A 115,343-nucleotide genomic window follows, 5' to 3' on the forward strand; every position below is an offset into this window, starting at 1 on the left:
TTCAGGCTCAGTACCCGACTCCAGTTCAGAGGAATGTTCGCTGCCAGAACTAGCGGGCTGGCTGGCAAGGGCGTCAAATTTGGTCACGCCATCAACAATACTGGCGACAGCAGCGCCGAACTGCTCGCGCAATTCTTCCAGCGTATAATCAGTATCCTCAACAACATCATGTAAAAGGGCAGCCATAATCCCTTCAGCATCGATACGCATCTCAGCCAGCAGGAGCGCCACCTCTATTGGATGCTCAATATACGGTTCGCCAGAACGCCGCACTACGCCCTTGTGTGCTTGATCGGCCAGCGCATATGCTTGCCGGATTCTCTCCATATCCTCGGGGAGAGATATTTACTTGTCTCAACCAGTAAATCCGCAAGCGTGAAATGAGATGGAGTCAAGTTCGTCCTCAAAGCTGCTGCCGTTGCAATTGAGGGAACAAACGACTCAGCAGCAATTTTATTTGAATCGGTAGCCATTATAAAACCCTACAACAGAGCCAGTGATACCTTCTTGTGTTTGCACGTCTTTCAACCTCCATCGCGGCCTGAGTAGCATTCATCCCTCCATACGCATAAGCGGAAAGGCACCTCTTCCAGGTGTCCTCCTTTGCGCCAGCTTTTTTATTTAGACCAGACGACAAGACACCCGCAAGAGATGCCCCTTGCGCGGGAATACATCTGCACATATCCAAAAAGAATCTTACTACTTTATTATAAAGAGCAAAGTATGACTGTCAAGCAAATCCATAACCTTTTAGATACAATGTCGCCAGAAAGGAATGACTTGACCGAAAAAAAGGTCACAATGTGGTTGTTACAAACCCGGTACAATAATGAACGTAAATATAGTTACATTTATTCCAGAGAAGCAGCATACAGCAGTCTCAGATAGAGAATTCTTGTATTATACAACAAAAATAAGACAAAACCAAGAACACACCTCGGCTTTGTCTTCAAGTTCTGAATGGAGAAAGGGAGCGCCTGAACTACGACTCTCTGCCTACCTACTCCCAGAGAGGATGCTCTCTCAAAAAGAGAACAATCCTCGCTGTCTGTATGCAGAAGGGGTCAGCGAATACCCGAATTAGCTGCGAGCAACGCGAACCTTATCGTAGCACGGGCTGCAATAAACGGGGCGGTCATTCTTGGGTAAGAATGGTACCTGCGTCTCTGTGCCGCACTCTGCACAAATAACAGTGTGCATTTCTCGCGGGGCGCGTTCAGAACGTGAGCCGGTAGCGCCAGCAGAAGCTCTGCGGGCAGCGCGGCAGGAAGGGCAGCGACCAGGCTGATTCATCAAGCCCTTTTGCTGGTAGAACTCTTGTTCACCTGCTGTGAATACAAAATCGTTTCCACATTCACGGCATTTTAGGGTTTTGTCATCGAAACTCAACTAAGGACCTCCTGTGTGATATGTTGGTAATCCTCCAGGTCCATAATTCCGTAGCAGATGTCCACCATCGTTCTTTCCTTCCCCCTACCAGCGTGGGTCGGAAACTCTGGACGAAGCACCGTATGCGAGACCGAGATTGGATACCGCATGAAAGCATACACCATCTTTTAGCCATTTGCAAGCGTTTTTCCGGCAAAAATTTATTCTTTTCAATATCTTTATACATCTTTTATGTGCCTGCTTCTTTCTACACAATTCACTTTTTCGTCTCATTTCACCCACTTTCGTTCACGTTCGTCTAGTTTTGTTCATCTCGTTTCGTCCTGTCAATGTATCAGAGAAATTGATCAGACTTGACGCTCATGAGACAATAGGAAAAAGAACAATGGGTTTGTCTGTGGCTCATTGCATGCCATAAGTTGAGAAATACATGTCATCGTTTCATTTTACTATTGATGCCGAATGCCCGGATTCCTGGGCGCGTGCCGGCACCATTTCCACGCCTCACGGCACTATCTTGACACCTATCTTTATGCCTGTGGGAACTCAGGCCACCGTGAAAAGCGTCTCTCCCGAAGAGCTGCGTGCGGCGGGCGCACAGATTATTCTTGCCAATACCTATCATCTCATGCTGCGGCCCGGCTCGTCGCTGGTGGCTGAATTTGGTGGCCTCCACTCGTTTATGCACTGGGACGGTCCGATCCTTACCGATAGCGGCGGCTTTCAGGTCTGGAGTCTGGGGCATCTCCGCAAGCTGAACGAAGATGGTGTCACGTTCAAGTCGCATCTGGATGGCTCTTATCATATCCTGACGCCTGAACGCGTCATGGAGATCGAGGCGGAACTTGGGTCAGACATCATTCTCCCACTCGACATCTGCGCTCCTTATCCCTGCTCACCTCTCGAAGCGCGCAAGGCGATGGAGAACACGCACCGCTGGGAGGAGCGCGCGCTAATCGCCAAAGAGCGCCATCGCCCCGAACAAACGCTGTTCGGCATCGTACAGGGCGCATTTGAGCCAGAGCTGCGGCGAGAGAGCGCACGCGTGATCGGCAATATGCCGTTTCCGGGCCTCTCCATCGGCGGCCTCTCTGTTGGAGAACCAAAGGCCCAGATGTGGGAGATGTTGCGCCACGTCACGCCTGAGCTGCCGCGCGACAAGCCTCGTCACCTGCTCGGCGTTGGCTCGCCGGAAGATATGGTTATGGGAGTGGGTTTGGGCATGGATATGTTCGATTGCGTTCTCCCAACGCGCGTCGCTCGTCACGGTGGACTCTTTACCGCAACCGGGCGCGTCAATATCAAATCCTCGCGCTTCCGCACTGTGCGAGGTCCGATTGAAGAGGGCTGCGATTGCTACACCTGTCGCAACTATAGCGCGGGCTATGTTCACCACCTGATTCGTGCTGAGGAACAACTGTATTATCGCCTCGGCACCATTCACAACGTCCATTTTATGCTGCGCCTCGCCGCTCAATTGCGTGCCGCTATCCAGGCCGGCACCTATACACAATTCCGCGATGAGTTCCTGGCTCGCTACGTTCCGGCCTCCGAACAGGTACGCGAGCAGCAGCGCGAAAAATGGAAAGCCGCCAGAGAGCGTCAGGCCGACGTTCGATAATACCGTACCCTTACGCATCAAAAGGAAAGATTGTATGCAGACTGCATCCTATCGTTTTCTTCATACCGGCCAGCAAGATACCGCGCTGAATATGGCAATTGACGAAGCTATTCTGCTTCATCATATTCAGGGCAAGGTGCCTCCGACACTGCGCGTCTTTCAGTGGAAGCAGCCCTCAATTACGCTGGGCCGCTTCCAGAGCATCGAGCGCGAGATTTTGCTGGATGTCTGCCGGCAACGATATGTGCCGCTGGTTCGCCGTCCCACCGGGGGCCGTGCGGTCTATCACCGGGACGAGCTAACGTACAGCATCGTCATCGGGAAACGCAACGGCGTGCCATCGGGAATCGTGCCAGCTTATGCCTATCTTGCGCAGGGCTTGCTGGCCGCCTTGCAACTGCTGGGCGTGCAGGCCGAGATCAGCGACGAACGGGTGCATAAAAATCCCTCCGCCGCTTGCTTTGCATCGTCCACGCAGGCCGATCTCACCAGCGACGGCTACAAGCTGGTGGGCAGCGCGCAAGTCTGGAAGGATGAGTCGTTGCTGCAACAGGGATCGCTCCCCATCGATGATCGAGCACCTGAGTTTTTCGAGATGCTGCGCTTCCCATCGCCAGAGGCACGGGCCGATGCGCTGGCGCTCTATCGCGAAAAAGCCACGCCCCTGCATACGTTCCGACCTGATGCCACCTGGGATGATACCGCCAAGGCACTGCAACGCGGTTTCAGTAATGCATTACAGGTAGAATTTCAGCCGGGAGAGCTCACTGACTCTGAGTGGGATCTGGCTCATCAACTGGTAGAGGAGAAGTATAGCAAGCTGAACTGGCGGAAAGAACGCGTCACACTCATCTCTTCGTAGAGGTGCGCCAGTCGCGCTCACGCCCAACACATTGCACCAATGCAAAGGGTGCGGTACAATGAGGGTCGCACTACATCGCGTCTCATCATATCCACAAAAATGATAATACGAGAAATAATACATACCTTTTTTAAGGTAGATAGAAATAAGCGCAAAGGAGAGTTGTGGCGTGAGTCTCACAATAGATTTAGCGCGAAGAATCCTTGAAGCCAGCAAACAGCGCGCACGCGAGCTGCGCAGCCCGGTGAGCATAGCGATTGTGGACGCCGGAGGGCATCTGGTTCTCTTTGAGAGAATGATGTCGCCCTACGGCTGGGCCACGGGTAATATTAGTATTGCAAAGGCGGCAACCGCCGTCATGTTTAACCAGTCCACCGATTCGGTTGCGCAGTGGGGATCGGGCATTCCTGGTTTCGCCTCCAGCCTGGCAACGATGACAAATGGGAAGTTCATTATGGCCGCAGGTGGCTGGCCTATTCGTATGCAGGGCGCAACAATTGGCGGTATCGGCGTGAGCGGTGGCAATGCGCCTGGACGCGATGATGATGTGGCGCGAGCAGGGCTGGCCGTACTGGATGCCATGTTGGAAGCAATGGCTCCTCCTATTCCAGCACAACCTCCATCTCAGTCTGGCATCTCGCCCACTCCTCCTGTCCCTGCGGCACCTCAACAGCCTTTCGCCAATCCACCTGCTACGCCCTCTGCACCATCACCGGCAATTACGCGCGTTATGCCGGAGAGCGAGGCCGCGCCCAGCACACAACACTTACCGGCCCAGGATGATCCTTATAGCTACGATTCGTATGACAAGTTTAACTCAGACCGACCCGGAGGCAAACAATGAGCCAGGAATACAACAACACCTTGAAAAAGCCCAGGAGGACACGCTCTCAGCGCAATCGTCCCGTCCTGGTGACTGACAATGAAAACACAATAGAAGAGCAGGCAACGCCAGAAGCAGAGCCAGTTGAAGAGGTTGTGACTACTACACCCGAACCAGCTCCTGCCAAACGCTCAGGTCCCCGGCTCCCCAACTTTTTCTCGACCGTAGAGAAAAGCGAGAAGAAAGAGGCAGAGGGCAAAAGCGATGTGGTACAGGCACGCCTGGCACGCGCAACCAGAGGTAAAGCTTCCACCAACACAGGCAAAGCTGCGGCAGTGACGAAAGAAGATGCGGATACCTCATCCACGAAAAAAGATGAGAAAGCTCCCGCCAGTAGCACTCGCCCGGCGACACGACCTAATCAGACGTTTAAGACACGCTATATCCTCGGCATCGCCATTTATCTGTTCGCCGCCAACTTTATCGGCACAGGTATTACCTTGCTGCTCAATCAGATGCATGCAGATGCCGTGCTGATCCCTCCTTTTGATCTCTTCGGCGGCAAAGTTATCATCAAAACATCGACGGTCTTATTCCTGGCGCTTCTCATCATCATCCTTGTCCTTCTGGCACGCTTCGATCTGATCCCACGCTCGCTGGCTCCATCTACAGCAGCTAACAATCGGTCTGGATCGAGCAAAAGCAGCAGTGACTCCGGCCCCAAACAGCCACCGTCCGCAATTCGCCAGGGCGTGAAGGGCGAAGACGATCATCTCTATCAGGAATATCGCCTCAGCCAGCGCCGCACTAAAAAACGCTAACCTCTCTCCTGAGTAAGTAAAGCACAAACGGGAGTGCAAGAACGAATATAAAATCGTCCCTGCACTCTCGTTTTCTTGAGCCTTCCCCTTGACAACCCTATAGATGGTTCGTATACTTTTGATAAAGCGCTTTATCAAACCAAAAATGGGGACCAAAAATGAAAAGACGCCCTCGTCAGTCTGATGTTGCAGCCTTAGCCGCCGTATCTCCGGCAATTGTCTCGCTGGTCATCAATGATCGCGCGGATAGCAACGTTCGGATCAGCCCCGAAACCCGGCAACGGGTCTGGGATGCGGTGCGCGAATTGGGATATGTCGCAAATCCTATTGCTCGCAAACTGGCTGGCAATCAAAACCGCTTGCTCGGTGTCTTTACCTATGAGGCGATCTTCCCCCTGGAGTATCGCAACTTCTACTATCCTTTTCTGCTCGGTATCGAAGAGGAGGTACAGGCACAGGACTATGATCTTGTCCTTTTTACGCGCGCTAGCGGACCCGATGGAAAGCGCTCGATCTATCAGGACAGCATCAATAGCCTGCAAATCACTGATGGCGCTATTTTGTTGGGGGTACACGAGAATCGTTCCGAGTTGAGCCGTCTGGTCCAGGAAGGCTTCCCGTTTGTCTTTATTGGACGGCGCGAGATCCCCGATGGCGCGATCTCATATGTGACGGCGGACTACGGCGAGGCTACGCGCACGATTGTCGAATATATGGTTCGTCAGGGTCATCAACACATTGCATATCTCCGTCCACCTGAAAATCGTGAGGCAACGCTCGATAGAGAGGCGGGATACCGTCTGGCCTTCCAACAATTGGACAAGCCGCTCATAGAACAACATATTTTTGCTGGCAACTCCGAAGAGGTGACGCCGCAGTTGATCGAGCGTTTTTTTGTTGAGGGGATAACGGCGTTCCTTGTCGAGAATACGCCACTCATCCGGCGCGTGCTGGAGATTGCTCGTCAACTGGGCAAGTCCATACCGCGCGATTTCTCTCTAGCCCTGCTGGGGGACCATACCGAAGAGATCGATCCTATTCCTGATATCACAACGTTTCTGATCCCACGCAAGGAGATGGGCAAAGAGGCTGTACGCCTGCTCGTGGATCTGTTATCGCATCCAGACGAACCCCATGTGCGCCAGGTGGCGCTGCCCTGTACATTTGTGGCAGGACAAACGGTAGCTGCACCTTTTCGCGCTAAATAGAATATTTGCTTCATTGCATTGATTGGAGGTTATGCCTATTGCTTTCAGCATCCATCATGGCATCATCTCACCCTGACGTCTACTCATGTACGCATGATGTGTTTTTATCTCACTGTAGAGATATTTCCCTTACGAGGATAACCTGTGTTGACTCTTCATTATTTGCACCGAAGGAGGTTGCACCATGTTTACACGCAAGCCCTTTCTGGCAATGTTGCTCACATCCCTCTTCTTCGCAAGTACGCTGCTGGCATCCTGTGCCGGTGGAGGCAGCCAACAAAGCGGCGTAACAACGCTCAAGGTCTGGTTTCCTGGTAGTCCCACTCCCGGTGGACCTGAATTTTCGCTGGTGACAAAACAGCTTGTGCCCGAATTTGAAAAAGCCAACCCCGGCATCAAGGTCGATCTGCAATATGTTCCCTGGGAAAACCTCTCTCCCAAGCTCAACAGCGCATTTGCAGGTGGCATTGCTCCCGATATCTTCGGTCATGGTCCCGCAGCTGCCGCGGATTTTGTTGCAAACGACCGTGTATTGCCGCTCGATACCTATATCAACAACCTTGATGCCACCACCCGCGAAGACTTTGGCACGATTCTCGATGGCGGCATCGTGGGATCGAAACGTTATATGGTTCCCCTCTCCGGTCAGGGATTTCTGATCGCATACCGCACTGACCTGTTTCGCGAGGCTGGTCTGAATCCTGATAATCCCCCTCGCACCTGGGAAGAGCTACGCACCGTTGCCGAGAAGCTCACCAAACGCAATGGCAATACCATCACCCGGTCCGGCTTTATCTCAAACCTGGAAGGGTACAACGTGCAGCAGACATTCGCAACCTTCCTGATCCAGGCAGGCGGCTCTCTGCTGAGCAATGATGGCAAGACCATCACCTGGAACTCGCCGGCTGGAGTGAAGGCGCTGCAATATCTGGTTGATCTCTATCATGGCTCCCAGCCAGTCGCAAAAGATCTCCACTCCTACGCCTTGCCAGCCGCACAGCAGCCCCTTGTCACGGGTCAGGCTGCGATGGCGCTCGTAGAGACTGGAGCGCTGAATAACATCTACCTCTCGGCTCCCGATGCCATGAAAAATATCGCTGTTATGCCATCACTCAAAGACGCGCAACAGGGAGCGTTCGGCGGCTCTGGACCTGGCCTCTTCATCAATAAAGATAGCAAGCATCCCGATCTCGCCTGGCGCTTCATCAAATTTATGATGGATGCAAACACGCTCAAATCGTACTATACTGTGACCAGCGGCATTCCCGCTCGCTCCTCTTTCATCAATAGCGATCTTGTCCAGAAGAAGCCGTTCCTCAAGCAGTTTATTGCGGCATACAGTACGTTTAAGCCCAACCCCAATGTGCAGAATTGGGTACAGATTCGCGATACGCTCTCTCGCCATCTCGCACAGGCGATGGCCCAACAGGTCACGCCACAAGTAGCACTGGATGCAGCTGCTAAAGAGGCCGCGCCACTGGTAGGGAAATGAGCATGAGCGTGTTAACAGAAACTATTCGCCCATTACGGCGAGTTACTATGCCACATAAAAGGTATAGCAAGCAAGAACAGCATATCGCGCTCGCTGGCATAGCATTTATCACGCCTGCCGCGCTCTATGTCCTGATCTTCAATATCTTTCCGGTCCTCTACGCCTTTTATCTGAGCTTTACCGACTATAATCCGATCAATCGCAACGGACCACAGTTCTACGGTTTGAGCGGCTATCAGACCTTGCTCACCTCGCAACAGTTCTGGAACGCGTTGTGGGTCACAGTTCAGTATACGTTGGAGGTGGTGCCACCAGCTGTTGTCCTGGCAATGGGCATGGCCGTGCTTGTCAATGCACGTCTGCGCGGTATCACGTTCTTTCGAGCGCTGTTCTACCTGCCGCGCATCGTCTCGCTGACCGCCGTGAGCCTGATCTGGCTCTGGCTCTACTCCAACAATGGCTTTTTCAACTATCTGCTCAGCCTGATCGGGAAAGGGGGCGTTGCCTGGCTCACCTCGCCCGCCATCGCGCTCCATGCATTGGCAGTCATGCGCATCTGGAAAGCGCTGGGAGGAAACATGGTTTTCTTCCTGGCCGGATTACAGAGCATTCCTGGCGAACTTTATGAAGCCGCGAAAATCGATGGTGCAGGCTCGTGGTCGCTTTTCCGCCATGTCACACTGCCAGGATTGAGGCCAGTGCTTGTCTATGTCGCGACCGTCAATCTCATCTACATTTTCCAATCCTTCTCGGAGATCTACATCATGACGGCTGGCGGCCCCGTAGAAAGCACGACAACCGTGAACATGCTCATCTACAATCAGGCCTTTCAGTACAACCAGCTTGGCCTGGCAAGCGCGACGGCCTTCCTGCTGTTTGCAGTAATCTTCGCCTTTGCTTTCTTCAACATCCGGCTGATCAGCCGCAGAGGGACAGCATCATGAAGAGTTTCTCCTATTCCGGCTCCAGACCACACACGACGGCCCGCAAGCTATCCGGGTATATCATACTCGTGAGTGTCGCTCTGCTCATTGTCATGCCGTTTCTCTGGGTGGTCTCACTGGCCTTGAAGGGGCCACAGGAATCGCTGGCCTATCCGCCCGACCTTATCCCGCACGCCCTGACCTTCAACAATTTCTCGACCGTCCTCTCGAATGAGATGATGCTGGGAGCCTTTATCAACAGCGTGCTTGTGGCTGCCATCGCTATTGCAACCAACGTGGCATTTACCACGCTGGCAGGCTACGCTTTTGCCCGTCTGCGCTTCCCCGGTCGCGAGGTCGTCTTCTTTATCCTGATCGCCTCGACGATGGTGCCGGGCGCAGTGACGCTCGTTCCGCTCTTCTTGATGACCAGGGGATTTCCTCTGATGGGTGGCAACGATCTGCTGGGACACGGGGGTGTTGGGCTGCTGAACACGATTCCCGGTCTGGTTTTGCCGCATGTGATCCAGGCTCTCAATATCTTTCTGGCACGCCAGTTCTTTCTGGAACTGCCCGAAGATTGGGCGGAAGCGGCCCGGTTGGATGGAGCCTCAGAGTTTCTTACATTCCTACGTGTCTACCTGCCTCTATCACGCCCGATGGTGGCAACTATCGCGATCCTTTCTTTTACATCCGCCTGGGAAGACTTTCTCTGGCCGCTCGTCGTCACCTCTTCTCCCGACAGCTACACCGTTCAGGTCGCACTCAACGTCCTGGCCGGGACAGGTGGAGGCGGCAGCGCTGACTGGGGACCGGTTATGGCGGCAGCGGTTCTCGCCACTTTGCCGCTGCTCTTAGTGTTTCTTTTCTTCCAGCGGCACTTTGTCGAAGGTCTGGCCTCTGGTGGTGTAAAAGGATAGATAGATAAACTAGAAGGAAAAGACGTATTCTATGCGTGAAAGATCAACGGATATTCTTATTGTTGGTGCCGGACTGGGCGGCGTTGCTGCTGCCCTGGCCGTACTCCGTCTCGGCAAAAAAGTCATTCTCACGGAAGAGACTGATTGGATCGGTGGACAACTGACGGCTCAGGCTGTGCCGCCAGATGAGAGCCGCTGGATCGAGGATCATGGCTGCACGGCCAGTTATCGTCAATTGCGCAGCGGCATTCGCGATTACTATCGCCGTCACTATCCCTTGCTGCCAGAGATCGCTGCCGATCCTCGTTTCAATCCGGGCCAGGGTGGTGTCAGCCGGCTCTGCCATGAACCACGAGTTGCACTGGCTGTGCTGGAGGAGATGCTGGCTCCTTATCGCTCAAAGCTTCAGGTTGATGTGCTGCTGCGCCATCGTCCCATCGCAGCAGAGGCCGATGGAGATCGTGTCCGCTCAGTCACGCTCATCAACGAGCAGAGCCAGGAGCAAACCGTCATTCATGCGCCCTATATCCTCGATGCGACCGAGCTTGGCGACCTGCTCTCCTTAGCTGGCATCGAGCATGGCATCGGTGCGGAGAGTCAATCGCAGACCGGTGAGCCACACGCTATTGCTGGAGAGCCGCAACCATTAGATCAGCAGGCGATTACCTGGTGTTATGCGCTGGATTATTTGCCCGGCGAAGATCATACCATTGCTCGCCCCCAGGACTATGCTTTCTGGCGCAGCTATCAGGCCGATTTCTGGCCCGGCCCTCAGTTGGGTTGGATTGACTGCAATCCTATCACGCTGGCAACTCGGCACCGCCCGATCTTCGATGGTCCCGCTGACCGCGAACAGGCTGGCGACTACTGGCACTATCGCCGTATCTTCTCGCGGCGTCACTATCCCGATGGCCTCTATCCCAGCGATATTACCCTGGTGAACTGGCCGCAGATCGATTATTGGCTGGGGCCGCTGCTGGGCGTCTCTGAAGAAGAGATGCAAAAAAATCTGTGGGCCGCACGCCAGTTAAGCTTGTCGCTACTCTACTGGATGCAAACAGAGGCTCCCAGGCTCGACGGAGGCTACGGCTATCCCGGCCTGCGTTTAAGACATGATATCGTCGGCACACAGGATGGGCTGGCAAAATATGTCTATATCCGTGAAAGTAGGCGCATCCAGGCCGAGTTCACTGTGCAGGAGCAACATGTTGGCGTCGAGGCTCGCGGCTCCCTGGATGGCTCGGAACTCTTCTCCGATAGTGTTGGCATCGGCAGTTATCGCATCGATCTGCACCCCAGCACAGCCCTGCGCAACTACGTTGACATTAGCTCATACCCCTTCCAGATCCCGCTGGGAGCGCTTTTACCGGTACGCGTTGAGAATTTGCTTCCGGCCAACAAAAATCTCGGCGTCACTCATATTACGAACGGCTGTTATCGCTTGCATCCTGTCGAGTGGAACATCGGCGAAGCTGCTGGTGCCCTGGCCGCTTATTGTCTCGCAAAAGATTTGAAACCGAGGCAAGTACGCAATACTCCTCGCTACCTCGCCGATTTCCAGCAAATGCTCACAACGACGCTCGGCTTTGAACTCGCCTGGGACGAGTCCATTCGCTGCACCCCCGTATAACCACACGTCGTAGTCGAGTGATTGATCGCGGGACACCACACCTAAGCCGAGTAGTGCTTTCGCGATCAATCACTCGACTACGACCGCCTGGAGAATTTGTTCATGCTCATAATTGTTTCCCACACCTGAAACTTCTGACAGATCTGTTGACAAATGTGGTTAAATGCGTTACATGTATAAGGGCAAATATACTTTACTTCTATCTCTCTATCAGCATAGATATGTTATTGGAAGACAAAAGAAATTGTTGAAGGAGAAAAACAATGGAAACAGATACTACGCGATCAGATATTGGACGAACGCTGCTCTTTGCGGGCCTCGGTTCCGCGCTGGTAGCCGGACTACTGATGAGATTGGCGACGGTTACTATCCTGCAATATGATGTTATTGCGAATATCCTCTGCGTCTCTACAGCTATCGGGTCTGGACTCGTGGCTCCTCTCTTCTGGTGGTCCTTTATCGTTAAGCCGCGCCAACTTACCATTCTCCGAGGAACCTTAGCAGGCATGGCAACCAGCATCGTCGCTTATCCAGTGATCTGGTGCATGATTGCAGTGCTGGCTTTTTTCTTCATCAAACAGCCTGAATACGGCATCAATCTAGGCGAAATGGTGCAGGGTGGCATCTATGGAAATCTCGTCTCAGCCCTGTTTCTCGCCTATTGGAGCTTCGTTTCTGGGCTCTGGATTCCCTTGCTGGCGATTGGTGCGCTGGTGGGACAGGGACTTGTCATTATTCAGGGAAAAGTGCGAGAGCAGTTGAACCTGGTTCCCTGAACTGTTTGCTTAACTCCCTCTATATGCCTCCTGGCTATCTGTTGGGTTTGATTCTCCAACGGTCTGGCTCAGGAGGTCAGTTTTGTCTACCCCTCAACATTTCCTGGATAACCACATCTTTGCTGCTTGACCCTCTTCCAAAAAGTCCTGGATACATTTTCCATGTTGCATTTTGACCTGTATTGCGATTTACCTATGAGATCTCACAAGCCTCTAGAGGCAGCAATACGCGTACTGTTGTCCAGAAAGTTACGGCTTTTCTTCTGGAGCAATGAATGTAATCTGAAGAGAATATGATTGTTATAAAGGAAAAAAGCAATGGAAGACAATAGCATTTCCAGAGAAATGAACTCTCCTACACCATCTCAAGCCAAAAAGCGTTCCTCGCTTTTGCGTGTGGCGAGCGTTGGTGCGATTGCAACAGTGGCAGCTATCACGATCTTGAGCTTCAGCGCCTTCTCCAGTGTGCAGCAGGGAGCAATGACTAGCGGTAAACAGGTGTGTAGCTTGAGCGCAGGTCCGAAAGTCGTGACCAAAGGAACGCCTATGGGTGCTGATCTGGCATGGTCTTCACAGGGGCAACTGGCAGTCGCGACACATCAAGGGATCAAGGTCTACGCCGCGAAGAACTGCGCTGCGACTTCCTTCTCCCAGCCAAAGGTCCATCAGGCAACAGGCCCCGTATGGTCGCCTGATGGCAGCAAGCTTCTGGTGAGCAGCGGCGCAGCAGGAGATGGCGAGTATGTGCTGGATAGCACTGGAAAAGTCGTCACCAACCTGGATTTCCCTGCTGGCATCGCCAATAGGGTCTGGTCCCCCGATAACAAGCTCATTGTGAATAGCCTGGACATCCACGACCAGAATAACGTCAAGGAGACCATCAATACCGTCGATGCCAACAATGGGAACAAGACAGCGACTACACAGCTTCCTGAAGGAGCCGTTGTGGGTTTTTCAGCGGATGGAAAGTTGGCTCTTGTCCAACATTTCAGCAAGGATAATAAGACGGCGACTTTGACTCTCTGGGATGTCAACGCTGGCAAACAGGCAGGCAGTGCATCCTTCCCCGCCGCCGCATTCGGTGCGCAACTTTCACCTGATGGCTCACTGCTTGCTCTGGACCAGAAAGGCAAAATAGAGATCTACAACACGGCAGATGGGAAATTGCTGACCTCGTTTGCAAATAAAGCGACCGGTGAGAATGCTCCCACACTTGCCTGGTCCCCCGATGGCAAATATCTCGCCGAGGGCGCGGATGCCATCACCATCTATGATATCGCCACCAAAAAGCTCGCGACGACGCTCGGCCAGGCTGACGGCCAGCACTGGATCACCAACCTGACCTGGTCGTCCGATGGCACAGGCATTGCTTCTTCAACGACGCCACTGGGCGATGCTTCTTCTGATGTTACGGTGAATGTCTGGCAGTTGAGCTAATACAGCTCTCTTCCCCTCCTCCGCAAGGAAAAGAAGGATTTGCGACTTGCAAGTCCTTCTTTTTTATTTTCCCTGTTGCACTTTTGCCACTTTAGCGAGATACCTTATGAGATCTCAAAAAACTCTAGAGGGCAGCAATGCAATACAAGGAAGATAAAGTATTGAATCAGTCGTCGTATAGCGAAGGCTATGCGGAACTTTACCAGAGTTACGCGCCTGCACTCTTTGCATATGTTCATCAACACGTCTCATCGCGTGAAGATGCTGAAGATATAGTGCTCAATGTGTTCGTCTCGGTTTTGCAGAATAAGCAGTTTCCAACATTCGATGCACAAAAACAAGCAGCATGGCTCTGGACGATTACACGCAACAAGGTGGTCGATCACTTTCGACGCACCAATCGGCGTCCACAGGTCTCCATCGATTGGCTCAGCGAGCCGTTGTATGCAGACGAGAGTTCCAGTCCAGAGCAGATCAGTCTCGAACGCGAAGAGTATGCGCGACTAGCCAGCGCGATGCGTCAACTGCCACAACTCCAGCAAGAAGTGTTGCGTTTGCGTTTTGGTCATGGCCTGAACAGCGATGAAATAGGCTCTGTCTGTGAGAAAAGTGGGGCAGCGGTACGCGTGCTGCTGTCCAGAACGTTGCGGCTGTTACGCAATCTCTATACAGACCAGGCGGAAGGGGCCAGCGATGAAAGAACAGAAAGATACTCTACAACCAGAAACCATAGATCACGTGATCGAAGCTGGCGCGCTTTCACAAGACCACCAGACGAACCGCCTGATCCAGCAGTTACATGCCAGTGCGCAAGAGTATGCACAGGAGAATGAGCGCTCCCTGGATCGCATCTGGAGCCGCCTGGTTCAAAGTCAGGAACACACCTCCGTCTTTCTTCAGGAGCAACGACAGCGTCCTGAAGAGAACGTGATTGCTATAAAGGAAAGAAAGACAATGAAAGAAAATAACGTCTCCTGGGGAATGAATCCCTCTACACCGCCATCTCAAGCGAAAAAGCGTCCCTCGCTTCTGCGTGTGGCAGGCATCAGCTTGATTGCGGCGGTGGCCGTTATCACCATATTGAGCTTCACCGTTTTCTCGGGCGTGCTGCGGCCAGCGCCTCAGACGACGAACAATAATAAATCAACCATCACGGGTTCGCAAAACCATCAACAGCAGCAAAATCAACAGCAGCAACAACAGCAGCAGAGAGTGATTACCAATGGCAAGCAGGTATGTAGCTTTAGCGCGGGTTCAAAAGTCGCAATCAATGGAGCACCCTGGAGTGCTGATGTGAGCTGGTCTTCGCAGGGGCAGATTGCCGTGACAACATACAACGGCGTCAAGGTGTACTCTACGAAGGATTGTAAGGCAACTTCATTCTCTCAGCCACAGATTCAGCAGGCATATCGTCCTGTCTGGTCGCCCGATGGCAGCAAGCTGTTGGTGAGCAATGCAGGGGACATGGGAGATTATGTGCTGGATAGCAATGGCAAAATCATCACGAAATTGAAAGATCATATCGTCGGTGATGGAACCTGGTCATCCGATAACAAGAAGATCATTTTCACCCCGCACGACGACTCGACACCCACGACCGCGCAAACAACATTCAAGGGCTTTAAAGTGAGCATCAAAGCGGTAGATATCAACAATGGTAACAATATAACAACAATGTCACAGCTTCCTGATAACTATAGTGTCGTTAACTTTTCGTCTGATGGCAAGCTGGCCCTTATACAGCATATAGACAAAACGACTCGGGATAAAAATAACACAGATCTCGCAGTCTGGGATATCAACGCTGGAAAGCTGCTGACTGGCCACGCTGTACTTCCCGATATTACACAGGGATACGATTATCAACTCTCGCCTGATGGATCGCTGATCGCTCTAGACCAGGAAGGCAAGATAGACATCTACACAACGGCCAACGGGAAACTGCTGACCTCGTTTGAGAATAAAGTCGCTGGCGAGGGTGTTCATACGCTTGCCTGGTCGCCCGATGGCAAATATCTCGCAGAGAGCGCAGATACCATCAAGATCTTCGATATGACCGCCAAAAAGCTCGCGACGACATTCGGCAAGGTAAATAACTCACAATGGATCACAACCCTTGTCTGGTCGCCCGATGGCAGCGCCATCGCCTCTTCGAGCATGACAAAGAGCGATGACCAGCCCTCTGATCTCATGGTGAATGTCTGGCAGCTTAGCTAATACAACTTCTTTCCTCCTCCTCCGACTTATCTGCGGCCACACAGTTTTGTGTGGCCGCAGATCCTTTCAAACGTCGCAGGGCTTTCCAGTTCTCCGCTCAAAGGGGGGCAGGGGTCTCCCTGCCGGGGCCTGGGGCGTCCCCAGTTTCCTTCCCTCCTTCGCGCGCCGCCTGCGGCGGCGCGCAAAAGAGAAGAAAAAAGTTTTTTGCGGGGACACCCCGCACCCCGGCAAAGGGCTGCCGCCCTCTGCACTCCTGCTAGATGGGAGAATTGGAAAGCCCTGTCAAACGTCGCCTCCTTCTGGACAAAATATCAAACAACGTCTATACTATGAGAGAAAACAAGTGTGCCAGCGCGTTTTAAGGAGCAACACGTTACATGGGTGAAAGAAAAGCAAATGTGGAGTCTGCGCTTTCTACGGCTCTAGCACGATTCAGAAAATTATTTGCAGAAGAATTGTTGAAACCCACCTCGCTTACCCCCGTCCCCGTGTATAGCATTCAGGAACAACAACATCATCGACTCTCCGCGCCCCAGGAGTCGTTCTGGCACATCTGCATCGCCTGGATGCGCTACCATACCATTCAAATACAGTGGGATATCGAGCGCACAGTCGCCCGGCTGCTTCATCGTCGTTGGGGTGGCTAAGTACCTATCTCAAATCCCTTGCCGTTTCCCTGTGTTGCCTGTATTTCTTCCAGAACCTCGTCGGTTGTTACCACCTGGGCAAATTCTCCGTGGATACTGGTTAAGCTAATCGTATGAATATCCTCTGCACGGTGGAGCTTTCCATCTGGTCCCATTCGATCAAAGGTTGCTGTTGCATCACTCACCAGATAGGTAAGGAAGTCCAAATTTCCTGCCATACGAACGGTCGTTTCAACACAATGATTGGTTGTTAATCCAGTTACCACCAGCGTTGTAATGTGTCGCTGCCGCAATAGCGTTTCAAGCGATGTTCCGATGAAAGCACTATTAACCTGCTTGGTAATCAGCGTTTCACCTGGAAGGGGTTGTACCTGAGCTTTCAGAGCATATCCAGGGTTTGCAGGATGTAAGGGTGAGCTAGGAATGCGTGACTGATGTTGGACATGAATGATCGGCCATTGCTGAGCGCGCCATGCCTCTAGAAGACGAACAATATGGGCTTCCGCCAGCGGGTTATTTCGTCTCCCCCAGAAAGCATCATCAAACCCCTGTTGCACGTCAATAATAAGTAAAGCTGCGTTGACAAATGAAAACGCCATAACGAGAACTCCTTAACTGGATATGGCTCCAACGAAACGTACTGAATCGAGAGAAGATCTATTTTGAGATAGTTATCAAATATTTCCCCGTTGCGAGGCGTTATTTACAGGTTTCCTGTGCGCCGAATGCGGGTTCGCTGCATATGTTGTAGCTCTGGCGGCAGATAGCCGGAGTATTTACGCATCATGCGCAACTGTTGTCTCCGCTCTTTGGCCTCTTTGAACTCGATTGCCAGCCGCCGATACAACTCCTCCCACTGCTCAAGCACCTGTCCGCGATCATGCTTGCTTACGATTTCCAGGCTCGCCTCTCCCATCCGTTCACGCAACGCCTCATCTTCCAGCAAGCGATCGATATAGCTGGCCATCTCCTCGCTATTGCCAGGCTGAAACAGGAAACCGTTCTCTTCATGATGAACCAGTTCGGGCAGGGCATGAATGTTGGCGGCAATCACGGGGAGGCGGCAAGCCATCGCCTCCATTGTCGCCATACTTTGTAGATCGGCCTCCGAGGGGATAGTAAACAGAGCAGACGAGCGGCGCAGGGGGAGTAGATCGCCATCGCGCACGAAGCCGAGAAAGCTCACACGATCATCGATACCCAGCCGCTCGACCATAGCTCGTAGCTCCTGCTCGGCGGGTCCGGTGCTGACCAGCGCAACATGGGCCTTGTTTTTCAGCTTCGGGACAGCATTGAGCAGCACGTCGATGCGCTTCTCCTCGCTCAAACGGTTCACATGCAGGATAATGGGCCGATCCTCTGGCAAGTTCAGACGGCGCAATACCTCTGGATCGCGCGGTCCTGGCGTAAACTTTTTCAGATCGATACCGTTGGAAATGAATTTGGCCGGAGCGCGCAGCCCATGCTTATAGAGCAGATTGAGCGCCGTTTGCGTTGGTGCGGTGACATATTCGCAACGATTGTAAAAATGAACCAGATAGGAATATGAAATATTGTTGAAGGGCTTGCCCAGCAATGGATCGGTCGCCAGAGAGCGGCTCATATTGATGGGCAAATAATGATTGGTAGCGATCACTGGCTTGCGCAGCCCACCAGCCAGGATTTGCGCAATATTGCCCAGCACGACCGGCGAATGAACGTGGATAATATCGGGATCGCTTTTCTTGATCAGGTTGCGCACCGGCATAAACGGCAGGAACGGGATGCGCAGCCCCTCATAGGTAGGCCATTCAAATGAAGAGAAGCGGTAGACGCGCACCTTATGCTCAAGGCGTCGGGCGTCGCGAGGGCCATAGCTGGGGGCAAGCACCCAGACCTGATGGCCTCGATTGGCAAAGTCCTCAGCCAGGCCACGCGTTGCCATCGGCACGCCTCCCACCATCGGTGGATATTGATCGGTGACAATCATGATGCGCATAGCACACCGCCCTCTTCTTAAAAAGATGCTATCCAGACACGGTGGACAGCTGTTTCAGCGTCACTACGACTCTTCAGGCGCAGGAGGCGTTGGGGCAGCTTCCTGTGGAGCCGCCGCAGCTTCGGCTGCCACCTCTGCTACCTCTACCTTCGATGCCGCAACTTTGACGATCGGTTCTTCAGGATCAGTAACCAGCTTGTAATTTGCAGGCAGTTTGACATCTTTTGCGTGCAATGCAGAATCGATCTCCGCTAATAACGAGATATCCACATCAAGCGCCTCGACCATTTCAGAGGCCCGGCACTGCACCTCCAGCGCCTCCACCAGATGCAGCAGAACGCCATTGAAATTCTTGACCGCATTTGATTCGCCGACAAAGTGCAGCGGAATCTTGATATCCACTGCCTCCGACAGGTTGACGCGCGAGAAGTCCACATGTAACACCTTGCCCGTGACCGCATCGCGCTGCACATGACGGATCAGCACCGTCTGTGTCGTAGCATCGGGCAAACGCAGACGAATAACATTGCGAGCACCCTGTTTGCGATGCAAAAGGTCAAAGGCGGCAGCATCAAGCTGCACCGCCACCGATGGCTCTTTGTGACCAAAGATATTGCCGGGAATGACCCCCGATTTGCGCAGGTGCCGTGTGGCCTTACCCATTACTTCTCGTGGAGCTATTGCTAATTCTACCTGTTGTGCCATATAACTAATCTCCTTCCTTCCGATGACAACTCTGTTTCGTGAGGATAGATCATATGTCCTTATGGTCTCCTGTCGGCAGGCATATCAAGCGTGCTTACCGTTTCCTCCTCGTTTGAAAGAAATGCAGTACATCCTGTACTTCCCATGTATTGGGTATATCGCTGGCTCGTAGCCATCCTTTGCGCGCGGCCCCTATACCATAACGCATATTGTCTATTCCCGCAAGCGTATGAGCATCCGGGCCTAACGGAATTTTGATGCCTTTGTCGCGCGCCTTACGCACCAGCCGCCAATCGAGATCCAGGCGTGAGGGATCTGAATTGATCTCGATACACGTACCATGCGCGGCGGCGGCTTCAATGATAGCCTCCATATCTAGTGTATACCCCGACCTACCAAGCAGGATGCGTCCTGTTGGGTGCCCTATTATATCTACGTATGGATTAGCTATTGCGTTGAGCATCCTCTTCGTCTGCTCCTCCGGTGGCAGGTTGAAATTGCTATGAATGGAGGCAACCACAAAATCGAGTTGGGCTAGGATCGCGTCGTCGAAATCGAGCGCACCATCACGTAAGATATCGCACTCGCTCCCCTTGAGAATGAGGAACCGTCCAGCGAACTCTTCGTTCAAGGCGTCGATCTCGTCCCACTGGCGGCGCAGATTATCTTCATTGAGGCCACCGGCATAGGCAGCGGCCTTGCTATGATCTGTCAGGCCCAGATAAGAGTAGCCACGCGCCATACATGCTTCGGCCATCTCGCGAATCGTGTTCTGTCCATCGCTCCAGGTCGAATGGGCATGCAGCACGCCGCGCAGATCGCTCTCCTGTACCAGCATGGGCAGTTCGTGTTTGGCGGCGGCTTCGATCTCGCCCATATCTTCGCGCAGTTCGGGAACCACATACTCCATGCCGAGGGCCGCGTAGATATCGGTCTCATCTTTGCAGGGAACCAGTTCTTCCTTGCCGTTCTCCGTTTTGAACAGGCCATAATCGTTGATGGTCATATTCATGCTGAGAGCACGCCGCCGCAGAGGGATATGATGCTCGCGTGAGCCGCTAAAATGATGCAGCGTGTAGGGGAACTGGCTATCGCCGACCACGCGCAGGTCCATGGCAATGCCGCTGTTCAGCACGACGCTGGATTTGGTCTCGCCCTTGCCGGTAATCGCTTTGACCGAGGGCTGGCTGGTGAAATAGTCCATGATCTTGCGCCGCACGTCGCTGCCCGCGTTATCGTCGATGCTCAGCACCATGTCAATATCTTTCACCGTCTCGCGCTTCCGACGCAGGCTGCCTGCGACCTCAAGGCGCACGATCTCCGGGAGCGTTGCCAGCGCCTCACGGATGCGCGCGGCCTCTTTTTCGGCGATGGGATAGAGGAAGCGGTTGGAGTGCTCCGCGATAAAGGCGATACCCTGAAGGATCTTGTCCTGCGTCTTCTTGCCAAAACCGGGCAGTTTCGCAACCTTATCGTCCTTGCATGCCTGCTCCAATTCGCTCATAGTGGTGACGTGCAACTGATCGTAAATGGCGTTGATCTTTTTCGGTCCCACACCGGGAATGCGCATCATCTCCAATTTGATTGCTGGTGTGCTGGTGCGCAGTTCTTCCAGAAAGGGGCTGCTGCCCGTCTCGATCATCTCTTCGATGCGCTTAATCGTGGTTGGTCCCAGGCCGGGCGTTCCCTTCAATTTGCCCTCTTTAACCAGCTGAGTGATATCGCCATCGAGTGAGCTAAGGGCGCGTGCGGCATTCTCATAGGCGCGCACCTCGAAAACGCTGCTATTCTCTTTCAGCGCAAGGAGCGTGGCGATTTCCTCCAGTAAAAAAGCAACCTCGTTTTTATTCATGTTGTCTCTTCCTGTGCAGATTGTGCGTTATCTTCAGCAGAGAATTTCTCCCGAATTCTATTCTTATCGGCCCCATCCTTTCAGGTTATGAAACGTACAGGTTTTCAAAGAATTCGGCTGGCTGAGTGCTAATTTCAAACGGGTTACGCCCCTTGAGATCGCGATTTAAGTAACGTTTGCAATCGAAGTGGACCAGCAGCCAGCAGTATAAGGGATCAGACACAAAAACGGCGTCCCAGGGCTTCTCTGTCCCCATATCCAGTACACGATTGCAGACGAAGCAACGCGCCAGACCAGCTCCCACCGCCTGCTCAAACCAACTCAATACAAACTGATGCATATCGTCCAGCGTCATCATCTCTAACGCCGATTCGGGATAGCCGAAGTGGACGGGATCGGGACATTCGCGAAAATCGGTATAGGCCCGGCTGAGTGCCAGGACGGGAGCTTTGACCGTGACTTTGATCTCATTATGCTCCGGGTCATCAGCTGCCGTCACCATATCGGTCAACAGCAACCCCTCGCGGTTAAACCATGCTAATAGCTCGTTACGCATGCTGTTATTGTACGATACAGGTGCAATGATAGAGGTACATCGACGAAATGTTACAGGGCTGGATCGTATATGGCAGGGGCGATGGCTTGTCCTCGCTCTGGTTCACCCCATCGTGTGGCCTGGGGAGGCGGGCGAGGACAAGCCATCGCCCCTGCCATATACGACGCCGATTATTCGGCTCGTACGATTTCCTTCGCTCTGTGCCACAGATCGCGCCATTCCAGGTTGCTATATGAGGGCAACTCGCGTCCCTGCTCACGAGCCATCGCCTCCATTGCCTGGAAGCGCTTGCGGAATTTGCGGTTGGTCTGGCGCAACGCCTCTTCCGCGTCCACCTTGAACCAGCGCGCCAGTTTCGCCACGATAAAGAGAATGTCGCCTATCTCCTCGCGCCGCTCCTCTGGCGTCTGGGCCTGTTCCAATTCGGTCATCTCCTCGCTCAGCTTGGCATAGACACCGGAGAGATCCTCAAATTCAAAGCCAGCCTTGACCGCGCGCTTCTGATATTCCTGCGCCACGATAAGCGCGGGCGAGGCCAGGGGAACCCGATCCAACACACTCTCGGCCTGAATATCCTGACCAGCGCTGGCTCGCTCCTGCCGCTTGATATCCTCCCAGTTCTGTACGACCTGCCCGGCATTGCTGACCTCGACATCGCCAAAGACATGGGGGTGGCGACGTATCATCTTCGCGCTGATATGTTCCAGCACATCGCCAATGGAGAAATCGCCGTCCTGCCGCGCAATTTCGGCGTGCAGATAGATCTGGAGCAGTAAATCGCCCAACTCTTCGGCCAGATGCTCCATATCCTCTTCTTCCAGCGCCTCCACAACTTCGTACGCCTCTTCAATCACATAGCGCGTGAGGCTCTGGTGAGTCTGCTGACGATCCCAGGGACAGCCATCGGGATCGCGGCGCAAACGCATAATCAGGTAACGCAATGTTTCGGGATGGCGCAAGGATGTGAGCGGATCGACCGGGGGCACATATAAGGTACTCAAATGATTGGCAAAGTTGTTGCGGTCCAGTTCGTAGAGCGGCATCTCATGCACGATCTCCTCACCATCCGTCCCGGCGGCGCGCACGAGCTTCACCGACCATTCGTCGGGGTAACACTCGCTCAATGCCAGCTTAACCTGACTGGCGAGGCGACGATTATAGACCTGCGCAACCAGCAACGGCTCGGTCGGTATAATCTTTCCGGCGATCTCCTCAAATTCCAGAGCCGCCAGATTGGTTGCATCGACCAGTTGCAGGCCCGCGTCAAACGGGTCCAGTTCCAGCACGCTACAGACCGGCTCTAAAAACGAGAGACCGGCCACGATGCGCGTACTTAAACCACGCTCGCGGGCCAGTTTCAACACGATCTGCACCGAAGACTCGCCGATCAAAGGGTGCCCCGGCACGGCGTAGATAATGGGGCGTTGTGCCGCCTGCGTACAGACCTCTTCGGCAATGCGTTGATAGAGGACGCGCCAGTCCTCCGCCTCATCATAGAAGTGATCAAACGATTCGATATGCAGGCCGGGTAGACGCTCTTTCAGCGCCTCAACGGTTGGATGAATAGCGGTGCGAAAGTAGACAGATTGCTCTGGCCCGGCCTGTGCCAGCAACGTTTGCGCCTGTAATGTCAGATCATCTATGCTACCCGGTCCAAGCCCCAGGAGAGTAATTGCTGCGGTTGTCATGAATAAAAATGAACCTCACTGCTTGTTCTGTTAACTTATTGCTGATAGTGTAGCTGTTCAGCATGGGCGTGTCAAATGAACAACGAAAAATTGTTCAAAAACGTTTTGAAACCTTGACGTAACACGCTTTTATCAGTATACTCAGTAATTGAGTACTCAATCTGTGATTAACCTCTAACATGTTCGACAAGTTGCGCGCTTCATCGTCATAGGAGAGGATAAATGAAAAGACAATCATTACATAATCGCGGAGGAGTACTTATTTGTTTTACCGTTAAAAAGATCAGCTATTTATCTTATGTCTGACCAGACACCAGCTTTTAGTGTTGGCACCTGTTTTCTTCAGATGACGGTGCATAGATGATACGTTCCTGTCCGACCCGCCCTGGACTTTTCCCAAGAGCGGATCGTCTTCTGGAAGGTCAGGAGCAGGTGGAGAAAGCGCTTCACCTGCTCCTGACTGGGTGGTGCGTGACGCCCGGCGAGTCTATCCTACTCGATAAGTGACCCACAAGACAGGTTCGCGAATGTCGCCGTCATTGCGCTGGCCTGGTCAGAAGCCAGAAACACCGCCATGTTGGTGACTTCGGTCAGCGTCGGCAACCGTCGTAACAACGTGAGAGACTCCGTTTGGGCCTGGATTTCCTCCCGCGTCAAGCCCAGAAGGCTGGCGCGAGAACTGTAGGCATTTCGGACGACTGCCGTCTCTGGGATAGCATCCGAGCGTATGCCCACGACTCGAATGCCCTGTGGTCCCAACTCAACCGCGAAACTGCGGCTAATCGCTTCGAGCACCGCCCATGATGGTGCCAGTCCTCCAAAAGCAGGGATAGGGACACGGGCCAGAGGGGCGGTAAGCGTTAAGATGACACCTGATCTCTTTGCAACCATGCGCCGTGCCGCCGCTCGTGTTGTCAAGAAGTATGCCCTTGTGTAATTGATAACCGGGTTAGCAAAGCTCTCCAGCGACAAATCGGTGAGCGGCTTTCCCAGACCACCTGGATCAGCAAAATTCGCCACATTGACACAAACATCAATACGCCCAGCTGACTTGACTACCGTATCGGTAAACACCTCGACAGCTTGCTCGTCGAGGACATCAATCTGAGCTGTTTGAGCTACCCCTCCGACGTCGGAAACAGCCTGTGCCACCGCGTCGAGCTTTGAGAGGGTGCGACCAGCAAGAAACACGTTCGCCCCTTCACGCGCAAAAGCCTGCGCCAGCGCAGAGCCAACGCCTCCTCCCGCTCCATAGATGACAGCATTCTTCTTTTCAAGTAACATGGTGATCTCCTTTGCATTCTCATTTGTTTTATCCGAAAGGCCCAGGGATGCTTCTGTTGAACAGACTCATCACTAGCCAGGCCAACCTCTGCCCCATTGGTAGAGGCACTTAATAAACTGTTGGAATATGCAAAACTATGCGGTCTCATAGGGGATTTGTTCAACTTGATCTGACATTTGATCCAAACGGTTTAGGCAACCAGGATTTTCTTGCCAGCAAATTGCGGAGAGATTTCGCCCAGCGAAACGGCAACGCTGTAGCCATCGGTCCTCGTTACCGGCACTACCTTGCGCAAGATATCGTTTTTCCGCGAGGCATCCACGACAATCTGTGCCTTCTGGACCAGATCATAAAGAAGCGCTCCTGTGTACGTATGATTTCCCAACGGGCCATGCCCACTCTGAGGGTTAGTTGCCACAGAGGTTTTAGGGAAAGCTTGCAGATCCGCTAATTTCAGTTCGCCAGGAACCTTGACTTGTCCGGTCAATTGCAAAGAGACAGAGGGATTTGCGTGCTGGGAGAAGAGGAAGCGGTGGCTGTGCCGGTTGCCGGTGAATGTCAATTTTCGGTGCGGGGAAACGTTGAGAGGGGAGTATCCAGAGCGCTCGATGCGCTCTGGAATATCTTCAGAGGTTACTTGCTACTCATTCTTGCCGACCATGACTTCGGTTGACTTTATCATCACGACCACGCTATCTCCCTCTTTGAGCTTCAGCGTTTCAACGGAGGTTCGTGTAATTGCCGAAACGATCTCCTGTCCACCAGGAAGCGTCACAACGACTTCGCCCATCACAGATCCAAGCTTGATCGATTTGACCGTCCCCTGAAGCTGGTTGCGAGCGCTAAATTGCATAGGCATATGCTGCTCTCCTTCCTCTTAGTAATGAAAATTTCCTTTCAAAATCGGGAATATTTTTCGTAGTGGAGCGATGTATCGCGTGGGTGGAAACACTCCACAGGCTGCCCCCGCGATACATCGCTCCACTACGAAATGTATACCAACTTTGTTCGTAAAAATTCATTATCAGATTACTTAGAAGTCTCAATACGTTATTATTCTGATTTAGTATACACGTGTGGCTGAACTGCACTGTTTCAAGATCACAGAGAAAAAACAATAGAGAGACCCCCTCGCTCTACTTAGCGAGGGGCAGCATACACAATCTTTGTTTCAAGCTCGATACTACATGGTTATCGTTTCTTCAAGAAAAATCATACTTGTTCGCGTGCTCTTTTTAGAGGTCGCTGTCTATCGGCTGGCAGTCGTTTTATATGAAAGAGGCAACATTTCGCATTTTTATCCTGTAATATGCAGAAGTGCTTCTCCTGTTCTGGGCGCGAATTGGCATTGTCGAATAGGCGACAACGTGCTATTCTTTTAGAAGGAAAACTGCAAAGGTTGCTCCCACTGAGAGAGCAACATAAGGAGGATCTTGTACGATGGCGTCTGCTGAAAGCCAAAAACCAACCTGTCCGGTGTGCAATCGGTCAGATCAAGTAAAGACTCTTCAGGCCGCATATGACTCTGGGGTTGCTCGTTGCGCCCCCCCGGATATGCCCACGCGCAATGTTTCAATGTTCAAGCTTATGAGTGCTGGTATTCTGGTCGTCGGTATTTGCGCATTTTTAATCATCGTCCTCATTGGTGGTATGGGTGCTCACATGGACATACTCTATGCTGGCATTCTGGTTGGTGTTACTCTTGTATGTATCGTCTCCGCTCTGGTACTTTCTTTTATCGCTTTCCAGCGCGTTGTACGTGGCGATGCCGAGACGACCGTGCGTTTCCCGGCCTGGGATCGTGCGATGGAGCGGTGGAGAAGCCTCTATTATTGCGCACGCAATGATGTGGTGTTCAATCCGCAAACCAACAAAGTTGTCGGCGACGAGCAACTGGCTGCATTGCGTTCAATGGATGAGAAGGAAGCGTCCGCCAAATCTTCTCTCGCTGCCCAGCATTAATACTCATCCTATATCACAATAAACGGCAACCCATTTTTATTTTTTATGGGTCGCCGTTTTTCTGTGCCACCATACAAGCGATCAGCCCCCGCCAGTCAGATTTTCGTCGGAGGGACGACGCACCAACCAGTCTGGTTTTGTTTCATCACTATAAATCCCTGATTCGTACAGTTCCTCGCAGCGTTTGGCCTGATTATGCAAGTTCTGGGCAGCCCGCATCGGATCAAAACTTACTTTCTCGTTCAATTCAGGATCTTGCGCCACCAGTTCAAATTTTTCGGCCAGGCTACGAATCGTTTCTGGATCGGTGATCTTGCCGTTCTGCACCTCTGTATAGGCCCGTACCAGGATATCTTCCCTCAACACACCTTTCGGCGCGTTGCCGTTCGCCGGGCGTGAAGTGGGGACAGCAGACCCCTGGCGTACAGTAGCCGCCTCGGGAGCAGGCATCTTCGTAGTGGTCTCGCTTGCTACTGCCGCTGCCTGACGCTTCTCCGCTGAGGCTGCACCGTTGCCAGTGTTCCCCGCTCCGCTCCGAGCACTGATCACTTGCTCAGTATCGACGATCGCGGCATCGTGAGGAGCCAGCGTTACATCCCGAATCTTGACCCAATTGATCTGCACGCCCCAGAGGGCCACTTTATCGCGCATATACTGCAAAAGCGCGGCATTGACCTGCTCCCAGCGTGCACCATTGGGAGGCATCCCATGCTGATCCCGATAGGTTGAGCGGTAAGCGTGCAAGCCCTGGGGCCAGACCAAAAAGTCGTCCGGCGCAAAGGTCGTCGCAATGGTTTGCAAACCTGTCGTGAGTCGGCTCTTCAAGCTCTCTTCCCAGTCTTGCACCTGCGTCACCGCGAGATTGGCGTCTTCCGGCAACAATTGATACGAAATCTCTGCACGCAAGACCACATCTTCATTGCGCGAAAGCTGCACCCGCTGTGGTGGACAGGGCCACTGCACTTCTTTAGTATTGAGTGTATATTTCACCTTTTCCCAGGGGAATACGACATTTGGACCAGGATAGAGTGTGCGCGAATATTTCCCCAACGCCTCCACGATCTCTGCCACCCCTTCGGGAACCGGACGAATATAGTAGCGGGTCAGATATACAGAGGCCGCGACCAGCACAACCAGCATGGTCAGCCCCATTAGAGGACCAAAGATGGCAAAACAGCCCACCAGGATGAAGAGGAAGAGGCCGCCCACCGTTCCCATCGCCCACATGCCGTTATTTGTGCCCGCGTAGTACACGGCGACGCCCTGCGCAATCGCGATCAGGACAATAACCAGAGCGACAGGCCAGAACGCGGTCGAGGGAACCTGAGCATGTCCAGTTGCGATCAGAGGCAGAACAAACAGGCAGGTGAGTCCTCCAAAGAGCAGGGGAGCCAGGATCAGCGTGAAGTAGTGCCACAACTGATGCAGCAGCTCTGAGGGATTCGAGGCAGGCTCGGCCTGCTGCTCAAACTGATCGGAGTCTGGGTCTATGACATAGGAGTAATCTTCATCATACTCGTTGCCCACCTCACTGCTTGTAAAAGGGAGATGGTCAACGGGCTGTTCAGCCAGTTGCGCGTCTTGTATTTGTTGCTGCTGTGCTTCTGGCTCTAAGTCATTGGCATCCAATGAGTGTGCCTGCTCAATAGCGGAATCCCGCTCGTGGGGATTCGGCCATGTTGCATCTGGTTCCTTCCCGTCTAACGACATAGTGTTTGCACCTTCCTCTCATCTCATGACAAAGATCTCGAATCTCCCTGGAACTTTTGCTTCACCCCACATGTGCCACAGCCGCCACTGCTGCCGCATCCCCCACTGCTGCCGCATCCCCCACTGCCACCACCGCTACCACAGCTGCCACAGCCACCGCCTTTGACGCTACACCCTCCACAACCGCGTGAGCTGCTTTTCTCTTCCTCGTTCACGGGAACCTGGATCGTAACGCCACTTTCGAGCATGACCTCAACTGAGTTCCTGGGGACATTGATCGAAACAACTTTGCCATAACCGCTGGGGGTCTGCAACATCGTTCCGATCTGTGGCATTTGTTGTTTGGCCTGGATATAGTTATCATTTTCATACGAGAGACAACACATCAGACGACCACAGACACCGGAGATTTTCGAGGGATTGAGGGGAAGCCCCTGCTCTTTCGCCATTTTAATAGAGACAATGCCAAAGTCGGTAATCCACGAACTGCAACAGAGCGTTTTCCCACATGGACCGATACCACCCTGCAACTTCGCCTGATCCCGTGCCCCTATCTGGCGTAGTTCGATACGCGTACGGAACGTCGCCGCCAGATCCCGCACCAATCCGCGAAAGTCCACGCGTTCATCGGCAGTAAAATAGAAGGTCAGGCGACTCCCATCAAACGTATATTCGGACTCGACAAGCTTCATGGGAAGGTTATGCTGTACAATACGCTCGGCACAACGTGCCAGTGCCTCTTTTTCTTTACTTTTGAACGAGAGCATCATACGCAATTCATCTTCAGTTGCCAGCCGCAGGACTGGCTTGAGCGGATCGCTCAGGTCGCTCTCGGTTATCTTCTTTGACGCGATCACCACACGCCCGGCTTCTATGCCTCGCACAGTTTCGACGATCACATACTGGCCCGTGCTAAAGCTCTGGCCCTGGGGATCAAAGTAATAGATGCGCCCTGCTGGACGGAAGCGAATGCCGACAATGATAACTGTCTTCTCAGCAGTGTCAGTTGTCACGGTCATGTGCTGCTCTATCTTTTCTAGTAAAGGATGTCCTCAAAAAAGGATGTATCCTCTTGAAAAGGATGCAGCCTCTTTGCTACATCCGTTCACGTCTCCATAACCTACATCGCGTCCGTGAGTAGGATTGCCTCGGCTACTTCGCGCATAGATTTACGATTGTTCATACTGGCTTTCTGAATCTTGCGGAACGCCTCCTGTTCAGTCAGCCCTTGCTTCTCCATAAGCAAGCCTTTAGCTCGCTCGACGATTTTTCGCGTCTCCAACTGCTCGTTCAGGGTACGCGCTTTCTCTTCCATTGCACGGAATTCGTTGTAACGTGCCAGCGCCACTTCAATTGCGGGGGCAACCTCGCTCTCACGGAGGGGCTTCACGATGTAGTTCACCACCCCAGCCTCTTTCGCTCGCTCAACAAGCGGCAAATCGCCAAAGGCGGTGAGCAATAACACCGGAGCGATCTTCTCCTGCGTGAGCGTCTCGGCTGCGGTGATTCCATCCATGTCAGGCATACGAATATCCATAATGATGAGGTCAGGGCGAAGTTCACGAGCAAGATTGACTGCGCTCTGACCATCGCCCGCCTCGCCGATTACCAGATAGCCCTGCTTGGTCAGAACGTCTTTCAAATCCATGCGTTGGATAGTTTCGTCGTCAGCGATAATAATTCGTGTGGGCATAATGTCACCTCAAAAAAACCTTGTTTCTTCCACCAGTTAGAATAAAGCCTCTTTCTACGTATAAAGAGTATATCATAAAGACTGCAACAGGGATAGCCATTGCACAATACTAACTGGAAACTCTACCACTATTCGCCGAAACCATCTAAATGTCCCTACAATCCTCTTTAATCCTCATCTTTTTTGTGTTATGTTCCCTCAAAGAAGCTGTTTTTGAGGATGCTGTTCATGAAAAAGGCTGCAAATGCTCTAGGGCTGCAACAATTAGCCATGATCCTTGTAGCGTCATTTTTCATACTTTATTGTTTCATCTCCGGCATAACTGTTCTCATCCAGAGCAGTATTGAAAGCGCTGATGGCGTTCCCGGACAACTCCCCGACATCAATAGCTTCGGCCCAAAGATCGATACGACCCCAAACTATCAACCACAATCCACCTGCGATCCTACCGCCAAACCAGGCGTCCAAGCCTTCCATGATATGATCCTCAAGATATTTCCCAATACTGGTGATTACGGCATCACAAGGGATTGCGGCTCGGAAGACGGCATCAGCGAGCATAAAGAGGGACGTGCCTGGGATTGGAAGGTCAATGCGAATAATCCCCAGGATGTTGCCACCGTCAATACGCTCTTTAAATGGCTCTTTGCGACCGATAAGTATGGGCACAAAAATGCGATGATCACGCGTCTGGGCATTATGTATATTATCTGGAATAAACAAATCTGGGGAGCATACCGTGCGTCCGATGGCTGGCGACCATATAGCGGAGTAAGCGAGCATACCGATCATGTCCACTTCAGCTTCTACTGGATCGGTGCAAACAAGCAAACCACTTTCTGGAATCCTCAGCAGGCTTGCGAGCAAGGCGCACCCTGCCCGATGCCCAATATGGGTGGGGGATCATCCAGCGTTCTCGGCTCACCCACAGTCACAGCGGCCTTCATTGATAAGGTGCTGGCGGCAAATCACTCTCCAGCTCAAGGCACAGGAGCGGCTTTCTATACCTACGGCGTGCAATACGGCATCGATCCCGTCTTCGCGCTGGCCTTCTTCAAACATGAAAGCTCTTTTGGCACAGCAGGAGTTGCTCGCTACACACTAAGCATCAGCAATACCGTCTGCACGAGCAGCACACCGGCCAACGAACGCTACTATAGCGGCAGCCATTGTTTCCATAAATACGCAAATTGGACGGCGAGCGTCCAGGCCTGGTTTAGTATGATCCGCACAACGTATGTTGGACAATGGAATAAGTCCACCATTGAGCAGATCATTCCTACCTATGCTCCGGCTTCAGATGGAAATAATGTCGCTGAATATATCTCTGAAGTGCAAAAATCCGTTGCCACCTGGCGCTCCGGCAAGGTCTCATGATGAAGCTCTATCTAAACGCTGTCAATTTGCATGATAATGAATGGGCAAGACCAGGATTGAGGACGATGAGGGCAGGGGTTCTCGTGTATGGCAGGGGCGAGGACAAGCCCTGGGGGCACCATCGCGCCTGTGAAGCCGGGCGAGGACAAGCCATCGCCCCTGCCATACACGAGGATGTCCACAAATCAAATTCTCTCATACGCAATCTGCCGCATCCCCCAGGTAATCTCTCCTTCGGCGGTGGAGGTCTCGGCCAGCGAGTGCAACTCTTGCTCAAGCTGTTCGATCATGTCCGGCGCATAGTGTTCTTGAAGAAACGGTCGATTTTTCCAGGCGGGGACGTTCATAGAAAACATAGTCGCCGCCTGTTTTGTAGAGACCGGATAGCGATAGACACGGCTCATTCGCTTCTGTAATCCATCACCCACCGGCATTGCATCGAGCGCGGGACCGATATACAACTGATTGGCCTGCTGCTCCAACATGGCGGCAACAATGCTCAGATAGGTACTCAATGCAGGATGCTCGCTTTCAATCCACTCCACCTCTTCCACCAGCAACAATCCGCGCGGCCCAAGCTGCGTGGCCCAGCGCTTGATGATGCGTTGCGGATCTTGCAAATGCGTTAAAAGAAAGCGGCAAAAGATCAGATCACTCGGCTCAATTGGAAAAGGAACCTGAGTAACATCGTGAGAGAGAAATGAAATATGCTCCGGGGCGTCCTGACGGGCCAGCGAGAGAAAATACTCGGAGGCATCGATACCAACGGCCCTCTTACAGGCCGTGACTTCGGCTAGCAAGCGTGTAGTATAGCCAGGACCACACCCCAGATCAACGGCGACCCGGGGTGTATTAGTCACAACGGCTTCTAGAAACGCGCGGCTTGTTGGTGCATAGACATCGGCCAGCACCTTCAATCTGCGTGCCGCCAGATCGGTATCTCTAAAAAGATAGTTCATCAAGCTTCTCCTTATAGTTGATAAGATGCAAGATCAGGCAACATGGGTGAGCGCCGCCTCGCCTTGTAGCATATGGGTAAGCATCCGGCTTTCGTGTACGATCTTTTGCAGTTGCGCGGGCGTAATCGACTGTTTCCCATCACATAGGGCGGTGTTGGGATCGGGATGAACCTCGATAATCAGGCCAGAGGCACCAACGGCGATACTGGCGCGAGACATAACGGGAACCAGCTCGCTGCGGCCGGTAGCATGGCTGGGATCAACGATGATCGGGAGGTGGGTTAACTGTTGCAGGAGGGGAACACAGGTGAGGTCGAGAACGTTGCGGGTCTGAGGATCGTAGCTACGGATACCGCGTTCGCAGAGGATGACGTTGGGGTTGCCTGCTGCGACGATGTATTCCGCTGCCAACAACCATTCATCAATCGTCGCAGAGAGTCCTCGCTTGAGCAGGACCGGACGTTTATGGCTATTACGACCGGCAGCGTTGAGCAACGGGAAGTTTTGCATATTGCGCGCGCCAATCTGTAAAACATCGGCATGTTGCGCCACAACCTCGACCATTTCAGGCTCCATCACCTCGGTCACGACCGGCAGCCCCGTCTCGTCTCGTGCATCAGACAGCAGATGCAAACCGTCAACACCAAGACCCTGGAACTGGTAAGGAGAAGTGCGAGGCTTGAATGCACCACCACGCAACACATGCGCACCAGCCTCCTTGACCGCCAGCGCCGTCTCCATCAACTGCTCCTTGTTCTCTACGGCACACGGACCAGCCATGATGACAGGTGATGCTGTTGTATCACCAACAATAACTGAAGTGCAATCACGATTTTTGCCGATCACGACGCTGGTGGACTCTGGCTTGAATGCTCGACTGACAAGCTGGTACGGGGTCTTTACTACTGTGACACGCTCTACTGCATTCTGTTGTTGTAACAAATTCTGTGCCTGTGCATCGAGATGTCCACCATCCAGAGCAATCACCTCGCGGTTGGCAATCTGCGTACTGGAAATAGGACGCTGGCTTCCGGTCATACGACATAAAAGGGACATCAAATGGGCGCGTTCCTCGCTGGTGGCCTGTGGATGAATAGTAATAATCATGATTTGTGTATTCCTCTCCTGAAATGACGATTGCGACAAAAAAAGGAAACAAAAAAGCAGAGGTTTTTTTCCTCTGCTTCTCCGGTATGCCTGGTGTTTTTTTGCTCAGCCTAAAAGACCCACCTGCATACCGGAGGGCTAAACCAATAATAAAAGCTATGTTGTCGGGCAATCTGTTCGCTGAGCATTGTTTTTTCCGTCGATTGTATTTTTTTTCTGTGCCAGTTGAGGTATTTCATTTTTCAGCTTCCCCAACTCGCTGTTAAGATTATAAGGGCGCTATAGATTACATGTCAAGGGTCGCCAGCAGAATAGCTATGTGAGAACTATCCACAATATGCCGGAGAGAATAGATAGCATAGAAAATAGCTCTCTTATGGACCAGCTTATCCATTGACATCAGACCTCGTTTTGGGCTACGTTGTCTCCAACACCATAGCAACCAATGCAGGATGAAAGCGCGCCTGGTATGGCTCTACGTCCGGCGCCTCTATTTTTAGATGATTTTTAACAAGCAAAGTGGTCAGGTATTTCGTAGTGGAGCGATTGATCGCGTTGGTGGAACCGCTTGTGAAGCCGCACCAACGCGATCAATCGCTCCACTACGAATGACATTGCCGATTTGAAGGGAATATATGAGACATCTACCCTTATTAGATAACCAGCACTGGCAATTCAAGCTGCGTGATCCAGCCCTGGCGCTGACGGACGATTTTTCCAGCGGCGAGGGCTGGCTAGCTGCCAGTGTTCCCGGTACGATCCATCAGGATTTACTGGCAACCGAACAGATTCCCGATCCATTCTTCGGATTGAATGAAGCCCAGGTGCAATGGGTGGGTGAGCGCGACTGGCTGTATCGCTGCGAATTTGTCCTGCCGCCCGATTTCAAGAACGAGGAGACCATCGCTCTGTGCAGCGCTGGACTCGATACCTTCGCAACCGTCTGGCTCAATGGCAAGCAGGTACTCGTCAGCGACAATATGTTTGTCTCACATCGCGTACCAGTCTCTGCCCTGCTGCGTCCTGGACGCAACAACTTACAGATCCTCTTTGAATCTGCACTGAGGCGTGGCAAAGAGCGAGAGGCTCAATATGGGCAATTGCCACTCTGGAACGGCGATTCAAGCCGCCTCTATGTGCGTAAGGCTCAGTATCATTATGGCTGGGATTGGGGTCCAACGCTGCTCACAGCTGGCATCTGGCGACCTCTCTGGTTAGAGGCGTACAGCGTGCGCATCGCCGATGTGCATTGTCCCGCCGAGGTTGCGCCTGATCTGGCGAGCGCCCATCTCCCCGTCAGCATCACGCTCGATGGCTCAGCACACACACATCTCTCTGCACACATTGCGCTCTATGCTCCTTCCAGCGAGGCGGTAACGCAGGTAACATTGCCAGTGACGGGTTCCGCAACTATCGAGCACGTTCTCACTATTGCTGCGCCTCTGCTCTGGTGGCCTCACGGCTATGGCGAGCAGGCACTCTATCGGCTGGTCATCACGCTTCAACACGACGGCGAGATCCTCGACAGCCGCGAGCAGCGCATAGGTCTGCGCCGCCTGCAACTGGTCCAACAGCCGCTCGCCGATGGCTCCGGGACGACCTTTCTGTTCGAGATCAACAATACTCCCATCTTCTGTGGTGGCGCAAACTGGATTCCCGCCGATCTGTTTGTACCTCGCATCTCCCACAATCGCTATCGCGCCTGGTTGCAAATGGCTGCCGATGCCAATATGGTGATGTTGCGTGTCTGGGGCGGTGGCATCTATGAAGAGGATATATTCTACGATCTCTGCGACGAACTGGGTCTGCTCGTCTGGCAGGATTTTATGTTTGCGTGCGGCCTCTATCCTGCTCACAAGGAGTTTCGCGAGAGCGTGCGCAGCGAGGCCGAAGATGCAGTGCGACGCCTGCGCCATCATCCCTGCATCGCGCTTTGGAGCGGCAACAACGAAGATTACGTAGTGGCTAGCTCGAAGGGCGTCTATGATGCAACCTTCAATGGAGATTTCACGCAAACCGCCTTCCCCGCTCGCGCCATCTACGAACAGATCTTGCCGCAGGTCTGTGCTACGCTCGATCCGACGCGCACCTACTGGCCCGGCAGTCCCTATAGCGGCGGCGCAAATGGCAACACCAACGATCCACATGTCGGCGATCAACACGTCTGGGATGTCTGGCACGGCAATATGGCCCCGTATCAGAACTATCCACAACTGGCCGGAACGTTTGTCAGCGAGTTTGGAATGGAATCCTTTTCCGAGCTGGCAACCATCGTTTCTTTCACTGAACCCGACGAGCGCTATCCACAGAGCCGCACGCTGGATCTGCATAACAAAGCCGATGGTGGTTCGGAGCGGCTCGCCAGCTATCTCGTCCGCAATATTCGCGTGCCAGAGCACCTTGACGAGTATGTCTATGCCACCCAGTTTATCCAGGCGGAAGCGATGACCTCGGCCTTTCGTGGCTGGCGGCGACGCTGGCGAGGACAGGGATATCAGGAACGCTACACAGCAGGTGCGCTGGTCTGGCAACTCAACGACTGCTGGCCCGTCACAAGCTGGGCGATTATCGATAGCCAACTGCATCCCAAACCCGCCTACTATGCAATACGGCGCGAACTGGCTCCCTTCGCCGCTGGCATTGCACGCCTTTCAGACGAACGAGTTGCAATCTGGGCCGTCAACAGCCTGGAAACTGCGCTGGAAGCCGATTTGGAGATAAACATCTGGTCGCTCATGGGCGAGCTAGTTGCGAGTGAACGCGTTCAGGTTGTGCTTGCCCCCAACCAGTCCAGCGAGCTGCGAGAAATTGAGGACCATTTGAGCGAGAAACACATTGTGGCGGTGCGGTTGGTAAAGGATGGCACGGTGATTGCGCGTGCGGCGCTCTGGCCCGAACCCTTCAAGTATCTCACGTTGCCCGATCCCGCAATCACCGTCGAACACCTGGAACACAACGCCATCCGCGTCCAGGTGAAGCGGCCCGCAAAGGGCGTCTGGCTCTCCGCAGGTGATGGCGTGTCCTGGAGCGATAATATGCTAGATGTCTTCCCCGATGATCCCCAGGTAGTCGTCGCCACAAAGCTTGCTCATGATGCACCTGTTCAGGTGCGGTGGCTCAAGGGGTAAGAAAACAAATCATCACAATTGGTGCATCCACGAACTCCTCCGGGGGGAAGGCCGAATATGGCAGGGGCGATGGCTGGTCCTCGCCCGTTCTGCCCCAATTGTGTGTAGTGAACCAGGGCGAGGACCAGCCATCGCCCCTGCCATATTCAGGTGGTCCTCGCCGTCTCATTTGCCAAACGCATCAACAATCCATTTTATGCAAGCTGTGGTAAGGAAAAGCCCCAATCAAGCAATTGCCGGGTATCTTCCAGGCGTTGCGCCGCTCCCTTGCTCTGGAGAATAGCGCCGATCAGGTGGCGATCCCGGCTGGTTGCGGAGAAGACGAGGCAATAGCCAGCGAGAGGTCCATAGCCGGTTTTGATGCCGGTCGCGCCAGCATAACAGCAGAGCAGGCTGTTGGTGGTTTCCCAGGTATAGGCGCGATGAAACGGGGTGGCAGGCAGGATATAGCGCTGCAACTGCACCACCTGCGCAAAAAGGGGGTTTGCCAGGGCATAGCGGGCAAGATGCACAAGATCCCTGGCGGTGGAGTAGTGGTCTGCCTGCCGCTCCCGATAGGCAAAGCCACAGGGATTGGAGTAATGGGTCTGGGTCAAATGGAGCCGCTTTGCATAGTCGTTCATCAATTTTACAAAACCGGCAGTCGTGCCACTGATAAATCGAGCGATAGTCAGAGCAGCTTCATCGCCGGAAGGGAGCAGCATCGCATAGAGCAGATCTTTGAGCAGGATACGATCGCCGGCAACCAGGTCCGCGCCACGAAAGCCATCGATCCTGATGATTTCATTGATCACCTCCTGCTCTATGGTGATGGTCTCATGCAGATCGGCCTCTTCAATGGCGATAATGGCTGTCATAATCTTCGTCGTACTGGCAATAGGGAGGCGCTGCTGGCCGCGAATATCGACCAGTAGCGAGTTACTGCTGGCATCCAGCAGGCAGGCCGCGGTGGCCTGGACCGCCACTGGATAGGCGGGCAGAAACGGCGCTGGCTGTGCGGAAAGAGGGTCAGTCTCTCGCTTCTGCGCAAGCGCTGCGTGAGGAGGAAGGCCGGTACACGCCCATTGTCGAAAAGCATCGCGCCACTGCACTGGGATCGCCAGTTGCTCGATCAGGAGATCAGCTAATTGCAAAGATGGCCGTCGCTCATCGGCCTCTATCTTCCGAATCGTCACAGCGGCACAATGAATGCGCCCCGCCAGTTCTCCCTGAGTCAATCGATAGCGTTTCCTCTGCGCTTTGAGCCATGTACCAAATGAAGTATCCCGGTAGTTTATCCACTCCATGAAGAAAGTTCCTGCATACTGAATAGATGGATAGGTTTTCCCTGTTATTGTATCGCTTATTGTATCGCAAAGGCTCTCCCCCTGACAATGCATGATGGCTATGATTACGAGGTAAACATATCTATCCCATCATCAGGAGGTTGAGATTTGAATATCGGCTCAAATATACGACGATTGGGTGTATTCATGACGGCGCTATTTCTGGCATTGAGTGCTGGCCTCGTATACTGGCAGGTCATTGCAGCAAGTGCCGTTACCGCCAATGTCCATAATGGCCGTGCCTGCCTCCCCGCGAATGCTCCGATACGTGGGCGCATCTTTGATCGCAACGGCGTGCTGCTGGCGGACTCAAAACCGGACAAGAACGCTCCCTGCGGCTATCTGCGCCATTATTACGAACCCTCTCTTGCCGCATTGATCGGCTATTATATCAGTCCGCTCTATCCCTCAACTGGGCTGGAACGACAATATGATGCCTATCTGAGTGGAGATGTCGGTGCAACTGCTTTGGGAACAATGGGCAATAAACTCCTGCATCGTCCACCAGTCGGCGATGATCTCTATCTTACTATCGATGTGCGTATCCAACGTCTCGTCGACCGGCACTTCGATGATCCAATTGTTATTGACAATGAAAATACGTTTAAGTCAGATAGCGGCGCAGTGATCGTGATGGACCCGCATACGGGAGAGGTACTGGCGATGCTCAGTCGCCCCAGCTTTGATCCCAACAAGCTCGTCTCGACCGTCGCCAGGGGTGATCTCTCATACTACAATGCTCTCGCGAACAATAAGGGGCAACCACTGCTCATGAAGCCGATCCAAGATACCTACATTCCTGGTTCGAGCTACAAAGCCGTAACGTTGATGGCCGCCCTCGATACGGGCAAAACCAGCTTGCAGACAACCTTTGATGAGCAACACGCCAGGGGACCGATCTTTGTCAACGGGCAACAGATCGGCCCGATTGGGAATAATATCGATCCCTACACCTATCGTTTCCCCGTGACCAGCGAATACGGCTTTGTCCATTCCGATAATGTCATCTTTGCACAGCTTGGCCTCAAGCTTGGTTTCAACGCCTGGCAGGACTATAATCAGCGCTTCTATATGGGGCAGGCGATCCCATTTGATCTGCCAGTGGTCAAGAGCAGCATTTTGAAAAGCCAGCCAACCTTGAACGAGAACGAACTGGCCGCCGAAGCCTTCGGTCAGGGCTACGATGCCGTCACGCCGCTACAAATGGCGCTGTTTAATAATGCGATTGCCAGCAATGGACATTTGATGCGACCTATGCTGCTGGCGAAGATCGTTGCCCCCAACAAGGAACCAGTGCAGATCAACAGCCCGGAGCTGTTACGCGCGCCCATCTCGGCACAAACGGCGGCTCAGGTGCGGCAGGCGATGTTCGGCGTGATTCGCTGTGGCTCCGGCTCCGTCGTACCCGCCCTGCTCAACTCGCCCGTGAGCATTATCGGCAAAACCAGCACCGGGCAGGTAAGCGATGCAGGCAATATCGCAGCGCATGGCTGGATGATTACCCAGGCTCCCTACTCTGTCACCCAGCCAGAGCAGCTTCCCCGGCTCACAATTGTCGCAATGAAGCAGAACAGCGGCGAGGGAGGTGCTTCTGTTGGCCCTATGATTGCTGCGATGTACCAGGACATCTTCTCTCATGGTTACGTCAAAGCGTCGAACCCTCCAGCACCACCAGCGAACTATTGCTGCTCTACCGGGCTGTTGCAGTGCCGTTAGGGGTGGAGATGGGACATATAGTAAAGAATAACAGCACAAAAGGCAGGGCTTTCCAGTTCTCCGCTCAAAGGGGGGCAGGGGTCTCCCTGCCGGGGCCTGGGGCGTCCCCAGTTTCCTTCCCTCCTTCGCGCGCCGCCTGCGGCGGCGCGCAAAAGAGAAGAAAAAAGGTTTTTGCGGGGACACCCCGCACCCCGGCAAAGGGCTGCCGCCCTCTGCACTCCCGCTAGATGGGAGAATTGGAAAGCCCTGGCACAAAAGGTGAGTTTATTGACAAAATCAGAACCCCCTCTCTATAATAGGGGCATCGACCGCTCAATCCAGCATTGCAGGGCATCTAAGGACAGATGCCCTCTTGTTTTTTCCGCGAAAAACCACAATACATGAGGGTCGATCATTCATTGAAATATTGAAAAGCGCTCACTTTTCAACCTGGGGTTGAAAATGGGAAAGGGGGTTGTTAGCAATGTTGCCGGAAGACGATGAGAAACCCGAACCCACATCAGCAGACGTAGGGACACCTGAAGCCCCATCATCAGAGGCGGCAGGTCGAAGACGAGGGGGACACACCATCCGCGCAAAATATGGCGAAGACTACTATAAAAAAATCGGCAAAAAAGGAGGAAAAGCACTCAAGGAGCAACGTGGGAACGAGTATTACCGCACCATTGCTCAAAAAGGCGGCCAGGCCAACGTCAACAAGTATGGCCCGGAGCATTTTAGCAATATGGGCAAACTGGGCGGAAATACCACTAAACAGCGCCAGGACTCTGATTTTTATAGACGTATCGGTAGGCTAGGGGGTGCCGCCAGGCGTCGTAAAAAGTCACCCGACAGCAACGATTCATAAAGCTGGTATCATCGAGAAAACACAACGGACGACCATAAAGGTCGCACCCTGCCATATACGGGTCGCGCGGGCTACCATCGTATATGGCAGGGTGCGACCTTTATGGTCGTCCGTTGGTCCCCTGCCAAAATTTGACATATACCACTGCATGCCCTTGTCATAGCAATTCCACAATCTCAGACTTCCGCCTGTTGCTTGCCGCTGTTTGTCTTCAGGCGGGCCAGCCCTTCAGCGATGGCTGTTGCCACACCGGTTTCTGCCGTTTGACGAGCGACCTGGAGAGCATTTTTGATGGCTCTGGCATTGGAGCGACCGTGCGAAACGATAGCAGCTCCGTTAACGCCAAGCAGGGGCACACCGCCATACTCGGCATAATCAAGGCGTTTGAACATCTTGCGCAATCCGGGGGCCAGGACAGCCGCCGCCAGCTTGTTGATGAGCGTGCTGGACATCTGCTCTCGCAGCATGCCGATCAGTGCTTCGGCCAACCCTTCACTGAGCTTCAAAACCACGTTCCCAACGAAGCCATCACAAACCACCACGTCGGCACTGCCAGTTGGGATATCACGTCCCTCAACGTTGCCGATAAAATTCAAGCCCAGAATCTCAGCATCGGCTTTTATTAATTGATACGTATCGATGACGAGTTGATTGCCTTTCCCTTCTTCCTCTCCATTGGCGAGCAGACCGACGCGCGGCGAGGCAACATGAAAGATGCGATCCATGTAAATCGATCCCATCAGGGCAAATTGCAAGAGATATTCCGGCTTGCAATCGGCGTTGGCCCCCATATCGATCACCAGACATGGGCCAGTACGAGCGGGAAAAACGCCGCCCAGCGCGGGGCGTTCCACCCCCGGCAGGCGTTTGAGAGTAAAGAGAGAGGCCGCGAGCATTGCGCCGCTATTTCCGGCTGAAACAGCTCCGATTGCCTGACCATCGCGAACCAGCTCCAGGGCGAGATTCATCGACGCTTTCTTTTTACGACGAACAGCATTGGCGGGATGCTCGCCCATCTCAATCACCTCATCGGTGTGGAGAATGGGCAGATCGAGTCCAGTTACATCATGTTTTGCAAGCTCGGCCCGAATAGCATCCTCACGCCCAACAAGATAGACGCCCATATCAAACTCGCGTGCAGCCTGGACAGCGCCGGCCACAATCTCGCCAGGAGCCTTATCACCGCCCATAGCGTCCAGAGCAACCCGAACGGTCGAACTCATGAGTTTCTTCCTTCCGGCTCTCCGATAGTTGTTCTGACCAGATCCACCAGTTTGTCCAGATCAAACGGTTTATACACAATATGGCGGACGCCAGCATCGCGAAACTCTTGCTCTTCATTCGCCGCTCCGAGAAAGGCAGTGACAACAATGACAGGGATCTGGCGATCCAGTGCCATCTCCATCAGCTTGAGTTCATCGCGCCCATCGAGATATGGCATCATCAGATCGAGCAAAACCAGGTCAGGATTATGCTCACGAACGGCATCGTAGAAGCGTAGACTCTGCGTCGTCATATACGTTTCATACCCTTCATCGGCCAGTGCTTCGGTTAGCAGATCAGCGATGGTGGGGTCGTCATCCATAATCAATATTCTTTTCGCCATAAAACCAGCATTCCCCTCGTCATAAAAACAGCGTTCGGATAACGTTTGCCATTACTGGCACAGATACAGAAGTATTATAACACTATGCCGCATACGATACCATGTTTCATCCCCGAACGGGCAGGGCTTTCCAGTTCTCCGCTCAAAGGGGGGCAGGGGTCTCCCTGCCGGGGCCTGGGGCGTCCCCAGTTTCCTTCCCTCCTTCGCGCGCCGCCTGCGGCGGCGCGCAAAAGAGAAGAAAAAAGTTTTTTGCGGGGACACCCCGCACCCCGGCAAAGGGCTGCCGCCCTCTGCACTCCCGCTAGATAGGAGAATTGGAAAGCCCTGCCCGAACGGGTTAATGGAAATAAAAATAAAGTGAAAGAGATCTATTTATAAAGTTTTCGGCTCTTTTCGCGAGAAGAGATGCGTAGGAGTGTGAAAGAGTCCCTTGACAACGTGCGTCATTTGTACTACTGTACAGCAGTACTATATAATCTGGCACAAATGTTTTATAGGGAAAGGATCGCATGTCGCTGACCTCGCCATTATTCTGTGATCACTGCGGGGCCGGGAACCGAAGCCAGGCCAGGTTTTGCCGCGTCTGTGGTCGATCATTGCAACTCCTCACGAACGGATTTGGCACCACCAGCAATAGCACTATCGTCAATAGCACTATTACAATCAGTAACACTCTCACCGGGCTACTGACGCCACAACATGTGTTAAAGCAGCGTTACAGCATTCTCGGTCCCATCGGACGTGGCGGCTTTGGAGCTGTCTATAAAGCAACGGACCTGGAATTTGGTGGTCGGCTGGTTGCGGTCAAAGAGATGAGCCAGAATAACCTTTCCCCACAAGATCTGGCAGCAGCGGAAGATGCGCTGAAGCACGAGGCAATGCTGCTGGCAAGTCTGAAACATCCCAACCTACCCAGCATCTACGATCAGTTCACCGATGCTGGCCGCTCATATTTGGTGATGGATTATATAGAAGGGGAAACCCTGGAGCAGCTCATCGCCAGTCTGGGCAAGAAAAAAATGCCGACAGATAAGGTGCTGGAGATCGGCCTGCAACTCTGTTTGGTGCTTGAATATCTGCATACCCGCCAGCCACCAGTCATTTTCCGCGATCTCAAACCTGCCAACGTGATGATCACGCCTGCCGAGCATATCTATCTCATCGACTTCGGCATTGCACGCCACTTTAAACCGGGGCAGAAAAACGATACGACCGCTCTCGGCTCGTCAGGCTATGCCGCACCCGAACAATATGGACGCTCACAAACGAACGCTCGCGCCGATATCTACAGCCTGGGTGCAACCCTGCACCAGCTGCTCACCGGCGACGATCCTTCGGAAACCCCTTTTCAATTCTCGTGGCTTCATCTCAACGACTCCACACTGTCCGGCCTGGATACGTTGGTGATGAATATGGTCAGCGTCAATATCAATCAGCGACCGGAGACCGTCTCGCAGGTGAAACAGGAATTGCAGCGCATCGTAACGCAACATACTACGACGCATCCCCTGCCCGGAGTGCCAGCAGGCTATCAACAGCCGCCACAAAGACAGAAGCGCTCAAAGACGACCACACAGCAGCAAATTCCGCTTCAATCCAATACCCTGTGTGTTTGCTACGGCCACAACAGCCGAATCGCGGCGGTCGCATGGTCCCCTGATGGCAAGTTGCTTGCATCGGCCAGCTATGACAAAACCGTTCGGGTCTGGGATGCCGATCAGGGCAAGGTGATGCTGATCTATAAAGGACACTTTGCGCGCGTGAACGATCTGGCCTGGTCGCCTGATAGCAAGCTGATTGCATCCGCCAGCGATGATCGCACCGTCCACGTCTGGAATGCTGCGACAGGCGAGGTCGCCATCAACTACACAGGTCATAAGGGCATGGTTGATGCCGTCGCATGGTCCCCCGATGGCAAACAAATTGCATCCGCTGGAGAAGATGCCTGCGTCCATGTCTGGGATGCAGCAACCGGTGCACTGAGCTTCCAGTATAACGAGCATAAGGAGAAGGTCCAGACGATAGCATGGTCCCCCGATGGCAAGCGCATTGCCTCTGCGGGTAAAGATCGTCTGATTCACATCTGGAACCCTGCGCACGACCAACAAAAGCAGCCGCGCACCCTGTTTGAAAAAGTCTCGGAGAAGTTCTCCGCGCTCCTTTCTTCGACGCCCTGGCAAAAGACACTGCCGGGTCAATATGGCACGATCAATTCTGTAGCATGGTCCCCCGACAGTAAATACCTGGCCGCAGCCAGCAACGATCATCGCGTCCAGATCTGGGATGCGCTCACCAGCCATATCGTCTTCACGCACGGCACCAACGGCTCCGGCATAAAAAACATCGTCGCATGGTCGCCACAGGGAAAACATCTGGCAATCGGCAGCAATAACCGCACGGTGCAGATCTGGGATCTAACCGCCAACAATGCCGCAAGAGTTACTGAGACCTACGGTGGTCATGTTGGCTACGTCATCGCCGTCGCCTGGTCCCCCGATGGCACCCGCATTGCATCAGCCGGAGTTGACCGCACCGTACAGATCTGGCAGGCTTTTCCATCGGTCCCGTAGCAAAAACAATAGTACCGTAAATAGAACTGTAGAGAGAACAGTATAGTAAATAGTACATTTGACACTTGCACCATATTTACGTTTACCACTATGATCTAAAAGAAAGCGCTATTACCTGCTGACTGTTTTTTTGAAATAGTAAAATGTAATAGAGGAAAAAGCGAGATAGCTTATGTTTTGCGATCATTGCGGCGCGGACAATGTTGATACAGCCACTTCCTGTTTTGCCTGTCAGCGTTCCCTGACTCCCACTACGCCGGTCACAGGCGGCGCACGGGTATTGCTGTTGAGTAATACGCTGGTCAAAGGGCGCTACCGCATCATAAGTTGTATAGGTCAGGGCGGCTTTGGCTCGGTTTATAAGGCAGAAGATATACAACTGCACCGCCATGTGGCCATCAAAGAGATCGATCTCAGCCGATTAACGGCTCAGGAGATTATCGAGGCAACCGATGCATTCAATCGCGAGGTTTCGGCGCTTTCCCAGCTTCAGCATCCCAGCCTGCCGGAGATGTACGATCACTTTACTGATCGCGACCACTGGTATCTCATTATCAACTATATTGCTGGCGAGACGCTCGAACACTATCTGGAGCAGGCAGCGCTGAGCATCACTAATCCTGGCGGCATTCAGGTACAGGATGCGCTACGCATTAGCATTCAACTCTGCACCGTGCTTGACTATATGCATAAAAACTCGCCGCCAATTATTTTTCGCGATCTCAAACCCGCCAACATCATGCTTGCCCCGGGTCAACGAACATATCTGATCGATTTCGGTATTGCGCGTCGATTTAAGCCGGGCAAGACTCGCGATACAATCGCCTTTGGCTCGCCCGGCTATGCTGCTCCGGAACAATACGGCAAAGCGCAAACGACTCCGCGCTCCGATATCTACAGCCTGGGTGCCATCTTACACCAGATGTTGACCGGCAAAGATCCCTCGGAAATGCCATTCCAGTTTGTACCAATTCGCAGCTATCGCTCCTCGCTTCCCGCTGAGCTTGAGACATTGATTATCGAGATGGTGGATATGGCCCCACAGAAGCGACCGGCCAGCATGTTATATGTAAAAGACCGATTAGAGTATTTCTTGCAACATCTCGGCAGCTACTATACGGCTGGCTATCAGGCAGCCCTTCCTCTTAATAGCAAGAATCGAGTGACGCCCGGACATTCACAACCGCAGGGACGGACAGGATATGCTTCTTTCCCAGGAATAAACTCCGGCGCCGCCCCTGGTCAGCAACAAATATTCTACTCACCTTCGCACAATGCTCAGGGACAGATCTACTACACGCCATCGTCCCAGGCAGCAGCGAAGATGGGCAAACCACAAAAGAAAGGGACGACACGCCGCGCGGTCCTGATTACAGCAGGAGTCATGGCGTCAGCCTGGTTTTTCAGCAACCAGATATTCCAGAACCATGCTGATACCCCTGTCTCGTCCCCAGCGCCGATTCCGAGCGTAGCCTCTGGCTCGCCAATGAGCTTAAACTATCAAGCCGATTTTACCGGTCATACAGGCTTCATCAATGCTGTAGCGTGGTTGCAAACCTATGTGGTTTCGGCCAGTGATGATAAAACCATCCAGATATGGGACCCTCAATACGCAAGTACTACGCAAACTATTATCTGTCGCGGACACACACAGGCGGTAACAGCCGTAGCCTGTTCAGCAAACAATGTGGCTCTGGCATCCGGCTCCCTGGATAAGACGGTACGCCTCTGGGATAGCAGCGGCAAACAGCAAGCAATAGCTCATTTTCCCGCCGCCATTTATTCTGTCAGTTGGAATCCAAATAATAGTTCCCTTGCGGTAGCCTGCGGCAATGGGAAAGTCTATATCTGCAATGGAACCACACTAAAAACCATAAACATCTATACAGGGCACACAAAAAGTGTGCGTGCAGTTGCATGGTCGCTTGATGGTAGTTATATTGCATCAGGAGGAGAAGATACTAGCGTTCATGTCTGGGCAACAATTCCCAACGCAACAGCAATAACGATCTATCGTGGGCATTCCAACACAATCAACGCTCTCTCATGGTTATACGGAGGTGAATTGATCGCTTCAGGCAGCAGTGATCGCACAGTTCAGGTCTGGAATTCCACCACTGGTAGCACACAGACGCTCTATCTGGGACACATGACCAATGGAACCCCCACCTCTCAAGTAGATCTGAGTCAGAGCGCTCCGGCAGAAGTCTATGCAGTTGCCGGTCAACCTACTGGCCCGCTCATCGCTTCGGTAGGCAGCAATGGTACACTCCATATCTGGAATGCGACTAACGGAAAAGCAAGTCTCATCAAGCCCTTTGCCAATACCATTCTTAAAACCATAGCCTGGTCGCTCAACGGCACCTCGCTTGCCACTGCTGGCAGTGGTGGAAGTGTTCTCGTAGAGACTCTCTCTTCCTGATATCTCCTTGAAATCTCTTTTTGCATAATGTACCATTACAGATGAAAAGTCCAGGTTCGGTTCGTCCTGAAAGATAGCTTCGTTTGCGCTGGGCAGATCGTTGCCGTAGGCCTTTCAGCCCCTAGCTGTCATCTGAAGCAACGAACTCAAGATGCTCATCAAGATGCATCATGTCTCTAGTCTCTCTGATTTCTCTGGAGAGGTGTTCTTCATGGCACGTCTAGCCTTCTGCACTCTGTTTCTCAAGCCTTACTCTCGTCTTTGAGAGGAGGTGAGAAATATGATAGAGGCAATACTCGCGCTCTTCGGAGCCGGCAAGAAGTGCGATGAGTGCAAGAGGGGCAATCACTGCCGCGCGTGCAAGTGCTGCCGCTAGGACGCGAAACAAGCGCGTGCCGCTGTCGTTAGGACGCGGCACATACATATGATACCGATCTAGAGGAAGGAGTCTCGATCATGAGGGTGCGAGCAGGTCTGCTCGCACCCTCCCCTTGTAAACGACAGCTTCCTTCACCTCTTTTTCCATTCTCTCCCTATCAGCTTCCAAATGCCATTTCAGCCAGGTTAGCATCAGTGTATAGTATATTCAGGAAGAAGGAAGGCATTGCTCACTATTAGAACAGGAGAATATGCTGTGAAATTTGACCTCAACGAAGAGCAAGTAGATATTCGTGACATGGTACGTCATTTCACCGAGCAGGAAATTGCGCCGCACGCCGCAGCCTGGGACGAGGACTATTACTTTCCTCGCGAGATCTATACAAAGATGGGCGAGTTGGGTCTGATGGGCATGACGACGCCGGAAGCGTATGGAGGCAACCTGTTGAGCCGTTTGACGGGCGCACTGGTCTATGAAGAACTGGCAAAGGGCGACATGGCAACAGCCGTTGGCCTCTCGGTCCACAATATGATAACAGGCTCCCTGGCGCGCTATTGTGACGACGAACAACGCCAGCGCTGGGTTTCTCGCCTGGCAACAGGAAAACTGCTTGGCGCGTTCTCGCTCAGCGAGGCCGGGGCGGGATCGGATGCCGCCAGTCTGCAATGTCAGGCAAAACGACAGACTGATCGCTATATCCTCAATGGCACAAAAATGTGGGTGACAAACGGCGGCGAGGCCGATCTCTATCTGGTGATGGCACGCACACAGGCCGGTCGCAACGCTGGCGGCGTCTCCTGTTTTGTCGTCGAGAAGGGTACTCCTGGCTTCTCGTTCGGTAAGAGCGAGCGCAAAATGGGCCTCCATTCATCGCCAACCCGCGAACTGCTCTTTCAAGATTGCAGCATTCCTGCAAGCAATCGTATTGGCGATGAGGGGCAGGGCTTCAAAATCGCAATGGCCTCTCTCGATAGCGGGCGCATCAATATTGGTGCCATCGCAATCGGTGTGGCACAGGCAGCTTTCGAGGTGGCTCGCGACTATGCCGGGACGCGCCAGCAATTTGGTCATCCCATCTCCACCTTCCAGGCCATTCAATTCTTATTGGCCGATATGATGATGAAGATCGAGGCCGCACGCCTGCTGGTCTATGAGGCAGCTTACAAACTGGATGAAGGACAGGATGCGATTATGTATGCGGCAATGGCAAAATGTTTCGCGACCGATGCGGCTATGGAGATCACAACAAATGCGGTACAGGTGCTTGGCGGTGCTGGCTATGTGCGCGATTATCCCGTTGAACGCTATATGCGCGATGTCAAAGTGGCACAGATCTTTGAAGGCACCAACCAGATCCAGCGCATCGTGATAGCGAGGGCCATCTCAAGCAATCGGGGCTGAGTTGCGACTCTCAGTTACAAGCGGCGCGTGGCTGAATATGTTCTATGAATAATGCCATCCCTCGTTGTTGGTGTCAGATCGCATTTCAGCCACGCAGCAATGACATTACAATCCCCCGCGCCATTTTGCATGTTCCCAACCACAGGTACTATCTCTCTTCGCCGCAAGCACATCTGAAGCTCAACTCGTCTTTCGCCCGTGACGTATTTATAACAGAATAGATTGTATCGATACAACACAAGATACAGCACAAAAGGAACATTTATGCAACGCGTGAACTGGCAGCGCACCTATTACATCCTGGGCAGCATCGTTTTCCTGGGCATTATCTTCTGGGCCACCTGGTCCATCCTGGGCTACTTTGGGCTGGCCGTTATTCTGCTCCTGCTCTCAATGGCGGTCGCCTTCTTGCTCACACCCGTCGTTGATATCCTGGCAAGATGGGGAGTTCCTCGCCTGATCGCGGCTGCCCTGACGTACGCTGTCCTTTTTATCGTCCTGATTGCACTGGGCTATGCGCTCTCGCTCTCGCTCATCAGCCAGGTGCAATACTTCTCCACGCACCTGCCATCCTATGTTCAGGATCTCCCACACACCTATGCGCAGATCAACAACTTTCTGGTTTTGCACGGCATCCCACAAAGCAATATTGATAACACAATCAATCAGTTGGAGCGGGAAATTCAAAACTTCGCCAACACCGCTCTCACCAACCTGCTTGGCCTGTTTTTCCTTATCTCAGGCACATTTATCAATATTCTGGTGGTGATCGTCATCAGTTTCTATCTGACGCTCGATGGCAGGCGCGTGCGTAACAATATCATCAATCTGGCCCCGCAAAACTGGTTGCCACACGTGATGATCTTCGAGGACGCCCTCAGTCGCGTGGTCGGCAACTATATTCGCGGACAACTGACCCTGGCCTTCATTATCGGCATCCTGGCTGGCATCGGTTGCTGGTTCCTCGGACTCAGCCATTTTGCCCTGATTATCGGCGTGATGGCCTTCCTTTTTGAAACGATCCCAATGGTCGGTCCCGCGCTGGCCTCTATCCCGGCGCTTGCTATCTCGCTGCTGCTGCCCGATCCAGTGCCGCGCACCATCTATATCGCCATCTACTTTGTGCTGATCCAGGCAATCGAAAGTAACGTGCTGGGACCACGCATCGTCGGGCATGCAGTGGGACTACATCCCGTCGCCTCCATCCTGGCCCTGATCATCTTTGTGCAAATTTTCGGTCCCTTCGGGGCACTGCTGGCAACGCCCATTGTCGCTGCCATCTGGGTTGTAGCCGCCAGCATCTACCGCTCTGCTCATGGCGAAACCGCCGATCAGATCCTCGCCCACAAACGCGCCCCCTGGTTACAGCGCTCCCCCTGGATACGGATGCGCCATCAACGCACGCAGGAAGACCAATCAAAGGAGAGTAAACCGGAGACAACCGCAGCCTCCCCACATGCCAGCGACGAACCAGCCGATGATACCGATGCAGAAGAGGCCACGCTTTCAGGCAATATCAAGCCACCGCTCAATCGCCGTGTACGCGCCTATGTTTCAGATAAGGACAAAGAGCAAGAGAATAAGTGAAGCCGAATATGGCAGGGGCGACGGCTGGTCCTCGCCCGTTTCCCCCATTGTGCGGTGAACCAGGGCGAGGACCAGCCGTCGCCCCTGCCATATTCGGGTGACGCTCCCCATATTACTTTGCAGATGCACCAATCATATGAGCAATTATTGGGCTTTAACAGCGGCAGCTTCTTTGACCAGATTGTTGAAGCTCTCAGCCTGCTCTTCCTGAACCTGATAGCTGCATCGGTCAAGGATGCGCACCTCAATGCGAGGGTTGACGCGTTTGAAGGCGGCGCTCGCTTCGGAAGGGGTCAGCACGCCCTCACGTCCCCAGACGGCAACAACCGGCACCTGCAAGCGCGAGAACGGCTCGTGTACATCGAGGCTCAACTCGTTGCTCAGCAGGGCAGCAACAGGGTACTGAGAGTTAGACTGATGAGCGCTGGTATAGAGATACTCGACCAGTTCGTCGGTAATCAAGCCGGGATTGTGATACCCCTCGCGGTCATAGTAGTTGCGAATAGCCTGACGCGAATTGAGCAGATTGTAGATAAATTCGCCCACAATCGGTGCGCTTAATGCTTTTTGCACAAGCCCCTGAAGCGGGCTGGAAGAAGATTCCTGCAAGATAGTTGGCGATGGCTCAACCAGGATCAGGCGCTCAAAGAGCTTGGGACGACGATATGCATCGGCAATGACATAGGTGCTGGAGAGGCCATGCGCAACGACGGTGGTTGGCTTGCCGATAACCTCGCGGATAAAGTCGCTGATCAGGTCGGCAAATGTTTCAGCGGTATATTCAATGGCGGGACGATCAGAGAGACCAAAACCTAACAAATCGAGGGTGTAGACGCGGAAATCCTGTGCCAGCGCATCTACATTTTTGCGCCACTCATAGGAGGAGGCACCAGGAGCAAAACCATGAATCAGCAAGAGCGGGCGGGCATCGCGCGCCCCTTTGACCGTATAGAACATATCGCCATATTTCCAGGGGTAGCGGCGCTCTTCTCCCGTCAACACAGTATCAAGTTCGCCCGCCATTGATGCGGTCAGTTTATTAAATACGGCCATTACGCCAAGCGCACCGCCAACAGCCAGGCTAGTAGTAAGTAACTTTTTTGCAAACGCCATCGTATATTTCTCCTGATATTTTTTTCAAAACTAAAAAAAGCAACGAGTACCTATTATAATGGGCAAGGTCAAACCATCGCCCCCACCGGAACACAATGAGCTACAATAACACACAAAGACGTACCACGATCACCCTACCCTTTATGGGTAATATAACATGAGCTACCAAAGGGGTGCAAACAATATACTCTTTTAGAGACGAGATGGAACTTCCAGAGACGAAAGATCCAGATATATTGTACATGCCGGCAGTCGAGAAAGCTTCACAGCAACCATTTTTCGGGACCATCGTCCCATTGCTATAAAGGGGAGGAAGGTGCACTCTATTTGGAGGGGAATGTGCTTGCAAAGCGCAAAAGATCGGTGCTGATTTGTTTTTTGGGCGACCAATTTGCTATACTACGCACGAAAAAGCCTCCGCATACGATCTGGCGGAAAGCCGCACTCTCAGAATTTTTCCTTTCAAAGCGGTAAAGACTCATTCATACAAAAGGATCACCATGCAACAACAAGCATACATCACTATTTCAGAAGAAGTGCAGACGGCGCTTCAAGAGCAGCGTCCGGTTGTCGCCCTCGAATCAACGGTCATTGCGCACGGCCTCCCCTATCCAGCCAATATTGAAGCGGCAGGGGCAATGGAGCAGGCGATTCGGGCCGAGGGAGCTGTCCCTGCCACCATCGCTATCGATCAAGGCCAGATTCGCGTCGGCCTCTCCTCAGCCGAAATCGAGCGCTTAGCAACGGCAAAAGAGGCGCAAAAGGTCAGCAGGCGCGATCTGGCGGTGACGCTGGCAACCGGCAAACTGGGCGCCACAACGGTTGCCGGAACCATGCTCTGTGCTAGCATGGTGGACATTCGTTTCTTCGCAACCGGCGGCATCGGCGGTGTCCATCGTGGCGCGACCAGCAGCTTTGATGTTTCCGCTGATCTGACCGAGCTGAGCCGAACGCCGGTCCTGGTCACGTGCGCCGGGGCAAAATCGATCCTTGATCTGGATCTGACACTGGAATATCTGGAAACGCAAGGCATCCCCGTTCTCGGCTGGCAGACAGATGAGTTACCCGCGTTCTATGTGCGCAAGAGTGGACGCCGCCTGCCTCATCGCCTCGATGATATCACAGTTGTCGCCACCACCGCACAGGCACAATGGGCCAACCAGCTTCACGGCCTGGTGGTCTGCTGCCCTATTCCTGAACCATATGAGATGAATCCGGCCCCACTCGAAGCCGCCATCGAAGAGGCTCTGGAACTGGCACACCAACAGGGGATACGCGGCTCGGCAACCACGCCGTTTATTCTGGGACACGTTGCTAAAGTGACGGAGGGCGAAAGCATCGAATCCAACAAAGCACTGCTCATCAACAATGCACAGTGGGCCGCACGTTTTGCATGCGCCTACTTTGAATTGTGATGGGACTTATAATAGCAACAGAAATTTGCAAGGCATTTGCAAGGTGTCATCTGGAAAAAAGATGTTGCTTTCTCTTTTCGTAAGGACTACAATACGAAGTAAACGTGGGGGATACCGCAAATAAAAGGAGCTTACTCTCGTGAATAATCCAATAGAAATCCGTAAGGTCGTGATCGGCGTTATTCTCTCGACCCTCTGGATTTGCAGCTTTTTATTTATTAAGGACTCACTCATCATTGACTGGACCGGCGATGGCAGCAGTACAACAGGGCTAAAAACGGTTGTGATTATCGTTGGCTTGCTCGTGTTGTTCTTCTACAACCAGTTTTACCCATCCTCACCGGAAACAACCAAGTTGAACTGGACGGTGACGCTCACGCTTGGCTGGCTCGCCCTGATCGTCTTCTATCCCTTCAAGGATATCAACGTGGCGGAAGGCACACGTGGTGCTGTGGGTTTCTTCGCGCTGATCGCAGGTCTGGCGGTCTGTGTCCTGTGGGTCCGTTTCTTCTCTGATGAGATCGTCGCCTGACCATACGCAACAAAAACCAGGGGGCAAGCACTTCATGTGCTGCCCCCTATTTTTATGCCCTGATTAATGGCGGAAATGGCGTCGTCCAGTAAAGATCATGGCGATGGCGTAACGGTTCGCCATCCGAATCGCTTCCTCATCGCGTACGGAGCCGCCGGGTTGAATGATAGCGGTGACACCAACTTTTGCCGCCGCCTCAATGCCATCAGCAAAGGGGAAGAAGGCATCCGAAGCCAGCACCGAGCCGCGCGCCCGGTCCCCGGCTTTCCCCACCGCGAGATGTACGCTGGTCACGCGGTTCATCTGTCCCGCTCCGACGCCCATCACAGCCAGCTTGTGAGCAAGCACGATGGCGTTGGACTTCACGTGGCGCACCACTTTCCAGGCAAACATCAGGTCCGTCACCTCATCGAATGTTGGCTCGCGCTCGGTCATCACACTATACTCAATATCGCCCTCTCCAACGGCATCCGGTGTTTGCAAGAGCAATCCGCCACTAATAGAGCGCACTTCGGGCCGTCCATGATGAAGCGCCTGCGTGCTGACCACCTTTGGCTCAATCGGGCAGTGGGTCGCTAGCAGACGGATATTCTTCTTTTGATACAAAATCTCCAGGGCAGCGGGAGTGAAATCAGGCGCAATGATCGCCTCGGCAAAGATCTGGCTAATCTCATGAGCAGTAGCCTCATCAACAGGACGATTGCAACCGATGATGCCACCAAAGGCAGAGATGGGATCGCCCGCATAAGCCTTTTTGTAGGCGTTGACCAGCGTGTCGTCACAGGCGAGGCCACAGGGATTGGTGTGCTTGATAATGGCAACGGTCGGGGCCGTAAAGCTCTGCACCGCTCCTAATGCCGCATCCAGATCTAACAGATTGTTATACGATAGCTCTTTGCCGTGCAACACCTCGGCTCTCCCCACAGAGGGCAATTTGAGTGGATTAGCAATACCGCTCCACCGATAAAACGATGCCAACTGATGAGGATTTTCGCCATAGCGCAACGACTGCACCCGCTCCAGAGGCAGCGTTAACTGCTCTGGGAACAAATCGCCAGACGCCATACGTAAATATTCGGCAATCGTCGTATCATAGCTGGCGGTATGCTGGAAGGCGATAGCTGCGAGGCGGCGACGCGTCTCCAGGCTCACCTCTCCCTGTTCGCGCCACTCCTGCATGACCGGGACATAATCTTCAGGCCGCACCAGCACAATCACATCTTGAAAATTCTTCGCTGCCGCACGTACAAGAGTAACGCCGCCAATATCGATCTGCTCCTGCGCCTCTTCCAGAGTTGTTTCGGTGCGTGCCACCGTCTCGGCAAATGGGTAGAGATTGACCACAACAATATCGATAGGGGAAATATTGTGAACTTGCAGATCTTCCTCGTGCTGAGGAAAATCCCGACGAGCCAGAATGCCTCCCAGAATCGCTGGATGCAACGTCTTGACGCGTCCCTCTAGAATCTCTGGAAAATTAGTCAGCTCACTGACCGATTCTGCCGGGATACCATCCGCTTGCAAGGCCTTCAAAGTCCCACTGGTGGAGAAGATAGCGACATCGTGATCCTGTAATTCACGTCCCAACTCCGTGAGGCCATCACGATTCGCAGCACTTATAATCGCTCGCATGAGTTATCCTTTCGCACTAGAACACCAAACAAATCGAGAAAGCTCATCCATTTCAGGAAAAGTGCCCTTTTATCAGTATAGCAAAAAAAATAACGCGACAGATGAGAGAAGGTGAGATGATATGCGAAGAATAGCCGCTTGCTTCCCCATTTAATAGCAATTTTGCCCCATAATGAAATCTTAACCAGCTCTGTTAATGATCGTTAACCTGACTTGGTAGGAAAGTACCAAAACTCATGCAATCTGTAAATATTGCCCGAAGCTATGGTAAGATTTGAAACATATCGTCTAACGAAAAGACAGTAAAAAAATTATCACATCGGCTCACGATTATTGAAGGTACTGTCGTGGGTGCCTCTTCTATATAAAAATACAAGCAATGTTGTTGGGGATAGGATGATCGAATCGGGGTAAGGCTATCATCCCGTCAGGTGTAACACATGACAACATATATCACTTGAAGCTTGATTGCTGCAAGTAGCAGGCTTTTTACGCCCTTTTTAGCCAGAAATATGGCTGGTGAGAGAAGGGATAGTAACTGGAAAGAAGAAGGTTGTGCAGATGAAAAACTTCAAACATGCACGCTCACGCCGGCGTCTCAATCCATTGATGCTGATAGGCGTATTGTTTACAACAGTGCTGGTAGCGGGTGGAGCCATATTTGTATTTCTCAGCCCCCATCAGGATACACGAGCTGCCGACGAGGACGCGCCCAATCCTAACTGCACGTTGATTGTCCCGGCCAATCCACTGAGCGCTCAAGGTCTGGCAACGCCCTATCAATTAGCAGCAACGAATGGGAAAAAGGGTGCCTGTCACGAGAAAAATCCGGCGCAATCGGCATTTGTGCAGGCTGCCATCATCGATCCAGCCACAGGCAAAGTCTCTATTTACGATCCGCTGGTTGTCGATAAAGGCCGTCAACCGGCTGCGGACACAACTGTACCACAATTGCCGCAGGGCGCGATCGTGGGCATCTGGTTCGGCTACAATGGCGACCAGCTCACCCTGAAGGGGCAGAATAATTCGCTGCAAGATGGAAACTGCGTCAACGGCCTGAATAAGAGCGTCTTTGGTCAGTTTGCCTACTGTAACGCTCCTGCCTTCTTCAAGGCAGCCAATCAAGCTATTCAGAGCGGCAAGCTCGTGCCACCCGCGCTGGGCACCGGCTCCGATGGCAAGCCCTGTCCCACCGTACGAGACTTCACCGTTGTAGACCAGGACCAGAGCGATAACCTGACCACCATCTATCTGCTGACCAATAATGGAAAAATGGCTCAGGCCACCGCCACCAATATCGCCAAACTGCCCAATGCCACCATCATTACTAATGGCAGCGACAATGGGCTGGTCGCGAGGGCGCTGGACGGCGCTCTCGGTTGCAAGCCCTGGACCGCCCCCAATCTGGCTGATCCCGGTCAAATGGAGGCATCTCTTCCTTTGAACGAACTGCTGGCTGCTGCCCATCCAACAAATCCGGTCGCTCTCATTCCCGGTGGAGATCCAATGGTGCTGGTTGGCGACAATCAAAGCCTGACCAAAACCAATCTGTACCGCGCTGGTGTCAATCAGCCACAGATCAACTCGCTGAACGAGGCTAGCACGAAGACCTATTGCACCAATCTGCTGGATGTTGCCGTGCCACGCATGAAACTGGACGCTCCAATTACCAGACAACAGCCCACTCCTGACGCCGGAGCCGCCAATACGCTTTTCACCTTCCTGGCCCAGCGCTTCAACAATACCTGGGGAGCCGATGGCCTCAACTGCCAGAATTTGCTCGATCAGCGTAGCCCCATCAAAGTAAAAACCAACGGTGATGGCGTTGCAATTGCCGCCTCCTTCGGAAACAACAACAATAATGGGGACAATAACGGCAATAAGAAGAACAAGAACAACAACGATAATAAGAAGAACAAGAACAACAACAACAGCGACAAGGGAAATAATAACGACAACAAGGATGGGAACAACAAGAACAATAACGACAACAACAACGACAACAATGACCAGGCCAACAATAACACAAACAACAATCAGGATGGGAACAACAATCAGGATAACAATCAAAAACAGCAAGACGGGAATAATGACAACGGCGCTAAGGCCACGCCTACAGCGCATTCAACCAAACAGTGATGGCTGAGTTTCTCGTAACGAGACCATAATCTGTTAGAGACATGAGCGAGGGTAGTTGAAAAGCTACCCTCGCTTCTTTTGGTATGGATCAGTTGGATCTGCCTCGGAGCGCTTCTCAGTTGGCGAGACATTGGGATGAAGTCTGCTTTTCCTGGGCGCTTTCGGGATGCAGAGGGCTAACCCACATTATAATGAGAAAAACCGATATAGAAAAACAGGATAGCCATCCGAACAGGTCGAATGGCTATCCTGTTTTTTGTGTAGCGATAATTGCTTATGCTTCGGCGGCGAGAACCTGTTCCTGCGCTGCCAGCAGTTCGGCAATCGAGGGGCGACCGGGGAACTCGGTCACAATGCTCACCGAGCGACGCTCACGGCTATCATGTCCAAATTTGACATAGCCGTCGATCAGAGCGAAGATCGTGTGGTCACGACCCAGGCCCACATCTTTGCCGGGGCGAATCTTGGTGCCGCGCTGACGCACGATAATGCTGCCAGCAGTCACCAGTTGCCCATCGTAGCGCTTGACGCCAAGCATCTTGGGTTTGCTATCTCGACCATTGCGAGAGCTACCCATACCTTTTTTATGTGCCATGATTATTCCTCCGTGCTGCTTTCAGCCTTCGTGGTACGGCGGCGGCGTGTTGTCTTTTTGACCTCGGTCGCTTCAGCAGGAGCCGCCTGCTCTTCTACTGTCGTTGTGGTCTCAGGAGCCTCTTCCTCCTCAACCACCGGCTCTGCTTTGGCCTGGGGAGCTTCGCCAGTGATCAGGCTTTTGCCCTCCGACACAATATCGTCGATGGTGAGTACGGTCAATTCCTGACGATGACCGCGACGATGGCGAACGCGTTTCTTTGCCTTGTACCTGAAAACGATGACTTTCTTGCCACGTTTCTGCCCATTAACTGTCGCCAGCACCTCCGCGTTCGCAACAAACGGAGCGCCAACCAGGGAGCGGTCAGCGTCGGAGATGAGCAGCACCTCTGAGATGCTGATCTGTTTTCCGTCCTCGACCGGCAGCCGATTCACTTCAAGCGTCTGGCCCACAGCAACCTTGTACTGGCGACCACCACTTTTAATAACTGCAAACATGTTTTTCCACTTCTCCTTAAATTTCTTTCCTGCGCCCACAGCAGAGGATACGTGGGAGGCGTGGATGGGCCTTCCTCACAGTTCCATGTCTTCATTCTCGGATAATCCAGGATGGATGATCAGGAAGTTGAAGCTGTCTACGTGGCAGACGTTGTACAGTCGCCACGCGGCGCAGGGGGCAACCATATGACTGTTCATATGGCAAATCAAAATGCTAATGCAACGAATATAATATCTGTTACCAGTTCGTTACAACCAATAACCAGTTCGTTACAACATATTAGCAACGATTACGCTCCCTGTCAAGCCAGATGGACGATTGTTCAGGGCTTTCCAGTTCTCCGCTCAAAGGGGTGCAGGGGTCTCCCTGCCGGGGCCTGGGGCGTCCCCAGTTTCCTTCCCTCCTTCGCGCGCCGCCGCAGGCGGCGCGCAAAAGAGAAGAAAAAAGGTTTTTGCGGGGACACCCCGCACCCCGGCAAAGGGCTGCCGCCCTCTGCACTCCCGCTAGATGGGAGAATTGGAAAGCCCTGGACGATTGTTATCCGTGATGTTTGCCTTCATCGCCTGAAAATCAAGAGAAAGTGATATTGATTACAAAACTGTTTATTTTTGTATAAAGTTACGCGCTAGCAATGTGGCAGTTAACTCACGAACTCAGAAAGGGATGATCACTGTACAGTCAGGAGGGAAGCATCCATCCTGGAGTACACATCCATCGTAAAGCCTCCATCTACCGGTGTATAGGTTCCTGTTAAGAAGCTGCTGTCATCGCTTGCCAGGAAGGCAATGACACGAGCAACATCATCAGGTTGTCCCATGCGGCGAAGTGGCGTGAAGTTCCTGAACGTCTGCTTGACCTGCTCCGGGAGGAAGGCTGTCGCATCGGTTTCGGTGAGACTGGGGGCAATAACATTCACGGTCACTCCAAGAGGACCAAACTCGTGGGCAATGTACCCGGCAAAGGTATCAAGTGCTCCCTTGGCTGTCCCATGGGCAATAAGCCCGTCCATGGGATATTTTCCCGGGCCGGCTGAGAGATAAATGATCCGTCCAGCGTGTTGTGCGATCATGGAGGGAAGAACCGCTTTCGTCAGAAGAAATGCCGACTTCAGTTCTCCGTTCACTTTCCGCACAAAGTCCTCCCAGGAGGCTTCGGCAAACGGGGAAAATTGAAAGGGAATGTTGGCGTTATTCACCAGAATATCTACATGAGCGCCAAAGGTGGCTTTTGCAAATTGCACGAGCGAGTCAACGGCTTGTTCCTCACGCACGTCTGCTTGAAAAGCAGCAGCTTCACCTCCTTTTGTCCGGATATCCACAACAACGGACGACGCTGCCGCTTCATTATTCAGATAATTGACGACGACTTTCGCGCCACGCTGAGCAAGGAGCTTTGACGTTGCAGCCCCAATTCCACGGCTACCTCCAGTCACAATCGCTATTTTTCCATCGAGATTCATATTCTTTTCCTTTACTGGTACTCTCTTTCCTGGCCCTTTCCTGCTTGTGCAAAAATGGCCTCTTGCACAATCATAGTGAACCATGGTAGATATGTAAAGTAGTTTCAAAAAAGTGCAATAGTTTCAAAAATTGAACTGAAAGGCCCCATTCATGAGCGATCCTATCTGCCCTGGCTCAATAGAGCGCCTGCTGGAGATCTTAGAAGGCAAGTGGACCCTTCTGCTCCTGCGTCACTTGTTCAATGGCGTCAAACGTTTTGGAGAATTGCGTCGTGCGCTGCACCCGATTAGCCCGAAGACCCTCACCGATCGATTACGTCTGTTAGAAGAGCGAGAAATCGTGACGCGTACGGTATACTCAGAGGTGCCTTTGCATGTGGAATATCAGTTGACTGAACGGGGACGGCGTCTTGAGCCTATTTTTATTGCCATGGGTGTATGGGTTCAGTCGGACGCTTCCGATCCAAAAAACGAACCGGTGAGCAAGTCTCTTTCATCGTAACATGCCTTTTCTTCAGCGATCTTTCGTTAAAAGCTCCCTCACGGCTCTTGAATAAAAGCTCAGCAAGGAAAGATTACCGACATCGGAATCGGAATCTGCTCATGGCCGCCTGAAATTATCCGCGACCAGGCTGGAAATCTGGAAAAGCCTCACCGAGTCTGTCAGTTTTTTACGCAAACCAGAGGATATGAGTGCAATTGGTACAAACAAAGATATCAGCGGTAGGGCTTGCCCAATCAACCCCAAAAAAAGTGCCGGTTTTATCACTCAGAAGCACTTTACGGGTCCAGAAGTTCTTGTGTTGGCAGATTGGACAAGCAAGCAGATGTCCAGCGCACTCAAAGGTCTCGCCTTCTTCACCGTTTTCCGTTTGGGCAAACCAGAGGAGTTGCGCACAATTGGTACAGATGTAATTATCGGCACCAGGATTTAGCCAATCAATATGGAGGAAGGTGGCCGACCTGGTACTCAGAAGTGTCTGGCGGGTCCAGAAGCGCGTCTCGCCACAGAGCGTACAGGTGAGCTTCGGACCGCCTAGATCCACTTCTTCTTCGGCCTCCTCCTCAGTTACAGGACAAAACCAGAGCAGGAAGCTACACTGAGAACATTGATAGATATCTGCGTTAGGGTTCGCCCAGTCCCACCCGGATAAGGTTGCCCATGATGTACTTAAAAGTGCTTGACTTTTCGAGAAGTAGGAACATTTACATATTGGGCATGACAATTTTTGATCTATATCTTGAGACTTATCTGCAACATGAGGCATGGCTTTTCTTCTCCTTACCAGTCTATTGAGCAGCGCGGCTCTTCTTTCTTCCTAGATAAACGAAGGAATGAAGCCTTGTTCCAATCTGACATTGCTTTGCTTTTCCTTCCCCATAGATACCATCTCTTGCTGGCTCAAACATTACCGTTTCTTGCAGAGAGATAAAGAATAGCCAGAAAGGGCAATATTTGTGTAAGTCTGGATTATTTAGTTGTTGAATACAATGGAAGCAGTGAGATCACTTCCCATCTGGTTTACACTTTTCAGTATATGGGCTATACTAACCAGGAAAATTTTGTCGCGTTCTGGTTGTGTCTGGAGGACTACTTCGTGAAGATTACTTGTAAACAACAGGATTTGAGCCGGGGACTGTCAGTGGTGAACCACGCCGTCTCCAGCCGCAGCACTCTCCCTATCCTTGCCAATATTTTACTCACCACCGATCATGGTCGCCTGAAATTATCCGCGACCAACCTGGAAATCGGGATCAATTGCTGGATCGATGCCGAAATTCTGGAAGATGGCTCGACCACCGTTCCCGCCAAAACTTTTAGCGATCTGGTCGGCAGCCTGCGCCAAAGCCAGGTCGAACTGAGCGTCCCTGAAGAAGAGCAGACCATCAATATCAAATGTCAGGGCACGCATTCCACAATCAAAGGCATGGACCCCTCGGAATTCCCGCAGATTCCCAGCGCAGAGGGCAGCGAATTGCCAGTCACTCTGGACACCAAACAGTTGAAAGAAATGATCGAACAGGTTGCCTTCGCTGCTGCTGACGACGATTCGCGCCCGGTATTTACCGGCGTCCACGTCGAGTTCGCCAACGAGCAGGTCACGTTTGCAGCTGCCGATGCTTTCCGCCTCGCCGTACGCGCCACCGCACTGCCCGGCGATGAGCAGGCTCACGATAATATTCTCATTCCGGCGAAAACACTAAACGAGCTGGCCCGCATCCTGCCCGCAGAGGGCGCGGTACAAATGATCGTGACACCGAACCGTAGTCAGGTTCTCTTCCATAGCGACAACGTCGATCTCGTCTCTCGCCTGATCGAAGGCACTTTCCCGAATTTCCGACAGATCATCCCAAAAGAACACTCAACACGAGCCGTCATCGAGACCAAAGAGTTTGCCGCAGCCGTCAAAACGGTCGTCCCATTTGCCCGCGACAGCTCAAACATTGCGCGCGTCAAGGTCAGTGGTGGTAGCGAGGGCGAGCCTGGCACACTCACCATTGAGGCAACCGCCGAAGATGTCGGTAGCAACGTTAGCACGATCAACGCTGCCGTCGATGGTCCAGAACAGCAGATTATTTTCAACGTCAAATATCTCTCAGATGTTCTGGCCGTTCTGGACACGCCCGAAGTCGCGCTGGAAGTCACGTCAGCCGCGCGCCCCGGCGTCATCAAACCCGTCGGGCCTGCGGATTATACCTATGTCATCATGCCGATGAGTACCAACCGTTAATGAAATACCAGCGGCGAGGATGCGTCACAAAGGCTGTGTCCTCGCCTTGTGGATGGGTGCATGTATCTTTCTCACCTCTCACTAAGCAACTTTCGCAATTATGAACAGCTTACCCTTTCCCTGAGTCCGGGCCTCTTCATCTACTATGGAGAGAACGCACAGGGCAAGACGAACCTGCTCGAAGCTGTTGGCATGCTCGCAACGGTCAATTCCTTCCACGCTTCCAGCGACCGCGAAGTGGTCAACTGGCATGCACCCGATCATATTGCTCGTCTCGAAGGCACCGTCAAGCGTCGCGAAGATGATGTTCATGTTGAAATCGCCCTCTTTGATCCGACACCACCCGCCATTCCAACCAACGGCACAACGCCCGCTCCCACAATGGAGCTACCGGCCAGCACGCAACGCAAGCGCCTCAAAATCAACAGCATTCCGCGCCGCACCATCGATGTGATTGGACAGATGAAGGTGGTCCTCTTTGCTCCCCTGGATCTGCACCTGGTTGATGGCTCACCCGAAGAGCGGCGACGCTTCCTCGATCGGGCGCTCTGCCAGATCCAGCCGCGCTATTGCCAGGCCATCGTCAAATATCGCAAAATCGTCACCCAGCGCTCGGCCTTGCTCAAGCGCATTCGCGAGAATCTGGAAGATCCGCGCATGCTCGATTTCCTTGACGAACAGATGACGCAGCTTGCCAGCCAGATTATCTACGAGCGCCAGCACATGATTGAGATCATCAACCAGCAGGTGGACCCCTTGCAGACCGCCATCAGCGGTGGCCGCGAACATTTACGTGTGATTTATCGCCCCTCGTTCAAGGTCGATGCAGCGTGGAACATTCTGGAAGCACAGGAACAGTATCAACAACAACTGCGTGATTCGCGCAAGAAAGAGATCCATCAAGGCGTCTGCTTGCTCGGACCACACCGCGACGATCTGGAATTCGTGGTCAACGGCATCAACGTGCTGACCTACGGCTCACGCGGCCAGCAGCGCACCGCTGCTCTGTCTACCAAGCTGGCAGAACTGAATTATATGCGCCTGAGCACGGGCGACGAACCGGTACTGCTACTCGATGATGTCTTCAGCGAACTCGACCACTGGCGGCGCGAATATCTTCTGCAACAGGTCATGCAACATGAGCAGGTACTTTTGACAACAACCGATCTGGATAGCTTCCCACGCGAGATCCTGCAAAAAGCCTACATTTCTCGCATCGAGCATGGGGCCGTCCAGCAGGAACAACCAACTCCTTAACCGGCGACTCACCTCTCTGGCAGCGCTTGCTCTTTGCGCTGTAACGCCTGCCATTCTCCCTGCACATGCTCGACCTCGCGTTCATCTGGCACGCTTTCCCCATAACGCACAAGCGCGTAGGCATCAGTTATCATCCCCAGCTCCGGCATGCTCTGAGGCAACTTCTCCTGCAAGCGCTGCTGAAATTCATAGGGGGTCTCGTCTTTCGCGCGTGGATAACCACAACCTGCCGCCCATCTGAGCAAGGCACGATAGATCTCACGAACGGTGCGCGCCGCTGGCTCACCCGTGATCTCCACTGCAACAGGTTGCGCCTCCTCAGCTTGACTCTTGTGACCAAAGAAACGGAGCCAGAGCGCACGTAACAATCCCTGCAATTGGCCCCGGAAGAGCCGCCACGACCAGACGCTTTCGTGCAAATCCTGGTCGCGCCGCCGCAATACAACGCGCCGCCTGCGTAAGAGACGCCATGCGAGAAAAGCAAGGCCAACAATCACCAGCAATGGCAACACAACTTTGAACACAGTCGCCGCGATCAACAATGCCTCAGGAGGCGTGGTCTGCTTTGGGACGCCATGCACGACAGGCGAGGAACGAGGCAGCACTGGTTGCTGTTGACGGACCGGGAGCAACGAGATCAACCAGAAGACCGGCGTTAATAAAAGCACGGTAAATTGAGCCAGAATAGTCACAAACCAGTTATATACGATGCCGACAGGAGCCAGCGCGAGATGGACCTGCACGAGAAAAGCGGGGCTGGCAAATGTACCCAACAACAGGGCAAATAGCAGCAAGATCACGCCAATTGTGCCTACCACCATCAACACGGCTCCCTCCTGCACGGCGATGTTACCCAGCAGACCAACCGGGTGAACCTGTCGCACAAAGATCGCTTTCGCCAGTGCATGAGCAATCAGGGCCAGCGCGACAAAGCAGGGCAACAGGAAGAGCAGAGGCAACTCGCCATAGAACTGATCGCCCGCGCCAGCACGCACAACGATAACCAGCACGAACACACCCACGCCGATGCGTAAACGGTTGAGAACCGCTCCCGGCTCGATGACGCGGCGGGCCAGCGCCAGACCGCGCCAGCAAAAATAGACGGAGAGAGCGATAATCCCAAGCACATGATACGCTCTGGGAGCCAGTAGCAGCAGATCGCTCAGCATGGTCAGCAGCCAGCGTGGATCAACCAACCAGGCCGATGATGCATAGATGCTCGACCAGATGCTTACCAGCGCAACAATCGTCAGCAACCAGATAAACAAAGAGGAGCCAGCAGTCGCCTTGCGCTTCCCATCGGAGGGATGTGCATCTCCCGCTGCCAGTTCGCGCCGTTCCAGATAACTCACCAGCCAGGCCGAACCAGCCATCAACAGCAGCGGCGTCCAGAGCGGCAAGAGCGGCTCATGAAGATGAAAAACATTTGCACCCGCCAGCGCAATGAGAATACCATCGACCCAGCAGGTTTCCATTGCCGCAAAAATCAGCGGCAGCAAACGCTCTCCCCAGCTGGGCGCGGCTGACAACTCCACCGCCTCTCGCCTCCATATGTTGCGCAGGTGTTCCCGTGCTATATCTCTCGGCTCGTCTTCAGTCCCAGAGGCTTCTGATGTATTCTCATCCATAGTTATCCCTGATACGTATTATTTATAGATTATTCAGGCCATCGTAAGCAGGCACATATCGAAGAAATCAGCTATGCTGCTACATCATAGGATATCACACAACCATTTCTTACAACGGCCCTGTATTACGATATACGGGGCGTAACCACCTTCTCAGCAACTATTTCTATCAGCAAATATATCATATTTCCATTATTCTTTCTTCCACCTCTTTTCATATTTATCTCCCGCTAAAATTTGTGCAAATTGCACAAATAAAAATCAATGAAATTTGGCAAATTAGACAAAATTCCCCTTGACAAAGCGCTTGAGATCGGGTATGATTTGAGCGTAGACGAAAGCAAGATAACAAACATCTAGCACTAATGCGAACCATTCGCAGGGAGGAAAATACGATGAAGGCTGAAGAGCATAAAAAGATTGGTCGTTTGCATTCATGGATTGACGAGAACGGTACACTCAAGCTGTACAGCCATAGCTTTGGCGATTCCAACGGCTTTAGCTGCACCTTGAGTGCTGAAGAAGCACGAGGACTGTTCGACCTGCTGTCTCGACATCGCGAAGATATCAATCTCGCACTCCATACACACGAGGTCGAGAACCTCAAACCACGTTATGTTGGTAGCCACTAGGCCCAACAAACTGATAAAGGTCTCCAATCCAGGTAGCCAGGCAACGCGTTAACCCTGCGAAATCGTTTCAACCGATTCGCCTCATGGGATGAGGTGTTCTTCAACACAATGCGTTGCCTGGCTACAAACGTATTTCTACGCTGATAGTCTTTCCCCACCATAGCGCCTATCCCGTGCAGTTATAGTTGCAAACTCCCTACCGCCTCAAGCTCCGACGCCGCTCCCTCCACACGTCGCTTATGAGCTGCCACAAATTCTTTCCAGATGGCCTCGCCACCGATATAGTAAATGGACAGCCCTCCCAGTTTGAACGGTGGCGGCGTATCGCCCACAAACAGAATCGCCACGCTATGTCCGCTCTGGCGCAGATAGACCAGTTGATCGACCAGGTGTTCGCTCAACGCGCTGGTGATCAGCACTATAGTTGTTCCAGCTGGCAGGCGATGCCGCTCGCTTTGAATCAGATCCTCAATATTACTGCCGAAATACCCCTGCACTCGTGCCAGCGCCTCCATAATGCGTTGGCGTTGTTCAACATTGCTGGAGATTGGCAAACGAATACGGCGTCGGCGCAACTGTTCCGCAACAGCCTCGTGAATATCTCCTGTGCCAAGTGAAGCGGCTGAAATTTGCTCATCGGGCATAAACATCATTGTGTTGGCATATAAACCGGCTGCATAGCCATTCTCGCAGGCCCAATCGGTCACTGAGGCGGCGACGGCAATCGAAAGCTCCTGCAATTCTGGATGAATGCCATAGTGTACATCGGGGCGAAACTCCAGGTTGAGGAAGATTGCCAGCGTATAGGTCGTGGTAGTCTCGTAGACCTTGCTTTGCAGTTGCAGAGTGCGCGCTGTCGCCTTCCAGTGGATGCGGCGTAGTTCATCGCCATACTGATAGCCGCGAATGCCGATCACACGCGATGGATCTTCCAGCAGGCGACGCGGTACACGACGATCACCAAAAGGATGGCGCGCCGGGAGGCCAAAGCGCGTCAAAGGCACGATCAAGGGATACACCAGCACGAACTGATAATTGTCCAGCGACACCTCTTGACTGATAAAGCCAAAGACATCGCCACTCCGCAGCGTGGTAGGCCCAAACGTATGCACGCCGCGCGTCATACAGCGAACTGTATAGCGACGCGTCACCCGCTCATACCAACCAGGGCTAAACAAACATTCCAGAATAGCCGCATTGCTCTGCGTTGCAAAGCGCAACTCCTGGTCCTCAATCGAGAGCAGGCGCGGCACCGTGTCTTCAACTTCCAGCCAGGGCAGCGGCAGCGCTTTGGCGTTCTCGACCGTCAATGAAAGCGTAACCTCCTCGCCAAAGAGGGCGCGTTGTAGGCTGAACTGACGCTGATACGTGAGATTGTGCAGGCAATATCTGGCCCACAGATCGGTTGTTCCCAACACCAGCAACACCAGCAGGCCCAGGATTACCAGCAAGGGCTGATGCAGCAGAATGCCCATCAGCACAACCAGCACACCGGCCAGATACCAGCGCCCATCGGTCACGCTACCAATGCGGCGCAACCAATGCGGAGGACGACGCTGTGTGGGAGAAGAAAGCTGCTGTCTCATGATTCAACCGGAACCGCGACTATATGCAATACTTCCTCGATAATCTGCTCCATCAAACGGCCATGCAAGCGCGACTGACTGGTAGCGATCAGGCGATGTGCGAGGACTGAGGAAGCCATACGCTTCACATCATCCGGGATGACATAGCTGCGCCCATGAATAGCCGCATAGCCCTGGCTGGCCCGATAAAGCGCCAGCGTGCCACGCGGACTGACGCCCAACTCGACAGCGTTATGGGTGCGCGTTGCCCGTACCAACTCGACAATATAGCTCTCCACGCTCGGCTCAACGCGTACACGGCGAATACTTTTCTGTAACTGTTGCAGGTCTGCAGCATCCAGTACCGGCGTCAACTCCTGTAACGGCTGCTCCTCGCGGAAGCGCTGAAGGATCAGGCGCTCTTCCGAACGCGAGGGATAATCCAGCCGTAGCCGCAGCAAGAAGCGGTCAAGCTGTGCTTCTGGCAGGGGAAATGTGCCCTCCAGTTCGACCGGATTCTGCGTGGCAATGACGATAAATGGACGTGGCAGCAGCATAGTTTCGCGCTCGACGCTGATCTGGCGCTCTTCCATTGCCTCTAGCAGCGCCGATTGTGTGCGAGGTGTGGCACGATTGATCTCATCGGCCAGCACCACCTGAGTCAATAGTGGGCCGGGACGAAACTCGAATTCGCCTTTTTTCTGATTGTAAAAGGTGATACCGGTAATATCAGATGGCAGAAGATCAGGGGTAAACTGGATGCGTTGAAAAGAGCAACCGAGCGAACGGGCAAGGGATTTGGCGAGCGTCGTTTTGCCGATGCCGGGTACATCTTCAAAGAGGACATGGCCCTCACAGAGTAGCGCAACCATCAAGAGATCGATGACCGCCTCTTTCCCGACGATGACCCGCTCCACATTCTGGCGTATACGGCGAGCGGCGGCCTGTATCTGGCGTATCTCATCGCTTTGTGTCATACTTCGTGTCCATACTTTGCATCATAACACGTCCTTATCGACGACGTGATGAGGGGGAAACGGATCATGGGAGTCAAACCGTCATGTGCTCCACATGCAATTATACGCCAGTAGCAGGAGAAATCTCACCCTCAATCAGTATCATGTATTCACTTCGACGGTTGCAGCGCCGGATTGACTACCACCTCCAACAACGGAGACCTGAGCGTACACATCAATGTCCTTCTTGTTGTTCACATCCACCTTCCAGGTCAGGGTGGCGTTGCCCCCGCTATCGGTGGTCTCCGAACTGCTCTGAGCAGAATAGGGATCAACGTTATATTGAATCACCAGCCTGACAGTCGTATGCGGTGGCCCATTGACGGTCACATCAACCGAATCGTTATCATCGACCTGACCGGGGATATCCGTAATTTGCAGGCTCGTGGTCGGCGTTCCTGATAAGGTCGCTAGCGTCCCGCTTTTGGGTGGTAAACTGCTGGTTGTGGTCCTGTTCTTATTGTCGTAGGTAACGGGAAAGGTTGGATGAAGATCAACCGTACCATTCACCTTTGGCTCATCGTTCGGCTGCATATCGAAGTGCTGAGGCGGAGGAGGCAACACCCGCGCGAGCACTGTATTGGCAGAAATCACGAAGAGCAGACTGATCACCAGAAGGGCAGCAAGCGTGACCAGGAAAATTTTTGAAGCGAGATCCTTATGCCAGAACCATTTCACTTTAGTTATCAGATCGCTGGAAGGTGGTACAACATCCTGAAACGGGGGCGGCTCCGCAGGAGTTCCTGGTACTGGGGAAGGCTCTTCTATGAGTGTCGTCAATAGTCCTTTATAGAAGGCCGGTTTTTGTTTTTGTGGATCGTGGTGTTCTTCGGACATGATGCTCCTTCTTTCTCACACAAAACTGCCATTGCTCAGTATAGGACATCAAGCCGATGAAGTAAAATGATGGGGCAAAAGTGCTAGGAAAAAAGGCGCAATAACAGCATGCAAGGATTGTGCGGCCTTACATTGCTTCTACAAAAAGAAGTACATGCCAATGCGCCTATACACATAACGATTCAAGTTCTTGCATAATCACAGTGTCAGGCAAATTTCCAAATACTGATGAATGCAGTATACGTACAGCCGGTCCCTGGGGAGACCAGATCATAGGGTCGCTCGGGCCGAAGAGTGCCAGCGTCGGCACACCCAGCAAAGCAGCCAGATGTGTAATGCCAGCGTCGTTCCCAAGATATCCCCGACACGCAGAAAGACGTTGCGCAATTTCGAGTAATGGTACATTTATTAGATTGTGCAGCAGCGAGGGATCAGGCGGTATAGGCAACAATTTCTGCAATTCGGCGAGGCGGCTCTCATCGGCTGGTCCTGCAAGCAATAGCACAGGTATCCCACGCCGCCACAAAGCCATGATGACCGCAGCAAAATTGTGCACAGGCCAGCACTTACTGGCCCCTCCACTACCGGGATGAATAGCAACCAATCGACGTTCTGAGGCAGCAATAGGAGGAAATAGAGAAGGTAGACCAGCGCTCATCTGTGCCTGACTGAGCGTAATCCCTATCGTTTGCGCCAGATAGGTCATGATATGTACGCGCTGTCCAGGAGCCGGACGACCGGGAGCCGTGATGATCTCGCGCACACCAGCGCGCCGTAGATTGTTTGCAACGATCCCATCGCTATCACGCAACCAGCAAATTGCCAGATCGACAGCCTGCAACTGTGACTGCAACGATGGAGTTGTAATACCGCGATTGGAAAACAGCTCGCCCCATTGCGACAACTCGTAGTTCGAGACGTGATCGACAATGCCCGTTACAGAGGCCAATGGGAGAACGGCGGCATTGCCCACAAGAGTTATCGAGGGCTGCTCATAGCATGCTTTTAACGCCTGAATAACCGGCAACGTGAGCAGCGTATCGCCAATTGCGCCAGGGCGAACGATCAGAATGTGCATTCTGTGTTAAAGAACTCCCTCATAGATTGCCTTCAGCGAAAATTCAAGATCAAGCTGCTCCAGGCTGATCATTTGCCCCTCTCCGAAGAGTTCCTGCTTCCACCCGCGCTCTTTGCGATATACCTCGACGAGCGGCTCATCCTGATGCACCAGCATATAGACCTCAAGCATGGCACAGCGGCGGTAACAAGCGAGTTTCTCCGTGCGATCATAGAGCGCTGTAACATACATCTTCCTCTCCAAACACGAACCAAACCTTCAGCATCTCATCTATTTTGATTCTCGATCAAATGCCTCTATTATAGATTCTACACTATTTTATTTTTAGAGGCAAGCATTTCTTGATGCTACAAAGGCGAGCAGATGAGGCTTGATCTTTTCAAACGAGATTTTTTATCATGTAATATAGCTCATCATATGAAACTGGCATGGTAAGTTTTTACCAACAAGCACAGTAAAGTGCTTGAAACGAAAGGGAATCAATAGTGGCAGGAAGTCGCTGGAAATCATCGAGGCTATGGACACATCCAGGCTTCATGAAGCTATGGACGGCACAGACCATCTCGTTATTAGGATCGGCAATCACAACGCTGGCACTCCCGCTTACGGCCATCACACTACTACATGCTAACCCCCTTCAGATAGGTATCCTGTTCGCATCAGGCCAGATTTCGCCCCTTCTGGTAGGTCTTTTCATTGGCGTCTGGGTCGATAGGCTCCCACGCCGCCCGCTGCTCATTATGGCCGACCTGGGACGAGCCGCGCTATTAGCCCTTATTCCATTATTGAGCATTTTCCATGTTTTACAGATAGAAATGCTCTATCTGATCAATTTTCTAGTTGGGATACTGAACGTCCTCTTTGGGGTTGCTGCCAGCGCCTTTTTACCCTCGTTGATCGCGCAAGAACAACTCATCGAAGGCAACAGCAATCTGCAACTGAGCCGTTCAACCATGCAAATTGTCGGACCAAATCTAGCAGGCGCTTTGCTGCAATTTGTCACCGCTCCCATTGCTATCATCGGAGATGTAATCTCATTTCTCTGTTCAGCGCTTTGTCTCGCGTTCACTCATGAGCCAGAATACAGAGAAAAATCTCCTGAACGAACTACAGTATTCAAAGAGATTGGCATCGGGCTGCACATAGTCCTGCACCATCCCATCTTACGCGCCCTCGCTGCCAGTAATTTTACGGCCAATATCTTCTGGAGCGCTCAAATGGCAATGTTCTTGCTCTATATGATCCGAGAAGTGGACGTTCCCACGCCATTGATTGGCTTGATCTTTGCAGTGGGCAACAGTGGTTTATTGATCGGCACCATACTTGCCCGATATGTTGTGCGCTGGCTGGGCCTCGGTCCCACCCTGATTCTTACACCACTTATCAGCGATCTAGGAGCATTACTGATACCGTTCGCCTCGCGCCCTTTGCCACTAGCCACTGGCATGCTGATTACTGCTCAGTTTTTCATCCTTGCCCCATTGATCATTTTTGAGGTGAATCAGGTTAGCCTCCGTCAAAGTTGCACTCCTGAGCATGTACAGGGCCGGGTAAGCGCCACCATGCAATTCATCGGTTGGGCAACTGTTCCTCTGGGAGGACTGCTGGGTGGATGGTTAGGAGCAATGATTGGTCTACGCCTCGCGCTGTTACTGGTAAGCATTGGCCTGTGGAGCGCGCTTCCCTGGCTGATATGGTCGCCACTCAGAACATTGCGAGAGCTACCAGCGCAGAATACAGCCTCTCTACTTCCGAGCCAGCGACAACACCTCAACAACCACAGCAGCAGCGAGAATCACGACAGCAGTAAAGATGTTCCAGCTATGTAACGCGCTCAAGATAAGATTGAGGATCACCACCAGCGCGAGGAGCGCGCCCTGACGCAGTGAGTGGCGAATGGTGATTTTATAGACGCGCAGAGCCAGGAAACGCGCACCAATAATGTAGGCAAGCGGGGCAAAGGTGCTGGTACATGCCACACCGAGGATAAGAAAGAAGGCGGCGAAAGCCAGCGGCGAATGAGGAGGGATAAAATGACTGAACAGGCGCAACCCTCCCCAGGCCAGCATAGCGACTATCAATAATAAAAACACTATAGCGCGATTAGACATCTCACCTCATTTATCCCTACCGCAACAGATTAAAGCCACGATTCCCGTTCAGGGGCGCTTCGTTGCGGCGACGACTCTCCTGAATATCGGAACTGAAGTGCTTCTGCCACAGATCGGGAGCATCTTTACTTTCGCCACCGTGCGGCGTATGGCGTGTGCGCACGCGACAGATGACAGGCGTATTAACAGCGGCACCCGCAACAATCACCTGACCTTTAGAGAGCGCTGGCAGGTTATTCAAGAGATCGCGTCCTACGCCCTCAATAGCAGCCGCCACACTCTTCTGGTCGATCTCATTGACGATACGCATAATACACTGCGTCTGGCACTGACTGAGGACATCGGCGTTCAATTTGCCCGGTCGCTGACTAATCAGGCCAACACCAATACCAAATTTTCGACCCTCTGCCAATACCTGTTTGAGAATCGAGGTTGAGACGACATCGGTTCCGCCCGGCGCAAAGTGATGGGCCTCTTCCAGCAGGACAAAGACCGGATAGGGCAGGTAGGACTCGCCAGAATGGACCTTGCCGCGCTCCGTATCCATACGCGCCTGATTGAGACGGCGCAGAAGCGTTGCCACGATCACCTGCTGGTCGCGCTCGTCGATCTCATTGAGTTGCAGTACCGTACATTGTCCAGGCTTGAAGATCTCAGGCAGATCCAGGTGTTGCGTATCGTCAAAGGTAAAGCTATGCTCGAAGCGCTGCTCGATACGCCAGGTCAGCGCGTGAACGGTGCTGGAATCGTCGGCCCCCTCGCTATCCTCGTCGGTTTTCTGCCGCGAGACCGCCTTGATCGCCTGCTTCAGATCGTTCACGCCCCAGGGTGTGCCACGCTTCGTCTCCTGCACCTTGCGCATCGCTCGACTGAGCAAATACTGCTGCTTCTCCGTCATTTCTGGCAGCAGGGCACGCATATCACCCATATTCAATGTTGAGAGGCGTACCTTGACCTGCTCCGGCTTGTAGACGCGCACCTGTGCTTGATAGCCGCTGCCTCGCCCATCACCCATCTCGGAAAACTCCGGTGTGTTGGCGATCTGATCGAGCGTACCATACTCGCCGTGTGGATCAACGATCAGGATGCAAGCCTTGTTCTGTGGCTTCATCAACTCTTCAATAATCACGCTGGCAAGGTAGCTCTTTCCGGCTCCGGTGCTGGCGATGATTCCCAGGTGCGTGCTGACCACGTCTTTTACCGACAGCACAATCGGCACGTCACCAGGAGCGCGTGTGAGCAGCGAGCCGATGGTGGCCGAACCAGGCTGATTGGTCTGTTTGCGACTGAGTACCAGAGAAAGCATCTCATCGTCGGCAAGGAAGATCTGTTTGCCAGACTGAGGAGGAATCCAGGGATTGATAAAAGAGCCGGTAGGAGGATCGTAGTAGCCCATAATGGCAACATGTAGCTCAAATAGTTCGTTGGTGTGAGCATTGTAACCAACCATCATGGCAACTTGCGCGGGCGAAATTTCGGGTTCGCCTAGAAAGGTATCGGGATAGAGCTGCAAGGGAACGCGCTTCATAATACGTCCCAACACCCGGCGCATGGGAGCGCTTGAGCCGTTGAGTCCTGGTTGGTCGAGATCGGGGAGTTCGTAATAGACATACTCGCCGTTTTTTAACACCTGTTCGTCATCACGGGAAACGAACGTATATTCATGCGTTGTCTTGCCCGGTCCTTTGGTAATTCCTACAGGCTTACGCGGAGGACGGGCGCTAGCTTGATTGATAGGCGGTGTAGTCGTTGCATCGGACATGCCGGGAACCCTCCAAATTATCCTGTGGTTTCCACCTTGAGACGCCAGGCGAAGTTATGTTTGACGATAGACAGTACGGAAAGATTTTGTGGAAATAAGCGCTCCAGCTGCTCGATAATGCGTAACGTCACCATCGGCAAAAGGCTGTTGCGCTGGGCAATAATATGGGGCAGATAGCCCATATGCAGGTAGGGCGCGGAGCTATCGCTATTCACAGACTCACCAGTATCGCTAAAAAAATGGAAGGCGCGCACTTCGTCATCACTGATCGTTTCAATCTCGCTGCCCAGTTCGAGCGAGAGCAGGGGCACGCCATGCGTGGCAGAAAGTACCCGCATCTCTCCCTCCGAGGAGCGCTGCACTTCCATCGAGCCAAGCACCATCACATAGATCAGAACCGCCTTCTCCGCAATATAATCGGGGGAGAACAGTTCTACCTGAGTCTCGTTAGAGAGGCGCGGACCAAGTGCTCCAAACGCGGGATTGAGTAGAATCGTATCATAAATGACGCCAACAACGTAGGTCACTGGCTCCTGACTGATCCCTAGAGCGTAATCCAACGTATGACCAGAGTCATCAGGCTGATTGGCGCGGACGGCGATACGGACGAAGCGGCCAAAGGCATAATCTGCCGGACCAGGCTCCACTTCAACTTCGCGTGGACCATAAATCTGGCAGACATAATTGATATGTGAGTCCGATTTGACAATCTTTCCGATAAACATTAGAGGATACCTTTCCATACTTGGAAACAAGTTCCTTTTGTTCTATCAAGTCTACCAATTGCAATGGCACCATTGCAACCGGACCATTGCAATTGTAGATGCGCTTCCTCACCCCAATTAGAACAAATGGTTTGGCGGCATTATAACACAATCAAGGACTTTTGCGTCACTAAATTTCAGCAAAGAGGCTGTTTATTACAGCAGATTGATTGCCCCTCCGTAATTGAAGGGCTTATAATACGTGTCAACCAGGGAAAGAGGAAACCCGGTATAGCCTTTACAAGGCTACAATAGAGAAGGAGTCCAGATTATGGCAATAATAAATGAATCTGAAGCATCAGAAAACGAGATCCCACGTCGTGCTCCTGAAATTGACAAATATGTCGATAAATTCCTGTCAACCGTTTGCGATACCAGTCGCCGTTACATTTTAGAATTACTATCGTTGCCAGGGAAGGATGGTAGTACAGAATTGCCAGAAAAGCGCTCCGGCGACATCGCCAAAGCCATTGGCTTATCTCCAGCCACCACCTCAGAACATCTGCGGCAGCTGGCCGTCATCGGGCTGGTCAATTCACGGAAAGACGGAAATGTCGTCTATTACCGACTATGCAATCGCCAACTGGTAAAAGCCTTTCACGATCTGCTGCTCGCGCTGGATGAAGACTATGCAGAGCACCTGAATATTAAGGAGCAGACTGAATAAAGGTGATGTGACACCTTTAAACTCATTAGTAGCTACACAATCGCAAGCAGCATCAGCGCTGTAAAAGTGAGTCGATAGCTTGAAGGAACTCGTCGAGGTCGAGAGGCTTGTGCATGCCTAGAATATCACGTTTTTCCAGCTCTCGTTGAGGCAACCGCGCACTGATCATCATAGCGGGAACTTTACCCAATTCCGGCATAGCATGCAGCCGGTCATAAAGTTCGATGCCGTTCATGCGTGGCAATTGATAATCGAGAATGAACAGACTGGGCTTGATTTCGGCTGCCGCATGCAAAGCGGCCTGACCATCTGGCACCAGAACAGCGAGGTAAGAGGTTTCCTGTACAATTGCCTGAACGAGTACTTCGCCGATATACTCATCGTCCTCCACTATAAGCATAGTTCTTACAGCGGGTCTTTCCTCTACTGATGCAATATATCCTGCATTTTCCGTTGCTTGCTCTCTACGTCGGATCATATACTACTCCAATTATGAGCGTATATCAGAGGCATCCTTTGTCTCTGCAATTTCGCCGTTTACCGAAAAATTTACTCTGACTATACCACGTTTTAACATAGAAAGGTAGTTAGATTTACGTTAAAATCCTGGTACTTCTAGCTTATCTGCTGGCTAGTAGTAGGAGTCGGGTTGCGCTATAATCTGTTTAATGTGCTTGTGACAATTTTTATTATATACGAACAACTGAAAGATAAAGGGATTATTGTTACTCATGAGCGATAAAGATACTACATCTCCATCATTGCCGGATCTCGATGATATGTTGCACTCGCTCCTCCTGGTTGAAGAGGGAGAGCATGAATTTAGTAGCGACGATGAAAACATACAGGAACTAAGACAGCTCTTTTTCCCGGCAACGCGCCATACAATCTATTTCAATCACGCCTCAACAGGTCCATTGCCAGCCCCGGTAGCGCGTACACTCCATGAATATACGGACGATGCCAGCAATTTTGGGAATATTCATGCCGCACGCTGGAACGAATATTATCACGGCGCGCATCGCCGCCTCGCCAGCCTGCTCCATGCTCGCCCCGATCAGATCGCCTTCACTGCCAGCACTGGCGATTCATTGATGTTGATCGCTCAATGCCTGGACTGGCAGTCGGGCGATACGATCGTCGTTGCCGAGGGCGAGTTTCCCTGCAATGTCTATTCCTGGCTCAACCTGCAAGAACAGGGGGTCCAGGTCGAGATTGTTCCCGCCCGCGAACGACGCATCGCTGTTGACGACGTGTTGGCCCACATTACCACACGCACGCGCCTGGTCAGTCTGAGCCTGGTTGGTTTCTCGACCGGTTTCCGCACAGATATTCGCACCATCGCCGCCTATTGTCGCGAACGTGGAATACTCTGTGGCATCGACGCAATGCAGGCGATAGGCGCGCTCGATGTAGACGTGCGGCAACTGGGCGTCGATTTCGTGGCCTCCGCTATCCATAAATGGCTGCTCGCTCCCCATACCAGCGGTTTTCTCTATGTTACTGATGAACTACTCGCTCAGTTGAAACCACGTCGGCGAGGCTGGTTTAGCGTGGAACAGCCGATGGATTTCTTCAATTATCAGCAACCACTCAAGGCCGGTGCAGCTCGCCTTGAGCACAGTTCAGCGAACGAATTGCCCATCGTCGGCCTCGATGCAGCTCTGGGGATCTTCGAGTGCATCGACGGCGGCATGCAGGCGATTGAGCAGCGCATTCTGGGCCTGACAGACTATGCAATCGCGGGACTGGAACGGCTGGGCTATCCCGTCATTTCGCCTCAAGGCGAGGGAGAGCGCTCTGGGATCGTCTGCTTCCTGCCCCATCCTGAGCGACAAGATTTCAACGCACAGTTGATCGCCGATACGCTCCTCGCCCATAACATCTTTGTCTCGGCACGTGAAGGAGCCGTGCGCGTCTCGCCACATTTTTATAATGTTCCCGCCGAAATCGATACCCTGCTCAACCTGCTGGAAGAGTTGAAACAGCCGCCAGTCGAGACCGAAGCATAACCAGCCTGGGCAGACCAGCGCTACCAGTTCGAGGACGATATGCAATATAAATTTTCGTTAATGAATCAGGTAGAGGCCAGCGCCATCTCTGCATGGCGCTACGAAGGGCCATATGCCATCTATAATACTCCTCCTGACGATCCGGACAGCCTCTCCGAAATGCTTGATCGACGCAGCCCGTATTACACAGTGCGCAACACAGAGAGTCAGATCATAGGCTTCTTTAATTTCGGCACCTCTGCCCTAGTGTGGGACTACGGAGCGCCTGGGATCTATATCGATAGACGAACGATACCGATCGGACTTGGCATGAGGCCGGATCAGACTGGCAAAGGGCTGGGCCTCTCTTTCGTCAAAGCAGGTCTAGAATTCGCCAGAAAATGCTTCAGACCAGACCGTTTTTGTCTGTATGTCTTCACCTGGAACGAGCGAGCCATCCGTGTCTATGAGCGAACTGGCTTTCGGCACGGACGCATCCTGATACGCAGCAGTGAGCGAGGGACATTTGAATTTCTAGAGATGCAACGCGATGGAGAAATACACACAGCGCTCCCTGCTCAAGAGATAAGTAGCAAATAGCCTGAACTTTTGTCCAGTGGCCGTTTCAGGCGATTGGGGGTATACTAACAATGGTATGGAAATGCAGGGCCGGTAAAGCAGAGCCTCTAGAGATGGAGATTACGCTTCTGCTTGACAACAGCCTTGCGAATCGCATACAACTAAACACGTTGGCAGTATGTATATGCATACCTACAAATCAAGCCAGCGAAGTGACCAGAACTGGCACCCCTATGCCCTATTTCCGTTCGGCATAGAGAGCAAGTTTCCCCAACCTAGAATGAGGTGTATTACCTCATCCGATATTTGTATAGAAGGAGATGTGTTATGGCATTTGAGCTACCACCACTTCCGTACGACTATAACGCGCTTGAGCCGTACATCGATACCCAGACGATGCAGTTGCATCACGACAAGCACCATGCAACTTATGTCAACAACCTGAACGCTGCAACGCAGGGCACTCCGTTCGCCGACCTCGCGGTCGAAGAGGTTGTACGCCGCCTCAACGAGGTTCCTGAGAATATCCGCACGGCAGTTCGCAACAACGGCGGTGGTCACCTCAACCACACCGCGTTCTGGCAAATCATGACCCCGGGCGGCAGCAAGACGCCAACCGGCGCATTGGCAAGCGCTATCGATAGCAAATTCGGTTCGTTCGATGCCTTCAAAGCGGCCTTCGAAGATGCCGGTGCAAAGCGTTTCGGCTCTGGCTGGGCCTGGCTTGTACTTGATCAGAGCGGCAACCTCTCCGTCGTCTCGACCGCCAACCAGGATAATCCCATCACCGATGGCCTCTATCCTGTTCTCGGTAACGACGTATGGGAGCATGCCTACTACCTCAAGTATCAGAACCGCCGCCCTGAGTATCTCAAAGCGTGGTGGAATGTAGTGAACTGGGATGTAGTCGGCAAACGTTACGATCAGGCCCGCTCACGCTAGGTTTGATGTTTCAATCATTGTAGGGGCGTGGCTGACAATTCCTGAGGATTGGTGCATTACGGAATTGTCAGCCACGCTCCCTCTACGTAGCGACAATCCCTTGCGGTTGTCGCGGTGGCACACGTAGAAATGTGTAAAGGCCGCGACAACCGCAAGGGATTGTCGCTACGTGTAAGCTCACGCAATCTAAATAATGACCGAAGAGACACAACAAACATTCTCTATGTCCTTCCTACATGATCTCGCTCAGGATAAACGGCGTCCACTGAGCGCAAGCGAGCAGGCTATCCTTGACTCAGCGGCACAGGCGTTTCGGCAGGCCGATGCAATCAGCGTTCGTCTGGGTGGCAAAGCTGGAAGGTTGGGCGAGAGCGTCGTTGGGACCGGACTGCTGGAAGCTATCTTGCAGGCTATTATCTACGCTGGCAAGGCTGGCACGCCGCTCTCAATTGTCGTAGATGAGACGGCGCGTCCGCTTTTCAACGAGCAGCTGTACCAGGAGGCATTCTGGCCACAGATCACACTCTCCAATCACAACTCTGAAGAAGACGCCCAACTACAGGCGGGACAACATCTGCTGGTGTGCGATCTTCACGGCGCTCACGATGGCATGCCCTCCCTGCATAGAGAAAAGTTGGCAAATGTAGAGGGCAACATTATAACGCTGTCTCATCTCTTTCGCGTTGGTGTGAGGAGCTATGCACAGCGCGGTCCACAGCGTCGCTATGCCGATTTTGTCGAGACGCTGCTCGGTCTGCCTGCCGGTGCTATCGACGGAACTCTGGCCCAACCGCGTATTCGTCTTGGGCCAGAGGATGAGGCCCGTTATCCTGTGCTGGCTGAGCAATATCAGTTTGAGCCAGACGCGCTCCACATCATCTGCTTCTTCCAATCGGTCGTCATTGCCAAGTGTTACTGGCGTTGGGATGAGGTGATGGCGCAATTCTGCCGGTATATGGCACAGCATTTCTCACAGCAAAAAATCAGCTTCCTGATCGCCTGTGGGCCAGATGAACTACATCCCGAAGGCTTGAGGCAGGCCGATTTCAGCGAAGAGTTCGGCGCGTTTAGTGGCACGAACAACAATGCGATGGTGCGCGTTGGCTCTCCCGCTTCATTGCGAGATCTGGCAATCCTGGCCCAACACAGTTCCCTGGCCCTCTCTGATGATACCGGACCCAGCCACATCGCGGGTGCGGTCCAGGTGCCGACCATTACGCCTTTTTTGCCTGGCAATATCTATTCGCACACCATCTGGTCATCAACCCTCTGGCATCGGGGCGTCACGCTCGAACCCAATCCATTTAGCTATCAACAGATTGAGGCGGCCATCCTCTGGAATCGTACAGCGATTATAGACAGCATCCCACCCGAACTTCTGGTAGCTGAGGCGATCAAGAGCTTACCGCCAGGACTTCAGACGCGGTGAGGCATGAGCAAAGCGCTCTTCTAGTCTCTCAATCCATGACTGAATGCAGGCATCCGTATGCTCCCACCCGGGAAACGCTACCACTTCGATTGCATCCGATTGCGTCTCCTCGACCATCCCAAAGGCATAGAGCGTGAACGAGTGCTGCATTTTCTTGAGGAGATTCTGGCTGAGCGACGAGAGATCAGTCAACAACGGTCCATAATGAGCATCAATGACGACAAGATGATACGCATTGCTCATCACCAGTTCGGTTATACTACACAGCTTATCGTGCGAGTCGTCGTAAAATAGCACGCGATCAGAACAGGGAAAGTGATGGACAGAGAGCCAGGCGCGCGTTGCTTGCATCACCTGGGCCTGAAGTTGCGTCGAATAATGCGTTTGATGCGTCGAATAATAGGTGAGCGTCCCTATCTTCGCCAATTGGCTGATCCCGGCGATGGCATGTTTGAGCGGATACATATGAATGCGATGGTGCGGCTCAAGCTCAATCCAACGCAAGGCACGCTCAAAGTTCCTATCGCCCAATCGCTGCCGATAATTTACCACTTCTGGCAAAAGTAGAAATTCATGATAGTGTAATGTCTGGAGTCTGCTCTCATCAATACCGAGCTTCAATTTCGTATTGCAGAGAGCGATAAAAACGGATGTGTTGCGTTCAGCAATAGCGTCATCGATATTCAGCAAGAAATGTATCATACACCTCTCCACATCTTCCACGTCCACGTGTTTTCCTCATGAACCAACAGGTCATCGGTTCTGTTTATATATTATATATGCAGCGTGAAGCGAGAGGCTGAAGTTATCCACATTCTGGCACAGTTTATCCACATTTATTGGGGAGAAATGTCAAGAGTTGTGGATAAATTGGCTATCCACGAGGAATACCAGTCCCCAAGGCTTGTTTAGAAACCATCCACGATATATTGCGGCGATATATCATAAGTATGCAAAATGGCTCATCGACTCTATAAAAAAGCCGATGAGCCAGCAACCTCAACCCATCCTCTACTTTTTCTTCTTCCCTTCGTCCTTCTGCGCCCGTTGAGCAGCTTCGCGCATCTCTTTCTTTGCCTGTTCAGGAGAGATGGTCTCTACATCTTCCATATCACCCTTCTGGGCAGTATCGTGCTGTTTAGAGGATGTGCTATGTTCTTTAGAAGATGTGCCATGCTCCTTCGAGGATGAGGATTTGGGGTGCTTGCCTTCCTCCTCATGCACATGCTTCGCTGCCTCGCGCATCTCCTTTCTCGCCTGCTCTGGTGAGATGGACTCCACATCTTCCATTTCATCTCTGTCTTTCCCCATAAACGTCTCCTTCTCTGATAGTATGCATCGTTACCAAAAACGCTGCTTGCCAGATGAGAACGATTGTGAGGGTATCCTTACCGCCGCTCAGTTCTCCCTTGATCTCCGCAAACAATCTACTTCTCGACGGATCTCAGCCCGCCATTCCCTATCGCCTGCGAAACAAGGAGCATGCAATCTCTCTTATACACGTTTGCTGTGTGAGGATGGATACACAAATTAGTGATAACGCTTGAGCAGCGGCAAGACATGTGTTGCATAAAAGTCTGGCTTGTCCTGCTCAAGCCAACTGAGAGGAGCGAGCAGGGCCGGAAACATGCCAAGCTGTAAGGCATGCTCCACATCCTGTATGCCCTCGGTCTGTCCGCTGGCGGCACGTATCAGGCCGCGCCAGAAAAACGCATCCCACATCGTTTCGCGCATCCTGCATGCATCCTCAAGCGCTGATCCTACCTGTCGCCCATGCAACCAGTTGGCAACGCCGCGACACACATATGCGAAATAATGTTGAGAGCGCGAGGTGGCAATCTCTTCCAGCCGCGTTGCCGTCGCTTTGTCGGCTCGCTGCTGACACATCGCGATCCATTGAGTCATCCAGCAGGCGCGGATATCGTCGGGAGCAAGCTCACAGTTGAGGGCGTAATCATAAGCAGCCTTGACCAGATTACCTTCGCCCAGATACGCGCTCCCCCGCCGAGCATAGTTAGCTGGATAGGTGGGATCAAGGGCAATACTGCGGCTCAGATCATCAATTGCTCTGGGATAGTTTCGCAGCGAGATAAAGACAAGTCCACGATGGCTACGAATCCAGGCGTCATCAGGGGCAAGCTCGATGGCACGGTTCATATCGACCAGGGCACGCTCATATTGCTTGAGGTGCCGATACATACGCCCCCGATGTCCATACCCCCAGGAATAGAGGGGATTCAATTCAATCGCATAATCGAAATCGGCCTGAGCGTGCTGATAGTCCTGCAAATTGAAGTAAGCCAGACCACGCGAACCGTAGGCCCAGAAATAGTGCTGGCCTGGAGCAAGGGCAATTGCGCGATCATACTCCTCAATTGCACGTCTGTTTTCGCCAATATTGCGATATACCTCACCTAAAGAAGCGTAAGCCCAGGCCATCTCAGGATCGAGAGCAATCGCGCGCTGTAAATCCTGAATCGCCTCGGTATATTGTTTGAGCAGACGATAGACACGGCCTCGTCCCGCATATGCCTGCGCATAATCGCGATCAAGCGTAATCGCACGCGTAAAATCGGCCACTGCACGACGATATTCCTTGAGGTGGCGCAAGACCTCACCTCGCGTGACATACACCCAATCCATACTCTCATCGAGCGAGAGCGCCTTATCTAGATCAGCTAAAGCCTGTCGATACTGCTTCAATGTGCGATGAGTGATGCCGCGATTGCCATACGCCCAGGCGTAGCGCGGATCATGCTTGATCGCCTGGTCAAAGTCGGCAATCGCAGCAGCAGGCTCATTCAAATTGCGCTGCGTCACGCCACGATTGCCGTAAAGTTGAGCCAGCACCTTTGGTGAGAAAGAAGGAACTTCAGATACTCGTTGCAAGAGTTGATTAGAGGCCAGTAGAAACTCCTCGCTCATCGGCATCGCCTCAATATAGTTGAGCAAGATCCGCGCTATCTGCCGCGCATCGGCATTCGCCGTATTATACGGTCGTTCCTGCAACAGTTCGCGCAACACACGCGTTACCTCTTCATCCTGCTTCGTGCGGTAATATGCGTCAAGCAGGTGTTCGCTGGCCTGAACATGGCTCTGCATATCTGGCAACAGCAACAACTGCTGGGCCAGGGCAACCATCATACTGAGCCAGGCACCATTCTGATACACCTCTTTGCCATGCCTGCGCAGTTGCTCGATACATAGCGCGTAATACTCAGCCAGCGCACGCCGAGTCGCGTAATAGCTGTTAGGAGAGATGCGGATGAGGTGCCGGCCAAAGAGATCTTCCGCCATCTCATGATAGCTATAGCGCCCATCCTGCCCGCTGCTATGCACAAACGGCTGCTTGATCAGCCACTGATAGAGGGCTGGACGGTCGTTTTCATGGATGTAGGATAGCGCCGCCAGATCGTCCTGATTAAACGGGAGGGTGAAGAGCGCAGCATCCAGCACCAGACGGAGTTTGACCTCCTCGTGTTCAGGTATCCAGCGCAAGAAATTGGCGACCACATCGGCGGTCGGATCGACCTCATGCTGTGGGTTCGCGGTCAACAGGCTCAAATAGAGCGGCAGGCCACGCGACAACTGCCAGATTTGATAGATGCGGCCTGGATCAGTAATCCCACGCTGTTCAAGATATGCTCGCGTCTCGGCCTCAGTAAAGCTATTTAGCGTGAAGGAGTAGAGCACGCCATTTTCGCGATACGGGAGCCAGCGCTTGGGATCGCGTGCAAGCGAGCGCTCAATAGGCAGGCGACCGGCGACAATCAGCACGACGCTATTGCTGATATCAGCGGTGAGAAAATAATCGAGTAGCCAGGGCGCGGCTTCCTCTTCCAACTGCTCAAAGGTATCAAAGAAGAGCAGGACGCGATGACGACGGCGCACCCTGCTGCCGCTCAACGTGACCTGTGCTTCTGCCAGATGATTGAGTTCAGCGACAAAGGCACGCGTCAGATCGCCGATGGGGTCTTCCAACCGCTCGACGGTACGCGGGACATGATAACGATTGATCGCCTGAGCCGTCCCAAATTTGATCCCCTCGCGCAACAACGGTCCCACAAACGGCACACCCTCAACTGCCGCCCCCGCGAAATCGGGCGCATGCTGCAACACCGCATCCTCCATCGTCTCCTGTTCGGTATGCAGTTTGCGCAAAGCGTCTTTGTAAGCTTGTAACGCACGCCGAAACTCACTCTGCATGCCCAACTGGTCGGCAAAGCGCTCCATCATACTGGCGGGAGTGGCCTGCCGCTCATCCACAACAGCAGTTAGACAATACTCTTTATAGCCAGATGATTGCGCCTCCTCGTTATACCGATTGAGCAGCGTGGACTTGCCGACGCCGCCATCACCATAAATCGAGATGATATTGTACAGGGGATCTTCCGGCTGCAAAACATGCTCAATAAAAAAATGTAACTCATGCGAGCGAGCAATAAAGATCTTCTGAGCGTCGCCCGCCTGCGCTGACCCTCTGGCGTCGTTCTTCTTTACGAAGGGCATCGCTAGCTTTACCTCGTTTTAACCCAAACATTCCCAGGCTATTTGGTGAATCTTCATTATTGGTGCATTCGGCAAATGCGGTGGGAAGCCTTCTCTCTCCCCTCCACACCCGTAGCGACAAGGGGCGGTGTGGTGGGGTTGCGGGGGCCTTGCGCTTGTCGCGCTCCCCAGGCCGATCCCCTGGTATCTCCTCTTGGCAACCATCATCGCTCCCCAACGGCGACAAGCGCAAGGCCCCCACCAAGACCCCCAACAACCCATTGTCGCTACGGATACCCCAACATCATTCAATTGTCGGATACACCAATTATCTCTATTTTCCCGTGTCCACCATTTTTCGTTGCCAGTATATCACAATCATGTTCCCAGCGAGCAAAAAATAACCCACGAAAGAACAATCTTTTCGTGGGTTATATCGATCTGTAAAACCAATCATCCTTTCACGGCACCGGCTGTCAGGCCAGCGACAATGCGGCGCTGTAGCACCAGAACCAGGATCACCAGCGGGATCGTAACGATAATCGCACCGGCAGCCAGTTGTCCGTAGGCGATGAGGTGTTCGGAGTTGAAACGCGTAATGCCTACGGTGATCGGCTGGGCGTTCTCATCGGTGGTCATGGTCAGGCCAAAGAGGAAATCGTTCCAGACCGCGATAAACGAAAGAATGGCGGCGGCAAAGACGCCGGGAGCTGTCAGCGGCACAATCACGTACCAGAGCGCTTGCAGACGCGATGCCCCGTCCATACGCGCCGCCTCCTCCAGATCGGGCGGCAGATCACGGAAGAACGAGGTCATAAACCAGATTGTCAGCGGCAAGGTCAGGATGAGATCCGGGATAATCAGGGCCGCGTAGGTATTATAGATGTAGATCGGACCGGTAAAGATCACGAACAGCGGGCCCACCATTGCGATAAAGGGGAACATATTCACCGACAGAATGATCGCCAGCACCGCGCCCTTGCCAACGAAATTGGTGCGAGCAATGGCATAGGCGCACAGAATGCCAATGAGCAGCGACAGGATCGTCGTAATGGCCGCGACAATCGCACTGTTCCGCAAATCGAGCAGGAAGAAGGGCGAGTTCAGCAGCACGGTGGCATAGGTGCTAAGATCGAACGAGTGCGGGAACAAAGTTGGAGGAGAGGCCGTCACCTCCAGGCCGCTTTTAATCGACGTGGTAAAGGTCCAGTAGAGCGGGGCCAGCGAGATAAAGACGATAATCGCCACCGCGATATAGCGCAGCACACTCCCTACCGTTACCTTTTTCTCATCGCTTGCATGGCTCACCCGCCTGGCTACTTTCGCCTCCCTGATGTTTGCCTGTTCCTGTATAGCCATAATCCATCTCCATTTCTATCAGGCTAGACCTGTTTCATCACGTCGCGTATCATCGAAACAAGGATCAGGCTGATAACGACGCCAAGCACGAAGATAATCACGGCAGAGGCGAGGCCGGGCGTGAAATCGGCAGGCGTGCCAGAGAACATATCGTAGCCAGCGTAGGTCGCCATCGACTGTACGCGCTGCTGCCCAAACACATAGAACAGATCGAATATGCGGATAGCATCCAGAATACGGAACAGCAAAGCAATAATCAGTGGACTTTTTAGCAATGGCAGCGTGATCTGCCAGAAGCTTTGCCAGCGCGTGCTCCCATCGACGTTCGCAGCCTCGTATAACTCGGCAGGGATTACCTGAAGACCAGCCAGGATAAGCAGCGCCATAAAAGGAGTCGTCTTCCAGACATCGGTAATCACTGACGCTGTAATCACACCGGGAACAGTCGAAAGCAACGTGTCGCCCGGGGCCAGCAAATGGACTTGCTGAAGGAGGTAGGTAATGATGCCCGTCTGATCGTTGTACATCAACAACCACATCTGGGCAGAAACGATGGTTGGGAAGGCCCAGGGAACCAGAATGGCGGCGCGTACCAGACCGCGACCAGGAAAAGTTTTATTGATCAAAACGGCGATCCCCAGGCCAAAAATCGTTTCCAGGGCCACGCTAATCAGGCTGAAGAGCAGCGTTATACCAACGGCTCCCTGAAAGGTATGGTCGGAGAGTACCAGACCATAATTTTGAAAGCCAACAAACTGAGCGCTGCTGCGTAATGGGTTATCAATAAAGCTCAGGCGGATCGACTCTAGAATAGGGTAAACCGCAAGCACCAGAATAACCAGAATAGCAGGAAAAACCAGGATATACGGTGTCAATCCGCTGCCACGATTCAGGCGCTCAAAAAAACCCGGTGCTTTTGGTGGTGTTTGTGCAGTAATCGCCATAATGCAATTCCCTTCTCTACTAGCATTAGAGCATCCACGAACTCCTCTGGGGCGAGTCCGAAAATGGTAGGGGCGATGGCTGGTCCTCGCTCTGTGACCCCATCACGCCCCTGAGAAAGAGGGCGATGGCTGGTCCTCGCCCCTGCCATTTTCGGCGGCTCTTCCATCTCATTTCGCGGATACACCAATCATGGGATTGAACAAATTAAAATTCATTCATACCTACGATGAAGTCACAAGCGGCTTCAAGCCAGATTCGAGGGAACTCAACGCCTGGGCTGGCGTCACTTGCTTTTTCAATGCCTGATAGACATACTGCTGAATTACCTTTGTCACATCGGCGTAACGGGCAGAGACCGGGCGTGGCAAAGCGTTTTGCAGGATGGGTTTGAGCTTGGTAAAGAGCGGCTGCTTGCTCTGGACATCAGGATCATCATACACGCTCTGGAGCGTCACGGTCCACGAAGCGTTGATAGCGCCTCCCTTCTGGGCATCGGGCTGAAGCATGTAGTGAACAAACTCCCAGGCCTCATCGGGATTCTTCGAGAAGGCATTGATCGCCAGGTTCCAACCGCCAATCGCGGAATGTCCGGCCGTCCCTTTACCCCCATGAGGCAGGGACGCGATATCAAACTTGTCTGCGACCTTCGATTGCTTGGGATCGTTGCTCTGCACATAGGCGTAGGGCCAGTTACGCATAAAGGCTGAGTCGCCATTCTGCCACGTCAGGCGAGCAGGCTCTTCGGTATAGGTGGTCACAGCGGTCGGCGAGATCGTCCCGACCCAGTTGACCATCTGAGTGAGTGCCTGAAGCGCCTCCGGGCTATTGACGACGACATTGTTGTTAGCATCAATCACCTCACCACCATAGCCATGCACAACCTCGACAAAATCGCAGACCAACCCCTCGTACTGAGAACCCTGCCAGACATAGCCATATTTGATCTTCGAGGGCGAAGCACCTTTGGCCTGATTGACCATATCATCATAGGTTGCAGGAGGATTGGGTACAAGATCTTTGCGATAATAGAGAATGCCCAGGTCGGTGCGATAGGGAGCAGCCCAGATCTTGTTCTGATAGGTGCAGCCCTTAATCGGCCCCTGAAGATACTTATCGCGCTCGCTGGCGGGCCACTGGCTATCCGTAATCGGATTTGTCCACTCACTGGCACCAAATTGGGCGGGATAAATAATATCAATGGACATGACATCCATAGTCGAGCTGCGCGCGCGCAGAGCAGTTGTGTATTTGGTGAGCAGTTCATCGCCGCCACCGGTCGGGCCGTTGTTCCAGGTGACGTGAATGCCCTTCTGTTGACCAACGGTCTTATTGAAAGTATCGACCAGATTCTTGTAGGTTGGCGTGGAGTCGTTCTCGCTTTGCCAGACCAGATTTTTCGCCGCTCCATTGCCTCCCTGCGAGTTGGAACTGCCACCACAGGCTTCAAGCAATGAAATAGCGGCACTGCTGCTGAGACCTGCAACCATAGCGCGTTCGAGAAAAGTTCGGCGTCTGATGCGCCCTGCGCGGATTTTAACTATAATTTCGTCTAGCACTTCACGCTGTTCTGGAAGCATAAAAATTCTCCTTTGTACTAGATATGCTCTGACACATAAATTGTACTAGATATGCTCTAACACAGAATAGAAATGATCCGATCAGAAACGTGATACGTGGAATCGGTGAGCGCAGAAAACGATGGAACGCCGATGAAGCTCGTTCGCTATCAACACCTCCTCGTGTCATTTGGTCTGGCCTTCCGCTCGCTCAGAGGTTTTCACCTGTTCATGTGAACAACTCTTCTGCTATTCCTATAACGGAAGTGCCAACAATTTAGATGCGGCTGTGACTAACTTAGAACATGCTGAAAAAAAACAACGGACCATAACAACTGCGATGAATGATCATTACGAGTTTAATGGCCTGCCCTGCATTTCTGCCATAGCGCCATTGCTCAATACCAATAAAGGAAGTTTTTTTGCTGTTGCAGAGCTTAAAAAGTTTGCTGCATGCTTTTGTTGTTGATACACAATAACATAACACATCGAGCTAAAGAATAGCAATGTTCCTGCAATCACCATTGATTGCAGGATGGTTGTGGTGGAGAATTTGCAAGATGGGCGACTCGGGTTCCTAAATGTTCGGAACCCAATCTTCAGCATGTGGCAGATCGGGGGAAGGTTGGTCCGACGACTTGACAGAAGGGGTATTGCTCGGACGTAAGCGCAACAACGCCTCTAACTCTGCCTGCTTATAGAGCCGCTGTCGTTTGATACCCTGCTTGTAACTTTTCAAAATGCCCCGGCTCACGTACGTATAGAGCGTGGATAGCTTCACACCGAGGAGGTGAGACGCTTCCCGCCCATCCAGGTAATTCTCCCCGTTTAGCTCTATCATGAGTAATCCTCCTTCCGTCAGACATCCCGCTACGCATTTATGGCCTTTTTCTCAATGATAGAAGCCATTCGTCTTTTTGTCAATTGTGAGAATGCCTCGCACTGCAATAAAACAGGTATTTATGCAAAAGAGACCTCAATCCCGCCGAGCGTCTGTGTCATCAATAACGCAACTATCTCCTGCATATCGCCTGTCTCTTGATAGAGAGCAATCTGCCGATCAGCACCGGTCTGATAAGTTCCGCTGGCAAGCGCGGCGTGCAACCGATACAACAGGGGTTGGCTACCAAGATCGGCGCTGACCTCATCCACAAACTCCAGGAGCGAGCAGAGCGCATTGCGCATCGTCAATCTCCGCACATGCACAAAATCGATGTACTGGGCATCTAATCCAGCGCGCGCCGCCAGCAATTTATTTTCTTCAATATATTCACGCGGCAAGATGGGCAGATCGCGCCCACGCCGATACAGCCAGTACGCCTTCGCAACAAGAGCTTGACACAAAGCTGTCAGCATCAGGGCATCCTCCAGCGTCGCAGGCATATCGCAGACACGAAACTCAAGCGTGTTATAGTGCGGATTGGGGCGAATATCCCAGCACAGCTCTCTACTCCCACTAACACAGCCGGTCGCGACGAGATGATGGAGATAGCTCTCAAACTCGTGCCAGGAAGAGAAGATGCCCGGCGTGACGCCATGCCGCGTGAAGACCTGGCTCCACAGGACCGGTCGATAGGCTTTAAATCCAGTAAAGCGATTGTCAAAGAAGGGCGAATTGGAGGCGAGGGCCAGGAGATGGGGAATCCAGGTGCGCACCTGATTAAGTATCGCAAAAGTTGCCTCTTCATCCTCGATGCCAACATGGATATGCAGGCCAAAGCAGACTGATGAGCGCGCAATATCCTGCAAATGAGCCTCTAGGCGCTGGTAATGCTCGCCAGCACTGCGCTGCTGCTGGAGCCAGGAAGAAAAAGGGTGTGTCCCCGCGCTGACAATTGCCACATCATCCTGCTGCGTTATTTGCGCCAGCAACGTTCTCAAACGGACCAGTTCAGAGCGCAATTCTTCGACATCGACACATACGCGGCTATTTAGCTCGACCATTGACTGAAAATATTCAGCCTTGATCTGCTCGCCTAACAACGGCCTGGCCCTGGCTAAAAGAGGTTCTATATACGAGGACAATTCTCCAGTTTGACGATCAACTAGTTGAAACTCTTCTTCAATCCCCAGGGTATAAGCCACCAACCTGTGCGATTTCTGCATAGACACTCTTCCTTATAGAGAGAGAGTAGAGGTAGAGAGAGACATGGCTTCTCATACAAAACCTCTATGAACAGGTGACAGGCCTCTCCATTTTGAAGAAAGCACTAAACATTGTAAACATATCTAAAGCAAAGTCAAGGGTAAAAACATGTATCTTCTGCACATTCTTCGTTTGCCGCACTGCTGCGCGTGATCAAGACGAATCAAGTAATGTCGATAGATGTCAAGGAAAATGAAGCCATATCAAGTTTCATTGACAATCATCACCGTTGATGATACAACTTTACAAGAGTAAGTTTTGGGACGCCAGGCTACCCTGACAGGAAAGGAGTAGATACCTATGTCAACGGTGATACCAAATACAGGAAATACACCACAGAAGGATACAATGACTACGAATAGCAATACGACAAAACCCAACAAGGGAGGGCTGGAGGGCATTGTAGCGGCCACAACAGCCATGAGCAAAGTCGATGGCACAGCGGGCCGCCTGATTTATCGTGGGTATAATATTCACGATTTGGCCCGTACCACCAGCTACGAAGAGATCCTCCATCTGCTCTGGTTCGGCCACCTGCCAGATGAGCAGGAGCTGGCAGATCTGAGAGCGCGTCTTGTTGCAGCGCGTACTATTCCTGACACGGTGATGCAATCCTTACGCTCGTTGCCAGCCGAGACCGATCCGATGGATGCATTGCGCACCGCCGTTTCAACCTGGGGTGCCCTGAAGATCAAAGGCAAGCCAACCGTCGATCAAGCCATCGCCTTGACCGCCAATTTCCCCCTCTTCCTCGCCGCATTCAATCGGCTACGTCATGGACAGGAGCCACTAGAATCTCAAACCGAACTCTCCCATGCCGCAAACTATCTCTACCTGCTCACCGGTCAGGTTCCATCAAATGAGCATGTGAGAGGACTCAACTCCTACCTGGTTTTGCTGGCCGATCATGGCATGAACGCATCGACCTTTACGGCTCGTATTGTTGCCAGCACCGAATCAGATATTGTCTCGGCGGTGGTTGCGGCCATCGGTGCGCTCAAGGGGCCGCTGCACGGAGGCGCACCATCGAAAGTGCAGGATATGCTGCGCGAGATCGGGACGATTGAAAACGCTGATAGCTGGTTGCGCAATGCGATTACGACTGGTCAGAAGCTCATGGGCTTTGGTCATCGTGTCTACAAAACCACCGATCCACGCGCTGAGGAGCTACGAGAGATGGCACGCGTGGCCGATCCAGAGGGCTTCAAAATGTCGCGCCACGTCGAAGAGCGCGCGCTGGCCCTGCTCGACGAACTGAAGCCGGGCCGCCGTCTCTATACCAATGTGGAATATTATTCAGCCGCGCTGATGAACTCGGTCGGTCTGAGTGGAGACCTTTTCACACCCACATTCGCCGTGAGCCGCGTCGGAGGCTGGACCGCCCATATCCTGGAGCAGGTCAGCAACAATCGCCTGATCCGCCCCGAAGCCGAATACACTGGCCCGGAAAATCTGCCCTTTACGCCACTTAACGAGCGCAAGAAATAATTCGTAGTACTCTGTCAACTTTCATCGCGTGGTTTCCCCGTATATGGTAGGGGCGATGGCTGGTCCTCACCCGGCTCTCCAGGCGGTCCGAGGGGGTCACAGGGTGAGGACCAGCCATCGCCCCTACCATATATGACGCGCTTTTTTCTGTTACAAGAGTATTTTCAGGCAAAACCGTTATTCTCTGCCATCCGCTCGGTTTGCATAGGGCAGCGTAAAACAAAACCGGCTTCCTTCTCCCACAATCCCGGAACTTTCCACCCAGATACGTCCTCCCATCGCTTCTACCAATTGCTTGCTAATATACAGCCCTAACCCGCTGCCACGAATAGAGCTGGAAAGATCGCGTTTGAGACGCACAAACTTTTCAAAGAGCAAAGGAATATCGTCAGTTGCTATCCCTGGCCCATTATCCTTCACACAGATGCACACCTCTTGAGCAACAGCCTCCTGTGCGTTATCAACAACACTCACATCTACAGCAATTGCAGTATGTGCTGCCGCATATTTAAATGCGTTGGAAAAGAGATTGCGTAAGATCTGACGCAAGCATTGTTGATCGGCTTTGACCATCAAAGCTTCGGGGACATTAATCTGAAGGGCATAATTTTGCAGCGTACGCGGACTGAATAGTTCGAGCACCTCTTGCACAATCTGCGCCACTAAAATGTCCTGCATGCGAAGAATTTGCGGCTGGCTCTCGCTCTGAATCGTGTCAAGCATGCTACTCACGAGCCGTTGTAGCTCCTCACAGCCACCAATCGCGTTTTTGAGAAATGACTGCTGAGTATCTTCATCAAGTTGACGACGATGCAATTGCAACAATTCAAGATACCCATAAACCTCTGTAAGCGGAGTACGTAACTCGTGACTCACATTCAGTAAAATCTGGTCTTTCAATTGATTGAGATATTGCTGTTGCTCATAGGCGCGTCGCTGCTGCTCAATCGATTGTAGAATTGGCTGTGTGATCCGTCGTCCCGTCGCAACGCCGATCACAATTGCTAAAATAAGCACAATTGCAGCAATCAGCAGCGTACTATGCAACTGCTCATTGGCAATTCCGATGATCTGCTTCAACGGACGCAGCGCAAAATAGGTCCATGACACTACCGACATCTGAACTTTGATCACCTCAAACGTTTCCTGCTGACCGGCTGGCACCATCTCAAAACGCGAAGGGGCATGAGCATCTTTCTGTACAGCAACAAGACCAGGATCGTGCAAGACCGTAACAGGCCGCACGCTATTGCCATAAAGATCCCTGGAGGCAATGGCCTGTCGCTGTTGGGGGGATAGTGTATCAATTGCCTGAAAGAGACCGGAGGAATGGGCGAGCACGGAACCATCCGGATCGTTATAGGCAATGCGCACTCCGTTCTCGTCGAGAATAAAGGCATAACTTCCCCTATTATCGGTCTGACTATTCACCACATCCCAGATATAGTTGAGCGAAACCTCAGTTCGAATCACGCCAACTACTTGGGAAGACGATCCCATCACAGGTGCATAGATCACAATGGAAGCGCTTCCCACAGCAGGATCGTAAAAGACGCCGGATATCTGAGCAGTGGCCGATTTGCGGATATTCTCCAGTATTACAGGCTGAATCAAAGCGTTCCCATGCACTCTAGGCGGCATAGGATACCAGATGAGCGCATGACCACGAAGATCCAGCAGCGACCACGTATCGTAGTTCACATCGCTTTGCACTCCCACCATCAACGCTTTCTGGGCAATCTCCTTCCATTTCGTATCGCCCATCGCATATTGCTGAAGCGTGGAGAGGCTACTGATGGTCTGCACATCGCGTAACCGATTATGCAGATAGGTATCAAGCAACTGCACATGGGTATGAGCATCCTGGGCCATCGCGTCGGCGGATTGTGCAATCAATTGTGGTCGCGAAAGCACCTGGCTGATCGTAATCGTGACCAGCACTGGAACAACAGCAACCAGCGTGATCAAAACCGAGATAAGCACTGTTAACGAGATCTTGTGTTTGAGACGGTGAAACAACGTATGCTTGATCATGAAAGACTCTCCCACAAGAGCTACAGCAAGAACTGGTTTTCCAGAAAGATCAGGCCAGCACCATTTTGTTGCGTCACCAGAGGGCCATCGGCAAGAATATGCTTGGGAATGTTTTTCCCACCGTTTGCAGCGAAGATACCAACCATCAGCGCCTCCGCATGCACACGCCCGGCTGGATTGCTCACGGTCGCCACCATCGAACCATTGATGACCGCCTCAATCGCCGGTGGCATTGCATCTACGCCAACAATGAAGATTTCACGTCCAGCCTTACGAATAACATCAAGGGCAGCCAGGGCCATATCATCATTGTGGAAGAAAGCGCCTGCGATATCTTTGTAACGCGCAAGATACTCTTCCCAGAGCAGCTTTGTTTTGTCCACATCCCAATCAGCGGGATCTTTCGCGATCAGGTTAATGTCTGGATACCTATCTAGCGCCTGGTAAAATCCTTTTGTGCGCCCCTGTGCTCCGCTGTGTCCGAGTTGGCCCTGGGTCATGATGACGTTGCCACGCCCACCCATCTTCTCAAAGAGTGCAGTTGCAGCCTCCTCTCCTATATGTATGTGGTCAGGTTCAATAAACGTCGTGATGTTCGTACTACGTGAAGAGTCGATCTCAGTATCCATTTGAATGACGGGAATGCCATGATCTAACAGGTGTTCGACCGGTTCGATGAGGGTATCGATCCCGCTGGCCTGAATCGCCACAAAATCCCATGTTTTCGTCGCGATCTCATCCAATGCATTGCGCTGCTGTTTAATGCTACCTTGCCCGTCATACCAGAACACATCCACACCTAACCATTTTCCCCACGTTTCCGCAACTCGTTTGCCTTGCGCGCACCAGGTATGTGTCAGGCTGTTATTTGTAAAGGCCGCTCTGAGTCGCCGCGTGGTTGGAGGGACACCATTGCAATGTTCCGCCGTCTGAGCGCCAACAGCGCAGCCGCCCAACAGAGAAGGAAGTGCGAGGCCCGTACCGGCCATCCCAACTGTATTGAGAAATCTCCTACGTGAAAGATGCCCGGATAGCTTCTCCAGAGGTCGCCGCCTTTTCGCTCCAGAAAAGCTCTGCCTTTCGTTATTCATATGTTGTTCTATCCTCCGCAGAATCGCTCTGGTGCTGACATGGCAGATATATACAATATCGTGTCAGGGAGAGAGGAGATCTGTTTCAAATGTAATGTATAGAGAGGATCTGGCACTACTATTTCTACAACCACCGAAAAAGCGTGTTTCATCTTGCCACAGATAGATACATAATGACACAATGAACGAGTGACAGTATATCTAAAGAGAGTCATTGCTGTCAATAAGGTATTCAATGGCACAGCTTATGTAATATCGCTCATGAAGCCGAACGCCCAGATCGCCGAGATCGTGTTTGAGCTGCGCTGCCGAGGTAAATTGCAGCGTTGCCATGCCTATCTTCCTGGCACCTTCCAGATATGCCAGGTTATCGTCAATAAAGAGGCTCTCTTCGGGGCGCGCGCGGAGGCGCTCCAATATGATCTCATAGACTTGTGGATCTGGTTTACAGAGGCCCACCTCATACGAGTAGAGCGTGGCATCGAAGAGACGGTGATGGTTGAAGGTCTGCTCGTAGTGCTCGACCCATTCTCGCCCATGTATTGAGAGCAGCCCCAATCGATAGCCGTTGCGCTTCAGCGTTTCGATAATCTGCCTCGTTCCTGGTATCTCCTGCACGCCTTTTTTGATGATCGCTTTGATTTGAGGCACAGAGGCATTCCAGTGATACTTGTTGATCAGCGCCTGCCAGTAAGCATCTTCCGACAATGTGCCGCGATAGACCTGTTCAAGCTCGTCGCCCTCAAAGTCGGACAGTTGAAAATGGGGATCAATATAGCCTCTAAAATATGCCTCAACCCCCACCAGCCCTATTACCTGCACGCCGTCGAAATCAAAGATAATAGTGGTAATCATGCCCTCTCTCTTTCCAGGCTCAGCGCCTCTCGTAAACGCAGCGTATTTTAGCATTTTCTACCATTATAGATGATGATGATCTTCTTTTCATTTGCTGAAAAATTGTAGCGGGCGTAGGTTGCCTTTTCGCCTGTTGACCTGCGCTTAATAAAAGAAAGTAAACATTCTCTAGAAGGACAACAGGAATCCATCGCATGAAAGCACACACACCTTTCCCTGGCGCCTGGCAACTTTTTCGGATCTGGGCCAGTATCGGACTGCAATCCTTTGGCGGCGGTGCATCCACCGTGTTGCTCATTCAGCGAGCATTTATCGATAAATACGGATGGATGACAATGGAAGAGTTCACCCACTCATGGAACTTATGTATTTTTACGCCCGGTATTAATCTGGTGGCTCTCACCGTGTTGATCGGGCGCAAGCTAGGAGGTATGTGGGGAATTGTGGCATCGCTGGCAGGCATGCTGCTGCCAAGCGCGCTGGTCACGTGTTTGATCGCAGCAGGCTTTAAGCTGATCCAGAACTTACCCACTGTGCAAGCAATTGTGCATGGAGTGATACCAGCGTCAGGCGGTATTATGCTGGTGGTTGGAGTGCGTTTTGCTCAACCGCTGATCGAACTTGCCAGAAAAGAGGGCTGGTTGCGGCTCGTCATGAGTGCAATCATCATTCTGCTGTGCGCCTCAACGATTATTATCTTCAAAATCTCGGTTATCCCGGTGCTGCTGGCAATGGCGCTACTGGGCATGCTGTTCTTCACTTCATGGCGCACGCCGCCTGAAATTGCGACCAGCCGCGAGATCGCCGAGGAGGAAGGGCATGATTAATCCGCTGATCTATTTTCTGCTCTTTCTCAAAGCCTCGCTCTTCTCCACTGGCGGCTTCAGTAATTTACCCAGCCTGCATCAGGATCTTATCGGCAACGGCTGGGCTGGCGAGGGAGATTTCGGCGAATCCATTGCTATCGGGCAGATCAGTCCTGGACCGAACGGATTGTGGGTGATCAGCCTGGGCTATCTGACATACGGCTTTCCAGGTGCTTTCATGGCCCTGATCGCCATCACGCTCCCGGCTTTCTTTGTGCTGCTCGTGTCCGCTGGCTATCATCGTATCGAACACCAACGCTGGGTGCCGGGCTTCATGCGTGGTATCTCGCTGGCAGTTGTGGGAATCACATTAACGGTTGTCTGGGCAATCATGCAACAGCCCGGCACCGACTGGAAAGGCTGGTTGATTGCTGTTGCCGCATTTGGGCTTGCATTGAATCGACGTATCAACATTTTCATTATTTTGACGCTGGCTGGTATCGCTGGATATTTTTTGTATCGATAAACAGATAATTCACCACGCTATATTAACGCTGGAACTGTTGTAGTCGAGCGATTTATCGCGGGGGAGATCGCATAGCAAGCGCCCCCGCAATAAATCGCTCGACTACAACAGTTCCGAGTTTTTATTTCATTTAGTGAATTTCATTGTTAGAAAGAGAAGATTAAAACACGCCCTCATAAATAGCATCCAGGGGCAGTTCGAGATCAAACTGATCGAGATGGATCGTTTGATGCACTGTATAATACTCCTGCTGCCAATTCGTAGAGCGCCGATATACTTCAACCACCAGAAGTTCTAGAGCAGCACGCTGGCCTCGTACGCGCAGGTAGGAACTCAAACGCTTCCTGAGAACGTAGCCCCATCGGCCTCTCTGCAAGCAGCAAAGCTGGTGGCTGGGTCTGGTCATGTTCGGACTGGCATACACCCTTGCGGATGCTTGCAAGCCTCGGCATTTCTGCCGGGGTCCATAACACTCCCATATCGATCATTACGTTGTGGATTCGCAATTGGGAAATTGCTTCCCTATTTAACAGGATACATATCAATACAAGAAACAGACGGTGTTTTATATAGCTTACAGATAATGAGAGAAATTTGTATGGACGCTATTTTACATCCATACAAATTTCTCTCATACGTCTAATGTCTATGCTGGCTATATGCTTCGCGGCTGAGGGTGATGATCAACACCAGCAGCGATGCAACAATTAGAATAACACCGGAGAATGGACTCAGCGCAGGAATGGCGTAGTGGATAAGGGCCAGCACAAGCACTGCTAGCACGATACCGGAGAGAATAATCCAGTCTCCAACGATAAAGTTGTAAATGGCGTTAATGACTTTCACGTCGCAAAGCTCCCTTCCTGAACAGCTTATGACCGCTCAACATTGGCCGCACTTACCGCTACTTGCTGCTGTTTCACACTCTTGAGCCACTGCACAATTGCGAGCGAGGCAATCAGATAGATGCCAGCCAGGATCAGCAGAAAAGCGTCGGAGAGGGGCCACTCAACGCCAAAGCCCTCAACGGTCCAGAAGGTACCAAAGGTCGTCAACATAACGCCAACGACGAATTTGAGCGTATTTTCTGGCACCTGCGTCAAAGGAGCATGCACCAGGGCACCCACGAGGATCACCAGCAGACCAGCAAGCGTGGCACCTAACGCGGCAGAGGTAATACCGTTCAAGCTGCCATTTGTGGCTGCGACAGTGGCACTGCTGCCGAACGTGATCACGATAAATGCGACCTCTAATCCTTCCAACAGCACCGATTTAAAGGCAAGTGCAACGGCGGTTGGCTGCAAACTGGATGAGACCATCTCTCCCTTTGCTCGTAACTCGGCCATCGTCTCTTCAAAAATCGCCTCCTCATCGTGTAACGCCTTGAGACCACTGTAGCGCAATAGTGCTTTTTTGAGCCACTTCAAACCAAACAAAATCAGGATAAATCCCACAACGAGGCGTAACGCGTCAATGGGGATGTATTGAATCAAGGTGACGCCGAAAACGGCCACAATCACCGCAAGAGCAACAACGGCAGCGAGCGTGCCAACAATTGCGCTCCGCCAGTTAATCGTCACGCCGACCACAAGGACAATCGTAAAGGCTTCAACAAACTCTACAGCCGAAGCAAGAAATGCTGCGACGGCAACGGCCCATTGCATACGGTTTATCCTCCTCTTCTACTATAATACAGATAAAATGACATAATACATGTAATTATGCACCTGTGCCAGCGCCACGACGCCAGCAACCCATCATAGAAACAACATTCCATGATTACTGACTATTGTAACATATGTTGTTTGTAACAGATGCTACTTGTAACAGGTTTGCCATTACACTTCCAAAACTATGTACATAATATCTGGTTTCGCCGTTGGTATATTGCGATATATTCGACCAGAGGGTGAATACTTTCTATACGATGGCAAGCACAGGGGGAGTTTTGCGGTCATGATAGAATAAAGTCGATAATCAATAACAGAATTGAGTATATTCATGGATAGCCAGAGTTATATTTTGTTGATCTATCAGGTTCCCAGCCAGCCTTCGGCGGCGCGTGTCGGCGTCTGGCGCGAACTCAAGCGAACGGGAGCGCTGTATCTGCAACAGAGCGTGTGCATCCTGCCGCACAGAGAGCCGCTACTTGCTGTACTGGAAAAGATTGCCGAGCGCATCACCGAGCTTGGCGGCAACTACCATCTCTTACCGCTCACGACGCTGCCACCTGAAGAAGAGACGAAGATCGTTGATGGTTTTATTGCTCAGAGCAATCTCCAATATGACGAGATCATAGAAAATTGCGATATCAACTTTACCAAAGAGATCGAGTTTGAAACGTTCCGCCAGAACTTCACCTACGCGGAGGCGGAAGAGATTCGTCAGGAGCTGGACAAGATTCGCCGCTGGTACGACCGTGCCGTTGAACGAGACTGGTTCGGTGCCGCCCGCCGGGAAGAGGCACTACAGAGCATCGAACGCTGCGAAAAATTGCTCGAAGAATTCGAGGAAAAAGTTTTTTTGAAGCAAGAGGCCGACGAGTCGCACAAACCCTATCCCCAGGATGGGAAAAAGCATCTGCATCCAAGACGCACTGAGCGACGGAGCCATACGAATGAGACTACACAAAATTCTTAGCCCTCGCGTCGCTTATCCAGCCACTTCTTGATGCTGGCCTCCTTGCCTTGATAACCCGGCTCGTAGTATCTTCTATCCTTCAGGCGATCAGGCAGGTATTCCTGCAATTTCTGGGCAGGTGGGCGTTCGGGGTCTTCGATCTGCATGTCTTTGTAGTAGTCGTGGGCGTATTTGTAGTCGGCACCGTAGCCGAGGTCTTTCATGAGACGGGTCGGCGCGTTGCGGATCGAGAGTGGCACAGGATCGTTGCGCCCACTGCGAATATCCTCCAGTACACGACCATAGGCCGCCTCCAACGCGTTGCTTTTGGGTGCCGTTGCCAGATGCACAACGGCCTGGGCCAGCGCAAGACTCGCTTCCGGCAAACCAACGAAATGAACGGCCTGTTGTGCCGCCACACACACAAGTAGCGCCTGGGGATCAGCCATTCCAACATCTTCGGAGGCGAAACGGATCAGGCGACGCACGATATAAAGGGGATCTTCTCCGGCTTCGAGCATCCGTCCCAGCCAGTAGAGGCCAGCATCGGGATCGGAGCCACGCAACGACTTATGCAGCGCTGAAATGGCGTCGAAGTGCTGATCGCCGCTCTTGTCGTAGAGCAGCGCACGATGCTGCATCACCTCCTCAACGGCCGGCAACGTGATATGCTTTTGCCCAGCATCACCCTCTTTTTCCGCCGCGCTGAGACTGCCCTGCGCCACCATTTCCAGCACATTCAAAGCTGTGCGCGCATCGCCGTTAGCAAAATTGGCGATCTCCCGCAAGGCGTCCTCGTCAATGGTCAGACCAGACCCACCCAGGCCGCGCTCTTTATCCTCCAGCGCTCGCTGTAATATCATCGCCAGTTGCTCTTCCGTCAACCCTTTCAGCGTGAAGACACGCGAGCGCGAGAGTAGAGCAGCATTCACCTCAAAGCTGGGATTTTCGGTCGTGGCCCCAATCAGCGTCACAACACCGCGCTCGACATGAGGGAGCACTGCATCCTGCTGAGCTTTGTTGAAACGATGAATCTCGTCAATGAAGAGGATGGTGCGCTGGCGTGAGAATTGTCGGAGCTTCTGCGCCTCATCCATCACGCGCCGCAGATCCGCAACACCAGCCGAAACAGCACTGAGCGTGACGAAGCGCGCATGCGTATGACGTGCGACCAGCTCGGCCAGCGTGGTTTTGCCGCTGCCAGGCGGTCCCCAGAAGATCATGGAAGGGATACGGTCGGACTCGATGATCCGACGCAGCAAGCGTCCCGGCGACAACAAATGCTCCTGCCCAACTACTTCATCAAGCGTGCGCGGGCGCATGCGAGACGCCAGCGGCTCTCCTCCAACGCCCTGCGACGGTTGCGCCGCTCTGGATGCGGGTTTGCTGGCTGATGGCCCATTCTCATCTGAACCAAATAAGGATGCTTGCTCCGTCATAGATCTACCCTCTTTGCATGTAACGAAATGATCAGCAGCTACAGTATAACAATCCAATTTGACTATCACAAGGGAAAAACGCAGACACAAAATTGTAACAATCTGGTCATAATCCTGTAAAGCTTATCCGCTATGCTATAGATGTCTCAAGACAAGAGGAATGAATAAAGCAATCACATGAAAATAGATCGTACAGGAGCATCATATGGAATATCAATTCAATAACAAACCACATACGGCAAGCAATATCGCTTATCTGCTACTCTCGTTCCCGCTGGGCGTGCTCTACTTTGTCCTGCTCATCACTGGACTAGCAACAGGCATAGGCACCGTGATTGTCTGGGTGGGCATCCCCATTCTCGTTGCCACCTTCGGCCTCATCTGGGGTTTTGCGGCTCTGGAACGCTCATTGGCGGCCCACTTGCTGCATATCGATATGCCTGCTCCACAAAAAAAGTACGCCGAACATGGGAAAATAATGGAGTGGCTTGGCATGAAGGTGCGCGATAGCCTGACCTGGAAGAGTCTGGCTTACCTGTTCATCAAGTTCCCACTGGGCATCTTCTCATTCGTACTGGCCCTCACGCTGATAACGCTCTGCGCTGGTCTGATCCTGGCTCCGCTCGGCTATCTGATCTCGACCTATGTTCTGCAAGAGATGGGCGTTCACCTTGCTCATACAACTACCCCCATCTGGTGGCTGAACCAGATCAACATTCAGATCACCGGAGATTTTGAATTCGCCGAGTTCGCCAAATCGTTTATCGGCCCCGTATTCGGTATCGCGCTCTGGATACCCGTTCGCGCCCTACTCAACGGCCTGGCTCGCCTCTCAGGAATGCTCGCGCACGCCATGCTCACCTCATCGAGCAACAATGAGCAGCCAAAAGAGGAGCGCTACGAGATGCCTATTGCCGAGATGCAGTATTAATGACTTCGTAGTAGAGCGATTTATCGCGCTGGAGCGACAATATAGGTAATTCGAGCCGACGCGATAAATCGCTCTACTACGAAATGCATTTCCAAATAGTAATCTTTAAATATTCACCAGGATCAAACCTGCGAGAACGACTCCAATGCCGAACCACTGGCTGCGTTGGAGTCGTTCTCGCAATACGATCCACGCCAGCACCACCGTAACGGCGCTATAGAGAGAAGAAATGACGCTCACAATCGAGATTTGCGCCACCGTCAGACCTACGTTATACGTGACAAATGCTATCGTATCGATAATACCAATAGCACCGATATACCACCAGACGCGACCTCTAGGCAGTTTCAGCGATTGCCGCGCCAGAGGAGCGCAGGCTGCTAGCAGACAGGGCGTGATCAGCCGCGTGAGCCACGTTGTCGTGATGGCCCCCAGATCATGGTTGACATAAAAGCCAAGTATCCAGAACGAGACGCCATAGCTGAGCGAGGCCACGATCGCCCAGAGAACGCCCGGCGGCAATCCCGAACGCATGGCCACGCGCTTCTTACGAGCCGCAAAAGCACTTCCTAAAGGCGTTGCCACCAGCACAACCCCGGTCAGCGCGACCACCAGCCCCATGATATGAACCTGACTGACCATCTCACCAGTCAGGAAAGCTAGCGCCGAAGTGACCGCCGCGTAACAGGAAGTAATGGGCGCAACGACCATCAAGACGCCGATCTCATAGGCCCGATAGAGCGTCAACGATCCTAGAATGCTCAACAGGATCGCCAGCACAGCCCACGCCCAGGGCTGCCAGGACGTACTGGAGAGCAGCGCAGCCAGCTTGCCAGTTCCGATAAGATATATGCCAAGCGCGAACATGCCAATAAGTTGCATAAAGAAAAGCGTGCGATAAGTGCCGATCAAACGAGTGGAGAAACGAACGAGAAAATCAGCAGTACTCCAACCAAGCGCAGTCACCAGGCCAAAGACAATACCCATAGACCCTCTTTAATAATGCATAGCCCCATTGATAAACCGAACAGAGAAATATCATAACACATCAAACACCTGCCTGTCCGAGTCTTGACAAAGAGACATCGCTGATTATAATTAATAGATAGATCATCTGTTTATTAATGAAAGGGAAACAATGGCGCGAACTGTTAAAGCGGAAGAATTTGCCTCGAAGCGTCGGGAGATATTGAATGCGACGCAACGATTGGTGTTGACCAAAGGCTACGAGCAAATGTCGATTCAGGACATTCTGAACGAGGTCCAGATTTCCAGCGGAGCCTTCCATCACTACTTTGCCTCACGCGGGGCGCTACTGGACGCATTCATCGAACAGATCAAGCAACAGTCAGGGGAGCCGCTTTTGCAGATCATCCAGAATCCGCAGCTTTCCGCGATTGAAAAGTTCCAGGGCTTCTTCGATACGCTGGACAGTTTACGAATAGAGCATAAAGCTGAGGTAATCAGCATAGGGCGTGTCTGGTACTCTGACGACAACACCATCATTCGTCAGAAAGTGGATGAGGCGGTGATCGAGATGCGGGCGCCATTGCTCAGTGAGATCGTCCATCAGGGTATCCAGGAAAGTGTTTTCACCGCCGCCTATCCTGATCAGGCAGGCGAAGTCATCATGTCCCTGTTGCAGGGTATGGGCAATACCCACGCCAGGCTGCTCCTCTCGTTCGAGCAGCAGCGCGATGATGCCTTTGATGCGGTCCAGACTGAAAAGATCGTTGCGATCCACGAAGCCTATATGGATGCGATAGAGCGTATCCTCGGCGTCCCTGCACATACTTTCTATCGCGCCACCCCCGAAGCGGTGAAATTCTGGGTAGACGCGCTACGAGAGAGCAAATCGGCGTAACAACTCACGCCATAACAAATGTGTGCTCTTTTTCGTTTATGGAACGGTACAAGAGCACACAGCAGGAAAAGGATGAAGATATCATGAATAATCTCATCATTTCAACGTTAAAAACATCTATTATTGGTCTTATTATATTCGGGCTATTGCTTTTTCTCCCGGCCTGGACGCTCGCCTACTGGCAGGCATGGGTCTTTCTCATCGTCTTTACTGTTTCGACACAAATTCTCGGGATCTATCTGTTGCTCAAAAATCCGGTACTCCTTGAGCGGCGCAAGAGGGTTGGGCCGTGGGCGGAACAGAGCGTCGCACAAAAAATTATCATCTCTATCGCGTTCATCACATGCATCGCCCTGCTCATATTCTGCTCGCTCGACTATCGCTTTGGATGGTCTCCCGTGCCTGCATTGGTCTCATTGCTTGGCGACGTGCTGGTTGCAGTGGGCCTTCTTACCAATCTTCTTGTGTTTCGCGAAAACACCTACGTAGCCTCGACCGTCGAAACTTTTGTGGATCAAAAAGTTATATCGACAGGTCTCTATGCTATCGTTCGCCATCCTCTGTACGTTGGCGTTCTCATCATGATGATAGGTATACCACTTGCACTTGATTCATGGTGGGGGCTGGTAAGCATGGCACTCATCGTACCCGTGTTGATATGGCGTATTCTCGATGAGGAGAGCTTCCTGAAGAAAGATTTGCCGGGCTATAGCGAATATACGCATAAGGTACGTTATCGCCTCGTGCCTTATATCTGGTAAGGGGATAGATCGCTGAAACAATCAACTAGCCTGCTCGTACAGATTCCTCCTGTAGCAGAGCAGGCCAGTCAAAAAGATATAGCTATCAATTCCAAAGAAGGCAGCATTAATTTCCTGGGGCTGTTGCCTTGACTGTCGGCACTGCGGTTGGCGCTTTCGTTGGCGCTTTCGTCGGTGCTGTCACAGGTGTCGGCGTTGCAGCTGCGGTGGTTGGCGTGACTGCGACAGTAGGTGTCGTTACTACGGTCGGTGTCGTTACTACAGTTGGCGTTATTGTTGGTATTGGCGTTGGCGTTGGTGGTATAGGAGTCCAGGTTGGCGGGACAGTCGGAACAACCGGTGTCACAATGGCAACCTGCATGTTGACCATCGTTGGCGTCGCACTCGGCCTGGGCGTTGGCGTTCCATTCTGCGTGGTCGTAGTGGCTGTCGTCGTCGCCTGAGTAGAAGGCGTTGGCGTGCCATTCGCAGGCGTTTGCGCTGGTTGATTCTTCAGCATCATAAAGCCCAGGCCCGAAAATATCAGGATGACCGCTACAAAACTGACAATACCAGCCTTCGTAGCCTTTCTTTGCCGTCCATACCAGCCCAATGCTCCCGTTCTTGATACTGTCTGCTGTGGTGCCCCGAACTGGCCCGGAGGAGACGGAGGATATGAATTATTGTTAGGCGGATATTGCATACGTTTCCTCGCTTCACATTTTATTATGTAGTATCTCAATACTTCTATATGCAGACTCTTACACTCATCACAACGTAGGTAGAAATGGCTGGTAACGCAAGAGTAGCAATAGTAATGTATGAATAAAAATCAGTACATGTAAAATAATATTTACATAGTAAGATAGAAAAAATCATGTAGACAAGCATAGCTACCTACCAGCACACCAGTATTCTACAAGAATGAACGCGCCACTGAGGACCATTTCACCTCTTTGCTTTAATGGATCGGACCAACAAGTTTAAGATACATACCATCAGCCGTTTTCTGTCGCAGAATGGCCTGGATGCGATGTATGCCCGGGTCCAGTTCGGAGCAGCGCACCATGCGACCATCTTCCTGCAACACAAGCGGGTCCAGATGGCGAGCTTTCAGCGCAAATTTCTCTCCGTTGCCCATTGTATCCTCGATCACCTCTAAGGCAGGCTGTAAATAGTACAGATAATGGTCAATATCATGATGATGCAACGCCTGTAAACGCGCGAGCAGTTCGGCGTCCTGCAAAAACAGATCCTCTTCCTGCATATCACCATTGGACAATGCCAGTCGGAGAGCTGCGGCAAGTTGTTGATTAGCAAACAATTCGCGAGGATGCAGAAATAGCTCAAGCACGAGACGCACATATTGCTCTGTAAACCAGAGGGCTGCATCCAGACTGCGACAGACGATCTTCCCCTCATAATTCTGCAATTGAGCGAGAAAGGAGTGAAGAGACGCGCTATCGATAAAGCCGATACGTAGAAGGTCGCGCAACGTATAATCTATGCGGTCCGCGCAGAGGTTGGGCATCTCCTGCTCTAACAACGGCCAGCGCTCAAGGGGCAAGATATTGCTGATTGCAAAGCCATGCTGCTGCAACAACGCCGGGATGGATGAGCGTTCCAGCACGTGCATAAAATGCTGTTCGTGAAAATCTTCAGCACGGTTACTCAGAGCAAAATCAACAACATGCGAGAAAGCAGTATGAGAGACATCGTGCAGCAGCCCCGCAAGCTGCTCCGAAACGCTCCCTCCCAACATACGAATCAGCAACATAACGCCGACAGAATGTTCATAACGCGAAACATCGCGCCCTTCTCGCACCAGGAATGAAGCTCCCGACACATGTACGCCCTGGATGCGCTGTAGGGCCGCAGATTGTAACACCTCAATCAACACTGGCTCATGGATGTGATGGCTTCCATAAACGGCATCATTGATAACCATACGTCTCTACTTCTCCTCCCAATTTCTGCAATACAGTCGTGCTATGTAGATGTCTATCTTACCATACATGTTATCACTCCGTTTACAGCGATCTTGACAGCTAGAGAGAAGGCTCGTATGATTTTGAATAAATGAAGAACACATTCAAATATTCATTTTTTAAAGAGGTGATGAGCAAATATGGGAGAATATGGGCGGCACACGAAGCAGCAGGTGCGAGCCGAACGCATCCTGGATGTGGCAAGCGAGCTATTGTTGCGCTGGGGATATAAACGCGTGACGATTGAGGATATTGCCAGACAAGCCGATGTTGGCACGGGAACGATTTACCTGCACTGGAAAAACAAAGAGGCAATTTTTGAGCATGTCATGCTGCGTGAAGCGGTCGCCGTCTGGCGCGAACTGTTGCAGCGCATCTATGCTGATCCGCAAGAAGTGCTGGTCCATCGCATCATGCGTTCGATGTTCTTGATAGTCAGGAAGCGTCCTCTGGCTCGGGCGATTTTCACACGCGATACAACGCTGCTGGGTAAGCTAGCACAGGGCAACGCGACGAAACAGACACAAAGCCTGATGAATGCCCAGGAATTTATGCAACTATTGCGTGATCTTGGATTGTTGCGCACCGATAGCAACCTTCCGGTCCAAGCATATGCGTTCAGCGCAACAATCACCGGCTTTACCTTGATTGATCCATTACTGACTGAAGAGGATCAGGTCTCGCTTGAAGAGAAGGCAGAAGCGATGGCACAAACGATACGCCTGGCATTTGAACCGGAGGTTTTACCCACGCCTGCTATCTTGCAAGAGCAGGCAGTTCCTCGCTTGACAGGCATGCTTGAACAAATATGTGAGTATTGCGAGCAACAGATACGCGAACGCACAACGCGATAAGCTGTTACATTTGGAGGTATCTATGGCAACCATTATTGCTGCAAAAAACGTCATTCCTGGCCCTCGCGCTCTCCCTCTGCTGGGATGGCGAGCAAACATGCTCAAGCTGTTTCGCGACCCATTTACCTACTTACCTCTTCTGCACAAACAATACGGCAATGTTGTTGCGCTGGCAGAAGGCGATCTCACCTATGTCTGTGCGTTCGGCCCGGCACTCAATTTCCAGGTACTCTCAAAACCTGATCTTTTTGAGGTGAGTGCAGGCCCATTTCAGAAATTGCCTGAGAACACGCCGCTCGTACGGATCGGAGGCAATAGCTTACAGATGATGAAAGGGGAAAAACATCGTCAGCAGCGCCGCCTGATGCAACCGGCCTTTCACCGCCAGCAGGTCGCACACTATCGCGACAATATGGTCACTCTTGTCCAGCGCATGCTTGATCGCTGGCAGGGAAGGTCGGAGATCGATCTTTCCCGTGAAATGGAACTATTAACCAGAAGCGTCACCGTCAAAGCGCTCTTTGGCCTGGACAATGAAGCGGAGATAGACCAGTTGGGAAATCTCCTGGAACGCATGGTTGCTCAGATCCCTTTAGCAATGATCGCACCAATTAATGTGCCAGGAACGCCCTATTATCAAACACAACGCCTCGCAGCACAACTGGAAACCGCTCTACAGTCCATGATAGCTCGCAAACGCACACAAACAGAGGCGCACGATTTACTGTCAGTTTTAATTCATGCACATGATGAGGATGGCACGACGTTACATGACAAAGAACTGGTGAGCCATGCCTTTACGCTATTCAGTGCAGGCTTCTCCACCACCTCGGCGGCGCTGACCTGGACCATCTTCCTGCTTGGCCAACATCCCCGAATATATGAACGGCTGGTGGACGAGCTGCTAAGCGTGCTGCACGGCGAGCCGCCCACGATAGAGCAGCTTAAACAGCTTGCCTATCTGGATGCGGTCGTAAAAGAGAGCCTGCGGATACTGCCTCCGGGAGGCATCGGTCAGCGTCGAGCAACAGCCCCATGTGAGCTTGGAGGATATGAGTTGCCAGCCGGTTCGACGATCATATACAGCGAATATCTCACGCATCGCCTGCCAGAGTTGTACGAAGAGCCTGATCGTTTCAAGCCAGAGCGCTGGAACACACTGAACCGCACGGCCTATGAATACCTGCCATTTAGCGCCGGTCAACATCGCTGTATCGGGGCCGATTTCGCGCTCCAGGAAGCAAAGCTCGCACTGGCAACGCTGCTCCAGCGCTATCGATTGGAGATTGTGCCCAACACAACCATCAAGCTTGACCTGACCATGCATCCCAAATACGGCCTGCCCGCTCGCGTCCTACCCCAGGATCGACAATTCAGCCGCATCCCGGTGCGAGGCAATATTCGTCAGATTATCAATCTCGACGAATAAACGGCTGTCTTTCATCTCCAGCAATCGCTGAGCAGAGAGTACGTGAACGCAATCCGGCGAAATGGGCGCAGCGCCCCACCTCAGAGCTTGCCAACACTTGTAGTAGACTCATGCAGCAACAACAAACATATCGCAAGCAAGCACTCCTAACATGCATCCCGACATTAGAAATCAACACTGATGAACAAGATTGGGATCAGTACGCTGCTCAGATTTTGAACTTTATGGCTCCTTTATTGTAAATGTTGCAAACAGGAATTTAAAGCACGCTAATAGGATCGATATCGATCTCCCAACCGGGAGCATCGACGACGCGCAATAGGCGGTGCAGATCGGGGCCGCGCACGATCATTTGCCAGCGATACTTGCCACGCAGCCGCTCCATCAGTGCTGGAGCGGGACCGACGATATCTGTGTTCACCAGTTGTAGGCGCTCGATCCATTCGGTCAGGCGCTCACACAATAACAGCGCCTCATTCTGGCAGCGATGGCGGCTGGTATGACTATAAGTAAATTTAACGAAGTGGCGAAAGGGCGGATAGCTATAACGACGGCGAGCATCGATCTCGGCGGCATAGAACTCGTGATAATCGTGGCGCGAGGCCGTCTCAACGCAAAAATGCTGCGGATTGAAGGTCTGTAGAATGACGCGTCCAGCCTCCGCTCCACGTCCTGCGCGTCCGGCAACCTGAGTCAGCAGGGTAAATGTACGCTCGGCAGCAGAGTAATCGGGCAAGTTCAAAGCGATATCTGCCGAAACCACGCCAACCAGCGTGACGCCAGGCAGGTCCAATCCCTTCGCAATCATCTGCGTGCCAATCAGAATATCGGCCTCGCGATTGGCAAAACGGTCGAGCAACTGCTCATGGGCGTGACGATTGCGCGCCGTGTCGCGGTCCCAGCGCAAAAGCCGGGCATCGGGAAAAAGGCGCTGAATGGTCTCTTGCACCTTCTCCGTTCCCAGACCAAAATAGCGCACGCATGAGCTTTTACAGATGGGACAGAAGTGGATCACCTTGCGTTGATTGCCGCAGTAGTGACAGAGCAACACACGCTCAGTGGCGTGATAGGTCAGAGGGATATCGCATTGCTCGCAGGCAGCAACGAAGCCACAATCGCGACACAGCACACAACTGGCGGCCCCACGCCGATTGAGAAATAAAATGGCCTGTTGCTTCAAGTTCAACACGCGCTCAAGCTCTTCCTGCAAGCGGCGACTGATAATGCTGGTGTTGCCCGCATGCAGTTCTCCGCGCAGATCGATCACCTCGACCGGAGGCAAAACGGCCCCGATACGTCCGCGTAGTTCAACAAGCTGATACTCATTTTGTTCGGCGCGATAATAGCTCTCAATTGCAGGAGTGGCGCTGCCGAGAACGACAGGAATATGCAGCATCTCTCCCAGCCGCAAGGCGGCATCGCGTGCGTGATATGTTGGCTTAAATTCGCTCTGTTTATACGCAGGCTCATGTTCTTCGTCGATAATGATCAGGCCGAGATCGGCAACAGGAGCAAAGAGGGCAGAGCGTGAGCCAATAACGACATCGATCTCACCAGCGCGAATCCGCCGCCATTCGTCGTAGCGCTCGCCAACGCTTAACTCGCTATGGATAATCGCTACACGACCAGGAAAGCGCCCCGCCACACGCTGAACGGCCTGAGTGGTCAAAGCAATCTCCGGCACCAGCACGATTCCTCGCTTGCCCTGCTTGATCATCGCGGCAAGGGCTTGCAAATAGACCTCTGTTTTGCCGCTGCCCGTTACACCATGCAAGAGAATAGGCTGAGGCACCTCGCCCTGATTGCCACGCTGGGACGCCTCAAGAATAGCTGAGAGCGCCTGCTGCTGATCGGGCGTCAATTGCAGCGGTGTGCTGGCGGGCAGGGTGCGTCCCTGCAATGGATCGCGCCGCTGCTCGCTCGTCTCGATAGTAATGATCTGCTCTTTGACCAACCGTTGTAGTTGCGCGTTTGTCAAGCCAGTAGCCTTGCAGAGTCCGCCGGGAGTCCAGGGAACGGCGTTTGGGGGCGACTGCAATAGTAAATCAACCGCTGTCAGTTGTCGTCGAGCCAGCACCGTCTCTTTATCTTCCTTTTGCAATGTCAGCGTCGCGCTGTCAGGTGGCATAGCCCAGGGATTGAATTGGGAAGCGCTTTTCCTCATAGCAGCCAGAGCAGACGGAGGGCCGACAGAGGCATAAACTGGCTCGACGATAGGTTGCTGAAACCGGCTTAAACGTTCTTCACGCCATTCTTCCAGCGCTTCTCCCTGGATCAGCAAGCGCACAACTCGCTTCACACGTGCCCTGGCTTTGGGAGCCTGCAACTGAGGGATACGCTCCACCAGATCGCTCTGCTGAATCTCCTTCAGAATCTCCTGAGCACGTTTCTTGCCGACCATCTTCTTGAGTCGCTCCACATCCAGTTCGCCATCCTCGTGCAAGAAGCCAAGCAACGCACGCAAACGCAGCGAGACGCCCTGAGTGCTTTCCTGCGTATTCTCATCTTCGCCACGATAGTATGCTTCAGTGAGCCGCAGGACGAATTGCGAACGCTGCATCAGACCAGGGGCAAGCATCAAGAGGGCCACATGTGCCAGAGGTGTTACATAATACTCGGCCATCCATTGAGCCAGAGCACGCTGATGGAGCAGCAGGGCAGGCTCAGGATCAAGCAAGGAATGCACAGGGCGCAAGATCACGTCTTCGCCCAGTTGCAGCGCCTCATGGTCCCCATACAGGTTCCAGATGATCCCCTCAACCAGGCGCTCTCCATAAGGGACAGCCACCAGTTGTCCAGGACGCAGCGATGCCTCCAATTCAGCAGGCACCAGATAAGTTAACAGTGGTTGCTCGATATTCCATCTGGCAGCAGCCGTCAATACATCAGCCAGCACGCGTTTAACGCCTCCCAAATTCTCGCTCTAAGGCGGACAGGCTGAAATGTACCATAGTTGGGCGACCATGACAACAGCTATAAGGTGCCTTTGTCTGCTCCAATTGTTCGATCATCTCGCGCATCTCGCTTACCGTCAGGAAGTAATTCTGTTTGATCGCCGCCTTGCAAGCCACATTTGCCAGCGCACGTTCTTCCCAGGTTTCAGTATGCCCCAGATTCTCCGCAGCAGTCAACTCGATCAACAGTTCATGCAAGGAGTGTGCATTCATCTGCTTCACCAGCACATTTGGCACGGCGCGCATCTCCAGCGTCTTCCCATCGACAACCTCCAGATCGAAACCAATCTGTGTAAGTTGCTGCTGATGATCTTCAATGGCTTCAAGTTCGCTGGGTGCCAGATCCAATGCAAGAGGAGTCAACATATGTTGAGAAAGCGGCGTGCTGGCTTTCAAGGATGCCACCATGCGCTCCAGCAAAATGCGCTCGTGGGCTGCGTGCTGATCGATCAGGTACATGCCGTCCTCGCCCTCTGTGACGATATAGCTCTGTGAAAGCTGCCCAACGACGCGCAAACGAGGCAACCGCCGCGCCTGTGTGGGATCAATGGCCGCGCCCTCTGTCAGATCGTGAGATGGGCGTTCCGGCGACGATGCTAAGCTCGATATATTATCCGGCACCCGCCGCAGTGGTGGCGGAGGAAGGCGAAATTCGGTGGTCGGTTCTATGCTGCTGGACGGCTCCAGCGGCAACTCCACTGCCTCCGTCGCCGCAATCTCCGAGGCAGAGAAGCGAGCGGCAATATTCTCTATCGTGCTTTCATCTGTGCTTTCGGAAATAGAAGACGTGATCGGCTTTTCAGGTGAGGAGGCAGGAGTGACGCGAACGTGGCTTTGCCAGAGCCGCGACAACAACGGTGGACGCGTCCCCGTCTCCTCTTCAGTCACGGTTAGCCAGGGATTGTCTTGCGGAAGCGTCGTAGTCTCAGCCTCGCCCTCATTTTGTGGAACAACTGCACTCGCCGGCTCTTCCTGCGGCTCCTCGCTGGTTGTGGGGGTAACGACCGGGGCTTTCTTTTGGGACGACCACTGCGGCATCTCAGGCTCTTCCAGTAGTGCCGCACGCACCGCCCGTAAAATCGCCGCAAAGACGCGCCGCTCTTTCAAAAAGCGAATCTCCGTCTTGGCTGGATGCACATTCACATCAAGCAGAGCAGGATCAACCTGAATATTGATCACTGCAATGGGATGGCGGCCACTGAGCAACAGCGAATGATATGCTCCCTCGACGGCAGCGGTCAACATGCGGCTCAAGACCCAGCGCCGATTCACGAAAAACGAAATATGTTGCCGCGTGCTTTTATAGCAGGTGGGCAGACTGGTATAGCCGCTCACACGGGGCCGCTCAGGATCATCGTCCTGCCCCTCGCTGACAAGCGGGGCCATCTGTTCCGCCACCGGCAAACCATACACCTCGACCAGCACACTGGAAAGTTGCCCATCGCCCGGCGTGCCAAAGATCTGGCGTCCCTCGCTGAACACGGTAAAGCGGATTTCGGGATAGGCCAGTGCATATTGTTCTAGCAAATGGTGACAATGGCCCACCTCGGTATTACGGCTCTTTAAAAACTTGAGACGAGCAGGAACAGCGCTGAAGAGATTGCGCACAGTGAGAGTTGTTCCCTGGGGAGATGCTGCGGGAGTTATATCTGATAGCTTGCCGCTGCTGGCGCTAATCTGAGCGCCCTGTTCGGCAGTTCGCGGCCGACTCAACAGCGTAACCTCAGCAACAGCCGCGATACTCGCCAGCGCCTCGCCACGAAAGCCAAGCGAGCGGATATGCTCCAGATCGTCAATCTGCTCTACCTTGCTCGTCGCGTGACGAGAGAGGGCCAGAGGCAGTTCGTCGGCGGCGATACCGGAGCCGTTGTCGGTCACACGAATCAACTGAAGACCGCCATTCATTAGATCGACGCGGATCTGCGTTGCACCAGCATCGATGCTATTCTCAATCAGTTCTTTGACAACGGATGCGGGGCGCTCTACCACCTCGCCAGCAGCAATCTTTGCCGCCACATCGGATGCGAGTTGTCGTATGGGCATAGTGCATTTCCACTTTACTGCATTTGCAAGGGGCCGCACAGGGTTCTATTTCAACCTTGACGACCCTTGACGACTATTGTCTGGCTTGTAAGAACGATTGTTCCTGGGCCATTATAACATAGTGGAACACACTCTCCCTACTACTTTTTACCCTTTTTTTCAGGGCTAGCAAGAAGATCATCGGCCAGTGAGGGGC

The 115,343-nt window shown here is 52.6% G+C and carries 104 protein-coding genes (2 of these 104 running past the window's edge); 47 read left to right on the plus strand and 57 right to left on the minus strand.

Features of this window, described 5'->3' with window-relative positions; translation table 11 throughout:
- Positions 1–327, minus strand: partial view of an HD domain-containing protein gene (locus K3T83_RS14475; RefSeq protein WP_220203677.1) — the 5' end (the start) only. Its footprint begins 663 nt before the window's first position; only the first 327 of its 990 coding nucleotides appear in the window; the start codon lies at positions 325–327; the stop codon falls past the left edge of the window.
- Between the two features lie 753 nt (positions 328–1,080).
- Positions 1,081–1,389, minus strand: coding sequence for a zinc-ribbon domain containing protein (locus tag K3T83_RS14480; protein ID WP_220203678.1), 309 nt, complete (start codon positions 1,387–1,389; stop codon positions 1,081–1,083).
- A gap of 430 nt (positions 1,390–1,819) precedes the next feature.
- Here K3T83_RS14480 and tgt point away from each other — a divergent pair, with 430 nt between their 5' ends.
- From tgt to K3T83_RS14545, 14 genes are all read left to right on the plus strand, one after another.
- Positions 1,820–3,010 (plus strand): tRNA guanosine(34) transglycosylase Tgt, encoded by a 1,191-nt coding sequence (gene tgt / locus K3T83_RS14485; protein ID WP_220203679.1) that lies wholly within the window; start codon positions 1,820–1,822, stop codon positions 3,008–3,010.
- Positions 3,011–3,044: 34 nt separating this feature from the next.
- Positions 3,045–3,872 carry a lipoate--protein ligase family protein gene (locus tag K3T83_RS14490; protein ID WP_220203680.1) on the plus strand — a complete coding sequence of 276 codons (828 nt, stop codon included), beginning with the start codon at positions 3,045–3,047 and terminating at the stop codon, positions 3,870–3,872.
- A gap of 169 nt (positions 3,873–4,041) precedes the next feature.
- Positions 4,042–4,716 carry a GlcG/HbpS family heme-binding protein gene (locus K3T83_RS14495; protein WP_220203681.1) on the plus strand — a complete coding sequence of 225 codons (675 nt, stop codon included), beginning with the start codon at positions 4,042–4,044 and terminating at the stop codon, positions 4,714–4,716.
- Positions 4,713–5,516: a hypothetical protein gene (locus tag K3T83_RS14500; RefSeq protein ID WP_220203682.1), complete on the plus strand. Its 804-nt coding sequence runs from the start codon at positions 4,713–4,715 to the stop codon at positions 5,514–5,516. Before K3T83_RS14495 ends, K3T83_RS14500 begins: the two co-directional genes overlap by 4 nt.
- A gap of 158 nt (positions 5,517–5,674) precedes the next feature.
- On the plus strand, positions 5,675–6,724 hold the full coding sequence (locus K3T83_RS14505) for a LacI family DNA-binding transcriptional regulator (protein ID WP_220203683.1): 1,050 nt from the start codon (positions 5,675–5,677) through the stop codon (positions 6,722–6,724).
- Positions 6,725–6,908: 184 nt separating this feature from the next.
- A complete protein-coding gene (locus tag K3T83_RS14510) occupies positions 6,909–8,216 on the plus strand; it encodes an ABC transporter substrate-binding protein (protein ID WP_220203684.1) in 1,308 nt (435 codons plus the stop codon).
- Positions 8,217–8,218: 2 nt separating this feature from the next.
- Entirely contained in the window at positions 8,219–9,160 is a 942-nt protein-coding gene (locus tag K3T83_RS14515; RefSeq protein WP_220203685.1) for a carbohydrate ABC transporter permease, read from the plus strand.
- On the plus strand, positions 9,157–10,059 hold the full coding sequence (locus K3T83_RS14520; RefSeq protein ID WP_220203686.1) for a carbohydrate ABC transporter permease: 903 nt from the start codon (positions 9,157–9,159) through the stop codon (positions 10,057–10,059). Before K3T83_RS14515 ends, K3T83_RS14520 begins: the two co-directional genes overlap by 4 nt.
- A 31-nt stretch (positions 10,060–10,090) precedes the next feature.
- Positions 10,091–11,689: an FAD-dependent oxidoreductase gene (locus tag K3T83_RS14525; RefSeq protein ID WP_220203687.1), complete on the plus strand. Its 1,599-nt coding sequence runs from the start codon at positions 10,091–10,093 to the stop codon at positions 11,687–11,689.
- A 263-nt stretch (positions 11,690–11,952) separates the two neighbouring features.
- Positions 11,953–12,465 carry a hypothetical protein gene (locus K3T83_RS14530; protein WP_220203688.1) on the plus strand — a complete coding sequence of 171 codons (513 nt, stop codon included), beginning with the start codon at positions 11,953–11,955 and terminating at the stop codon, positions 12,463–12,465.
- A 318-nt stretch (positions 12,466–12,783) separates the two neighbouring features.
- Complete coding sequence (locus K3T83_RS14535; RefSeq protein ID WP_220203689.1) at positions 12,784–13,902, plus strand: WD40 repeat domain-containing protein; 1,119 nt, start codon at positions 12,784–12,786, stop codon at positions 13,900–13,902.
- A 137-nt stretch (positions 13,903–14,039) separates the two neighbouring features.
- Positions 14,040–14,735, plus strand: a complete 696-nt coding sequence (locus tag K3T83_RS56245) for an RNA polymerase sigma factor (protein WP_236064899.1) — start codon at positions 14,040–14,042, stop codon at positions 14,733–14,735.
- An 841-nt stretch (positions 14,736–15,576) separates the two neighbouring features.
- On the plus strand, positions 15,577–16,119 hold the full coding sequence (locus K3T83_RS56250; RefSeq protein WP_236065117.1) for a WD40 repeat domain-containing protein: 543 nt from the start codon (positions 15,577–15,579) through the stop codon (positions 16,117–16,119).
- Positions 16,120–16,496: 377 nt separating this feature from the next.
- On the plus strand, positions 16,497–16,766 hold the full coding sequence (locus K3T83_RS14545) for a hypothetical protein (protein ID WP_220203691.1): 270 nt from the start codon (positions 16,497–16,499) through the stop codon (positions 16,764–16,766).
- Here K3T83_RS14545 and K3T83_RS14550 read toward each other — a convergent pair.
- From K3T83_RS14550 to yabN, 6 genes are all read right to left on the minus strand, one after another.
- Positions 16,763–17,365 (minus strand): cysteine hydrolase family protein, encoded by a 603-nt coding sequence (locus K3T83_RS14550; protein WP_220203692.1) that lies wholly within the window; start codon positions 17,363–17,365, stop codon positions 16,763–16,765. The two genes, K3T83_RS14545 and K3T83_RS14550, sit on opposite strands and share 4 nt — an antisense overlap.
- Positions 17,366–17,469: 104 nt before the next feature.
- Positions 17,470–18,744 (minus strand): glycosyltransferase, encoded by a 1,275-nt coding sequence (locus K3T83_RS14555; protein ID WP_220203693.1) that lies wholly within the window; start codon positions 18,742–18,744, stop codon positions 17,470–17,472.
- 63 nt (positions 18,745–18,807) lie between these two features.
- Entirely contained in the window at positions 18,808–19,449 is a 642-nt protein-coding gene (locus tag K3T83_RS14560; protein ID WP_220203694.1) for a 50S ribosomal protein L25, read from the minus strand.
- 94 nt (positions 19,450–19,543) lie between these two features.
- Positions 19,544–21,301 (minus strand): DNA polymerase/3'-5' exonuclease PolX, encoded by a 1,758-nt coding sequence (gene polX, locus K3T83_RS14565; RefSeq protein ID WP_220203695.1) that lies wholly within the window; start codon positions 21,299–21,301, stop codon positions 19,544–19,546.
- 85 nt (positions 21,302–21,386) lie between these two features.
- Complete coding sequence (locus K3T83_RS14570; RefSeq protein ID WP_220203696.1) at positions 21,387–21,857, minus strand: hypothetical protein; 471 nt, start codon at positions 21,855–21,857, stop codon at positions 21,387–21,389.
- A 170-nt stretch (positions 21,858–22,027) separates the two neighbouring features.
- Entirely contained in the window at positions 22,028–23,545 is a 1,518-nt protein-coding gene (gene yabN / locus K3T83_RS14575) for a bifunctional methyltransferase/pyrophosphohydrolase YabN (protein ID WP_220203697.1), read from the minus strand.
- 360 nt (positions 23,546–23,905) lie between these two features.
- Between yabN and K3T83_RS14580 the strand changes: the two genes are divergently transcribed.
- The gene (locus K3T83_RS14580; protein WP_220203698.1) at positions 23,906–24,052 is read left to right on the plus strand and encodes a hypothetical protein; all 147 of its coding nucleotides are present in this window, start codon (positions 23,906–23,908) and stop codon (positions 24,050–24,052) included.
- Here the strand turns inward: K3T83_RS14580 and K3T83_RS14585 are convergent.
- From K3T83_RS14585 to K3T83_RS14595, 3 genes are all read right to left on the minus strand, one after another.
- Positions 24,038–24,829: an SDR family NAD(P)-dependent oxidoreductase gene (locus tag K3T83_RS14585; protein WP_220203699.1), complete on the minus strand. Its 792-nt coding sequence runs from the start codon at positions 24,827–24,829 to the stop codon at positions 24,038–24,040. The genes K3T83_RS14580 and K3T83_RS14585 overlap by 15 nt on opposite strands.
- 191 nt (positions 24,830–25,020) lie before the next feature.
- Positions 25,021–25,323, minus strand: coding sequence for a molybdopterin-binding protein (locus K3T83_RS14590; RefSeq protein ID WP_220203700.1), 303 nt, complete (start codon positions 25,321–25,323; stop codon positions 25,021–25,023).
- 147 nt (positions 25,324–25,470) lie between these two features.
- The gene (locus K3T83_RS14595) at positions 25,471–25,689 is read right to left on the minus strand and encodes a TOBE domain-containing protein (RefSeq protein ID WP_236064900.1); all 219 of its coding nucleotides are present in this window, start codon (positions 25,687–25,689) and stop codon (positions 25,471–25,473) included.
- 581 nt (positions 25,690–26,270) lie between these two features.
- Between K3T83_RS14595 and K3T83_RS14600 the strand changes: the two genes are divergently transcribed.
- Positions 26,271–26,792: a hypothetical protein gene (locus K3T83_RS14600; protein WP_220203701.1), complete on the plus strand. Its 522-nt coding sequence runs from the start codon at positions 26,271–26,273 to the stop codon at positions 26,790–26,792.
- Positions 26,793–26,873: 81 nt separating this feature from the next.
- Here the strand turns inward: K3T83_RS14600 and K3T83_RS14605 are convergent, their stop codons facing one another.
- The 3 genes from K3T83_RS14605 to K3T83_RS14615 form a co-directional block, all read right to left on the minus strand.
- Positions 26,874–28,502, minus strand: a complete 1,629-nt coding sequence (locus K3T83_RS14605) for an SPFH domain-containing protein (protein WP_220203702.1) — start codon at positions 28,500–28,502, stop codon at positions 26,874–26,876.
- Positions 28,503–28,525: 23 nt separating this feature from the next.
- Positions 28,526–29,521, minus strand: a complete 996-nt coding sequence (locus K3T83_RS14610; RefSeq protein WP_220203703.1) for a PSP1 domain-containing protein — start codon at positions 29,519–29,521, stop codon at positions 28,526–28,528.
- 101 nt (positions 29,522–29,622) lie between these two features.
- On the minus strand, positions 29,623–30,195 hold the full coding sequence (locus K3T83_RS14615) for an ANTAR domain-containing response regulator (protein ID WP_220203704.1): 573 nt from the start codon (positions 30,193–30,195) through the stop codon (positions 29,623–29,625).
- A gap of 228 nt (positions 30,196–30,423) precedes the next feature.
- On the opposite strand from K3T83_RS14615, the gene K3T83_RS14620 reads away from it, so the two are divergent.
- On the plus strand, positions 30,424–31,572 hold the full coding sequence (locus tag K3T83_RS14620) for a VldE C-terminal domain-containing protein (RefSeq protein ID WP_220203705.1): 1,149 nt from the start codon (positions 30,424–30,426) through the stop codon (positions 31,570–31,572).
- A 185-nt stretch (positions 31,573–31,757) separates the two neighbouring features.
- On the opposite strand, the gene K3T83_RS14625 is transcribed toward K3T83_RS14620, so the two are convergent.
- Positions 31,758–32,531: a class I SAM-dependent methyltransferase gene (locus tag K3T83_RS14625; protein WP_220203706.1), complete on the minus strand. Its 774-nt coding sequence runs from the start codon at positions 32,529–32,531 to the stop codon at positions 31,758–31,760.
- A 33-nt stretch (positions 32,532–32,564) separates the two neighbouring features.
- Complete coding sequence (gene aroF / locus K3T83_RS14630; protein ID WP_220203707.1) at positions 32,565–33,638, minus strand: 3-deoxy-7-phosphoheptulonate synthase; 1,074 nt, start codon at positions 33,636–33,638, stop codon at positions 32,565–32,567.
- Between the two features lie 635 nt (positions 33,639–34,273).
- Between aroF and K3T83_RS14635 the strand changes: the two genes are divergently transcribed.
- Positions 34,274–36,766 carry a beta-mannosidase gene (locus tag K3T83_RS14635; protein ID WP_220203708.1) on the plus strand — a complete coding sequence of 831 codons (2,493 nt, stop codon included), beginning with the start codon at positions 34,274–34,276 and terminating at the stop codon, positions 36,764–36,766.
- 194 nt (positions 36,767–36,960) lie between these two features.
- Here the strand turns inward: K3T83_RS14635 and K3T83_RS14640 are convergent, their stop codons facing one another.
- Positions 36,961–38,052 carry a serine hydrolase gene (locus tag K3T83_RS14640; RefSeq protein ID WP_220203709.1) on the minus strand — a complete coding sequence of 364 codons (1,092 nt, stop codon included), beginning with the start codon at positions 38,050–38,052 and terminating at the stop codon, positions 36,961–36,963.
- Between the two features lie 147 nt (positions 38,053–38,199).
- Here K3T83_RS14640 and K3T83_RS14645 point away from each other — a divergent pair, with 147 nt between their 5' ends.
- Both K3T83_RS14645 and K3T83_RS14650 read left to right on the plus strand, forming a co-directional pair.
- A complete protein-coding gene (locus K3T83_RS14645) occupies positions 38,200–39,807 on the plus strand; it encodes a peptidoglycan D,D-transpeptidase FtsI family protein (RefSeq protein ID WP_236064901.1) in 1,608 nt (535 codons plus the stop codon).
- A gap of 463 nt (positions 39,808–40,270) precedes the next feature.
- Positions 40,271–40,654: a KGG domain-containing protein gene (locus K3T83_RS14650; protein ID WP_220203710.1), complete on the plus strand. Its 384-nt coding sequence runs from the start codon at positions 40,271–40,273 to the stop codon at positions 40,652–40,654.
- 176 nt (positions 40,655–40,830) lie between these two features.
- On the opposite strand, the gene plsX is transcribed toward K3T83_RS14650, so the two are convergent.
- Both plsX and K3T83_RS14660 read right to left on the minus strand, forming a co-directional pair.
- On the minus strand, positions 40,831–41,877 hold the full coding sequence (gene plsX, locus K3T83_RS14655; protein WP_220203711.1) for a phosphate acyltransferase PlsX: 1,047 nt from the start codon (positions 41,875–41,877) through the stop codon (positions 40,831–40,833).
- Positions 41,874–42,260 (minus strand): response regulator, encoded by a 387-nt coding sequence (locus K3T83_RS14660; RefSeq protein WP_220203712.1) that lies wholly within the window; start codon positions 42,258–42,260, stop codon positions 41,874–41,876. The genes plsX and K3T83_RS14660 overlap by 4 nt, the downstream gene beginning before the upstream one ends.
- 509 nt (positions 42,261–42,769) lie before the next feature.
- On the opposite strand from K3T83_RS14660, the gene K3T83_RS14665 reads away from it, so the two are divergent.
- Together K3T83_RS14665 and K3T83_RS14670 are read left to right on the plus strand one after the other, a co-directional pair.
- Positions 42,770–44,830 carry a serine/threonine-protein kinase gene (locus K3T83_RS14665; RefSeq protein ID WP_220203713.1) on the plus strand — a complete coding sequence of 687 codons (2,061 nt, stop codon included), beginning with the start codon at positions 42,770–42,772 and terminating at the stop codon, positions 44,828–44,830.
- A 172-nt stretch (positions 44,831–45,002) separates the two neighbouring features.
- Positions 45,003–47,252, plus strand: a complete 2,250-nt coding sequence (locus K3T83_RS14670; protein WP_220203714.1) for a serine/threonine-protein kinase — start codon at positions 45,003–45,005, stop codon at positions 47,250–47,252.
- Between the two features lie 220 nt (positions 47,253–47,472).
- Here the strand turns inward: K3T83_RS14670 and K3T83_RS14675 are convergent, their stop codons facing one another.
- The gene (locus K3T83_RS14675) at positions 47,473–47,676 is read right to left on the minus strand and encodes a hypothetical protein (protein ID WP_220203715.1); all 204 of its coding nucleotides are present in this window, start codon (positions 47,674–47,676) and stop codon (positions 47,473–47,475) included.
- Between the two features lie 210 nt (positions 47,677–47,886).
- Here K3T83_RS14675 and K3T83_RS14680 point away from each other — a divergent pair, with 210 nt between their 5' ends.
- Both K3T83_RS14680 and K3T83_RS14685 read left to right on the plus strand, forming a co-directional pair.
- Positions 47,887–49,032, plus strand: a complete 1,146-nt coding sequence (locus tag K3T83_RS14680) for an acyl-CoA dehydrogenase family protein (protein ID WP_220203716.1) — start codon at positions 47,887–47,889, stop codon at positions 49,030–49,032.
- Positions 49,033–49,296: 264 nt separating this feature from the next.
- Complete coding sequence (locus tag K3T83_RS14685; RefSeq protein ID WP_220203717.1) at positions 49,297–50,619, plus strand: AI-2E family transporter; 1,323 nt, start codon at positions 49,297–49,299, stop codon at positions 50,617–50,619.
- A 144-nt stretch (positions 50,620–50,763) separates the two neighbouring features.
- Here K3T83_RS14685 and K3T83_RS14690 read toward each other — a convergent pair whose 3' ends face one another.
- The gene (locus K3T83_RS14690; protein WP_220203718.1) at positions 50,764–51,732 is read right to left on the minus strand and encodes an alpha/beta fold hydrolase; all 969 of its coding nucleotides are present in this window, start codon (positions 51,730–51,732) and stop codon (positions 50,764–50,766) included.
- A 500-nt stretch (positions 51,733–52,232) separates the two neighbouring features.
- On the opposite strand from K3T83_RS14690, the gene K3T83_RS14695 reads away from it, so the two are divergent.
- Together K3T83_RS14695 and K3T83_RS14700 are read left to right on the plus strand one after the other, a co-directional pair.
- Positions 52,233–53,147, plus strand: a complete 915-nt coding sequence (locus tag K3T83_RS14695; protein ID WP_220203719.1) for a pseudouridine-5'-phosphate glycosidase — start codon at positions 52,233–52,235, stop codon at positions 53,145–53,147.
- 139 nt (positions 53,148–53,286) lie between these two features.
- On the plus strand, positions 53,287–53,679 hold the full coding sequence (locus K3T83_RS14700) for a hypothetical protein (RefSeq protein WP_220203720.1): 393 nt from the start codon (positions 53,287–53,289) through the stop codon (positions 53,677–53,679).
- Between the two features lie 63 nt (positions 53,680–53,742).
- Here K3T83_RS14700 and purH read toward each other — a convergent pair whose 3' ends face one another.
- A complete protein-coding gene (purH, locus tag K3T83_RS14705) occupies positions 53,743–55,311 on the minus strand; it encodes a bifunctional phosphoribosylaminoimidazolecarboxamide formyltransferase/IMP cyclohydrolase (protein ID WP_220203721.1) in 1,569 nt (522 codons plus the stop codon).
- Positions 55,312–55,872: 561 nt separating this feature from the next.
- Between purH and K3T83_RS14710 the strand changes: the two genes are divergently transcribed.
- Positions 55,873–57,450 carry a hypothetical protein gene (locus tag K3T83_RS14710; protein ID WP_220203722.1) on the plus strand — a complete coding sequence of 526 codons (1,578 nt, stop codon included), beginning with the start codon at positions 55,873–55,875 and terminating at the stop codon, positions 57,448–57,450.
- 274 nt (positions 57,451–57,724) lie between these two features.
- Here the strand turns inward: K3T83_RS14710 and rpmA are convergent, their stop codons facing one another.
- Positions 57,725–58,045 (minus strand): 50S ribosomal protein L27, encoded by a 321-nt coding sequence (gene rpmA / locus K3T83_RS14715; protein ID WP_220203723.1) that lies wholly within the window; start codon positions 58,043–58,045, stop codon positions 57,725–57,727.
- Positions 58,046–58,047: 2 nt separating this feature from the next.
- Positions 58,048–58,542, minus strand: a complete 495-nt coding sequence (rplU, locus tag K3T83_RS14720) for a 50S ribosomal protein L21 (protein ID WP_220203724.1) — start codon at positions 58,540–58,542, stop codon at positions 58,048–58,050.
- Between the two features lie 111 nt (positions 58,543–58,653).
- Here rplU and K3T83_RS14725 point away from each other — a divergent pair, with 111 nt between their 5' ends.
- The gene (locus tag K3T83_RS14725) at positions 58,654–59,127 is read left to right on the plus strand and encodes a hypothetical protein (protein WP_220203725.1); all 474 of its coding nucleotides are present in this window, start codon (positions 58,654–58,656) and stop codon (positions 59,125–59,127) included.
- An 83-nt stretch (positions 59,128–59,210) separates the two neighbouring features.
- Here the strand turns inward: K3T83_RS14725 and K3T83_RS14730 are convergent, their stop codons facing one another.
- A complete protein-coding gene (locus K3T83_RS14730) occupies positions 59,211–60,002 on the minus strand; it encodes an SDR family NAD(P)-dependent oxidoreductase (protein WP_220203726.1) in 792 nt (263 codons plus the stop codon).
- A gap of 151 nt (positions 60,003–60,153) precedes the next feature.
- Between K3T83_RS14730 and K3T83_RS14735 the strand changes: the two genes are divergently transcribed.
- Entirely contained in the window at positions 60,154–60,504 is a 351-nt protein-coding gene (locus K3T83_RS14735) for a winged helix-turn-helix transcriptional regulator (protein WP_220203727.1), read from the plus strand.
- 169 nt (positions 60,505–60,673) lie between these two features.
- On the opposite strand, the gene K3T83_RS14740 is transcribed toward K3T83_RS14735, so the two are convergent.
- Positions 60,674–61,048 (minus strand): hypothetical protein, encoded by a 375-nt coding sequence (locus K3T83_RS14740; protein WP_220203728.1) that lies wholly within the window; start codon positions 61,046–61,048, stop codon positions 60,674–60,676.
- A 552-nt stretch (positions 61,049–61,600) separates the two neighbouring features.
- Here K3T83_RS14740 and dnaN point away from each other — a divergent pair.
- Together dnaN and recF are read left to right on the plus strand one after the other, a co-directional pair.
- Positions 61,601–62,734 (plus strand): DNA polymerase III subunit beta, encoded by a 1,134-nt coding sequence (gene dnaN, locus K3T83_RS14745; RefSeq protein ID WP_220203729.1) that lies wholly within the window; start codon positions 61,601–61,603, stop codon positions 62,732–62,734.
- A 60-nt stretch (positions 62,735–62,794) separates the two neighbouring features.
- Positions 62,795–63,991, plus strand: a complete 1,197-nt coding sequence (recF, locus tag K3T83_RS14750) for a DNA replication/repair protein RecF (RefSeq protein WP_220203730.1) — start codon at positions 62,795–62,797, stop codon at positions 63,989–63,991.
- 8 nt (positions 63,992–63,999) lie between these two features.
- Here the strand turns inward: recF and K3T83_RS14755 are convergent, their stop codons facing one another.
- Positions 64,000–65,619 (minus strand): DUF4129 domain-containing protein, encoded by a 1,620-nt coding sequence (locus K3T83_RS14755; protein ID WP_220203731.1) that lies wholly within the window; start codon positions 65,617–65,619, stop codon positions 64,000–64,002.
- Positions 65,620–66,014: 395 nt separating this feature from the next.
- On the opposite strand from K3T83_RS14755, the gene K3T83_RS14760 reads away from it, so the two are divergent.
- Positions 66,015–66,251, plus strand: a complete 237-nt coding sequence (locus K3T83_RS14760; protein ID WP_220203732.1) for a hypothetical protein — start codon at positions 66,015–66,017, stop codon at positions 66,249–66,251.
- Positions 66,252–66,430: 179 nt separating this feature from the next.
- On the opposite strand, the gene K3T83_RS14765 is transcribed toward K3T83_RS14760, so the two are convergent.
- From K3T83_RS14765 to K3T83_RS14785, 5 genes are all read right to left on the minus strand, one after another.
- Positions 66,431–67,837, minus strand: a complete 1,407-nt coding sequence (locus tag K3T83_RS14765; protein WP_220203733.1) for a DUF58 domain-containing protein — start codon at positions 67,835–67,837, stop codon at positions 66,431–66,433.
- Entirely contained in the window at positions 67,834–68,793 is a 960-nt protein-coding gene (locus tag K3T83_RS14770; protein ID WP_220203734.1) for an AAA family ATPase, read from the minus strand. Before K3T83_RS14770 ends, K3T83_RS14765 begins: the two co-directional genes overlap by 4 nt.
- A gap of 141 nt (positions 68,794–68,934) precedes the next feature.
- A complete protein-coding gene (locus tag K3T83_RS14775) occupies positions 68,935–69,669 on the minus strand; it encodes a hypothetical protein (RefSeq protein WP_220203735.1) in 735 nt (244 codons plus the stop codon).
- A gap of 166 nt (positions 69,670–69,835) precedes the next feature.
- Positions 69,836–70,747: a glycosyltransferase family 9 protein gene (locus tag K3T83_RS14780; RefSeq protein WP_220203736.1), complete on the minus strand. Its 912-nt coding sequence runs from the start codon at positions 70,745–70,747 to the stop codon at positions 69,836–69,838.
- Between the two features lie 6 nt (positions 70,748–70,753).
- A complete protein-coding gene (locus K3T83_RS14785) occupies positions 70,754–70,978 on the minus strand; it encodes a Uma2 family endonuclease (RefSeq protein ID WP_220203737.1) in 225 nt (74 codons plus the stop codon).
- A 254-nt stretch (positions 70,979–71,232) separates the two neighbouring features.
- Here K3T83_RS14785 and K3T83_RS14790 point away from each other — a divergent pair, with 254 nt between their 5' ends.
- Complete coding sequence (locus K3T83_RS14790; RefSeq protein WP_220203738.1) at positions 71,233–72,576, plus strand: MFS transporter; 1,344 nt, start codon at positions 71,233–71,235, stop codon at positions 72,574–72,576.
- On the opposite strand, the gene K3T83_RS14795 is transcribed toward K3T83_RS14790, so the two are convergent.
- Genes K3T83_RS14795 through K3T83_RS14805 form a run of 3 tightly spaced genes read right to left on the minus strand, consistent with a single transcriptional unit; the run spans position 72,493 to position 75,345 of the window.
- Positions 72,493–72,858 (minus strand): hypothetical protein, encoded by a 366-nt coding sequence (locus K3T83_RS14795; RefSeq protein WP_220203739.1) that lies wholly within the window; start codon positions 72,856–72,858, stop codon positions 72,493–72,495. The two genes, K3T83_RS14790 and K3T83_RS14795, sit on opposite strands and share 84 nt — an antisense overlap.
- A 16-nt stretch (positions 72,859–72,874) precedes the next feature.
- Positions 72,875–74,620, minus strand: a complete 1,746-nt coding sequence (locus tag K3T83_RS14800) for an ATP-binding protein (protein ID WP_220203740.1) — start codon at positions 74,618–74,620, stop codon at positions 72,875–72,877.
- 17 nt (positions 74,621–74,637) lie between these two features.
- The gene (locus K3T83_RS14805) at positions 74,638–75,345 is read right to left on the minus strand and encodes a DUF8166 family protein (protein ID WP_220203741.1); all 708 of its coding nucleotides are present in this window, start codon (positions 75,343–75,345) and stop codon (positions 74,638–74,640) included.
- 310 nt (positions 75,346–75,655) lie between these two features.
- Here K3T83_RS14805 and K3T83_RS14810 point away from each other — a divergent pair, with 310 nt between their 5' ends.
- Complete coding sequence (locus tag K3T83_RS14810; protein WP_220203742.1) at positions 75,656–76,051, plus strand: ArsR/SmtB family transcription factor; 396 nt, start codon at positions 75,656–75,658, stop codon at positions 76,049–76,051.
- 52 nt (positions 76,052–76,103) lie between these two features.
- Here K3T83_RS14810 and K3T83_RS14815 read toward each other — a convergent pair whose 3' ends face one another.
- Entirely contained in the window at positions 76,104–76,529 is a 426-nt protein-coding gene (locus K3T83_RS14815; RefSeq protein WP_220203743.1) for a response regulator, read from the minus strand.
- A gap of 253 nt (positions 76,530–76,782) precedes the next feature.
- Here K3T83_RS14815 and K3T83_RS14820 point away from each other — a divergent pair, with 253 nt between their 5' ends.
- The 4 genes from K3T83_RS14820 (at position 76,783) to K3T83_RS14835 (ending at position 80,992) form a co-directional block, all read left to right on the plus strand.
- A complete protein-coding gene (locus K3T83_RS14820) occupies positions 76,783–78,063 on the plus strand; it encodes an aminotransferase class V-fold PLP-dependent enzyme (RefSeq protein ID WP_220203744.1) in 1,281 nt (426 codons plus the stop codon).
- Between the two features lie 39 nt (positions 78,064–78,102).
- Positions 78,103–78,642, plus strand: a complete 540-nt coding sequence (locus tag K3T83_RS14825; RefSeq protein ID WP_220203745.1) for a GNAT family N-acetyltransferase — start codon at positions 78,103–78,105, stop codon at positions 78,640–78,642.
- 306 nt (positions 78,643–78,948) lie between these two features.
- Entirely contained in the window at positions 78,949–79,563 is a 615-nt protein-coding gene (locus tag K3T83_RS14830) for a superoxide dismutase (protein WP_220203746.1), read from the plus strand.
- A gap of 193 nt (positions 79,564–79,756) precedes the next feature.
- The gene (locus K3T83_RS14835; protein WP_220203747.1) at positions 79,757–80,992 is read left to right on the plus strand and encodes a glycosyltransferase family 9 protein; all 1,236 of its coding nucleotides are present in this window, start codon (positions 79,757–79,759) and stop codon (positions 80,990–80,992) included.
- Here K3T83_RS14835 and K3T83_RS14840 read toward each other — a convergent pair.
- From K3T83_RS14840 to K3T83_RS14875, 8 genes are all read right to left on the minus strand, one after another.
- Positions 80,966–81,694, minus strand: a complete 729-nt coding sequence (locus K3T83_RS14840; protein WP_220203748.1) for a hypothetical protein — start codon at positions 81,692–81,694, stop codon at positions 80,966–80,968. The genes K3T83_RS14835 and K3T83_RS14840 overlap by 27 nt on opposite strands.
- A gap of 309 nt (positions 81,695–82,003) precedes the next feature.
- The gene (locus K3T83_RS14845; protein ID WP_220203749.1) at positions 82,004–82,303 is read right to left on the minus strand and encodes a hypothetical protein; all 300 of its coding nucleotides are present in this window, start codon (positions 82,301–82,303) and stop codon (positions 82,004–82,006) included.
- A gap of 219 nt (positions 82,304–82,522) precedes the next feature.
- Entirely contained in the window at positions 82,523–85,501 is a 2,979-nt protein-coding gene (locus K3T83_RS14850) for a tetratricopeptide repeat protein (RefSeq protein ID WP_220203750.1), read from the minus strand.
- 432 nt (positions 85,502–85,933) lie between these two features.
- Positions 85,934–86,839, minus strand: a complete 906-nt coding sequence (locus tag K3T83_RS14855; protein WP_220203751.1) for a carbohydrate ABC transporter permease — start codon at positions 86,837–86,839, stop codon at positions 85,934–85,936.
- 23 nt (positions 86,840–86,862) lie between these two features.
- Positions 86,863–87,783 (minus strand): carbohydrate ABC transporter permease, encoded by a 921-nt coding sequence (locus K3T83_RS14860; protein WP_220203752.1) that lies wholly within the window; start codon positions 87,781–87,783, stop codon positions 86,863–86,865.
- Positions 87,784–88,005: 222 nt separating this feature from the next.
- Positions 88,006–89,361: an ABC transporter substrate-binding protein gene (locus K3T83_RS14865; protein ID WP_220203753.1), complete on the minus strand. Its 1,356-nt coding sequence runs from the start codon at positions 89,359–89,361 to the stop codon at positions 88,006–88,008.
- 556 nt (positions 89,362–89,917) lie between these two features.
- Positions 89,918–90,181 (minus strand): helix-turn-helix domain-containing protein, encoded by a 264-nt coding sequence (locus K3T83_RS14870; RefSeq protein WP_220203754.1) that lies wholly within the window; start codon positions 90,179–90,181, stop codon positions 89,918–89,920.
- A gap of 119 nt (positions 90,182–90,300) precedes the next feature.
- The gene (locus K3T83_RS14875) at positions 90,301–91,446 is read right to left on the minus strand and encodes a carboxylate-amine ligase (protein WP_220203755.1); all 1,146 of its coding nucleotides are present in this window, start codon (positions 91,444–91,446) and stop codon (positions 90,301–90,303) included.
- A gap of 388 nt (positions 91,447–91,834) precedes the next feature.
- Here K3T83_RS14875 and K3T83_RS14880 point away from each other — a divergent pair, with 388 nt between their 5' ends.
- Positions 91,835–92,974, plus strand: coding sequence for a citrate synthase (locus K3T83_RS14880; protein ID WP_373324596.1), 1,140 nt, complete (start codon positions 91,835–91,837; stop codon positions 92,972–92,974).
- Between the two features lie 177 nt (positions 92,975–93,151).
- Here the strand turns inward: K3T83_RS14880 and K3T83_RS14885 are convergent, their stop codons facing one another.
- The 3 genes from K3T83_RS14885 to K3T83_RS14895 form a co-directional block, all read right to left on the minus strand.
- A complete protein-coding gene (locus tag K3T83_RS14885; protein ID WP_220203757.1) occupies positions 93,152–95,008 on the minus strand; it encodes a sensor histidine kinase in 1,857 nt (618 codons plus the stop codon).
- A gap of 20 nt (positions 95,009–95,028) precedes the next feature.
- On the minus strand, positions 95,029–96,099 hold the full coding sequence (locus K3T83_RS14890; protein ID WP_220203758.1) for a sugar ABC transporter substrate-binding protein: 1,071 nt from the start codon (positions 96,097–96,099) through the stop codon (positions 95,029–95,031).
- A 201-nt stretch (positions 96,100–96,300) separates the two neighbouring features.
- Positions 96,301–96,954 (minus strand): HAD family hydrolase, encoded by a 654-nt coding sequence (locus K3T83_RS14895; protein ID WP_220203759.1) that lies wholly within the window; start codon positions 96,952–96,954, stop codon positions 96,301–96,303.
- A gap of 194 nt (positions 96,955–97,148) precedes the next feature.
- Between K3T83_RS14895 and K3T83_RS14900 the strand changes: the two genes are divergently transcribed.
- Together K3T83_RS14900 and K3T83_RS14905 are read left to right on the plus strand one after the other, a co-directional pair.
- On the plus strand, positions 97,149–97,781 hold the full coding sequence (locus K3T83_RS14900; RefSeq protein ID WP_220203760.1) for a chromate transporter: 633 nt from the start codon (positions 97,149–97,151) through the stop codon (positions 97,779–97,781).
- The gene (locus K3T83_RS14905) at positions 97,774–98,286 is read left to right on the plus strand and encodes a chromate transporter (RefSeq protein ID WP_220203761.1); all 513 of its coding nucleotides are present in this window, start codon (positions 97,774–97,776) and stop codon (positions 98,284–98,286) included. The genes K3T83_RS14900 and K3T83_RS14905 overlap by 8 nt, the downstream gene beginning before the upstream one ends.
- 160 nt (positions 98,287–98,446) lie before the next feature.
- Here the strand turns inward: K3T83_RS14905 and K3T83_RS14910 are convergent, their stop codons facing one another.
- The 3 genes from K3T83_RS14910 to K3T83_RS14920 form a co-directional block, all read right to left on the minus strand.
- Positions 98,447–98,623: a hypothetical protein gene (locus K3T83_RS14910; RefSeq protein WP_220203762.1), complete on the minus strand. Its 177-nt coding sequence runs from the start codon at positions 98,621–98,623 to the stop codon at positions 98,447–98,449.
- Positions 98,624–98,925: 302 nt separating this feature from the next.
- Positions 98,926–99,132, minus strand: coding sequence for a hypothetical protein (locus tag K3T83_RS14915; protein ID WP_220203763.1), 207 nt, complete (start codon positions 99,130–99,132; stop codon positions 98,926–98,928).
- A gap of 26 nt (positions 99,133–99,158) precedes the next feature.
- On the minus strand, positions 99,159–99,950 hold the full coding sequence (locus tag K3T83_RS14920) for a COG4280 domain-containing protein (protein ID WP_220203764.1): 792 nt from the start codon (positions 99,948–99,950) through the stop codon (positions 99,159–99,161).
- 337 nt (positions 99,951–100,287) lie between these two features.
- Here K3T83_RS14920 and K3T83_RS14925 point away from each other — a divergent pair, with 337 nt between their 5' ends.
- On the plus strand, positions 100,288–100,926 hold the full coding sequence (locus tag K3T83_RS14925) for a Chromate resistance protein ChrB (RefSeq protein ID WP_220203765.1): 639 nt from the start codon (positions 100,288–100,290) through the stop codon (positions 100,924–100,926).
- On the opposite strand, the gene K3T83_RS14930 is transcribed toward K3T83_RS14925, so the two are convergent.
- Positions 100,923–102,344, minus strand: coding sequence for a replication-associated recombination protein A (locus K3T83_RS14930; protein WP_220203766.1), 1,422 nt, complete (start codon positions 102,342–102,344; stop codon positions 100,923–100,925). The genes K3T83_RS14925 and K3T83_RS14930 overlap by 4 nt on opposite strands.
- Before the next feature lie 205 nt (positions 102,345–102,549).
- Between K3T83_RS14930 and K3T83_RS14935 the strand changes: the two genes are divergently transcribed.
- The gene (locus tag K3T83_RS14935) at positions 102,550–103,275 is read left to right on the plus strand and encodes a sensor domain-containing protein (RefSeq protein ID WP_220203767.1); all 726 of its coding nucleotides are present in this window, start codon (positions 102,550–102,552) and stop codon (positions 103,273–103,275) included.
- Between the two features lie 105 nt (positions 103,276–103,380).
- Here K3T83_RS14935 and K3T83_RS14940 read toward each other — a convergent pair whose 3' ends face one another.
- Positions 103,381–104,262 (minus strand): DMT family transporter, encoded by an 882-nt coding sequence (locus K3T83_RS14940; protein WP_220203768.1) that lies wholly within the window; start codon positions 104,260–104,262, stop codon positions 103,381–103,383.
- Between the two features lie 151 nt (positions 104,263–104,413).
- Here K3T83_RS14940 and K3T83_RS14945 point away from each other — a divergent pair, with 151 nt between their 5' ends.
- A complete protein-coding gene (locus K3T83_RS14945; protein WP_220203769.1) occupies positions 104,414–105,139 on the plus strand; it encodes a TetR/AcrR family transcriptional regulator in 726 nt (241 codons plus the stop codon).
- An 83-nt stretch (positions 105,140–105,222) separates the two neighbouring features.
- A complete protein-coding gene (locus K3T83_RS14950) occupies positions 105,223–105,900 on the plus strand; it encodes a methyltransferase family protein (protein ID WP_220203770.1) in 678 nt (225 codons plus the stop codon).
- A 106-nt stretch (positions 105,901–106,006) separates the two neighbouring features.
- Here K3T83_RS14950 and K3T83_RS14955 read toward each other — a convergent pair whose 3' ends face one another.
- Positions 106,007–106,582 (minus strand): hypothetical protein, encoded by a 576-nt coding sequence (locus tag K3T83_RS14955; RefSeq protein ID WP_220203771.1) that lies wholly within the window; start codon positions 106,580–106,582, stop codon positions 106,007–106,009.
- Positions 106,583–106,840: 258 nt separating this feature from the next.
- Positions 106,841–107,827, minus strand: coding sequence for an HD domain-containing protein (locus K3T83_RS14960; RefSeq protein ID WP_220203772.1), 987 nt, complete (start codon positions 107,825–107,827; stop codon positions 106,841–106,843).
- A 180-nt stretch (positions 107,828–108,007) separates the two neighbouring features.
- Here K3T83_RS14960 and K3T83_RS14965 point away from each other — a divergent pair, with 180 nt between their 5' ends.
- Positions 108,008–108,721, plus strand: a complete 714-nt coding sequence (locus K3T83_RS14965) for a TetR/AcrR family transcriptional regulator (protein ID WP_220203773.1) — start codon at positions 108,008–108,010, stop codon at positions 108,719–108,721.
- A gap of 22 nt (positions 108,722–108,743) precedes the next feature.
- Positions 108,744–110,150 carry a cytochrome P450 gene (locus K3T83_RS14970; RefSeq protein ID WP_220203774.1) on the plus strand — a complete coding sequence of 469 codons (1,407 nt, stop codon included), beginning with the start codon at positions 108,744–108,746 and terminating at the stop codon, positions 110,148–110,150.
- Positions 110,151–110,409: 259 nt separating this feature from the next.
- Here K3T83_RS14970 and priA read toward each other — a convergent pair whose 3' ends face one another.
- The 3 genes from priA to K3T83_RS14985 form a co-directional block, all read right to left on the minus strand.
- Positions 110,410–113,064, minus strand: a complete 2,655-nt coding sequence (gene priA / locus K3T83_RS14975) for a replication restart helicase PriA (RefSeq protein WP_220203775.1) — start codon at positions 113,062–113,064, stop codon at positions 110,410–110,412.
- The gene (gene mutL, locus K3T83_RS14980) at positions 113,051–115,147 is read right to left on the minus strand and encodes a DNA mismatch repair endonuclease MutL (protein WP_220203776.1); all 2,097 of its coding nucleotides are present in this window, start codon (positions 115,145–115,147) and stop codon (positions 113,051–113,053) included. The genes priA and mutL overlap by 14 nt, the downstream gene beginning before the upstream one ends.
- Positions 115,148–115,287: 140 nt before the next feature.
- Positions 115,288–115,343 carry the 3' portion of an AbrB/MazE/SpoVT family DNA-binding domain-containing protein gene (locus K3T83_RS14985; protein ID WP_220203777.1) on the minus strand. 193 nt of this gene lie beyond the right edge of the window, so the window shows 56 of its 249 coding nt (coding positions 194–249); the start codon falls outside the window, past its right edge — the gene reads right to left on this strand; its stop codon occupies positions 115,288–115,290.

It is taken from the genome of Reticulibacter mediterranei, from assembly GCF_016587455.1.

Excerpts from the sequence above, each read along its gene's own strand:
- tgt (WP_220203679.1), top strand. The coding sequence starts at position 1,820 with ATGTCATCGTTTCATTTTACTATTGATGCCGAATGCCCGGATTCCTGG.
- K3T83_RS14490 (WP_220203680.1), top strand. The coding sequence starts at position 3,045 with ATGCAGACTGCATCCTATCGTTTTCTTCATACCGGCCAGCAAGATACC.
- K3T83_RS14500 (WP_220203682.1), top strand. The coding sequence starts at position 4,713 with ATGAGCCAGGAATACAACAACACCTTGAAAAAGCCCAGGAGGACACGC.
- K3T83_RS14505 (WP_220203683.1), top strand. The coding sequence starts at position 5,675 with ATGAAAAGACGCCCTCGTCAGTCTGATGTTGCAGCCTTAGCCGCCGTA.
- K3T83_RS14510 (WP_220203684.1), top strand. The coding sequence starts at position 6,909 with ATGTTTACACGCAAGCCCTTTCTGGCAATGTTGCTCACATCCCTCTTC.
- K3T83_RS14515 (WP_220203685.1), top strand. The coding sequence starts at position 8,219 with ATGAGCGTGTTAACAGAAACTATTCGCCCATTACGGCGAGTTACTATG.
- K3T83_RS14520 (WP_220203686.1), top strand. The coding sequence starts at position 9,157 with ATGAAGAGTTTCTCCTATTCCGGCTCCAGACCACACACGACGGCCCGC.
- K3T83_RS14525 (WP_220203687.1), top strand. The coding sequence starts at position 10,091 with ATGCGTGAAAGATCAACGGATATTCTTATTGTTGGTGCCGGACTGGGC.
- K3T83_RS14530 (WP_220203688.1), top strand. The coding sequence starts at position 11,953 with ATGGAAACAGATACTACGCGATCAGATATTGGACGAACGCTGCTCTTT.
- K3T83_RS14535 (WP_220203689.1), top strand. The coding sequence starts at position 12,784 with ATGGAAGACAATAGCATTTCCAGAGAAATGAACTCTCCTACACCATCT.
- K3T83_RS56245 (WP_236064899.1), top strand. The coding sequence starts at position 14,040 with ATGCAATACAAGGAAGATAAAGTATTGAATCAGTCGTCGTATAGCGAA.
- K3T83_RS56250 (WP_236065117.1), top strand. The coding sequence starts at position 15,577 with ATGTCACAGCTTCCTGATAACTATAGTGTCGTTAACTTTTCGTCTGAT.
- K3T83_RS14545 (WP_220203691.1), top strand. The coding sequence starts at position 16,497 with ATGGGTGAAAGAAAAGCAAATGTGGAGTCTGCGCTTTCTACGGCTCTA.
- K3T83_RS14550 (WP_220203692.1), bottom strand. The coding sequence starts at position 17,365 with ATGGCGTTTTCATTTGTCAACGCAGCTTTACTTATTATTGACGTGCAA.
- K3T83_RS14555 (WP_220203693.1), bottom strand. The coding sequence starts at position 18,744 with ATGCGCATCATGATTGTCACCGATCAATATCCACCGATGGTGGGAGGC.
- K3T83_RS14560 (WP_220203694.1), bottom strand. The coding sequence starts at position 19,449 with ATGGCACAACAGGTAGAATTAGCAATAGCTCCACGAGAAGTAATGGGT.
- polX (WP_220203695.1), bottom strand. The coding sequence starts at position 21,301 with ATGAATAAAAACGAGGTTGCTTTTTTACTGGAGGAAATCGCCACGCTC.
- K3T83_RS14570 (WP_220203696.1), bottom strand. The coding sequence starts at position 21,857 with ATGCGTAACGAGCTATTAGCATGGTTTAACCGCGAGGGGTTGCTGTTG.
- yabN (WP_220203697.1), bottom strand. The coding sequence starts at position 23,545 with ATGACAACCGCAGCAATTACTCTCCTGGGGCTTGGACCGGGTAGCATA.
- K3T83_RS14580 (WP_220203698.1), top strand. The coding sequence starts at position 23,906 with ATGATACGTTCCTGTCCGACCCGCCCTGGACTTTTCCCAAGAGCGGAT.
- K3T83_RS14585 (WP_220203699.1), bottom strand. The coding sequence starts at position 24,829 with ATGTTACTTGAAAAGAAGAATGCTGTCATCTATGGAGCGGGAGGAGGC.
- K3T83_RS14595 (WP_236064900.1), bottom strand. The coding sequence starts at position 25,689 with ATGCCTATGCAATTTAGCGCTCGCAACCAGCTTCAGGGGACGGTCAAA.
- K3T83_RS14600 (WP_220203701.1), top strand. The coding sequence starts at position 26,271 with ATGGCGTCTGCTGAAAGCCAAAAACCAACCTGTCCGGTGTGCAATCGG.
- K3T83_RS14605 (WP_220203702.1), bottom strand. The coding sequence starts at position 28,502 with ATGTCGTTAGACGGGAAGGAACCAGATGCAACATGGCCGAATCCCCAC.
- K3T83_RS14610 (WP_220203703.1), bottom strand. The coding sequence starts at position 29,521 with ATGACCGTGACAACTGACACTGCTGAGAAGACAGTTATCATTGTCGGC.
- K3T83_RS14615 (WP_220203704.1), bottom strand. The coding sequence starts at position 30,195 with ATGCCCACACGAATTATTATCGCTGACGACGAAACTATCCAACGCATG.
- K3T83_RS14620 (WP_220203705.1), top strand. The coding sequence starts at position 30,424 with ATGAAAAAGGCTGCAAATGCTCTAGGGCTGCAACAATTAGCCATGATC.
- K3T83_RS14625 (WP_220203706.1), bottom strand. The coding sequence starts at position 32,531 with ATGAACTATCTTTTTAGAGATACCGATCTGGCGGCACGCAGATTGAAG.
- aroF (WP_220203707.1), bottom strand. The coding sequence starts at position 33,638 with ATGATTATTACTATTCATCCACAGGCCACCAGCGAGGAACGCGCCCAT.
- K3T83_RS14635 (WP_220203708.1), top strand. The coding sequence starts at position 34,274 with ATGAGACATCTACCCTTATTAGATAACCAGCACTGGCAATTCAAGCTG.
- K3T83_RS14640 (WP_220203709.1), bottom strand. The coding sequence starts at position 38,052 with ATGGAGTGGATAAACTACCGGGATACTTCATTTGGTACATGGCTCAAA.
- K3T83_RS14650 (WP_220203710.1), top strand. The coding sequence starts at position 40,271 with ATGTTGCCGGAAGACGATGAGAAACCCGAACCCACATCAGCAGACGTA.
- plsX (WP_220203711.1), bottom strand. The coding sequence starts at position 41,877 with ATGAGTTCGACCGTTCGGGTTGCTCTGGACGCTATGGGCGGTGATAAG.
- K3T83_RS14660 (WP_220203712.1), bottom strand. The coding sequence starts at position 42,260 with ATGGCGAAAAGAATATTGATTATGGATGACGACCCCACCATCGCTGAT.
- K3T83_RS14665 (WP_220203713.1), top strand. The coding sequence starts at position 42,770 with ATGTCGCTGACCTCGCCATTATTCTGTGATCACTGCGGGGCCGGGAAC.
- K3T83_RS14670 (WP_220203714.1), top strand. The coding sequence starts at position 45,003 with ATGTTTTGCGATCATTGCGGCGCGGACAATGTTGATACAGCCACTTCC.
- K3T83_RS14675 (WP_220203715.1), bottom strand. The coding sequence starts at position 47,676 with ATGTATGTGCCGCGTCCTAACGACAGCGGCACGCGCTTGTTTCGCGTC.
- K3T83_RS14685 (WP_220203717.1), top strand. The coding sequence starts at position 49,297 with ATGCAACGCGTGAACTGGCAGCGCACCTATTACATCCTGGGCAGCATC.
- K3T83_RS14690 (WP_220203718.1), bottom strand. The coding sequence starts at position 51,732 with ATGGCGTTTGCAAAAAAGTTACTTACTACTAGCCTGGCTGTTGGCGGT.
- K3T83_RS14695 (WP_220203719.1), top strand. The coding sequence starts at position 52,233 with ATGCAACAACAAGCATACATCACTATTTCAGAAGAAGTGCAGACGGCG.
- purH (WP_220203721.1), bottom strand. The coding sequence starts at position 55,311 with ATGCGAGCGATTATAAGTGCTGCGAATCGTGATGGCCTCACGGAGTTG.
- K3T83_RS14710 (WP_220203722.1), top strand. The coding sequence starts at position 55,873 with ATGAAAAACTTCAAACATGCACGCTCACGCCGGCGTCTCAATCCATTG.
- rpmA (WP_220203723.1), bottom strand. The coding sequence starts at position 58,045 with ATGGCACATAAAAAAGGTATGGGTAGCTCTCGCAATGGTCGAGATAGC.
- rplU (WP_220203724.1), bottom strand. The coding sequence starts at position 58,542 with ATGTTTGCAGTTATTAAAAGTGGTGGTCGCCAGTACAAGGTTGCTGTG.
- K3T83_RS14725 (WP_220203725.1), top strand. The coding sequence starts at position 58,654 with ATGGATGATCAGGAAGTTGAAGCTGTCTACGTGGCAGACGTTGTACAG.
- K3T83_RS14730 (WP_220203726.1), bottom strand. The coding sequence starts at position 60,002 with ATGAATCTCGATGGAAAAATAGCGATTGTGACTGGAGGTAGCCGTGGA.
- K3T83_RS14735 (WP_220203727.1), top strand. The coding sequence starts at position 60,154 with ATGAGCGATCCTATCTGCCCTGGCTCAATAGAGCGCCTGCTGGAGATC.
- recF (WP_220203730.1), top strand. The coding sequence starts at position 62,795 with ATGTATCTTTCTCACCTCTCACTAAGCAACTTTCGCAATTATGAACAG.
- K3T83_RS14755 (WP_220203731.1), bottom strand. The coding sequence starts at position 65,619 with ATGGATGAGAATACATCAGAAGCCTCTGGGACTGAAGACGAGCCGAGA.
- K3T83_RS14760 (WP_220203732.1), top strand. The coding sequence starts at position 66,015 with ATGAAGGCTGAAGAGCATAAAAAGATTGGTCGTTTGCATTCATGGATT.
- K3T83_RS14765 (WP_220203733.1), bottom strand. The coding sequence starts at position 67,837 with ATGAGACAGCAGCTTTCTTCTCCCACACAGCGTCGTCCTCCGCATTGG.
- K3T83_RS14770 (WP_220203734.1), bottom strand. The coding sequence starts at position 68,793 with ATGACACAAAGCGATGAGATACGCCAGATACAGGCCGCCGCTCGCCGT.
- K3T83_RS14775 (WP_220203735.1), bottom strand. The coding sequence starts at position 69,669 with ATGTCCGAAGAACACCACGATCCACAAAAACAAAAACCGGCCTTCTAT.
- K3T83_RS14780 (WP_220203736.1), bottom strand. The coding sequence starts at position 70,747 with ATGCACATTCTGATCGTTCGCCCTGGCGCAATTGGCGATACGCTGCTC.
- K3T83_RS14785 (WP_220203737.1), bottom strand. The coding sequence starts at position 70,978 with ATGTATGTTACAGCGCTCTATGATCGCACGGAGAAACTCGCTTGTTAC.
- K3T83_RS14795 (WP_220203739.1), bottom strand. The coding sequence starts at position 72,858 with ATGTCTAATCGCGCTATAGTGTTTTTATTATTGATAGTCGCTATGCTG.
- K3T83_RS14800 (WP_220203740.1), bottom strand. The coding sequence starts at position 74,620 with ATGTCCGATGCAACGACTACACCGCCTATCAATCAAGCTAGCGCCCGT.
- K3T83_RS14805 (WP_220203741.1), bottom strand. The coding sequence starts at position 75,345 with ATGTTTATCGGAAAGATTGTCAAATCGGACTCACATATCAATTATGTC.
- K3T83_RS14810 (WP_220203742.1), top strand. The coding sequence starts at position 75,656 with ATGGCAATAATAAATGAATCTGAAGCATCAGAAAACGAGATCCCACGT.
- K3T83_RS14815 (WP_220203743.1), bottom strand. The coding sequence starts at position 76,529 with ATGATCCGACGTAGAGAGCAAGCAACGGAAAATGCAGGATATATTGCA.
- K3T83_RS14820 (WP_220203744.1), top strand. The coding sequence starts at position 76,783 with ATGAGCGATAAAGATACTACATCTCCATCATTGCCGGATCTCGATGAT.
- K3T83_RS14825 (WP_220203745.1), top strand. The coding sequence starts at position 78,103 with ATGCAATATAAATTTTCGTTAATGAATCAGGTAGAGGCCAGCGCCATC.
- K3T83_RS14830 (WP_220203746.1), top strand. The coding sequence starts at position 78,949 with ATGGCATTTGAGCTACCACCACTTCCGTACGACTATAACGCGCTTGAG.
- K3T83_RS14835 (WP_220203747.1), top strand. The coding sequence starts at position 79,757 with ATGACCGAAGAGACACAACAAACATTCTCTATGTCCTTCCTACATGAT.
- K3T83_RS14840 (WP_220203748.1), bottom strand. The coding sequence starts at position 81,694 with ATGATACATTTCTTGCTGAATATCGATGACGCTATTGCTGAACGCAAC.
- K3T83_RS14845 (WP_220203749.1), bottom strand. The coding sequence starts at position 82,303 with ATGGGGAAAGACAGAGATGAAATGGAAGATGTGGAGTCCATCTCACCA.
- K3T83_RS14850 (WP_220203750.1), bottom strand. The coding sequence starts at position 85,501 with ATGCCCTTCGTAAAGAAGAACGACGCCAGAGGGTCAGCGCAGGCGGGC.
- K3T83_RS14855 (WP_220203751.1), bottom strand. The coding sequence starts at position 86,839 with ATGGCTATACAGGAACAGGCAAACATCAGGGAGGCGAAAGTAGCCAGG.
- K3T83_RS14860 (WP_220203752.1), bottom strand. The coding sequence starts at position 87,783 with ATGGCGATTACTGCACAAACACCACCAAAAGCACCGGGTTTTTTTGAG.
- K3T83_RS14865 (WP_220203753.1), bottom strand. The coding sequence starts at position 89,361 with ATGCTTCCAGAACAGCGTGAAGTGCTAGACGAAATTATAGTTAAAATC.
- K3T83_RS14870 (WP_220203754.1), bottom strand. The coding sequence starts at position 90,181 with ATGATAGAGCTAAACGGGGAGAATTACCTGGATGGGCGGGAAGCGTCT.
- K3T83_RS14875 (WP_220203755.1), bottom strand. The coding sequence starts at position 91,446 with ATGCAGAAATCGCACAGGTTGGTGGCTTATACCCTGGGGATTGAAGAA.
- K3T83_RS14880 (WP_373324596.1), top strand. The coding sequence starts at position 91,835 with ATGACTACGAATAGCAATACGACAAAACCCAACAAGGGAGGGCTGGAG.
- K3T83_RS14885 (WP_220203757.1), bottom strand. The coding sequence starts at position 95,008 with ATGATCAAGCATACGTTGTTTCACCGTCTCAAACACAAGATCTCGTTA.
- K3T83_RS14890 (WP_220203758.1), bottom strand. The coding sequence starts at position 96,099 with ATGAATAACGAAAGGCAGAGCTTTTCTGGAGCGAAAAGGCGGCGACCT.
- K3T83_RS14895 (WP_220203759.1), bottom strand. The coding sequence starts at position 96,954 with ATGATTACCACTATTATCTTTGATTTCGACGGCGTGCAGGTAATAGGG.
- K3T83_RS14900 (WP_220203760.1), top strand. The coding sequence starts at position 97,149 with ATGAAAGCACACACACCTTTCCCTGGCGCCTGGCAACTTTTTCGGATC.
- K3T83_RS14905 (WP_220203761.1), top strand. The coding sequence starts at position 97,774 with ATGATTAATCCGCTGATCTATTTTCTGCTCTTTCTCAAAGCCTCGCTC.
- K3T83_RS14920 (WP_220203764.1), bottom strand. The coding sequence starts at position 99,950 with ATGCAATGGGCCGTTGCCGTCGCAGCATTTCTTGCTTCGGCTGTAGAG.
- K3T83_RS14925 (WP_220203765.1), top strand. The coding sequence starts at position 100,288 with ATGGATAGCCAGAGTTATATTTTGTTGATCTATCAGGTTCCCAGCCAG.
- K3T83_RS14930 (WP_220203766.1), bottom strand. The coding sequence starts at position 102,344 with ATGACGGAGCAAGCATCCTTATTTGGTTCAGATGAGAATGGGCCATCA.
- K3T83_RS14935 (WP_220203767.1), top strand. The coding sequence starts at position 102,550 with ATGGAATATCAATTCAATAACAAACCACATACGGCAAGCAATATCGCT.
- K3T83_RS14940 (WP_220203768.1), bottom strand. The coding sequence starts at position 104,262 with ATGGGTATTGTCTTTGGCCTGGTGACTGCGCTTGGTTGGAGTACTGCT.
- K3T83_RS14945 (WP_220203769.1), top strand. The coding sequence starts at position 104,414 with ATGGCGCGAACTGTTAAAGCGGAAGAATTTGCCTCGAAGCGTCGGGAG.
- K3T83_RS14950 (WP_220203770.1), top strand. The coding sequence starts at position 105,223 with ATGAATAATCTCATCATTTCAACGTTAAAAACATCTATTATTGGTCTT.
- K3T83_RS14955 (WP_220203771.1), bottom strand. The coding sequence starts at position 106,582 with ATGCAATATCCGCCTAACAATAATTCATATCCTCCGTCTCCTCCGGGC.
- K3T83_RS14960 (WP_220203772.1), bottom strand. The coding sequence starts at position 107,827 with ATGGTTATCAATGATGCCGTTTATGGAAGCCATCACATCCATGAGCCA.
- K3T83_RS14965 (WP_220203773.1), top strand. The coding sequence starts at position 108,008 with ATGGGAGAATATGGGCGGCACACGAAGCAGCAGGTGCGAGCCGAACGC.
- K3T83_RS14970 (WP_220203774.1), top strand. The coding sequence starts at position 108,744 with ATGGCAACCATTATTGCTGCAAAAAACGTCATTCCTGGCCCTCGCGCT.
- mutL (WP_220203776.1), bottom strand. The coding sequence starts at position 115,147 with ATGCCCATACGACAACTCGCATCCGATGTGGCGGCAAAGATTGCTGCT.